The sequence below is a fragment of the Kordia algicida OT-1 genome (genome assembly GCF_000154725.1).
Classification (GTDB): Bacteria; Bacteroidota; Bacteroidia; order Flavobacteriales; family Flavobacteriaceae; genus Kordia; species Kordia algicida.
In genome coordinates this window covers 1,092,758-1,208,100 of record NZ_DS544873.1, presented here as the reverse complement: position 1 = coordinate 1,208,100, position 115,343 = coordinate 1,092,758, and the positions used below count along the sequence as shown (strand labels likewise).

109 protein-coding genes (1 of these 109 cut by a window edge) are annotated in these 115,343 nt (G+C 33.5%); 63 read left to right on the top strand and 46 right to left on the bottom strand.

Annotation, left to right across the window (positions count from 1 at the left end; genetic code table 11):
* The 5 genes from KAOT1_RS05100 to KAOT1_RS05085 form a co-directional block, all read left to right on the top strand.
* Window positions 1-467: the 3' portion of a hypothetical protein gene (locus KAOT1_RS05100; RefSeq protein ID WP_007093657.1), read on the top strand. 88 nt of this gene lie to the left of the window's left edge; 467 of the gene's 555 nt are visible here — the last part of the coding sequence; the start codon falls outside the window, past its left edge; its stop codon occupies window positions 465-467.
* Window positions 468-653: 186 nt separating this feature from the next.
* Window positions 654-806 (top strand): hypothetical protein, encoded by a 153-nt coding sequence (locus tag KAOT1_RS23520; protein WP_238528688.1) that lies wholly within the window; start codon window positions 654-656, stop codon window positions 804-806.
* A gap of 112 nt (window positions 807-918) precedes the next feature.
* A complete protein-coding gene (locus KAOT1_RS05095; protein ID WP_238528687.1) occupies window positions 919-1,281 on the top strand; it encodes a hypothetical protein in 363 nt (120 codons plus the stop codon).
* A gap of 57 nt (window positions 1,282-1,338) precedes the next feature.
* On the top strand, window positions 1,339-2,538 hold the full coding sequence (locus tag KAOT1_RS05090; protein WP_007093654.1) for an alanine dehydrogenase: 1,200 nt from the start codon (window positions 1,339-1,341) through the stop codon (window positions 2,536-2,538).
* A 1-nt stretch (window position 2,539) separates the two neighbouring features.
* Window positions 2,540-2,926, top strand: coding sequence for a DUF4258 domain-containing protein (locus KAOT1_RS05085; RefSeq protein ID WP_007093653.1), 387 nt, complete (start codon window positions 2,540-2,542; stop codon window positions 2,924-2,926).
* A gap of 27 nt (window positions 2,927-2,953) precedes the next feature.
* Here KAOT1_RS05085 and KAOT1_RS05080 read toward each other — a convergent pair whose 3' ends face one another.
* The gene (locus KAOT1_RS05080) at window positions 2,954-4,120 is read right to left on the bottom strand and encodes a proline dehydrogenase family protein (protein WP_007093652.1); all 1,167 of its coding nucleotides are present in this window, start codon (window positions 4,118-4,120) and stop codon (window positions 2,954-2,956) included.
* A 97-nt stretch (window positions 4,121-4,217) separates the two neighbouring features.
* On the opposite strand from KAOT1_RS05080, the gene aroB reads away from it, so the two are divergent.
* Both aroB and KAOT1_RS05070 read left to right on the top strand, forming a co-directional pair.
* Window positions 4,218-5,285 carry a 3-dehydroquinate synthase gene (aroB, locus tag KAOT1_RS05075; RefSeq protein WP_040559337.1) on the top strand — a complete coding sequence of 356 codons (1,068 nt, stop codon included), beginning with the start codon at window positions 4,218-4,220 and terminating at the stop codon, window positions 5,283-5,285.
* 133 nt (window positions 5,286-5,418) lie between these two features.
* Window positions 5,419-5,691: a hypothetical protein gene (locus tag KAOT1_RS05070; RefSeq protein WP_007093649.1), complete on the top strand. Its 273-nt coding sequence runs from the start codon at window positions 5,419-5,421 to the stop codon at window positions 5,689-5,691.
* Window positions 5,692-5,693: 2 nt separating this feature from the next.
* On the opposite strand, the gene KAOT1_RS05065 is transcribed toward KAOT1_RS05070, so the two are convergent.
* Together KAOT1_RS05065 and KAOT1_RS05060 are read right to left on the bottom strand one after the other, a co-directional pair.
* Window positions 5,694-6,206, bottom strand: coding sequence for a DinB family protein (locus KAOT1_RS05065; protein WP_007093648.1), 513 nt, complete (start codon window positions 6,204-6,206; stop codon window positions 5,694-5,696).
* Between the two features lie 110 nt (window positions 6,207-6,316).
* Entirely contained in the window at window positions 6,317-6,670 is a 354-nt protein-coding gene (locus KAOT1_RS05060) for a DUF983 domain-containing protein (protein ID WP_007093647.1), read from the bottom strand.
* Between the two features lie 94 nt (window positions 6,671-6,764).
* Here KAOT1_RS05060 and KAOT1_RS05055 point away from each other — a divergent pair, with 94 nt between their 5' ends.
* Complete coding sequence (locus tag KAOT1_RS05055; protein WP_007093646.1) at window positions 6,765-7,628, top strand: AraC family transcriptional regulator; 864 nt, start codon at window positions 6,765-6,767, stop codon at window positions 7,626-7,628.
* A 306-nt stretch (window positions 7,629-7,934) separates the two neighbouring features.
* On the opposite strand, the gene KAOT1_RS05050 is transcribed toward KAOT1_RS05055, so the two are convergent.
* From KAOT1_RS05050 to KAOT1_RS05040, 3 genes are all read right to left on the bottom strand, one after another.
* Window positions 7,935-10,523, bottom strand: a complete 2,589-nt coding sequence (locus tag KAOT1_RS05050; protein WP_007093645.1) for a phosphoenolpyruvate carboxylase — start codon at window positions 10,521-10,523, stop codon at window positions 7,935-7,937.
* Window positions 10,524-10,690: 167 nt separating this feature from the next.
* Window positions 10,691-11,170, bottom strand: coding sequence for an Lrp/AsnC family transcriptional regulator (locus KAOT1_RS05045; RefSeq protein ID WP_007093644.1), 480 nt, complete (start codon window positions 11,168-11,170; stop codon window positions 10,691-10,693).
* An 87-nt stretch (window positions 11,171-11,257) separates the two neighbouring features.
* On the bottom strand, window positions 11,258-12,397 hold the full coding sequence (locus KAOT1_RS05040) for a M14 family metallopeptidase (protein WP_007093643.1): 1,140 nt from the start codon (window positions 12,395-12,397) through the stop codon (window positions 11,258-11,260).
* Between the two features lie 306 nt (window positions 12,398-12,703).
* Here KAOT1_RS05040 and KAOT1_RS05035 point away from each other — a divergent pair, with 306 nt between their 5' ends.
* The 3 genes from KAOT1_RS05035 (at window position 12,704) to KAOT1_RS05025 (ending at window position 14,366) form a co-directional block, all read left to right on the top strand.
* On the top strand, window positions 12,704-13,126 hold the full coding sequence (locus tag KAOT1_RS05035; protein WP_007093642.1) for a helix-turn-helix domain-containing protein: 423 nt from the start codon (window positions 12,704-12,706) through the stop codon (window positions 13,124-13,126).
* A 72-nt stretch (window positions 13,127-13,198) separates the two neighbouring features.
* Complete coding sequence (locus KAOT1_RS05030) at window positions 13,199-13,576, top strand: hypothetical protein (RefSeq protein WP_007093641.1); 378 nt, start codon at window positions 13,199-13,201, stop codon at window positions 13,574-13,576.
* A 1-nt stretch (window position 13,577) separates the two neighbouring features.
* Window positions 13,578-14,366, top strand: a complete 789-nt coding sequence (locus tag KAOT1_RS05025) for a TerC family protein (protein ID WP_007093640.1) — start codon at window positions 13,578-13,580, stop codon at window positions 14,364-14,366.
* 33 nt (window positions 14,367-14,399) lie between these two features.
* Here KAOT1_RS05025 and KAOT1_RS05020 read toward each other — a convergent pair whose 3' ends face one another.
* Window positions 14,400-15,290, bottom strand: a complete 891-nt coding sequence (locus tag KAOT1_RS05020; protein ID WP_007093639.1) for a YihY/virulence factor BrkB family protein — start codon at window positions 15,288-15,290, stop codon at window positions 14,400-14,402.
* A gap of 206 nt (window positions 15,291-15,496) precedes the next feature.
* On the opposite strand from KAOT1_RS05020, the gene KAOT1_RS21850 reads away from it, so the two are divergent.
* Together KAOT1_RS21850 and KAOT1_RS22745 are read left to right on the top strand one after the other, a co-directional pair.
* Window positions 15,497-16,744, top strand: a complete 1,248-nt coding sequence (locus KAOT1_RS21850) for a hypothetical protein (RefSeq protein WP_007093638.1) — start codon at window positions 15,497-15,499, stop codon at window positions 16,742-16,744.
* Window positions 16,745-16,842: 98 nt separating this feature from the next.
* Complete coding sequence (locus KAOT1_RS22745) at window positions 16,843-16,995, top strand: hypothetical protein (RefSeq protein ID WP_007093637.1); 153 nt, start codon at window positions 16,843-16,845, stop codon at window positions 16,993-16,995.
* A 50-nt stretch (window positions 16,996-17,045) separates the two neighbouring features.
* Here the strand turns inward: KAOT1_RS22745 and KAOT1_RS05010 are convergent, their stop codons facing one another.
* A complete protein-coding gene (locus KAOT1_RS05010) occupies window positions 17,046-17,639 on the bottom strand; it encodes a hypothetical protein (protein ID WP_007093636.1) in 594 nt (197 codons plus the stop codon).
* A 130-nt stretch (window positions 17,640-17,769) separates the two neighbouring features.
* On the opposite strand from KAOT1_RS05010, the gene KAOT1_RS05005 reads away from it, so the two are divergent.
* Complete coding sequence (locus KAOT1_RS05005; protein ID WP_007093635.1) at window positions 17,770-19,038, top strand: amidohydrolase; 1,269 nt, start codon at window positions 17,770-17,772, stop codon at window positions 19,036-19,038.
* Window positions 19,039-19,044: 6 nt separating this feature from the next.
* Window positions 19,045-20,598 (top strand): FMN-binding glutamate synthase family protein, encoded by a 1,554-nt coding sequence (locus KAOT1_RS05000; RefSeq protein WP_007093634.1) that lies wholly within the window; start codon window positions 19,045-19,047, stop codon window positions 20,596-20,598.
* 1 nt (window position 20,599) lies between these two features.
* Here KAOT1_RS05000 and KAOT1_RS04995 read toward each other — a convergent pair whose 3' ends face one another.
* Window positions 20,600-21,079: a hypothetical protein gene (locus KAOT1_RS04995; protein ID WP_007093633.1), complete on the bottom strand. Its 480-nt coding sequence runs from the start codon at window positions 21,077-21,079 to the stop codon at window positions 20,600-20,602.
* Window positions 21,080-21,170: 91 nt separating this feature from the next.
* Between KAOT1_RS04995 and KAOT1_RS04990 the strand changes: the two genes are divergently transcribed.
* On the top strand, window positions 21,171-21,695 hold the full coding sequence (locus KAOT1_RS04990) for a DUF7935 family protein (RefSeq protein WP_007093632.1): 525 nt from the start codon (window positions 21,171-21,173) through the stop codon (window positions 21,693-21,695).
* Here KAOT1_RS04990 and KAOT1_RS04985 read toward each other — a convergent pair.
* Window positions 21,692-23,866, bottom strand: a complete 2,175-nt coding sequence (locus tag KAOT1_RS04985; protein ID WP_007093631.1) for a M1 family metallopeptidase — start codon at window positions 23,864-23,866, stop codon at window positions 21,692-21,694. The genes KAOT1_RS04990 and KAOT1_RS04985 overlap by 4 nt on opposite strands.
* Window positions 23,867-24,078: 212 nt before the next feature.
* Between KAOT1_RS04985 and KAOT1_RS04980 the strand changes: the two genes are divergently transcribed.
* The 7 genes from KAOT1_RS04980 to KAOT1_RS04955 all read left to right on the top strand — a co-directional run bounded on the left by KAOT1_RS04980 (window position 24,079) and on the right by KAOT1_RS04955 (window position 32,072).
* The gene (locus KAOT1_RS04980) at window positions 24,079-24,918 is read left to right on the top strand and encodes a hypothetical protein (protein WP_157560048.1); all 840 of its coding nucleotides are present in this window, start codon (window positions 24,079-24,081) and stop codon (window positions 24,916-24,918) included.
* 193 nt (window positions 24,919-25,111) lie between these two features.
* Window positions 25,112-25,927 carry a class I SAM-dependent methyltransferase gene (locus KAOT1_RS04975; protein WP_007093629.1) on the top strand — a complete coding sequence of 272 codons (816 nt, stop codon included), beginning with the start codon at window positions 25,112-25,114 and terminating at the stop codon, window positions 25,925-25,927.
* 3 nt (window positions 25,928-25,930) lie between these two features.
* Entirely contained in the window at window positions 25,931-26,107 is a 177-nt protein-coding gene (locus KAOT1_RS22740; protein WP_007093628.1) for a hypothetical protein, read from the top strand.
* 122 nt (window positions 26,108-26,229) lie between these two features.
* Window positions 26,230-26,805 carry a cob(I)yrinic acid a,c-diamide adenosyltransferase gene (locus KAOT1_RS04970; protein ID WP_007093626.1) on the top strand — a complete coding sequence of 192 codons (576 nt, stop codon included), beginning with the start codon at window positions 26,230-26,232 and terminating at the stop codon, window positions 26,803-26,805.
* Window positions 26,806-26,934: 129 nt separating this feature from the next.
* Complete coding sequence (locus KAOT1_RS04965; RefSeq protein ID WP_007093625.1) at window positions 26,935-27,156, top strand: DUF2795 domain-containing protein; 222 nt, start codon at window positions 26,935-26,937, stop codon at window positions 27,154-27,156.
* A gap of 70 nt (window positions 27,157-27,226) precedes the next feature.
* Window positions 27,227-30,598 (top strand): preprotein translocase subunit SecA, encoded by a 3,372-nt coding sequence (secA, locus tag KAOT1_RS04960; RefSeq protein ID WP_007093624.1) that lies wholly within the window; start codon window positions 27,227-27,229, stop codon window positions 30,596-30,598.
* 190 nt (window positions 30,599-30,788) lie between these two features.
* Entirely contained in the window at window positions 30,789-32,072 is a 1,284-nt protein-coding gene (locus tag KAOT1_RS04955) for a sterol desaturase family protein (protein ID WP_007093623.1), read from the top strand.
* Window positions 32,073-32,074: 2 nt separating this feature from the next.
* On the opposite strand, the gene KAOT1_RS04950 is transcribed toward KAOT1_RS04955, so the two are convergent.
* Complete coding sequence (locus KAOT1_RS04950) at window positions 32,075-32,467, bottom strand: hypothetical protein (RefSeq protein ID WP_007093622.1); 393 nt, start codon at window positions 32,465-32,467, stop codon at window positions 32,075-32,077.
* Window positions 32,451-33,035, bottom strand: coding sequence for an RNA polymerase sigma factor (locus tag KAOT1_RS04945; protein ID WP_007093621.1), 585 nt, complete (start codon window positions 33,033-33,035; stop codon window positions 32,451-32,453). The genes KAOT1_RS04950 and KAOT1_RS04945 overlap by 17 nt, the downstream gene beginning before the upstream one ends.
* Window positions 33,036-33,378: 343 nt before the next feature.
* Here KAOT1_RS04945 and KAOT1_RS04940 point away from each other — a divergent pair, with 343 nt between their 5' ends.
* The 7 genes from KAOT1_RS04940 (at window position 33,379) to KAOT1_RS04905 (ending at window position 40,217) form a co-directional block, all read left to right on the top strand.
* Entirely contained in the window at window positions 33,379-33,729 is a 351-nt protein-coding gene (locus KAOT1_RS04940) for a DUF6249 domain-containing protein (RefSeq protein WP_007093620.1), read from the top strand.
* 298 nt (window positions 33,730-34,027) lie between these two features.
* Complete coding sequence (msrA, locus tag KAOT1_RS04935) at window positions 34,028-34,687, top strand: peptide-methionine (S)-S-oxide reductase MsrA (protein WP_007093619.1); 660 nt, start codon at window positions 34,028-34,030, stop codon at window positions 34,685-34,687.
* Window positions 34,688-35,062: 375 nt separating this feature from the next.
* Window positions 35,063-35,986: a hypothetical protein gene (locus KAOT1_RS04930; protein ID WP_007093618.1), complete on the top strand. Its 924-nt coding sequence runs from the start codon at window positions 35,063-35,065 to the stop codon at window positions 35,984-35,986.
* 278 nt (window positions 35,987-36,264) lie between these two features.
* A complete protein-coding gene (locus KAOT1_RS04925; protein ID WP_007093617.1) occupies window positions 36,265-37,197 on the top strand; it encodes a hypothetical protein in 933 nt (310 codons plus the stop codon).
* 236 nt (window positions 37,198-37,433) lie between these two features.
* Complete coding sequence (locus tag KAOT1_RS04920; protein WP_007093616.1) at window positions 37,434-38,099, top strand: hypothetical protein; 666 nt, start codon at window positions 37,434-37,436, stop codon at window positions 38,097-38,099.
* 647 nt (window positions 38,100-38,746) lie between these two features.
* Window positions 38,747-39,508, top strand: coding sequence for a sensor histidine kinase (locus KAOT1_RS04910; RefSeq protein WP_007093614.1), 762 nt, complete (start codon window positions 38,747-38,749; stop codon window positions 39,506-39,508).
* 64 nt (window positions 39,509-39,572) lie between these two features.
* Complete coding sequence (locus KAOT1_RS04905; RefSeq protein WP_007093613.1) at window positions 39,573-40,217, top strand: response regulator transcription factor; 645 nt, start codon at window positions 39,573-39,575, stop codon at window positions 40,215-40,217.
* A gap of 81 nt (window positions 40,218-40,298) precedes the next feature.
* On the opposite strand, the gene KAOT1_RS04900 is transcribed toward KAOT1_RS04905, so the two are convergent.
* The 7 genes from KAOT1_RS04900 to KAOT1_RS04870 form a co-directional block, all read right to left on the bottom strand.
* Window positions 40,299-41,795 carry a hypothetical protein gene (locus KAOT1_RS04900; RefSeq protein ID WP_007093612.1) on the bottom strand — a complete coding sequence of 499 codons (1,497 nt, stop codon included), beginning with the start codon at window positions 41,793-41,795 and terminating at the stop codon, window positions 40,299-40,301.
* A complete protein-coding gene (locus tag KAOT1_RS04895) occupies window positions 41,788-42,375 on the bottom strand; it encodes a hypothetical protein (RefSeq protein ID WP_007093611.1) in 588 nt (195 codons plus the stop codon). The genes KAOT1_RS04900 and KAOT1_RS04895 overlap by 8 nt, the downstream gene beginning before the upstream one ends.
* Window positions 42,359-42,904: an RNA polymerase sigma factor gene (locus tag KAOT1_RS04890; RefSeq protein ID WP_007093610.1), complete on the bottom strand. Its 546-nt coding sequence runs from the start codon at window positions 42,902-42,904 to the stop codon at window positions 42,359-42,361. Before KAOT1_RS04890 ends, KAOT1_RS04895 begins: the two co-directional genes overlap by 17 nt.
* A 329-nt stretch (window positions 42,905-43,233) precedes the next feature.
* Window positions 43,234-44,427: a redoxin domain-containing protein gene (locus KAOT1_RS04885; protein WP_007093609.1), complete on the bottom strand. Its 1,194-nt coding sequence runs from the start codon at window positions 44,425-44,427 to the stop codon at window positions 43,234-43,236.
* Between the two features lie 58 nt (window positions 44,428-44,485).
* On the bottom strand, window positions 44,486-45,652 hold the full coding sequence (locus tag KAOT1_RS04880; protein ID WP_007093608.1) for a hypothetical protein: 1,167 nt from the start codon (window positions 45,650-45,652) through the stop codon (window positions 44,486-44,488).
* A complete protein-coding gene (locus KAOT1_RS04875; RefSeq protein WP_007093607.1) occupies window positions 45,633-46,154 on the bottom strand; it encodes a hypothetical protein in 522 nt (173 codons plus the stop codon). Before KAOT1_RS04875 ends, KAOT1_RS04880 begins: the two co-directional genes overlap by 20 nt.
* On the bottom strand, window positions 46,151-46,702 hold the full coding sequence (locus KAOT1_RS04870) for an RNA polymerase sigma factor (RefSeq protein ID WP_040559332.1): 552 nt from the start codon (window positions 46,700-46,702) through the stop codon (window positions 46,151-46,153). The genes KAOT1_RS04875 and KAOT1_RS04870 overlap by 4 nt, the downstream gene beginning before the upstream one ends.
* Window positions 46,703-47,386: 684 nt before the next feature.
* Here KAOT1_RS04870 and meaB point away from each other — a divergent pair.
* The gene (meaB, locus tag KAOT1_RS04865) at window positions 47,387-48,466 is read left to right on the top strand and encodes a methylmalonyl Co-A mutase-associated GTPase MeaB (protein ID WP_007093605.1); all 1,080 of its coding nucleotides are present in this window, start codon (window positions 47,387-47,389) and stop codon (window positions 48,464-48,466) included.
* A gap of 52 nt (window positions 48,467-48,518) precedes the next feature.
* Here meaB and KAOT1_RS22735 read toward each other — a convergent pair whose 3' ends face one another.
* The 4 genes from KAOT1_RS22735 to KAOT1_RS04850 form a co-directional block, all read right to left on the bottom strand.
* Entirely contained in the window at window positions 48,519-48,710 is a 192-nt protein-coding gene (locus KAOT1_RS22735) for a class I lanthipeptide (RefSeq protein WP_157560046.1), read from the bottom strand.
* Window positions 48,711-48,809: 99 nt separating this feature from the next.
* On the bottom strand, window positions 48,810-49,379 hold the full coding sequence (locus KAOT1_RS04860; protein WP_007093603.1) for a phosphatase PAP2 family protein: 570 nt from the start codon (window positions 49,377-49,379) through the stop codon (window positions 48,810-48,812).
* Between the two features lie 9 nt (window positions 49,380-49,388).
* Complete coding sequence (locus KAOT1_RS04855; protein ID WP_007093602.1) at window positions 49,389-49,616, bottom strand: hypothetical protein; 228 nt, start codon at window positions 49,614-49,616, stop codon at window positions 49,389-49,391.
* Window positions 49,603-50,994 (bottom strand): MATE family efflux transporter, encoded by a 1,392-nt coding sequence (locus KAOT1_RS04850; protein ID WP_007093601.1) that lies wholly within the window; start codon window positions 50,992-50,994, stop codon window positions 49,603-49,605. The genes KAOT1_RS04855 and KAOT1_RS04850 overlap by 14 nt, the downstream gene beginning before the upstream one ends.
* 223 nt (window positions 50,995-51,217) lie before the next feature.
* Between KAOT1_RS04850 and KAOT1_RS04845 the strand changes: the two genes are divergently transcribed.
* Window positions 51,218-51,409, top strand: a complete 192-nt coding sequence (locus KAOT1_RS04845) for a hypothetical protein (protein WP_007093600.1) — start codon at window positions 51,218-51,220, stop codon at window positions 51,407-51,409.
* A gap of 242 nt (window positions 51,410-51,651) precedes the next feature.
* Window positions 51,652-51,861 (top strand): hypothetical protein, encoded by a 210-nt coding sequence (locus KAOT1_RS04840; protein ID WP_007093599.1) that lies wholly within the window; start codon window positions 51,652-51,654, stop codon window positions 51,859-51,861.
* A gap of 91 nt (window positions 51,862-51,952) precedes the next feature.
* On the opposite strand, the gene KAOT1_RS04835 is transcribed toward KAOT1_RS04840, so the two are convergent.
* Window positions 51,953-52,138, bottom strand: coding sequence for a hypothetical protein (locus tag KAOT1_RS04835; RefSeq protein ID WP_007093598.1), 186 nt, complete (start codon window positions 52,136-52,138; stop codon window positions 51,953-51,955).
* 96 nt (window positions 52,139-52,234) lie between these two features.
* On the bottom strand, window positions 52,235-53,914 hold the full coding sequence (locus KAOT1_RS04830; RefSeq protein WP_007093597.1) for a helix-turn-helix domain-containing protein: 1,680 nt from the start codon (window positions 53,912-53,914) through the stop codon (window positions 52,235-52,237).
* Window positions 53,915-54,131: 217 nt separating this feature from the next.
* Here KAOT1_RS04830 and KAOT1_RS04825 point away from each other — a divergent pair, with 217 nt between their 5' ends.
* The gene (locus KAOT1_RS04825) at window positions 54,132-56,750 is read left to right on the top strand and encodes a zinc-dependent metalloprotease (protein ID WP_007093596.1); all 2,619 of its coding nucleotides are present in this window, start codon (window positions 54,132-54,134) and stop codon (window positions 56,748-56,750) included.
* Between the two features lie 393 nt (window positions 56,751-57,143).
* Here the strand turns inward: KAOT1_RS04825 and KAOT1_RS04820 are convergent, their stop codons facing one another.
* A complete protein-coding gene (locus tag KAOT1_RS04820; RefSeq protein WP_007093595.1) occupies window positions 57,144-58,091 on the bottom strand; it encodes a phosphoribosylaminoimidazolesuccinocarboxamide synthase in 948 nt (315 codons plus the stop codon).
* Window positions 58,092-58,472: 381 nt separating this feature from the next.
* Window positions 58,473-59,426, bottom strand: a complete 954-nt coding sequence (locus KAOT1_RS04815; protein WP_007093594.1) for a PhoH family protein — start codon at window positions 59,424-59,426, stop codon at window positions 58,473-58,475.
* 107 nt (window positions 59,427-59,533) lie between these two features.
* On the opposite strand from KAOT1_RS04815, the gene KAOT1_RS04810 reads away from it, so the two are divergent.
* The 5 genes from KAOT1_RS04810 (at window position 59,534) to dnaN (ending at window position 64,393) form a co-directional block, all read left to right on the top strand.
* Window positions 59,534-60,367 (top strand): SAM hydrolase/SAM-dependent halogenase family protein, encoded by an 834-nt coding sequence (locus tag KAOT1_RS04810; RefSeq protein WP_007093593.1) that lies wholly within the window; start codon window positions 59,534-59,536, stop codon window positions 60,365-60,367.
* 1 nt (window position 60,368) lies between these two features.
* Complete coding sequence (locus KAOT1_RS04805) at window positions 60,369-60,665, top strand: putative quinol monooxygenase (protein WP_083777287.1); 297 nt, start codon at window positions 60,369-60,371, stop codon at window positions 60,663-60,665.
* Between the two features lie 71 nt (window positions 60,666-60,736).
* Window positions 60,737-61,462, top strand: coding sequence for a gliding motility-associated ABC transporter permease subunit GldF (gldF, locus tag KAOT1_RS04800; RefSeq protein WP_007093591.1), 726 nt, complete (start codon window positions 60,737-60,739; stop codon window positions 61,460-61,462).
* A 2-nt stretch (window positions 61,463-61,464) separates the two neighbouring features.
* Window positions 61,465-63,123: a gliding motility-associated ABC transporter substrate-binding protein GldG gene (gldG, locus tag KAOT1_RS04795; protein ID WP_007093590.1), complete on the top strand. Its 1,659-nt coding sequence runs from the start codon at window positions 61,465-61,467 to the stop codon at window positions 63,121-63,123.
* Between the two features lie 151 nt (window positions 63,124-63,274).
* Entirely contained in the window at window positions 63,275-64,393 is a 1,119-nt protein-coding gene (gene dnaN / locus KAOT1_RS04790; protein ID WP_007093589.1) for a DNA polymerase III subunit beta, read from the top strand.
* Between the two features lie 107 nt (window positions 64,394-64,500).
* Here dnaN and KAOT1_RS04785 read toward each other — a convergent pair whose 3' ends face one another.
* The 5 genes from KAOT1_RS04785 to KAOT1_RS04765 all read right to left on the bottom strand — a co-directional run bounded on the left by KAOT1_RS04785 (window position 64,501) and on the right by KAOT1_RS04765 (window position 69,005).
* On the bottom strand, window positions 64,501-65,400 hold the full coding sequence (locus KAOT1_RS04785) for an IS3 family transposase (protein ID WP_007092993.1): 900 nt from the start codon (window positions 65,398-65,400) through the stop codon (window positions 64,501-64,503).
* A 5-nt stretch (window positions 65,401-65,405) separates the two neighbouring features.
* On the bottom strand, window positions 65,406-65,792 hold the full coding sequence (locus KAOT1_RS23395; RefSeq protein ID WP_007092873.1) for a helix-turn-helix domain-containing protein: 387 nt from the start codon (window positions 65,790-65,792) through the stop codon (window positions 65,406-65,408).
* A gap of 183 nt (window positions 65,793-65,975) precedes the next feature.
* Window positions 65,976-66,317: a DUF4870 domain-containing protein gene (locus tag KAOT1_RS04775; RefSeq protein ID WP_007093588.1), complete on the bottom strand. Its 342-nt coding sequence runs from the start codon at window positions 66,315-66,317 to the stop codon at window positions 65,976-65,978.
* 136 nt (window positions 66,318-66,453) lie between these two features.
* Window positions 66,454-67,599, bottom strand: a complete 1,146-nt coding sequence (gene argE, locus KAOT1_RS04770; protein ID WP_007093587.1) for an acetylornithine deacetylase — start codon at window positions 67,597-67,599, stop codon at window positions 66,454-66,456.
* Between the two features lie 2 nt (window positions 67,600-67,601).
* Entirely contained in the window at window positions 67,602-69,005 is a 1,404-nt protein-coding gene (locus KAOT1_RS04765; RefSeq protein ID WP_007093586.1) for a YfcC family protein, read from the bottom strand.
* 311 nt (window positions 69,006-69,316) lie between these two features.
* On the opposite strand from KAOT1_RS04765, the gene mnmE reads away from it, so the two are divergent.
* Window positions 69,317-70,711: a tRNA uridine-5-carboxymethylaminomethyl(34) synthesis GTPase MnmE gene (gene mnmE, locus KAOT1_RS04755; RefSeq protein ID WP_007093585.1), complete on the top strand. Its 1,395-nt coding sequence runs from the start codon at window positions 69,317-69,319 to the stop codon at window positions 70,709-70,711.
* Window positions 70,712-70,993: 282 nt separating this feature from the next.
* On the opposite strand, the gene KAOT1_RS04750 is transcribed toward mnmE, so the two are convergent.
* Window positions 70,994-73,588 (bottom strand): T9SS type A sorting domain-containing protein, encoded by a 2,595-nt coding sequence (locus KAOT1_RS04750; RefSeq protein WP_007093584.1) that lies wholly within the window; start codon window positions 73,586-73,588, stop codon window positions 70,994-70,996.
* A 372-nt stretch (window positions 73,589-73,960) separates the two neighbouring features.
* On the opposite strand from KAOT1_RS04750, the gene KAOT1_RS04745 reads away from it, so the two are divergent.
* On the top strand, window positions 73,961-76,186 hold the full coding sequence (locus KAOT1_RS04745; protein WP_007093583.1) for a TonB-dependent receptor: 2,226 nt from the start codon (window positions 73,961-73,963) through the stop codon (window positions 76,184-76,186).
* 676 nt (window positions 76,187-76,862) lie between these two features.
* Here KAOT1_RS04745 and holA read toward each other — a convergent pair.
* Window positions 76,863-77,867 (bottom strand): DNA polymerase III subunit delta, encoded by a 1,005-nt coding sequence (gene holA / locus KAOT1_RS04740; protein WP_007093582.1) that lies wholly within the window; start codon window positions 77,865-77,867, stop codon window positions 76,863-76,865.
* A 59-nt stretch (window positions 77,868-77,926) separates the two neighbouring features.
* On the opposite strand from holA, the gene KAOT1_RS04735 reads away from it, so the two are divergent.
* The 3 genes from KAOT1_RS04735 to KAOT1_RS04725 all read left to right on the top strand — a co-directional run bounded on the left by KAOT1_RS04735 (window position 77,927) and on the right by KAOT1_RS04725 (window position 80,493).
* Window positions 77,927-78,373 carry a type I restriction enzyme HsdR N-terminal domain-containing protein gene (locus KAOT1_RS04735; RefSeq protein WP_007093581.1) on the top strand — a complete coding sequence of 149 codons (447 nt, stop codon included), beginning with the start codon at window positions 77,927-77,929 and terminating at the stop codon, window positions 78,371-78,373.
* Between the two features lie 59 nt (window positions 78,374-78,432).
* A complete protein-coding gene (locus tag KAOT1_RS04730; protein WP_007093580.1) occupies window positions 78,433-79,422 on the top strand; it encodes a glycosyltransferase family 2 protein in 990 nt (329 codons plus the stop codon).
* 210 nt (window positions 79,423-79,632) lie between these two features.
* Window positions 79,633-80,493 (top strand): OmpA/MotB family protein, encoded by an 861-nt coding sequence (locus KAOT1_RS04725; protein ID WP_007093579.1) that lies wholly within the window; start codon window positions 79,633-79,635, stop codon window positions 80,491-80,493.
* Between the two features lie 1,163 nt (window positions 80,494-81,656).
* Here the strand turns inward: KAOT1_RS04725 and KAOT1_RS04720 are convergent.
* From KAOT1_RS04720 to KAOT1_RS04710, 3 genes are read right to left on the bottom strand one after another with little or no spacing between them, the layout of a single operon-like run.
* Complete coding sequence (locus tag KAOT1_RS04720) at window positions 81,657-83,108, bottom strand: FAD-dependent oxidoreductase (RefSeq protein ID WP_007093577.1); 1,452 nt, start codon at window positions 83,106-83,108, stop codon at window positions 81,657-81,659.
* The gene (gene mltG / locus KAOT1_RS04715; RefSeq protein WP_007093576.1) at window positions 83,108-84,151 is read right to left on the bottom strand and encodes an endolytic transglycosylase MltG; all 1,044 of its coding nucleotides are present in this window, start codon (window positions 84,149-84,151) and stop codon (window positions 83,108-83,110) included. The genes KAOT1_RS04720 and mltG overlap by 1 nt, the downstream gene beginning before the upstream one ends.
* 25 nt (window positions 84,152-84,176) lie before the next feature.
* Window positions 84,177-84,800 (bottom strand): L-threonylcarbamoyladenylate synthase, encoded by a 624-nt coding sequence (locus KAOT1_RS04710; protein WP_007093575.1) that lies wholly within the window; start codon window positions 84,798-84,800, stop codon window positions 84,177-84,179.
* A 233-nt stretch (window positions 84,801-85,033) separates the two neighbouring features.
* On the opposite strand from KAOT1_RS04710, the gene KAOT1_RS04705 reads away from it, so the two are divergent.
* The 6 genes from KAOT1_RS04705 to KAOT1_RS04680 all read left to right on the top strand — a co-directional run bounded on the left by KAOT1_RS04705 (window position 85,034) and on the right by KAOT1_RS04680 (window position 93,920).
* Window positions 85,034-85,900 carry an alpha/beta hydrolase gene (locus KAOT1_RS04705; protein WP_007093574.1) on the top strand — a complete coding sequence of 289 codons (867 nt, stop codon included), beginning with the start codon at window positions 85,034-85,036 and terminating at the stop codon, window positions 85,898-85,900.
* Between the two features lie 213 nt (window positions 85,901-86,113).
* The gene (locus KAOT1_RS04700; RefSeq protein WP_007093573.1) at window positions 86,114-89,365 is read left to right on the top strand and encodes a VIT domain-containing protein; all 3,252 of its coding nucleotides are present in this window, start codon (window positions 86,114-86,116) and stop codon (window positions 89,363-89,365) included.
* A gap of 269 nt (window positions 89,366-89,634) precedes the next feature.
* Complete coding sequence (locus KAOT1_RS04695; protein WP_007093572.1) at window positions 89,635-90,531, top strand: carboxypeptidase-like regulatory domain-containing protein; 897 nt, start codon at window positions 89,635-89,637, stop codon at window positions 90,529-90,531.
* Window positions 90,532-90,540: 9 nt separating this feature from the next.
* Window positions 90,541-91,416 carry a carboxypeptidase-like regulatory domain-containing protein gene (locus KAOT1_RS04690; RefSeq protein WP_007093571.1) on the top strand — a complete coding sequence of 292 codons (876 nt, stop codon included), beginning with the start codon at window positions 90,541-90,543 and terminating at the stop codon, window positions 91,414-91,416.
* Between the two features lie 334 nt (window positions 91,417-91,750).
* Window positions 91,751-93,316: a hypothetical protein gene (locus tag KAOT1_RS04685; RefSeq protein ID WP_007093570.1), complete on the top strand. Its 1,566-nt coding sequence runs from the start codon at window positions 91,751-91,753 to the stop codon at window positions 93,314-93,316.
* Window positions 93,317-93,560: 244 nt separating this feature from the next.
* Window positions 93,561-93,920, top strand: coding sequence for a hypothetical protein (locus KAOT1_RS04680; protein WP_007093569.1), 360 nt, complete (start codon window positions 93,561-93,563; stop codon window positions 93,918-93,920).
* A gap of 7 nt (window positions 93,921-93,927) precedes the next feature.
* Here the strand turns inward: KAOT1_RS04680 and KAOT1_RS04675 are convergent, their stop codons facing one another.
* Both KAOT1_RS04675 and glyA read right to left on the bottom strand, forming a co-directional pair.
* Entirely contained in the window at window positions 93,928-95,640 is a 1,713-nt protein-coding gene (locus KAOT1_RS04675; RefSeq protein ID WP_157560044.1) for an FG-GAP-like repeat-containing protein, read from the bottom strand.
* Between the two features lie 132 nt (window positions 95,641-95,772).
* Window positions 95,773-97,047 carry a serine hydroxymethyltransferase gene (glyA, locus tag KAOT1_RS04670; RefSeq protein WP_007093567.1) on the bottom strand — a complete coding sequence of 425 codons (1,275 nt, stop codon included), beginning with the start codon at window positions 97,045-97,047 and terminating at the stop codon, window positions 95,773-95,775.
* 122 nt (window positions 97,048-97,169) lie between these two features.
* Between glyA and fahA the strand changes: the two genes are divergently transcribed.
* Window positions 97,170-98,459, top strand: a complete 1,290-nt coding sequence (gene fahA, locus KAOT1_RS04665; protein ID WP_007093566.1) for a fumarylacetoacetase — start codon at window positions 97,170-97,172, stop codon at window positions 98,457-98,459.
* 57 nt (window positions 98,460-98,516) lie between these two features.
* Here the strand turns inward: fahA and KAOT1_RS04660 are convergent, their stop codons facing one another.
* The 6 genes from KAOT1_RS04660 to ytxJ all read right to left on the bottom strand — a co-directional run bounded on the left by KAOT1_RS04660 (window position 98,517) and on the right by ytxJ (window position 102,085).
* On the bottom strand, window positions 98,517-99,266 hold the full coding sequence (locus KAOT1_RS04660) for a sulfite exporter TauE/SafE family protein (RefSeq protein WP_007093565.1): 750 nt from the start codon (window positions 99,264-99,266) through the stop codon (window positions 98,517-98,519).
* Window positions 99,267-99,444: 178 nt separating this feature from the next.
* Window positions 99,445-99,624, bottom strand: coding sequence for a class I lanthipeptide (locus tag KAOT1_RS04655; protein WP_007093564.1), 180 nt, complete (start codon window positions 99,622-99,624; stop codon window positions 99,445-99,447).
* Window positions 99,625-99,678: 54 nt separating this feature from the next.
* The gene (locus tag KAOT1_RS22730; RefSeq protein WP_007093563.1) at window positions 99,679-99,852 is read right to left on the bottom strand and encodes a class I lanthipeptide; all 174 of its coding nucleotides are present in this window, start codon (window positions 99,850-99,852) and stop codon (window positions 99,679-99,681) included.
* Between the two features lie 32 nt (window positions 99,853-99,884).
* Window positions 99,885-100,043 (bottom strand): class I lanthipeptide, encoded by a 159-nt coding sequence (locus tag KAOT1_RS04650; RefSeq protein ID WP_157560040.1) that lies wholly within the window; start codon window positions 100,041-100,043, stop codon window positions 99,885-99,887.
* Between the two features lie 413 nt (window positions 100,044-100,456).
* Window positions 100,457-101,569, bottom strand: coding sequence for a helix-turn-helix domain-containing protein (locus KAOT1_RS04645; RefSeq protein WP_007093560.1), 1,113 nt, complete (start codon window positions 101,567-101,569; stop codon window positions 100,457-100,459).
* Between the two features lie 120 nt (window positions 101,570-101,689).
* A complete protein-coding gene (gene ytxJ / locus KAOT1_RS04640; protein WP_007093559.1) occupies window positions 101,690-102,085 on the bottom strand; it encodes a bacillithiol system redox-active protein YtxJ in 396 nt (131 codons plus the stop codon).
* Between the two features lie 169 nt (window positions 102,086-102,254).
* Between ytxJ and clpB the strand changes: the two genes are divergently transcribed.
* Window positions 102,255-104,858, top strand: a complete 2,604-nt coding sequence (gene clpB / locus KAOT1_RS04635) for an ATP-dependent chaperone ClpB (protein ID WP_007093557.1) — start codon at window positions 102,255-102,257, stop codon at window positions 104,856-104,858.
* A 486-nt stretch (window positions 104,859-105,344) separates the two neighbouring features.
* On the opposite strand, the gene KAOT1_RS04630 is transcribed toward clpB, so the two are convergent.
* Window positions 105,345-105,524, bottom strand: a complete 180-nt coding sequence (locus KAOT1_RS04630) for a hypothetical protein (protein WP_007093556.1) — start codon at window positions 105,522-105,524, stop codon at window positions 105,345-105,347.
* Window positions 105,525-105,663: 139 nt separating this feature from the next.
* On the opposite strand from KAOT1_RS04630, the gene KAOT1_RS04625 reads away from it, so the two are divergent.
* The 11 genes from KAOT1_RS04625 to KAOT1_RS04575 form a co-directional block, all read left to right on the top strand.
* Entirely contained in the window at window positions 105,664-106,260 is a 597-nt protein-coding gene (locus KAOT1_RS04625) for a TetR/AcrR family transcriptional regulator (protein WP_007093555.1), read from the top strand.
* 56 nt (window positions 106,261-106,316) lie between these two features.
* A complete protein-coding gene (locus KAOT1_RS04620; protein WP_007093554.1) occupies window positions 106,317-106,805 on the top strand; it encodes an acyl-CoA thioesterase in 489 nt (162 codons plus the stop codon).
* 58 nt (window positions 106,806-106,863) lie between these two features.
* Entirely contained in the window at window positions 106,864-107,529 is a 666-nt protein-coding gene (gene deoC / locus KAOT1_RS04615; RefSeq protein WP_007093553.1) for a deoxyribose-phosphate aldolase, read from the top strand.
* Window positions 107,530-107,532: 3 nt separating this feature from the next.
* Window positions 107,533-108,231 (top strand): purine-nucleoside phosphorylase, encoded by a 699-nt coding sequence (gene deoD / locus KAOT1_RS04610; RefSeq protein WP_007093552.1) that lies wholly within the window; start codon window positions 107,533-107,535, stop codon window positions 108,229-108,231.
* A 19-nt stretch (window positions 108,232-108,250) separates the two neighbouring features.
* Window positions 108,251-108,778, top strand: a complete 528-nt coding sequence (locus KAOT1_RS04605) for a SixA phosphatase family protein (RefSeq protein WP_007093551.1) — start codon at window positions 108,251-108,253, stop codon at window positions 108,776-108,778.
* 119 nt (window positions 108,779-108,897) lie between these two features.
* Window positions 108,898-109,356: an SsrA-binding protein SmpB gene (smpB, locus tag KAOT1_RS04600; protein WP_007093550.1), complete on the top strand. Its 459-nt coding sequence runs from the start codon at window positions 108,898-108,900 to the stop codon at window positions 109,354-109,356.
* Between the two features lie 332 nt (window positions 109,357-109,688).
* Window positions 109,689-110,495, top strand: a complete 807-nt coding sequence (locus tag KAOT1_RS04595) for a hypothetical protein (protein ID WP_007093549.1) — start codon at window positions 109,689-109,691, stop codon at window positions 110,493-110,495.
* 439 nt (window positions 110,496-110,934) lie between these two features.
* Window positions 110,935-112,728, top strand: coding sequence for a helix-turn-helix domain-containing protein (locus tag KAOT1_RS04590; protein WP_040559328.1), 1,794 nt, complete (start codon window positions 110,935-110,937; stop codon window positions 112,726-112,728).
* Window positions 112,729-112,840: 112 nt separating this feature from the next.
* A complete protein-coding gene (locus tag KAOT1_RS04585) occupies window positions 112,841-113,920 on the top strand; it encodes a serine hydrolase domain-containing protein (RefSeq protein ID WP_007093547.1) in 1,080 nt (359 codons plus the stop codon).
* A 33-nt stretch (window positions 113,921-113,953) separates the two neighbouring features.
* Window positions 113,954-114,820, top strand: coding sequence for an SDR family oxidoreductase (locus tag KAOT1_RS04580; protein ID WP_007093546.1), 867 nt, complete (start codon window positions 113,954-113,956; stop codon window positions 114,818-114,820).
* Window positions 114,817-115,343, top strand: a 527-nt coding sequence (locus tag KAOT1_RS04575; protein ID WP_007093545.1) for a CatB-related O-acetyltransferase, incomplete at its 3' end; no start/stop codon positions are given. The genes KAOT1_RS04580 and KAOT1_RS04575, both read left to right, overlap by 4 nt.

Below are 115,343 nucleotides of genomic sequence, written 5' to 3'. Positions count from 1 at the left end.
ATAGTATAGTAATTTTTTTTATTGCAATATCTCCATTTATAGCATATTTGTATCTCATAGTTCCAACTGAAGATACTTGGGATACTGGTTTTTTTATCATTACCAAAAATGGGTTTTCAAATACATTTATTGCAGTATGGATATATGTAAGTAAATTTGTTCCGCTTTATTTATTAATGTTTTGGTTCATAACATGTAAACACTGGTGGTATCATATAATATTAATCCCCATAACTATGTATGCTTTTCAATTATTTAGTTCATTAAATAAAGAGGCTAAATTTATTGATGAGAATGAAATATTTTGGGTATTGATTGTGATGCTGATATTAACACCAATAGTTTATTTAATAAGATTAAAACTATTTGATAAACTTGTATTAGGCATCGATTTAAAGAAAATAGAAGCTGAACTCGATGAATACGAGCGAAAGGAAAAAGAAGCTGAAAACAAAATAGAAGTTTAATTAATTACGTATATTCGCGAAAATACTTACGTAAAAAATACATAAAATACCAAATTCTACGACTTTTGTTAGTTATACCCAAAACTAGCAAAAGTACGTAGAAAATTTATATACCTAATTTTCTGATAATTAGTTGGTTATTACATAAGTTTGCTTCATCGTTAAACTAAATACCTAATTATTCAGATGAAAACTAAATTTTACTTTTACTTACTAGCCGCTTTTTCAACAATATTATTTGTATCTTGTAACCCAGACAGTATTGCTGATGAAGACAATCCATACGAAACAGAACAAAGTCAAAAAAGAGACAAAATCAAAATCCCGTCTAACGGGTAAAAAACTTTTTTTTAGTAGCATAGTAGCAATAATTATTGCTATATCACCATATATATTTTATTTATACGAAGGTTTCCCAGAATCACCAACTTGGGAAACTTCGTTTTTTACATTGAGAAGTAATTACTATGAAGATGTAAGTACAGCTATGTGGGTCTATTTGGGTAAAATCGTTCCTCTAATTCTTTTGACATTGTGGTTTTTCACCTGTAGAGACTGGTGGTATCATGTAATTTTAATTCCGATTGCTATGTATATCTTTCAATTAATTAGTGCAGTAATTGAAGATACATTAGTTGATACTAAAGCAATTTATTACATTCTTCCAGTAATGATGATTATAGTACCAATTGTTTATTTGATTAGACTAAAACTATTTGATAAATACGTGTACAATATCGATCTTCAAAAAATAGATGCCGAACTCGCTGAATACGAACGAAAAGAAAAAGAAATGCTAGAAGAAAATAAATAGTATTTTTTTACTTCATTTTTATTTGTAACTTCATGTTTTAACCAATCGAAATGCTTCATGGCAGAATCTTTATCACCTTTTACCAAACAACAATTACTTCCGCAAGAAGAAACACTGGAAATTTTAAAAAGTAAGAAAGAATTATTTATCGGAATTCCTAAAGAAACCTCTTATCAAGAGAAACGTGTTTGCCTAACTCCAGATGCTGTAGCCGCCATTGTTGCACATGGACATCGCGTATTGATAGAAAGTTGTGCCGGAAAAGAAGCTAATTTTTCAAATAAAGAATATACCGAAGCTGGTGCAGAAATTACAAACGACACTCAAAAAGTATTCTCCTGCCCTATTATTCTTAAAGTAGAACCACCAACCTTAGACGAATTACAGTTATTAAATCCGCAAACAATTTTAATTTCTGCATTACAGATAAAAACACGTTCCAAAAAATATTTTGAAATTTTAGCCAGCAAACGTGTTACCGCATTAGCTTTTGAATATATTAAAGATGACGATGGAACGTATCCTGCAGTACGATCACTGAGTGAAATTGCAGGAACTTCTTCCGTATTAATCGCTTCCGAAATTATGGCAAATGTCAATGAAGGTAACGGATTAATGCTTGGAAATATCAGTGGAGTTCCGCCTGCGGAAGTTGTGATTATTGGTGCAGGAACTGTTGGAGAATTTGCCGCACGTTCTGCGTTAGGACTTGGTGCAAATATCAAAGTTTTTGATAATTCCATCACGAAACTTCGTTGCATACAAACCAATTTGGGAAGACCAATTTATACTTCCACAATTCAACCAAAAAATCTATTGAAAGCTTTAAAACGCTGTGACGTGTTGATTGGCGCCGTACGAGGGAAGAACCGCTCGCCAATTTTAGTCACAGAAACGATGGTAGAACACATGAAAAAAGGTGCTGTAATTATAGATGTCAGTATTGATATGGGCGGCTGTATTGAAACAAGCGAAATCACATCACATGACAAACCGACGTTTACAAAACACGGCGTGATTCATTATTGTGTGCCAAATATTCCCGCAAGATATTCCAGAACTGCTTCAGTATCAATTAGTAATATTTTCACGCCATATCTTTTAAAAATTGCAGATGATGGCGGATTAGAAAATTCGCTGCGTTTTGACAAAGGATTGAAAAATGGGTTGTACTTTTACCACGGAGTTTTAACCAATAAATCTGTAGCAGATTGGTTCGATCTACCATATAGAGATATTAATTTATTAGTTTTTTAGCATGAATAGTGGTCTTTTAAGACGTATTGGATTTTATTTAGGTGGCGTTGCCATCGGATTGGTCATTTTTGCCTTCTTAATTCGTGGTCGTGGCGTACAATGTGAATTTGATTATTTACCGAATGCGCGTACCTTAAAGAATATCCGAATTAAGAACCGTATGTTTTCTCCTCAAATACGTCAATTGATTGATAATAAAGAAATTGACACCGCCGAAATTTCAAACATTCTTCAATATGGAGATGTAGATTTTTCAAGAAGTAAAACAAAAGTAGATTCTTGTAAGTTATATATTATTGAAGGAATGCTTCGCAACAAAGAAATCGAGTTGACAGTATATAATTGCGATAGCACAGCGATTATTCAGACAATCAATAGAATCGATTAAAAATAAAATTTTAATTATTTTTTTCTACTACAGTTTTCTTCTTTTCTTTTCTTGTTTTAATAAACTTAATTCCCGAGAGGTTTGTCCCGCCACAGAAGTATTTTCTTCTGCACGTCTTATCAAATAAGGCATAACGTCTCTTACAGGACCAAAAGGCAAGTATTTTGCTACATTATATCCAGCTTTTGCCAAATTAAAACTGATATGATCGCTCATGCCGTACAATTGTCCAAACCAAACACGTGCATCATTTGTAGCAATTTGCTTTTCTTTCATAATGGCAGCTACTTTGTACGAACTTTCTTCGTTATGCGTTCCCGCGAAAATTGCCATACAATCTAAATGATCGAGCATGTATGAAACTCCAGCGTCAAAATTTTCGTCTGTAGCTTGCTTAGAAACACATATAGGAGAAGTATATCCTTGCGCTTCTGCTCTATTGTTTTCTTTTTCCATATACGCGCCACGTACGAGTTTCATTCCAATATGAAAACCCTGTGCTCTAGCGTCCATGTGAAGTTGTTTCAGGTAATCCATTCGATCCCAACGGTACATTTGCAACGTATTATATACAATGGCTTTTTCTTTATTATATGTACGCATCATATCAGCAACAATAGCATCTGCGGCATCTTGCATCCAGCTTTCTTCACCATCAATGAGAAGTGCAACATCCATTTCATGTGCTTTTTTACAAACGACATCAAAACGGTCTTTTACTCTACTCCATTCGGCTTGTTCATCATCGGTAAGTGTTTCATTTTTTCCGACTTTTTCATACAAATCAATTCTACCAAAACCTGTAGGTTTAAAAACTGCAAACGGAATCGCCTGTTTTTCTTTGACAAAATTTAAAATCTTCAGTATTTTTTCAAGTGTTGCATCAAATTGCGCTTCTTCTTCTTTTCCTTCTACAGAATAATCAAGTACGCTACAAACACCTTTTTCAAACATTTTATCTACTACAGGAATGCATTCTTCTTCGGTAGTTCCTCCACAAAAATGATCGAAAACGGTTGCTCTAATTAAGCTTTCTACAGGCAAATGTGCTTTGATAGCAAAGTTGGTAACGGCAGTTCCTATACGGACTAAAGGTTGGTTGGCGATTAATTTGAATAAAAAGTAAGCTCTTTCAAGCTGAGAATCTGTTTTTAAAGCAAAAGCATTCTCTGTGTTGTCAAAAATTGGTTCCATTTAGAAATAATTACTTTCACAAATATAGTTATTGAATTATTATTTTTTTGTTTAAAAAAGGCTTTATTTTGTTGCTATTAATAGTTTTTTTTAGATTATGAACTCCATCCAAGCGGCGAATTATTTCGTTCATTTCAATACCAATTGTTACACAAGCCTTTTTGAACATCTTAATAAGACGAATTATTCTAAGATTTTTGTCTTGGTTGATACAAATACGCATGTACATTGCTTGCCAAATTTTATGGCGAATTTACAGACGGATATTCCTGTAGAAGTGATTGAAATTCCTGCGGGAGAGATTAACAAGAATATTGAAACATGTACAGGCGTTTGGAATGTACTTTCAGAATTGGACGCAGATCGTAAAAGTTTGATGATTAATGTTGGTGGCGGAGTTGTTACAGATTTAGGCGGTTTTGTTGCTTCTACTTTTAAAAGAGGAATTTCCTATATCAATGTTCCTACCACATTATTATCAATGGTTGATGCTTCTGTTGGAGGGAAAACCGGAGTAGATTTAGGCACTTTAAAAAACCAAATTGGAGTGATTAACACACCCGAAATGGTTTTGATTGATACTTCTTTCCTAGCTACATTGCCTGCAAACGAAATGCGAAGCGGTTTGGCGGAAATGCTAAAACACGGATTGATTTATGATGAAGCCTACTGGAAAAAAATGATCGATTTGTCAAATTTTACACTAGAAGATTTAGATGGTTTAATTTATGAATCCGTTGTAATAAAAAATAATGTTGTCACAGAAGATCCAAAAGAAAACGGGCTTCGAAAAATATTGAATTTTGGACATACACTTGGTCACGCTATTGAATCGTATTTTTTAACGCACGAAACCAAAGAAACCTTACTTCATGGAGAAGCCATTGCGATTGGAATGGTGTTAGCAAGCTATATTTCTAATAAACAAGAAGGTTTTTCAAGTGAAAAATTAGACGAGATTAAACATGTTATTATAGACATGTATGGCAAAGTCGAGTTTGAAAATGCTGACTATGAAACCATTATCGACCTGATGAAATACGATAAAAAGAATTCGCATGGAAACATCAATTTTGTACTCTTAAGCGACATTGGAGCACCTGTTTTAGATAAGATTGTTCCAAATACTACAATTCTAGAAGCTTTTCAATTTTACAATTCTTAACATAAAAAATACAGTTAACTGACAGTAACTTTTTCTTTTCAAAAAAAATAGTTGTATTTTTAATACGTTATTATTGGCAGAGATTTCCTCTAATTACCTATGACCGTAGTATTAATTTTTAAAAATTATTCCTATGAGAAAAGCGATCATAGATTTTAAAAAAGTGACGCCAGAAATTTATCAACTCTTGCAAGAGCGTTATCCTGGCGGTTACAGAGATCGAGACATCATTGTATTTGACGATCATCACAACAACACTATTGAAGCTGTTGAAGTTAAAACGGAAGACACAATTTATTTAGTCAAAGTGAGCAGTAAATTGCATTATACGATGACAAATGTAGCTGTGGATGATTTTGAAGAAATTACACCTGACGAAAATCTGAATGATTTTTCAGAGGAGTAATTTTACAAATAGCGTTCGTTAATTACATGTACATGATGCTTTTCGTGTCCTGCCGCAATATGCGCTAGTGCACGAACAGACATTTTATTGTTGCTTGCTACGCCTACTCTAGCCAACATTTCATCCGTAAAACTTTTGAATAACGTAATAGTTCCTTGGCGAATTGCATTGTATTCTTGCAACAATTCCATTGTATTCCGTTCATTTGCTCCTGAAAACGGTACGTAATCGTCTTGTTCAAAACCTGGCAAATTTGTTTTGTCATTTCGAGCAAAACGCAACGCTCGGTTGCAAAAAATACGTTCGGTATCCATGATGTGCTGCAAAACCTCTTTAATCGTCCATTTTCCTTCTGCATACGCGCTTTTTAGTTGATCTTCGGTTAAGGAAGCCACCAAAATATTTACTTCTTCTAAACCTTCCGCTAAAGCAGCCAAAACGTCTTTTCCTTTTAAATGCTGAATGTATTGATCGAAATACGGATTGTACTCATTGGTTTCTGGAAATGGAATCATGGGAGTCGGGATTTACGATTTTTGATTTACGATTTTTTAGTTTTTCGGGATGAAGATACTATTATTTCATCATCCTTGAAAATTTACCTGATACCTTAGTCGTAAGAAATTCATGATGTAAACAAATGAATCCAAATAGTTCTCGAAATCCGCATGTTAAAAAAGGACAATCCAATCATGGCTACAGAAATTATCAAGAAGATTTGAAAATTATCTGCAAACTTTAAAACATACGATAGTATAAAATACAGCATTATTGCTTCACCAACTGTCAACATGTAACTTACATACATTGCGCCATAAAAATATCCTGGCTCTTTTTCAAACTTATATCCGCAGACTTCACAATTTACGTGCATTTTTGGCATTCTCAACTTATACAGCAATCCGTTTTGTTCAAAAATTTTCCCTTTATTACATTTTGGACACGTTCCCTTACAGATGTTTTGTATTGAATTTCCCATCGTTTCTAAATTTTATACAAAGCTAAAATTCAGTTGATTGGAATAAAGTTTGTATTTTCGTCTTTTATAGCATAAAAAAGACATTTTGTATTGAATGAAATTATTGCCTGTATATAATATTTCACAGTTTCAGGAAAAAGAAACAAGCAAACATTTGTATTGCAATCGTTTTAAAGAACATTTGCGTACGCATCCGTTTATAGAAAAACCACACAGACACGACTTTCATTTGTTGGTAATCTTTACAAAAGGAACAGGAACACATGTAGTCGATTTTAATACGTTTGATATTACTGCGGGAAGCGTTTTTGCATTACAACCTGGGCAAATGCATCATTGGAATTTATCAGAAGATATTGATGGTTATATTTTATTTCACTCAAAAGAGTTTTACAATGTACATTTTCAGCACAAGCAAATCAACGATTATCCTTTTTACTTTTCAACTTACAATACGCCAGAATTATGCTTGAACCATCAACAAACAGCAAATGTTTCTTCTTTTTTTGAGATGATTTTAACGGAATATTCTTCTAAATCACTTTTTAAAGAACATGCTATTTTGAATATTTTAGACCTAATTTATATTGAACTATCACGTCACTACGTCACACCTACTCAGTTACAAATCAAGCGTTATCATACTATTTTACGCAACTTTGAAGTAATCCTTGAACAGTTTTATAAACACGAAAAGAAACCTTCCTTTTATGCTTCTAGATTAAATATTACCTTAAAACATTTGAATCGTATTTGCAGAGAAACTTTAGATAAAACGGCGACAACTGTTATTACAGATAGAATTATTCTAGAAGCAAAACGGTTGTTGTTAACTCCAGAATTATCTATTAACGAAATCGCAAACCTTCTCGGTTTTGAAGATTACTCTTATTTCTCGAGATTGTTTAAGCAAAAAACTGGTCAGACGCCTTCGGAGTTTAGAAGTTTGGATTTTTAAAAAATAAAAAGATTCAAAACTCACTATGAAACACAGAAAAAGTTCTGAATCTTACTATTGTTATTTTTCAAAGTACATCTCAATAGTTCTATTGAGCGAAGTCGAAATACATTTTATTTCCATTTTATTCTGAAAAATTACTCGATGTGACGTTTTTAGTACACAAGAAATAGATTGCCACACGCTTTCATCAAAACACTCGCAAAGACGTTTCTAAGAAATCTAACAATCTAAGAGCAAAGCGATCTAAAAACGAAGCGCATCTAAAAATCTAACACTCTAAGGCGGTAGCTGAGCCTGTCGAAGCTACGCCGAATTACGACTCGCATTAATGTTTCCAAATAACGAACGTGTCACCATTTTTTCAAAAGTTTTCAATTCTTCTTCACTTGCATTTGGATCTTTTTGTAATTCCTGAATTTTACGTAATGCGTATTGTTGAATGGTTAATAATGGTAAAACAATCTTTTCACGTGCATGAATAGATGCTTTTCCTTCTTGCTGATTTTCCATCAGTTCGTTGTAACCTGTCAACTTTAACAACATGCGTTTGGTTCGTTCGTATTCTTCAAAAATAATCGTCCAAAAGCTACCAAATTCTTCATTATCTTTCATGTACGCTGTTAACTTAAAGAATGACTTCGTTAAGCTCATCATACTGTTTTCAAGCAATGTGCGGAAAAAAGACGAATTTTGATATAGCTTTTCTACTGCTTCAAACTGCCCACTTTTTTCCATATGTTCCAAAGCCGTTCCTACTCCGTAAAATCCTGGAACGTTTTGCTTCAATTGACTCCAACTTCCCACAAAAGGAATGGCGCGTAAGTCTGAGAAATTGAACTCTTTAGATTTTGAACGCTTTGATGGACGACTTCCAATGTTTGTTTTTGCATAGTATTTTAACGTACTCATTCGCTCCAAATACGGTAAAAACATCGGATGTTTTTTAAACGCCACATAGGTATCATAACTCACAGAAGCCAATGCTTCCATCGTTTTCTTATCTTCTTCAGAAAATTCTGCTTCAGTGCTTGAAAATATTTCATTTGAGATTCCTGAACTCAACAATTGCTCTAAGTTATACTGACAAGAATCTAAAGTTCCGAAATTGGAACTGATTGTTTGTCCTTGTACCGTTAACTGAATTTCTTCATCTTCAACCGTACTTCCTAATGATGCATAAAATTGATGTGTTTTTCCACCTCCACGCGCTGGCGGTCCACCACGACCATCAAAAAAGATGACTTTGATTCCGTATTCACGAGAAATTGCGGTTAGTTCTTCTTTCGCTTTAAAAATACTCCAATTTGCCATTAAATACCCACCATCTTTTGTTCCATCAGAGAAGCCTAACATAATGTACTGTTTGTTTCCTCTGCGTTTTAAATGTGCTGCATACGCTTCGTTGGTATATAAAGTTTTCATCACAGCTTGTGCCGCTTGCAAATCTGGAACCGTTTCAAATAATGGAGAAACGTCTACATCAGGCTGTTTCCAATCGCACAAACGCAACATCGTAAATGCTTCCATCACATGTAAAGCCGATTGATTATTACTGATGATATAACGATTTGCACCACGTTCGCCATTACGATCTTGAATTGTTTTCATTGCATAAATTGACGAAATGGTAGCGTTTGTGATTTCATTTTCAAAGTATTTTTCTTCAACTTTTTTGTCAATATGTGTTAATACTTTAATTTTTTCTTCTTCTGATGAATTGACGTAATCTATTGAAAATAAAGCTTCTCCTCTATTTTTCATCGTTTCAACAATATTTTCAAAAACACCTTGATGCACCCTTGAATCTTGACGAATGTCTAACATTGCAAAGTGATATCCGAATAGTTTTACTTTGTTGATTAAATCTTCAATTTCCGCACGAAATAACGATTGATGTTTTTTTACAACAATATCTTTTATCGCTTTTAATTCAGCTTCAAACGCAGCCAAAGACAACATACCTTCTTCTTTTCGCAAGTATACATTGTCGTACAACATGCGCTCTAATTTTGCCAAACGCTTTTCGACACCATCAAAAGTTAACCTACGTTTTAGTTTGCGAATGTCGCGGTGATAGTTGAGTAAAATTGTACTACGCAAACGTTCTGCTACTTTTTTCGTGATTTCAGTCGTTACAAAAGGATTTCCGTCACGATCGCCACCAGGCCAAAAACCTAAATCAATTACCTGATTGTTCAGTTCTTCGTCCTTAAAAATGTTTTGCTGAATGTAGTTGTATATTTTACTTGCAGCGTGATAAAATACATTTTCTAAATACCAAATTAAACTTACCGCTTCGTCATAAGGTGTCGGTTTTTCTTTTTTGAAAAAAGGCGTTTTACCAAGTTGTGCTAATAGTTTTTTGATTGCTAGTAAGTCATCTTTTTCTATTGCTTCCGCTAAATCTGTAATGATTCCTAACACCTGTCCAGGATAAAACTGCGTTGGATGCGCCGTGAGTACAGGACGAATTTTAAAGCGTTCTAAGTACGTTTTAAGCGCGCCGATTTTCTGTTTTTCTTCTGCTTCTTCCTTAATGTTTCGCAACGTTCCACGTCCATCCATGTTGTTTACAATAGGAAAAGCTGCATCTTCTACCGCGTCAAACAATACGACTTGCCGTTCTATGTACTGAATGAAACGAAATAGCAAGTTGATTTTTTCTGTTTCAGTTTTGTCTTTTTCTACGTAACGCTCAAAGAATTTATGAACGATTTCTGATGGATTTTTATCGAGTGCATATCCTTTTTCACAAATCTCACTAAATAAAGGCAATAAAACACCTGTATTGGAGATTTCATCAAAGGGTAATGTCATAAAAATACTGTTGTAGATTTGATATTTGGAAGATACATTTTCTTGAAAACGTTCTAATTTGGGTTTGCGAGACATTGAAATTAGTATTTAAAGATGGTTTTGTTAATATTCTTGATTTTCATCAGCATTAGTTCAACTAATCATTTCTAGTGCGTCTTTCAGACTTCTATAAATTAAGTTTCACTAAAAAACCCTCACACGAAAAGCGCAAGGGTTTATATGCTATAATTTTCGTTTTTTTTCTACAAATCATTAAAGATTGAATGCATCAAGCGGTTTTTATCGTTGATACTTTCTTCCAATGAAATCATTGTTTCTGTACGTGATACGCCTTCAATATCATCAATCATAAAGATGATGTCTTTAGCATGTTTCGTGTTTTTAGCACGTACTTTACAGAAAATATTGAATTTCCCTGTTGTGATGTGCGCAACTGTGATATATGGAATTTCGTGAATTCTGTTTAGTACAAACTTTGTTTGAGAGGTTTTTTCTAAAAAAATACCAACGTAAGCGATAAATGAGTATCCTAATTTTTGATAGTCTAGTGTTAAGGAAGAACCTTTTATGATGCCAGCTTCTTCTAATTTTTTTACACGAACATGAACCGTTCCTGCAGAGATTAATAATTTTTTTGCGATGTCTGTAAATGGAATTCTTGTATTTTCAATCAGCATGTCCAATATCTGATGATCCACTTCATCTAACCTAAATTTTGCCATGATTATCTTATATTATTTTTTAAAGATAATGCAAAAAAAACAAAAAAAACCGAATAATAATGCATAAAATACCATTAGATATGTTAACTAATTGTCAATTTTATTGAATTTTCTTAAATATTGAACAAGCTCATTTTCCAACGAAAACGATTGAAATATATACTTCTCAGAGGTTGCCTCCTGAAAATCAATGATTTTGTGAGCAAAGGATTTTTTTAACATTTTTTTGTCCTCAATATACGGTTCAAAGTGAATTTTGCCGTTTTTAAGAACTTCTTTGTACATCACACCTATATCGAACGTTTCATTTTTGTCAGTTTGCACATTCTTTAAAATGATGTCGTAGTGTTGTTTTTCGTTTTCTGGAATTTGAAAATAAGCTTCCGTAGCCGTTCCTTTAATGTGAGTTGTAGCTATGTATTGAATGGCTTCCATAATGGCGTAAAAGATTAGCTCTCGCGTAGTTTCACGTTGGTAATCGTCAGGAAAGTGTCCAGCTTCAAACAAAACGGTTGGCGTTCCTAATGATTGAAATGTATCACCAACACAATTTATATTAAAACCATCATCGTAACGTCCAACATGATTTGGAATGCGTTTTTGCAGCATTTCGTTCATTCTAACAATGATTTCCATGCTTTTTTCACGATTCGGTGTTACAGAACGTTCTTCATCCTCAGAAGGCGTCAAAAATGATATAATAGAAGATTTGTCTTTATTTCCTGCACTGTACATCGTGCGTTGCCCGTGAAGATTAAAACAAAAATCAGGTTGAAATGCATCATAAATCGTTTTTAAAACCACACTTTCTGGCTGAGAAAGCGTTTGTGCATCACGATTTAAATCAATTTCATTTGCATTTACACGCGTGTACGCCTGCGCTCCATCAGGATTTAGCATTGGAATGATACATAATGTACAATGCTTTAAAATTGTTTCTGATGCTGTTGAAGCTTCTTTTAAGAAGTTTAAAACATCAAAAATAGCTTTTGTGGTGGTAGATTCATTTCCGTGCATTTGTGACCACATCAATATTTTTTTATCTCCATTTCCGATCGTTAGGGAATGAATTGGACGATTTAATACGGAAGTTCCTATTTGTTTTAGATTGAATTTTTTCGGCTGTTTTTCTAATAGGGAAGAAATATGATGAAGCGTAATATAACGATCAAACAAGTTTGCTTCCTTGTAGGTTTTGCGCCAATTAGATTCGTGAGATGATTGCATAGTTCTTTAATTATAGGTTACAAATGTAAACAATGTATATTTTACAATTGTAAACAGATATTTGTTGTTTCGTTGTGTACAAATGTAAACAGTATAGTATACTGCCGGATATCTAAAATACATGTTTGCCTTATTTACAAATAGCATGTTACGAATCAGATGATAAAGGTCATATTTTCAGAACTTTATATTTAGTTACTTAAAGTAATTTATAGATATTATTTATTGTTTAACATACTATTGTTGCGGATTTGAAACATTATATTTACATTTGTAAACGTTACAATTTGAAAACACCTGTTTACAATGATAAACACAGCCGATTTTACCAAAAGATTAAAAAAAATCCTAGAATATTACGATTTATCTGCTTCAGCTTTCTCCGATAAATTAGGCGTTCAGCGTTCTAGTATTTCACATATTTTATCAGGAAGAAACAAACCGAGTTTGGAGTTTGTCATGAAAATTTTACACAATTTTCCAGAGGTAGAAGTGTATTGGTTGTTGAATGGAAAAGGTAGTTTTCCAAAATTGACAGCTTCCGAAAATGTTTCTGCTGTAACTCCAATCGCAACACCAAAAATTGCACAGACGACCAATCAGCAATCATTGCCTTTGGAAGAAAAAGTAACTTCCACTATTCCAACACAAGTTTCATCAAAAGGAAAAACCATTGACAAGATTGTTATTTTTTATACTGATGGAACTTTTGAAGCATACCAACAGTAAATTAATTTTTGCTTTCAATCGATCGTTATTTTTAGTTTCTTTGTAGTGAATTTACTCAAAAATCACATTCTAGTGAAAAATTTCATTTTTAGTATTTGTATCGCCTTAGTACTAAGTTCTTGTTATCAGGTAGAACGCAATTGTAAAGACTTTCAAGTTGGAACTTTTGAATTTACATATGAAATAAATGGAGAAACAAAAACGGGGAAATCTGTTCGTACAGATACGTTGAGCGTTGATTATTACGAAAATAAAATTGATACGTTTACCATTCGTTGGGTAAATGATTGTGAATTTATTGGACGAAAACTGCATCCAAAAGATTATTCTGATAGCAAACCGATACAAATGAAGATTCTTTCTACCACGGAAGATTCTTATTTATTAGAATATTCGTTACTCGAAGATCCTTCAACCAAAAAACGCGGCACAGTAAAAAAAATAAAGTAATATGTTAGAAATTTTTTCAAATCCAGATGTTTGGGCAGCAATAATTACGCTGACATTATTAGAAATTGTTTTAGGAATTGATAATATTATCTTTATTTCAATCGCCGCAGGAAAGTTACCTGATAATCTGAGAAAGAAAGCTACTAATATTGGTTTGATACTTGCTATGGTCATGCGTATTGTGTTGCTATTTGGAATTTCACTTTTGGTCGCCATGAAAGCACCATTTTGGTATATAAATAAAAGTTGGATTTCTGGAGGAATTAGTTGGCAAGCCGTAATTTTATTTGCTGGTGGAATTTTTCTCTTGTATAAAAGTACGAAGGAAATTCATGAAAAAGTTGTTGATCGTGAGCACGACGAACGCGAAGTAAAAAAACAGCGCGCTACAACCTTGACAAAAGCAATTGTGCAAATTACGATGATAAATATTGTTTTCTCTTTTGATTCTATTTTGACAGCAATTGGAATGACAAACGGAATTTCAGATAATCCAAATGACGCTTTATTAGTAATGATTATTGCCGTAGTAGCTTCTGTGATAATTATGATGTTATTTGCGAATCCTGTTGGAAGTTTTGTGAACAAAAATCCTTCCATTCAAATTCTAGGATTGTCCTTTTTAATTCTAATTGGATTTATGCTAATTGCAGAATCGGCACATATTTCACATTTAAAAGTATTTGGTCAAGAAGTTGGTGCAATTCCAAAAGGGTATTTATATTTTGCAATTGCCTTTTCATTAATGGTAGAATTCTTGAATTTACGCATGGCGCGAAAAAAAGCATAAGTTTTGTTGTTAACTACTTATGAATACTTTTAATTACGCTATAACCTGTTCGGGCTGTTTCTTTAAATATTTTTCGGAATAAATTTTTGTAAAATGTGCTCCAAAAAATAAAATCAAACTGGAATATGAAACCCACAGCATGACCAATATTATTGCGCCAGCCGCACCATAAGTAGAACCAGGTTGCAACTCACTAAAATAAAGCGCGAGTAAATATTTTCCTCCTACAAATAATAAAGAAGTCAACGCAGCTCCAATACGCACTGCTTTCCACGGAATGGATGCATTTGGTAAAATTTTAAACATTGCCGCAAACAAAACATATATCATTAGTAGTGAAACAAAAATATCCAAAACAAAAGCATATTCTACTAAACTTGGAGATATATACTGTTTCAAATTTTCGCTAAATGCACTCAATGCAGAAGTAAGCACAAAGCTTATTAAAAGTAAAAATCCGATTATGAGAATAAAACCAAAACTTTTTAATCGTGAAAAAATAGTTTCTACCAAACCGTTTTTAAATCTTGGTTGCGCATCCCAAATCTTATCCAATGCATTCTGAACTTGAAAAAATACTCCTGTTGAACCATATATCAACGTACCAATACCAATTGAAGTTGCAACAATTGAAGTCGTTGTTTCCCCACGATCAACAATCATCAAACGAATTGATTCCGCAGTTTCGCTACCCAAAGCCTTTGCTATTTGTGCTAACAATTCACCTTGCACAAGTTCTTTTCCCCAAATAGAACCAACAACATTTATAATAATGACAATCAATGCTGGTAGTGACAGTATGGAATAATAAGCAACCACGGCACTTCGCTCAAAAGGTTCACTATTAAACCAAGATTTTGAAGTAGCAACAAGCAATGATGGCAAGTCAAGAAGTTTAAAACGATTACGTTTTTCTGTATTCATGGTTTAATTTTTTAAAAAATTCAATTAGACTTATAACTCAATTGTTTTCAAATTTAAATATAAGGTATCACTTCATCCAATTCTCAAAAACATTTTTAAAAAATTATGATCTTCTAAAGATCAGTTCCTAAAATGGCCAAAAATTACGTAAAACTACGCTAGCTTCACTTTAAGATAATTTACTAATTTTAGAAAAAAATAATTACATGGGTTATCCAAGAGAAATCTTAATTATACGACATGCAGAAAAACCTGCAGATATAAAAAATGAAAACTTAGCTACCAAAGGTTACGAACGTGCTGCTGCACTCGCCTACTATTTACCCGATGCATTTGGTAGTATCGATCATATTTTTGCGGCTGGTGTTGGACATAAAAGTCACAGTGAACGTCCAAGGGAAACGGTAACACCTTTGGCTGAACGTTTGAACAAAAAAGTGCACGACTCATTCTTAAAGTATCAATATCAGGAAATGATTTCGCATATTTTTAGTGACGACAAGTATACCGATTCTACCATCGTAATAGCGTGGCAACATACAGATATTGAAGCTATTTCAAATGCTTTTGGAGCACAAAATGTTCCTACGTCAAAATGGCCAGGCGATTGTTTTGATTTGGTTTGGAAACTTACATATAATGGCGATAAAACCTATTCATTAACGCAAATTCCGCAATTATTGATGTATGGCGATTCTAATGACATCATTGTAGATCCTGTAAAGCTTAGTTTCTGTGAAGAATTACAAAATGTAGACCCAGGTGTTTTCTTTGGAACACAACTTCCTATTCCAATAGGAAATTTTTCAAACACAGCAATGACTTGTATTTTTCAAATACCAGCAACGAATGTTCCAGAAGGATTACAGACGCAATTCATATTTGTTGGTGCTACTTTTTTACTCTCAGAACAATCAATTATTGACAATCAAATTGCGGGAGTTTTAAATGTGGCTGATGAAGAAAATAATGCATCCGATTTACAAATTCCGTTCTCAGATCCGCAAGTGGACAAACGAGCTGCATTGCCATTTCAATTAGCTGATGATGAACATTATTATTTAAATCAGCTTGGAAAAGTCGGTTTGGTTGATGGAAATGAAAATGACATGATGACTTTGGTCGCTGCTGTTCAAGAAGTAGAACAATTACTAAACGCGCCTTCGCCAACAAAACAAAAAGCAAATGGTGTTAAAAACTTCTTTGCGCAAGGAAACTTAGTCATTCATTCAAAGCATGGTGGAAGTCGTTCTGTAACCATAGCGGCATTATATATTTACTACAAATATTACGTAAATACGGAGACTTCTTTTGAAATGATTTATAAAAATATTATTTGCTTGCGCTGGAATTATGCCACAAACAATCATCCAACACAAGGAATTTGCGAAAATGCTTTCAAAGTTTTGAATACGTATGAAGCATTATTTCCTGAACCTATCCGTAAAAATTAATGATAATAAAATGTTAAAAAAAATACAAGTACGGTATTCCCGTAGTTTACAAAAGCAACACTTTCTTATTTTTAATAATTAACTCAAAATTTTAAACCATGAAAAAACAAAATTTAAAAACCTTAAAATTGAAGAAAGTATCTATTTCTAAATTTGAAATCAACGGTGGACTTGCACCACGCAGAGGCGAATCTGAATTCAACACAGTTTGTCCAATGTGTGAAACAGAAGATTGTCCTACACAAAAATAAATAACAATTATTTTTTTATAACTAGAGCTTTCAGGAAACTGGAAGCTTTTTTAGTTTACATCTTTATCTGCCAAAGTATAATACTTATTCAGTAAATGTTGTTCTTGAGCAGCCGTAAAATTAAATCCTTTATGAAATTTTCTATTATCAGGATCAAATATAAAATTTTCAAGTAAAACATTTTCCATTAAATATTGTGATAATTCCATACGTTCTGCAACACAACCTCTTGTATAATATATGTATTCAGGGTGATTTTTAAACACCTTTAAAACTATTGAAAATTTATCATTTCTAGTAATTGATGGATCTCTTAACAAGCCTTTATAAGCAATTGCCTTAATAGTTTCATCTGGATATGTTGTTAATTTTTCTAGTTCTTGTCGTGTTGCATTTTTCATCAACCATCGTTGTCTGTCATATTGATTTGATTTACGATTTGCATATCCAACATACTTCGCGTCAATACCATAATATTTAGCTACCTCAATAGAATCTTTTATTTGCGGACGAATTCCACTCCAATCAAAATACCACTCTTTATTATAAAATGAAGAACATAAAATAAGTAAGGTCATTCCTAAAATGGTAATAAGCGGAAAAATACTTCTTGGATTTTTCAATTTGTTGGTTTGTCTTTTCATAATTTTCGGTTTCTTGTTCAATTTCTCCAAAGAAACCACAAATCATGTACCAAGTATTACAGACTTCTTTCTTCACAAAGAAAAAAATTGAATATATTTGAATACATAATTATTCCAACCCAAAATAACCATGAAGAAACGCTTACTTTTCATCTTTTTTCTTGCTTTTTGTTTTGCCAATGCACAACACGGACTTGAAAAAGATATTGATGCTATTGAATCTAAATTAATTGAGTGGAGACGCGATTTTCATCAAAATCCTGAATTGTCTAACAGAGAATTTAAAACAGCAGAAAAAATTGCTAAACACCTTCGTTCTTTAGGTATAGAAGTACAAACGGGCATTGCACATACTGGCGTCGTGGGAATTTTAAAAGGTAAACTTCCTGGAAAAGTAGTCGCATTGCGCGCCGATATTGATGCACTTCCCGTAACAGAACGTACAGATGTTCCGTTCAAATCTACCGTTCGCACAACCTTCAATGATGTAGAAACTGGCGTAATGCACGCTTGCGGACATGATACGCACATCTCTATACTAATGGGAACGGCAGAAATTTTCTCAAAACACAAAGACAAAATCAGAGGAACTATTGTATTTATCTTTCAACCTGCCGAAGAAGGCGCACCAAAAGGTGAAGAAGGTGGCGCAGAACTGATGGTAAAAGAAGGCGTACTCAAAAATCCGGATGTCGATGCAATTTTTGGGTTGCACATCAGTGCTGGACAAGATGTAGGAACGATCAGTTACAAACCTGGCGGAATTATGGCAGCTTCACAAAGCTTTGAAATTAACGTAAAAGGAAAACAAAGTCACGGTTCGCGACCTTGGACAAGTATTGATCCTATTATGATAAGTGCTAAAATTATTGATGGTTTGCAAACCATTATCAGTAGAGAGTCTGAATTGACTAAAGAAGGTGCTGTTATCACGGTTGGGAAAATTACAAGTGGTGTTCGCAGCAATATCATTCCTGAAAATGCAACTATGATTGGTACGATTCGCACGTTAGACTATGACATGCAAGCATATATCAACAAACGTATGGAAGAAATGGTTCCTGCCATTGCAAAAGCTTACAGAGCTGAAGCAACAATTGATATTGCCAAAGGATATCCAATTACGTACAACGATCCGAAGTTAACAGCACAAATGTTGCCTTCACTTCAAAAAGCTGCTGGTGCCGAAAATGTAAATGTTATCAAAGCTATCACTGGTGCAGAAGATTTTTCATTCTTTCAAAAAGAAGTTCCTGGATTGTATTTCTTTTTAGGAGGAAAAACGGTTGGAAAAGCACCAACTTCACACCATACACCAGATTTCTATATTGACGAAAGTGGCATGAAATTAGGAGTCAAAACTTTTGTACAACTTACCTTAGATTACCTCAATAATTAACAAAATATGGACGCAGTTTTAAATTTTTTAGGAAGTATTTCATGGTGGATGTGGATACTGATTGTACTACTTTTAGTTGCCATCAGAGACATTATTCAGCGAAAACACATCATCATTCACAACTATCCTGTAGTAGGACATTTAAGGTATCTTTTTGAAAGTATCGGTCCAGAAATTCGTCAGTATTTTGTAGCAAACAATCGTGAGGAATTGCCATTCAATCGTATTGAACGTGGCTGGATTTATGCTTCTGCGAAAAGTCAAAACAATTACGAAGGTTTCGGAACCGAAAGAGATATTTACGCACATCATCATGTATTTATTAATAATGCCATGATGCCGTTTAAAATAGAAGACGATCATCCGAATGCTATCGATAAAACTTTTTTACCATGTGCCAAAGTGATGGGTGAATTTAACAAAAGAAGACGTCCATTTCGTCCTGCATCTATCATCAATATTTCTGCAATGAGTTACGGTTCGCTTTCCGCAAAAGCGGTAGAATCTATGAACAAAGGCGTAAAAATGGCTAGCGCTTATCACAATACAGGTGAAGGCGGCTTGTCTCCATATCACAGCAATGGCGGCGATGTTATATTTCATTTTGGAACAGGATATTTTGGTGTTCGTGCCAAAGATGGTGGTTTTTCAATGGAAAAAATGGTAAAACTTGTGCAAGATAATCCGTTTGTTCGTGCGATTGAGGTAAAACTTTCGCAAGGAGCAAAACCTGGAAAAGGCGGTGTGTTGCCTGGCGAGAAAATTTCGAAAGAAATTGCTGAAATTCGCGGTGTTGAAATTGGAAAAGATGTACTATCTCCACCAAATCACAAAGCATTTTCTAACGTTCCAGAATTAGTTGATTTTGTAGAAGCTATCGCTGAAGCTACAGGATTGCCTGTCGGAATTAAAGCGGCTATTGGAAAACTGGACCAATGGGAAGAATTGGCTGATATTATGAAAGAAACAGGAAAAGGGCCTGATTTTATTGCGGTTGATGGTGGTGAAGGCGGAACTGGAGCCGCGCCACCAAGTTTTGCCGATCACGTGTCATTACCATGGGTGTATGGTTTTTCAGAATTATACAGATTGTTTCAAGAAAAAGGATTGACAGAACGTATTGTATTTGTTGGAAGCGGAAAACTAGGATTTCCTGCAAAAGCTGCCATGGCGTTTGCAATGGGCGTAGATTGTATCAATGTGGCGCGTGAAGCCATGATGAGCATTGGTTGTATTCAAGCAAAAGTGTGTCACACCAATAAATGCCCTACAGGAATTGCTACACAAAGTAAATGGTTGCAAAGCGGAATTGATCCTACATTGAAATCAGTACGTTTGGCGCAGTATTTTAAAACTTTTAGAAAAGAACTGATAGAAATCACACATGCCGCAGGTTATGAGCATCCGTGTCAGTTCAATATGAACGATATTGAAGTAAATGTAGACGATCAGAACTTATCAAAAGACCTCGATGCAACGTATATGTACAAAAAAACAAAAGTTCCTTTTTCAGGAATGCAAGCGTTGAAAGATTGTGTGCATTTAGGTGGAAAAAAGTAGTTTATAAACTTTGTAAATCTTCTATTTCAAGATAAAAATCGTATTGAAGATCTTCATGGAGTTTTTCAATAGCTTTCTTTGCCATGCGCAATTGTTGTTCGTAAATGTTTACTATTTGCAGACTTCGCTTGTGTGAAGGTTTGAGTTCTTTCAACTTTAAACAGAAATACAATAAAATTTCAGCTTCAGTTTCTTTCTTTTTAGAATAACGAATGTACTTTTTTAGTATACGCAGAATTTTACGCACACTTTTTTTAACGTAGTATAAACTATCGTGGTTTAACCTAGAAAAAGCTTCATCTATTTCTTCTTTAATCTCGCGAATATAAGCGTCTTCGTCACTGGAGTCAAAAAGAATATAGGTTAACAACTCTTTATTTTCTTTTTTAAATTTTGCCAATTTTAAGCAGATATCGACCAATTCTTGATGCGAATGTTCATTCAATTCTTTTTTAAGTACGGAAACGTTAACTGCTTTCATAGATGCTTGATAATTTCGGTGTAATTTACACAATAAATCTTTATTTGGCTAGTTAGTTAAAACGTATTAAGTTTGCTAAAACTGCTATTTTATGGAAGAAAAAATTTTTGAATTATTATCCTATACAATCCCAGCGATTATCACGGGAGGAATTGCGTACTTTTTCTTTAGAGAACACATGACCAATGAAGATAAAAGAAGACGTTATTTGTTACACAAAGATGCGCAAAAAGATGCATTGCCGTTGCGTTTGCAAGCATACGAGCGACTTTCGTTGTTTTTAGAACGAATAACGCCTGCAAAGTTATTAATTCGAGTGTCGCCAAATTCTTCCAATAAAGAAGATTATGAGCGTTTACTAATTATGAGTATCGAACAAGAATTCGATCATAATTTATCTCAACAAATATACATGAGTGACCAATGTTGGAACATCATTATCGCATCCAAAAATACCACCATTCAACTCATCAGAAAAGCAGGATTGTCTGAAAAAGTAACTTCTGCCGATAAATTGCGTGAAGTTATTCTTACCGAAATGATGGAACAAGAATCGCCAAGCAATGCCGCATTAGCATTTATTAAAAAAGAAGTGGGCGATTTATTAAATCCTTAATTTTTCATGCGCTTTTCTAAAAAACTCAACTCCTTAGCTGTAAGGAGTTTTTTTGTACGCTGTATATTTTCTTTATAATTCGGATTTTTGATGATACTGTCCAACAAATCTCTACAAAATTTAGCAAATCGCCAGTTATGATGCATGGCTCCGTTGACTAAATCTGCCAAGTTTTGATCGGTAAACGCACGCAATTCATTAATATACACAAACGCGTTTTGCCGTACTTCAAAATGATTGTACGAACGTGTATAGTTTGAAAGTTCTTGGTAATACTTTGGTGTGTCGTGTCCGCTATAATTCTTCGTCACAATTGCGAGCGTCAACCATAAAATTCGAAAACTCTTATCATTAAATCCTTGTACGTTTTTGGTTTGATCTAAATACTTTTTTTGATCTGCTGGAAAATTCACCCACAAATTATACAAAGCGGCTTCTTTGGTAACATAGGATTCATCATCCAATAAACTTTCATAATCAGTTTTTAATTCAATAGGAATATTATTCAAAGTTTGTGCAACCGCTTGACGAACTTTGAGATTATTCGTAGCAAAAGCAGCTTTATACACGTCATTACTTATCAACGGACTGTCATTTGGTATATTTTTGGTCAAATTGACTAATAATTCTTCTGAAATTGGAGCTTCTTTTTTAGCGGATTCATTTTGAGATAGTTTGAAGATGTTGGAAATATTAATACATGTTGTAGCACTTTCTTTGGATGTTTTAAGTTTTCTAAAAGAAGCAACTTGTGCTGGCGCGCCTTGCATTCCGCCTAGAAGCGAATATAAATTTTCATTGATCCCAGAATTATGTGTTAGTAATTTATCGAAATCGTAAAAATCATCAGGCAATTGCGGATTCACCAACCAAGTTTGTACAAAATCAGCTAAATTTTGATGGCTTTCTTCTTCCACAATCGTAATAAAATCGTCCGTTTCTGCACTTTTGAATCTGTACGTGTCTAAATAACGTTTTACCGCATTTTTAAAAGGCTTCTCTCCTACTTTTGCACGCAACACATGCAATGCCCAAGCGCCTTTTTGATAAAATGTGAGACTGCTTGCTTTCGGATTCAATAAAGCTTCTCCTTTTCCATCGTTCAGCACTTTTAATTCTTGTGCAGATTTGAATAATTTCCAGTGAAAATAATCGTCTCCAAAGATTTCTTTTTCTGCCAACAATGCATAATATGTGGCAAAACCTTCTTGCAACCAATGATGCTTTCCGCTTTTTGCCGTTACCAAATTACCAAACCATTGATGCGCCAATTCATGGGCATTCACGTTTACGTAATTTTTATCTACAAAACCGATACTATCTACCACAAAACTATCAGAAAAAATGGTTGTTCCTGTGTTTTCCATTCCCGCATATAAAAAGTCTTTTACTGGAACTTGTTTGTAGTTTTGCCATGGATATTGTACACCAATTTCAGCTTCTAGAAAGTCAAAAATACGTTTTGTATATCTGTATGTCGGTTCAAACTTTGCTTTATCTTCAGTATAGTAATACATTTCTAACGGAATACCACTTTTGGAAGTTGCTTCCTTCTTTTTGTACTTTCCGATGGCAATCGCCGCCAAATAACTACTCATTGGCTGTTGCATGTCATAATACCATTTCGTCAACGAATCGTTGGGTGATTCTTTTTTGAGCAATTTTCCATTGGTAATAACTTCGTAACGTTTGTCAAACGTAATGCTAAAATCGAATTCAATCTTATCATTTACATCATCCAAACTTGGCAACCAATTGCTTGTGTATTTTCCCTGACCTTGCGTCCATACTTGCTTTCTGCCCTTTTTTTTATTCCAGTCAATAAAATAAATCGCTTTTTTAGGATTTGTAAATGTTGCCAATCCTACAGTATGCTTTTCGCCTTTTTTAAAATTACTTTTCAGAATGATCTTTTTATCTGTATATGAACTTGTGCCTTTAAAACTTTGTTGATACACTTTGTAGGTATTTAAAGTGCGCATATCCAAATAGATAGAATCGGTATCTTTCAGCACTTCAAATTCGTAAAACACATCAATACCAACTTCTTTCAATTCAGGACGCAGTACGACATCAACTTTTGCGGTCTTAAAATCTACAATATCAGTCTGTTGTGCAAAGAGAAAACTCTGGACAAATAAGAAGCAAAACGATAGGATTTTTTGTGTCATAAAGTATTTTTTGAAGAATTTCAATGGTTTCAAGGTATCACTTATTCCAAAACAAAAAAAATCGTTTTTTCGTATACAACGGCTTTAATTTATCTTTTGAGTTAATAATTATTCGGATTGTGTTCATTTTGGGATGTGCTAAAGTACGCGCAAACGCTTTTATTATTGTATTTTTGCAGGAATTTAAAGAAGCAATTTCGTTATTAATTTACATGAAAACACTAAAAAAATCAGTCGTTAAATTTTTAAAAAGTCGCGCTCGATGGAACTCTAAAATCCAATCGAATGCGATTAATGACGAAGATGTAAGTTTGATTGTAAATACTTCTATTTTAGGCGAATTATGCTATATTTTTCTCGATTTTGAAAAACCTTTGCATTTCCAATTATTGGACATTGATAATTTGTTAGAAAGCGAACCAAATTTGTTTTTTGAGTATGTATGTTTGGAACGAAAATACCAACCTGAATTATATGCTGTCGCTCATGTCGATTTGATTGAAAATTATCAACAAGTGTTGAAAGATATGTACAAAGGAAATCCTACCTTAGAAACTTTTTCGTTAATATCGTTGGTGTCATTACTACAGAAAAAAGATGCGATTATTAAAGCGAAATCAATTGTGTCTCTTTCTTCGGAATTGTTTCAGGAACAACCAAAAGAAGCGATTGAAGCGATTGTTGATTTGATTTTTTTTCAGACAAATTTCGGATTGCGAACAACAACAAAACTCGATAAGAAATGTATCAAATTACTAGAAAAAATTATGCTTGAAGCCACAAAGGAATACGACTTTTTGTTTGTTTCAAGAATTTTGAGAACGCTTGCGTATGTTGACGCGCCAAAATCGACTTCGACTAAAAAAGCAGTTAATTTTTTACTGAATTATATTCCGAGAAGAATCAATCTTACCCTAGAAATTATCACAGAAAAAGGACGTGAACGACTTGATGAAGATACCGAAATGGTTAAAATGAATAAAGAGATTATGATTGCTATTTTAGAATGGAAAACGGACTTTAGATTTTATCGTGATTGGGGTAAAATGTAAAGTCCGCTCAATAATAATTTAATGTGAGTTCGACATAAGAATTTTAATTGGAAAATTTTCGTTTCCGCAGTATAGCAGGATTTTTTCTTTAAAAACTTTCCAAAAGCCAAGCGATTCTAAAATTCCCCGAAATAGTGTAAATTAATAGCAAATTTTAGTTACTTTGCATTTGTCCCAATAAAAACCCTATACAGTGAGTGATACACGTTTACAAGAAGTTTTAGAAGTCAATAAAAAGCAAAAGGAATTCTACAATGTAAAAAAGAAGAATGCCGCGACAAAGCTTTGGTCATTTATGCGTAATAAATTGCTGTCTGATTTTAGAAAAGAGCTTCAAATCAACGAGCAAGTTTATGAAAAACACCGAACTTGGCTAGGCGATTTATCAGATAAAAAAGTACTAGATTTAGGCTGTTACGCTGGAAATCACCTGAGTTTATACTTAGCCGAACATTCCAAAAGCTACTTAGGAATTGATTTGAGCGATAAAGCCATCGGACAGTTAAACGAACGTTTACAAGATTTTCCAAATGCAAAAGCGGAAGCAGTCGATTTTTTATCACCCGAATTTACTGAAACAGATTTTGACGTCATTTACGCTTACGGCGTGTTGCATCATTTTGAAAGTTTGGATTTGTTATTTGGAAAACTTAAAGAAAAACTAGCTAATGATGGAAAACTGATTTCGTATGATCCGCTAAAAACAAGTTTACCATTGCGCATTATTCGCGGATTATACAGACCTTTTCAATCGGATGCAGATTGGGAATGGCCATTTACCAAGAAAACCGTAAAACGCTTTCACAACGAATTTAAAGTTGTAGAACGCAGAGCAATCTTAGGAAGTTCAAAATGGGCATTTTTCTTAAATCTCATTCCAATGAGCGCAGAAAAAAAACTAAACTATATCAAAAAATTGCATCAAAAAGATTGGGAACAATCACTAACGAGCGATCGTCACCTATATAAATGTATGCATTTGACAATGTTGATGAAACAAAATAGCTAACAGATGGAAGAAGTAACGACTTTTAATAAAGAATTAATCATATTCATACTCATTGTTGTTGTCTTAGCGCCACTTTTATTTATAAATACACGTAGAAACAAAAAACGCAACAACAGTCGTAAAGATCGTGCTTTTATGGATAAATATTTAGAAAAGAAAAAAGACCAAAAAGATGAATAAATGGTGGCTTTTAGTTGCAATAATTATCGGATTGCTATTTGTATTTCTATCCAATAGAAAAACGAAAAAGAAACTAAAAGAGTATCATTCTGAAAAGGAAAAAAACGCTAGAAAAAGAAACAATGAAAATATACACGAAAACAGGAGATAAAGGAACTACGGCACTATTTGGTGGTACGCGTGTTCCCAAACATCATATCCGTATTGATAGTTACGGAACTGTTGATGAACTCAACTCGCATATTGGTTTAATTCGCGATCAAGAAATTGACAAACACTATCAAAATGTATTGATGGAAATTCAGGATTTACTATTTACTGTTGGAGCTGTTTTAGCGACAGATCCTGAAAAGGCAACCTTAAAAAACGGAAAAGATCGTTTAAACATTCCTAGAATTTCAGAAGAAAATATCGCCGTTTTAGAGCGAGAAATGGACACCATGAATGATGCATTACCGCCAATGACACACTTTGTATTGCCTGGTGGACATCAAACTGTGTCATTCTGTCACATTGCCCGCTGTGTTTGTAGACGAGCAGAGCGTTTAGCGTCAGCTCTTTATGAAATAGAACCTTTTGATGAGCATACATTAAAATACCTAAACCGACTTTCTGACTACCTTTTTGTATTGGCACGAAAATTGTCACATGATCTACAAGCAAACGAGATAAAATGGATTCCTAAGAAGAATTCGTAATTATCTAAAAACTAAGGAAATACGCTTTTCTTTAAAAACGTTCTTAAAAATAATGTGTAAATAATGATTTTTTTACTTGACTTTCTCATTTAAAAATTTATTTTTGCAAAAAATTAATATCGAAATAATATGTATTGGACATTAGAACTAGCGTCGCATTTAAGTGATGCGCCTTGGCCAGCTACAAAAGATGAGTTGATCGATTATGCAATTAGAACCGGAGCTCCTTTAGAGGTTGTAGAAAACTTACAATCTATTGAAGATGAAGGAGATTCTTATGAATCTATAGAAGAAATTTGGCCAGATTACCCGACAGAGGAAGATTACCTCTGGAACGAAGATGAATACTAAAACAAATTAAACAAGGAAAAAGTCTCGATAATGAGGCTTTTTTTTGGTTTAATATAAAACCACATAAACCATGAGTTTTTTAAATTCTGTGTTGAAAATGTTTGTTGGAGATAAATCCAAAAAAGACATTAAAGGCATCCAACCACTTGTTACTAAAATAAAGGAACACGAGCAACAATTAGGACAATTGACGCTTGACGAGTTGAGAGCCAAAACAACACAATTTAAGTCACGCATTGCTGAAGCGTGCAAAGAAGTAAACGATAAAATAATTTCCCTACAAGAAGAAGCAGATACAATTTCTGATATTGAACGTAAAGAAGATATCTATCAAGAAATTGACAAACTTAGAGATGAAGAATACAACATTTCAGAAGCTGTCTTATTAGAAATTTTACCAGAAGCTTTTGCCGTTGTGAAAGAAACTGCAAAACGCTTTACAAATAATACCGAATTAAACGTAACGGCAACTCCGTATGACAGAGAATTGTCTGGAATACACGATTATGTAACGCTTGATGGCGATAACGCTATTTGGCAAAACTCTTGGGATGCCGCTGGAAAGCAAGTCACTTGGGATATGATTCACTACGATGTTCAGTTAATTGGTGGTATTACCATGCACCAAGGAAAAATTGCTGAGATGCAAACTGGTGAAGGAAAAACTTTAGTTGCTACACTTTCTGTCTACTTAAATGCATTGCCAGGAAAAGGAGTGCACTTAGTAACCGTGAATGATTACTTAGCAAAACGTGATAGCGCATGGATGGCACCAATTTTTCAGTTTCACGGATTAACGATTGATTGTATTGATTACCATCAACCGAATTCAGAAGCAAGAAGAAAAGCCTATGCTGCCGATATTACGTATGGAACCAATAACGAGTTTGGTTTTGACTATTTACGTGATAACATGTCGCATTCGCCAAACGATTTGGTACAACGTCCACACAACTACGCCATTGTCGATGAGGTCGATTCTGTATTAGTGGATGATGCACGTACACCGTTGATTATTTCTGGACCAATTCCGCAAGGAGATTTACACGAATTCAACGAATTAAAACCAAAAATTGCCGATTTAGTAAGCAAACAGCGTCAATACTTAACTGGTGTTTTAGCAGAAGCTAAAAAACTCATTAAAGAAGGTGACACGAAAGAAGGTGGATTCTTATTGCTAAGAGTTTTCAGAGGTTTACCAAAAAATAAAGCGTTAATCAAGTTCTTAAGTCAAGAAGGAATCAAACAATTGCTTCAAAAAACGGAGAACTTTTACATGCAAGACAACAATCGCGAAATGCACAAAGTTGATGCAGAATTACTATTCGTGATTGAAGAAAAAAACAATCAAATTGATTTAACAGACAAAGGAATCGAATATTTATCTGGCGGAAGCAATGATAAAGATTTCTTTGTAATGCCTGATATTGGTGGAGAAATCGCCAAAATTGAAGCGCAAGGATTAGAAAAAGATAAAGAAGTTGAGCTAAAAGAACAATTATTTAGCGAATTTCAAGTAAAAAGTGAACGCATTCACACATTAAGTCAATTGCTAAAAGCCTACACACTCTTTGAAAAAGATGTAGAATATGTAGTGATGGACAACAAAGTAAAAATTGTTGACGAGCAAACAGGTCGTATTATGGATGGACGTCGTTATTCTGACGGATTACACCAAGCCATTGAAGCCAAAGAAAATGTAAAGATTGAAGACGCAACGCAAACTTTTGCTACGGTAACATTACAAAACTACTTTAGAATGTACCGTAAACTATCAGGGATGACAGGTACAGCAATTACGGAAGCGGGCGAATTATGGGAAATCTACAAACTAGATGTTGTAGAAATTCCAACAAACAGACCTATTGCACGTATTGACAAAGAAGATTTAATCTACAAAACAAAACGCGAAAAATACAATGCCATTATTGATGAGGTAACTGAATTGTCGAAACAAGGAAGACCTGTATTAATTGGTACGACTTCGGTTGAAATTTCAGAATTGTTAGGAAGAATGCTTTCTATCCGAAAAATTCCGCACAACGTATTAAACGCGAAATTACACCAACGTGAAGCTGATATTGTAGCGGAAGCTGGTCGTCCAGGACAAGTTACCATTGCAACAAACATGGCTGGTCGTGGTACAGATATCAAATTGAGTGATGAAGTAAAAGCTGCTGGCGGATTGGCGATTATTGGTACAGAACGTCACGATTCTCGTCGTGTTGATAGACAGTTACGCGGTCGTTCAGGTCGTCAAGGAGATCCAGGAAGTTCGCAGTTCTATGTTTCTTTAGAAGATAACTTAATGCGTTTATTTGGTTCTGACAGAGTTGCCAAAATGATGGACAGAATGGGACTCAAAGAAGGTGAAGTAATTCAGCATTCTATGATGACCAAATCTATTGAACGTGCGCAGAAAAAAGTAGAAGAAAATAACTTCGGAATTCGTAAACGTTTGTTAGAATATGATGATGTGATGAATGCACAACGTGAAGTGGTTTACAAACGTCGTCGTCATGCATTGCACGGAGAACGCTTAAAAGTTGATATTTCGAATATGGTGTATGACACTGCCGAAATTATCATACAAACAAATAAAGCCGCAAACGACTATAAAAACTTTGAGTTTGAATTAATTCGCTACTTCTCTATTCCAAGTCCAATCTCTGAGGAGCAATTTGGGAAAATGACCGAAGAAGAAATTATTGGAAAAGTATATACGGCAGCTTTTAAAAGCTATAATGAAAAAATGGAGAAAAATGCCGAAATGGTATATCCAGTCATCAAGCAAGTATATGAAAATCCAGAAAATAAGTACGAACGTATTGTAGTGAAGTTTACGGATGGAACGAAAGAACTAAACGTTGTTAGTGATTTGAAAGAAGCGTACGAATCGCAAGGAAAGCAATTGGTAAACGACTTTGAAAAGAATATTTCGCTAGCTATTATTGATGATGCTTGGAAAACGCACTTGCGTAAAATGGACGAATTGAAGCAATCGGTTCAGTTAGCCGTTCACGAGCAAAAAGATCCGTTATTGATCTATAAATTTGAAGCTTTTGAATTATTTAAAGAAGTAATTGACAAAGTAAATCGTGAAATATTATCGTTCTTATTCAAAGGAGAATTAGCCGATAACAATCCTAATAAAGTTCAAGAAGCTCGTGAACAAAAACGTAAAAAAGACAATTATACAACTTCGAAAGAAGAAGTATTAAACAGTGATGAAAAAGAAGCGGCGCAACGTGCTGCCATGCAACAATCGCAAGGTGGACAACGTCCGCAAGTAACGGAAACTATTGTACGTGACAGACCGAAAATTGGTCGTAACGAACGTGTGACCATTAAAAATGTGATGACTGGCGAAAATAAAACTGTAAAATACAAACAAGCAGAACCGTTGATTTCTAAAGGACAATGGGTTTTGGTGGAAGAATAGTTTCGACAGGCTCAGCCTAATACAGCACACTTCGGCTTCGCGCAAGTGTACTACGATTTGAAATAAATTAAAAAACTCTCATGGAAACGTGGGAGTTTTTTGTATATGATACCAATTCTAAGGAAACTATTATATTATGCGTGCATTGTAATTTGAAAAAAAATCTTAATTTTATACAAAACATATTGCCATGGAAGCCTACGCCAATGCACTACTTTATGCCATTCCTTTTTTTTCTATTTTGGTAATCGTCGAAATTGCCTATGGATATTTTGTCAAAAACCAAACGCACAATGTAAATGATACTGTTTCGAGTATTAGCTCAGGATTAACGAGTATTATAAAAGATTCGTTAGGTTTAGCTGTCATCTTAATTTCTTATCCTTTTTTAGTAGAAAACTTAGCTCTCTTTAACGTATCAGAAACTTGGTATGCTTATCTCCTAGCCTTTATTGCGATTGATTTTGCCAGTTACTGGAATCACAGGTTAAGTCATAAAATTAATTTCTTTTGGAATCAGCATGTCATTCATCATAGTAGTGAAGAATTTAATTTGGCGTGTGCTTTACGACAATCTATCTCTAACATTTTAGGATATTTTCCTTTACTGTTAATTCCTGCGGCGTTGATTGGAATTCCTTTTAAAATTATTGCAATTTTATCTCCAATTCATTTATTTGCACAGTTTTGGTATCATACCAAACACATTGGCAAACTTGGTTTTTTAGAATATATCATTGTCACACCTTCACAACACAGAGTACATCATGCGATCAATCCTGAGTATATTGATAAAAACTTAGCGGCGGTTTTTTGCGTGTGGGATCGTATTTTTGGAACGTTTCAAGAAGAATTAGACGAAGTTCCACCTGTATTCGGTGTACTAAAACCTGCGGCTACATGGAATCCTATTCTGATAAATTTTCAACATTTATGGCGACTTATCAAAGATGCTTGGCGTACAAATAGTTATTATGATAAATTACGAATTTGGTTTATGCCTACAGGTTGGCGACCGAAAGATGTGAGTAAAAAATACCCTGTTACCATCATTGAAAATGTGTACCAATTTGAAAAATACAACACAGAGACCTCAATTTCGCTACAAATTTGGTCAATCATACAAATGATAATAACGATATTTTTGATGCTTTTTCTGTTTTATAATTTTGGAAATATTCTAGAAACAGGCGGATTTCCTATGATATTACTCTACGGAGCAATCGTATTTATCGGAATTTACAGCTATACAAGTTTATTAGATACATACAAATACACGATCGTTTTTGAGCTTGTAAAACTAACATTGGGGCTTTTTGCAATTCTTTTCTTCAAGGATTGGTTTGGGCTCAATAGCTATTTTTATTATGGAAATATGGTAATGGGAATGTATTTTGTAGCCAGTTTTTTAGCGACTATTTATTTTTCTTTTGTGGAAAGAAAATTTGTGACTTCAAAAGCAATTACGATTTAAAATTACTCTCTTAAGCTTTTATCAAATTGCTTTCCGATCATTTTTATTTGTATGATGACAAAGATTAGCAAAAATACTGAACAATACACATACGTATCTGGAATAGAAAACGTGATGTCATATTTTTTAACGAATAAACTAGATAAATCCCAATCGCCCAAAATTGAAAAACCAAGCGAAAAACGCGTCAACACAAAGGAAAATACTAATAATAACGAACTAATAAGCATCCAGCCAACTTTAGAAATTAGCGGTTTGTAAACTTTTTCAGAAGCTTTTTCAGGAGCAATTTCTGCCATGACATTCGCTAAAAAATCTACGGAAGGATTTGTCAATCCAGCTTCCTGAATGATCTCTTTTGTAAACTGATCTAATTGTTTATTTTCTTCCTCCATGATTCAAATATATAGGTTCTACGACATTTTTTAAAATATGATATAGCTTTTTTCGACTGCGATGCAGCTTGATTTTTACATTATCATACGATATTTTAACAATTTCTGAGATTTCTTTCAGTGATAATTCTTCAAAATAAAACAACGTTAACAATACGCGTTCTTCTTCAGGTAATTTGAGCAAAGCGTTTTCAATCATTTGCTTTTTCTCTTTGGCTTCCAAATAACTCATTGCGTCTTGCATAGTTCCGATATCAGATTCATTAATCTCATCAATATGTTCTGACAAAACGACTCTTTTATTCTTTTTGATATAGTCTAAACTGGTATTATACACGATTCTGTACAGCCATGTGGAAAATTTTGATGTTCCTTTAAAACTATCTAATGCTTTATAAGCTTTGACAAACGTGTCTTGTGCTACTTCCTCTGCATCTTCCTTATTACCAACCACACGAAACGCCAATGTAAACGTCATAGCTTTGTATTTTGTAACAAGCATAGCGTAGGCATTTACATTTCCAGCGCGAATCTGTTCAATATAATCTTGGTCAGTGTTTTGAGTCATTTGTTGTTAAGACGATCACTTTCACCAAATGGTTACAGATTTGAGAAGTTTTTTTCAGGTTTTAGATTTTAAGTCTTTTCGCTTTGCTTTTTGGTTCCTAGTTCTCAATTATTTTTTTCTGAGTTTTTCTTCAAAGTATAAATTTTTAAACTTTTTAAACTCACTCACAACTTGCTTTTTCTTATAGATTCATTTTAAGAACTTCAAATAATACTTTGAATTAACCCAAAACCCAATACCAAAAACCTAGCTTTAAAAAAAAATGAAAAAATCTGTAACCAAAACAAAAAACCGTTCGTCATAATGGGCAAATACATAAAAACTAAACTTAAAAATATTTATTATGGGATCAGAAGTAATTATCATGCCAGCAATTTTAGGAGTCATTTTCGGAATTTACTATTTGTATATTTCCTCTCGAAACAAAGAACGTTTGGCATTGATTGAAAAAGGTGCGGACGCATCTATCTTTTTTAATTCAAAAAAATCACTAACACCTACGTGGAAAGTGCTAGTATTAAATCTTGCTGTTTTAACGATGGGAATTGGATTGGGAATTTTCATCGGAAACATGATGCATACTACTTTTGGTTTGCCTGAAGAAGTTGCATTTCCTGGAACAATTTTCTTGGTTGGTGGAATTTCATTATTCACAGGTTTTTTCTTAACAAAAAAATTAGTTGAAAGACAATAAGCAGACTTCATCAATCAAAAAGCCAGTTAGTTAACTATTAAAACGATTGTTTTTCTTCGGAAAGACAGTCGTTTTATAATTTTAGAAGGATTTCACAACTAAAACAAATTACATTCAAAATAGCTTCAGAAAAAACCCTTAACATTTGAATTCATCAAAAACGATTTAATCTTTCTTTAAGAAAAGACACTTTTTCGATTCGTATCTTTGTAAAATTGAAAAAGAAACTAAATCTTCAGTTAATTATGTCCAAAACGTAAGTTTTTCGTTCGCTTTCGACTGAAATAAAAAACAACAAATGAAATCTATTTATATCACATTATTAACCATTGTATTTTTTACGATTAGTTGTAACTCAAATACAGCAACTAAAAAAACTTTACATAAAGAAACATTAACACAAGAACAATTAGACAAGTACGAAACGGCCTATTTTGCAAGTGGTTGTTTTTGGTGTGTTGAAGCGATTTTTGAAAGTGTAAAAGGTGTCAAAGAAGTCGTTTCTGGGTATGCAGGCGGAAAAGCGGAAACAGCCAACTATCAATTGGTAAGTGCTGGAAAAACAGATCATGCAGAAGCGGTAAAAGTATATTACGATCCAAAAGTGGTTTCATACAAAACATTGGTTAAAGTATTTTTTGGTTCACACGATCCAACTACGTTAAACAGACAAGGTCCGGATGCTGGAAGACAATATCGTTCGGCAATATTCTACAAGAATGCAAAAGAAAAGCAAGTCGTTGAAACTTATATCAATAAATTAAAAAAAGACAAGGTGTTTTCTGGCGAAATTACTACGGAAGTTACCAAATACACGGCTTTTTACGATGCCGAAGCGTATCATCAAGATTACGAAGCAAAACATCCAAACAACGGATATATTAGAAATGTTTCCATTCCGAGATTGAAGCGTTTTCAAAAAAAATTCCCTGAATTATTAAAAAAAGAAGCACACTAGCATTGGTTTGCTGATTCAATAATTGAATGATTGAATGATTGAAAAATTAAATTATTCTAAAGCTTTACATTACTATACGAACGTTTGTCAAAACTACTTTCTTTGTAATTTGACAAACGTTTTCTTAGCTCTTGACTCTTGGTTCTTGGCTCTTGGCTCTTGGCTCTTGGCTCTTGGCTCTTGGCTCTTAAAAAGTAAAAAATCAATTCAAAATTCAACATCTAACATTCAAAATTTCAAAAACACGACGCTTATACATCAAATTTCACGCTTATACATTATTCTTGTTTTTCTAATTTTTATTTTCTTACATTTATAAAGTAATTACATACAAAACGTGCGTTTTTTTATTTAATAATCAAACACTTTATACTCATGAAGAAAAGAATCATTTCATTTGCTTCTTTGGGACTTGTATGTGCTACATTTTTCCTTAGTTGCGAAACTAAAAATCAAGCAGCAGAAGAACAACTAGAAACTGCTCTAGAAACGCCTGAAAAAATTATTTCTAACGCGCAAGCTGCAACATTATTTAAGAACGATCAAAATACACGTTTGTCGCAAATTGGGAAGTCAACCACACGTTTTGAAGACAAAGCCATTCATTTTGATTTGGCAACCTTAGAAGCATACATTAACCGATTAGAAAGATTAGCGACTTCTAAAAACATTCCAATCACAGGAGCAAGTTTTGTATTTGGAGCTGATGCTGATGGAAAAAGAACGGTTTTCTTAATGCCTTCTACCCGAAATGCTAACTTAGATTATCAAGAATCATTTACGATTGAAAATGGACAATTTCTAACATTCAAGCATGTAGTTACATCATTAAATCCACAAAAAAATTCGCAAAACAACGAAGATTTAGTACTTTCTCCAAATGGATATCTTTCATACAATGAAGCAGTTGTAATGTTTAACAACTATCAAACACAATATATTGAACCATTTGCAAAGAAAGTAACCAAAAACTATTACACCAAAGCGGTTTGGTATTCGTTAGACGAATTCACAGACTATATCAATTATCTAAAGAAAAAATCTAATAAACATAATTTAGCCATTACAGGAATTGATGTATTTTTTGGCGTGTATGATACTGATGCAAGTTTAGAATTAAAATCAAATACACAAACGGTATTTCTGACAGCAAGCACGCAACATCAAACTATTGTGAATGTTTCTGGAAAAACATTGCAGCGTTTGACTCAAGAAGACTTTTTGGCTAAAGAAAATGATGAAGGGAGTTTAGCTTATAATTTTGGACACCTTTCTCCACCGCCTCCAAAAAAGGATTGATAACGAATAAATAACCGATGAGTAAACTTATCGGTTTATTTTTTAACATTTTTTTAGTAAAACTGACAGTTATACATAAAAGAATGACAGTCATACAACTTCCATTCTTTGAAAGCATCTTTTTCTTACTTTTAAAATTGTAATTACACTCCAAGTCGCGAATTTTAAAGAATACAATGTTGCATTTTTAGTATGATGCGCTCACATTGTTCTTGAACTTATACAATTGATTAGCCGTAATTAAAGTTCAATTATTTAAAAAACGTAAAACTAAAAAGATGAAGAAAAAAATGTTTTCATTTGTTTCTCTAGGATTGGTGTGTATGACATTCTTCCTAAGTTGTGAAACAAATCATCAAGACGAAGAACAGCAACTTGACACCGCAATTGAAATACCTGAAAAAATTATTTCCAATGCTGACGCTGCTGTACTTTTCCAAAACGATCACAACACTCGCCTTTCCAAGATTGGAAAAGAGAAAATCTCTTTTAAAGACAAAGCCATTCATTTTGGTTTAGCCAAACTAACAGATTATATAGAACATTTGGAAGCAATTGCTATTGCTAGAAACATCCCTATTACAGGTGTTAATTTTATTTTTGGTGTTAGTAATGAGGGAAATAGAACTACATTTTTAATGCCTTCTACAAGAAATGCCAAGTTAGATTATCAAGAATCGTTTACCATAGAAAATGGACAGTTTTTAACTTTTAAGCATATTCAAAAAACTGTACATGTAAGAGAAAGTTCAATAAATGATGAAAACTTGATACTTTCTACAGATGGCTATATATCATTTAATGAAGCAAGTATATTATTTAATAGGTTTGAAATGCAATATATTCAACCATTTGCATCTAAAGTAGCTAAAGAATTTTATACCAAAGCGGTTTGGTATTCTTTGGATGAAATCAAATGTTATATGAGCTACATTCAGAAAAGGTCTAATGAATTCGATTTAAAAATTACGGGAATCGATGTCTTTTTTGGTGTATATGATACGAATGCTGATTTGGAATTGAAATCCAATGCGCAAACAGTGTTTTTGGTTGCAAGCAATCAAAAGCAGTCAATTATAAATACAAAGAAAGTTACGCTACAGTCATTTACACAAAATAACTTTTATACTAAAGAAACTTCTTCTGATGAAGAAAATGAGAGTTTAACCTTTAACGAAGGACAACTATCACCACCACCCAAAAACAACTAATAAATCTTCCTCCGAGCCTATTCTATTTTACAACACTTTACAAAATTCACTTTCTTCTTTACCATTTATACATAATTTCCAACAATCCATACATTTGTAGTTATTTTCTCATAAATTATAATTTAACCACTTTTTTCTAAAAGGGAAAAACACCCATTTTTTAATTTCAAATTTTTTTTCTGAAAAGTTTATCAGATTTTAGCATAAAAATAAAGACTAACAAAAACTACAACCTTATGGAAAATGTATTGCTTATTATTGTTGCCTTATTGGTAGGTATCGTAATTGGGTATTTACTCTGCAAAAAATTATCAAACGACCATGGAAATGGTCATCAAGAAGAACCTCCAAACGGAATTATTCCTGTGAGTGATGCTGTGAATTTACATGAAACCTTTGTCAATGAAAAATATCCACTGTTAAGTAGTGCGATTAATTCAAAGGAAACTCAATTTGTATGGTTTGAATTTGACAGAATCAAATCATATATAAATTATTTAGAAACGGTAGAAAAAAAGAATCCGAATAATCCTAGAATTTCAGGAGTTCGTGTGTATTTTGGCGCATATCAAAATCATCCAGAATATACCAAACAACAAACAGTTTTCTTCAATCCGACTATAGAAACAAGTTTAGATGAAGATTATTCAAATATGAAAAACTTACCTTTCTATATACAACCTAAAAATTCAAGTGATCCGATTGTTGGACGTTATAAAATTATTGCTGATTTACTATTGGATGAACACAATCCTATTGAACGTGCATTTATGGCAAATAACGATTTAGGACATAAAGAATCAAAAGAGAATATGGTTCAAAAATCAAGTCCTAAAAATGGAAATGGAACGAGTTTATCTTTCAATGATGGACAATTGAGTCCACCACCACCAAGAGGTTAATTTTATAATAGTTAATCATCCTAAATGTCTGAAATTTTAAGAAGTTTTACATTATACATAGAGCTAGTTACAGCAATAACTGGTTCCATATTCTATTATAAGTATAAAAATACATATTTAAAATATTTTTTATTTTTATTATGGTATATTGTGTTAAATGAATTCTTGGGTTTTTATACCAGAATATATTTAGATATGAATAATTCTAGAATCTACAATATTTACTATATAATAAACTTTACATTTTTATTATCTATGTATAAACACTTTATACAACGAAAACTTTTTAAAAAATATATTAAGATATTTATTATAGTTTATTGGATTACTTGTATTATTAATTCTTTCTATGAAAACTTTTTAGAAGTTGCACAAGTTGTTCCTTATATTATTGTATCAAGCTTTCTAATTATAAGTATTTTAATGTATTTTATAGAAGTTTTACAATCAGAACGCATTCTTAATATTAATAGAGAATTATTATTTTGGATTAGTATAGGCTTATTATTATTTCATATTGGTTACATTCCTTATAAAATTGTTCAAAAATTTTATGATAGTATAGCTTCTGCTAATCTAGAAAATCTACGTTCATTATTTTTTAGCTTAATCCTAATTTTAAATATCTGTTATATTACAGGGTTCATATGGAGTCAACCAATCCAGAAACAGGAGCAATAATAATTACTTTTGTTTTTATTTTTTTAGTAGTAGTAATAATTACACTTTTCTTAGTATTCATCAAGCGAAAGAATAACCTGTTGACTGAGAAACAGCAAGCCAAACGAGAGTTTGAAAACGCTATTGCTGAAACACAAATAGAAATTAGAGAACAAACACTTCGCAATATAAGTTGGGAGTTGCATGATAATATTGGGCAACTCCTCACTTTGGCGAAGATTCAACTGCACCAATTGACCGATTCTAAAGAAGATATTTCTGGTGTAAGCGAAACCATTTCAAAAAGTTTGACAGAGTTACGCGCACTCTCTAAATTGATTAATCCAGATGCATTGAAAAATATCATGCTTCCTGAAGCTTTACAATTGGAAGTAGAACGTTTTAATCGATTAAATTTTATTGAAGCCACACTCACAATTCACGGAGATGAAGAAATCATTGACGATAAAGCTGAAATTATTTTATTTCGTATTCTTCAAGAGTTCTTTTCAAACACCATCAAACATGCAAAAGCATCCAAACTTGACGTAACACTGACGTATACTCCTGAGAAACTGACGATTGTCGCAAAAGACAATGGAAAAGGTTTTGACAAATCGCAAGATAAGTTAAACAAAGGAATCGGATTGCTAAATATGAAAAGCAGAGGAAAGCTGATTGGCGCCGAAATTGAATTAGATTCAGCGCTAGAAAAAGGTACAGAACTAACGATTATTCATTATCTTTAGTTCGCAAATTATTCATTCATAATTCTGAATTTGTAATTCCGAATTGTAAAAACAACCAAAGAAATTGAAAACATATTCTGTTGCCATCGTAGAAGATCATGTATTACTATCACAAGCTATTGGCGGTTTGGTAGATTCTTTTGATCGTTTTAAAGTAAGTCATTTATGCAAAAACGGTAAAGAGTTCATTACGCGTTTGGAAGAAAAAAGCATCTCAGTACCAGATATTGTACTCATGGATATTAATATGCCTTTGATGAACGGAATTGAAACGACCATTTGGCTCGCAGAACATTTTCCAGATATTGATGTTATCGGGCTTTCTATTGAAGAAGACGAACGTACTATTATTCAAATGTTGCGTGCTGGTGCAAAAGGATATTTGATGAAAGATGTAGAAAAAAGTGTCTTAGAAATGGCTCTTAATGAAGTGATTACCAACGGATTTTACCATTCAAAACATGTGACGAATATTTTAATTGGCTCACTGAACGGAAAAGGCAGTTCTGGATTGAAATTGAAGGATAATGAAATCGAATTTATGAAATTGGTTTGTACAGAAATGACCTATAAAGAAATCGCAGATCAAATGTGTTTGAGTCCAAAAACTATTGATGGTTACAGAGATGCGTTGTTTGAAAAACTTGACGTGAAGAATAGAATCGGATTGGTGATTTATGCCATCAAAAATAAGATTTATTTACCGTAACTTCGACTTTGCTCAGTTACAAGTATTTTAGTTTGGATACGCTTTGTTATTTGGATTGATGTTTATAACTCATAAACCAAATCACGATTTCTTATTCAAAGAAACTTCGCTATACTTTGCGTTGATATTAATTTCACTTCCTGAAGTATTATTTTTTTGATATCCACGAACTATCGTATTAAATTGTGTTTTATTCTCTGAGCCAATTACCGTTTCTGGAAAAGAAATACTTGAATTTGAACCAATATAATACAATTTAAAAGCAGCCGCAGGCAGTTGAATGCGCGCATCTGTATTTTCTAAAATAATATCCAACGTTTTAAAATTTTCACCAATATTGTGAATCAATAAGTTTCCAAACGTTCCACTGATAATTCCCTCCTTTCCTAGCGTTCCAATAGTGACTTTCGAGGAATTTGACATCAAGTTGATATCATTCACTGAATGTAAATTTACATTTTCTACAAAATTTACTTTTAATGCGCCATTATTCCATTGCGAAACATAAATGGGCGCATACGACGTTTCTATCGTCGTATTTGCACCATCTATCACAGTAGCATACAAAGCTGCGTGAGACAGCTTTGCATTTATATTTTCACTTGTGGAAGCAATTGTTACTTCTCCATGACGCACATTGAGTTTTAACTTTGCTTTTTTAGGCATTTTAATTTTAATCGTTTTCTTTACTTTTAAATGTTTTCCATTATTGGATAAAAAGAAAATATTATCATTTCCAGGGTTTAGATGAAACTTCACGTTACCTTGTAACTTTCCTTGCATTTCTAAAAGTTCTAAAAGCTGTCCTTTTTCTTCAAGTAAATTTTTGAGTTTATCTTTTTCAAATTCTTTCCCAATTTCTGCAAGTTCTACAAGAGCTTCCAATCGTTCTTCAAGTTCCTTTTTCTCTTTTTTCTCTTTCTTCTCCTTTTTTTCTTTTTTTTCTTTTTTTTCTTTTGATGCTTTCCCTTTAAGTTCAATTAATTTCTGCTGTTGCTCTTGAAACTTTTTTTGCCACTTCTCCATTCCTTCCTTAAATTTTTCTTCATCAAAGTTGTTTTTCCATTGCTCCTGCCATTTTTTTAAATACGCTTCGCCATCTTTTTCAAAAGCTTTGTAATCAAATTTTATATCATCTAAAGATTCAATCACCATCAGAGGCAAGTCTGGAACAGATTGAATTTTTGGAAGATTCGCAATGATCGGAGTTTCAATATCTTTAATAATTATAGGATCTGCCAACACAAATTGTCCCGTATCTCCAAATAAAGATCGGCTTCCTTTTGACGTTACGGTCACTTTTTCGCTGTTTCCAATTGCTTCAAAGTTCCACTTTTCCATATATGCTTCCACTTCTTCATCGGTAGCATCTTGCACTTCAATTGTTGCTGTAATTTCTACTTTATTTTTGTTCCAAGTATCAAATTCTACATCGGCATGTGACGTGTTAATTTCTAACGTAACGTCTTTATTTACCGTAAATACTTCCTTTTTTGTTCGTTTTTTTGATTGAGAATATCCAAAAGTAATGACCAATAAAGCGACCATTACACATTGTTTTATTTTTGATTTATACATCGTTTTCTGATTTTTTTAGTTCGTTCAATTTTTTCTTTAATTGGTATAGCAATTTCAGTCTAAATTGTAAATTATCAATCATTGCATTAATTGTTTCCTCATTAGGACCAAGATCTGTCAACTCTTGTTGAAGCACCTTATGTTCTTCGTTTAATTGCGAGAGTTTTTTCATATAACTTTCAAACAATTGCTTTCCAATTTCAGAAACTTCAACCTGCGTCAATTCGTAATTGATACTTGCCACATAATAATCTTCAATCTTTTTCAAATCTGGAGAAACATCGCCCAAACTCGTTAAAGATGGTTTTTGAGTTGCTTCAGTATCTTTATCAACTATTTCGGTTCCGTTAAAATCAGGTTTTGATTGTATTTGTTTATATGCCAAACCGCCCAAACTAATCAGTAAAATAACTGCTGCAGCGATTTTATAGATCGAAAAAGAACGTTCTTTAGTTGTTTCTTCTTGCAAAGGTAATGCATCATTCAATCGGTCTAAAAAACGTGCTTCATGTCCGTCAGACAAACCATTTTGAATATGCAATTGGTCATTTTTCAACAAATCTTTAATATCCTGTCCCATGATTCCTCTTTTTTAATGCGTGTTGTAATTTCTTTTTTCCTCGTAATAATTGTGTGCGTGATGCGGTTGTTGAAATGTTTAGTATTTCTGAAATTTCCTGATGATCGTATCCTTCTAACAGAAAGAGAATCACGACGACTCGATATTTATCGGGCAGATTTTCAATTTCGTTTTTTACTTCTTGCAACGTGGTATCATCGCTTGTTTGCCAATTATTTTCGTCGGCAATAACTTCCAATTGTGCTTCATCAATTGTGATGTAATAATCACGTTTAGCGCGTAATTTATCCAAACATTTATGAATCACAATTTTCTTAAGCCAAGCACCAAAACTTACTTCGGCGGTAAATTGATCAATTTTTTGAAATGCATTGATAAATGCTTCTTGCATTGCATCTTCTGCATCTTGTGTATGTTTCAAGAATCGATTGGCAACAATAAACATTCCTTCACAATACTGCCTGTACAGATGCAGTTGCGCTTTCCTGTCGTTATTTTTACACTTTTCGATGAGCTCGGTTTGAGACATACTTCCGGTAGCTTTTTGGTTTTGGTTAATTGCTATACATCTTTAAAGACGTAGCAAATTTTGGAATGTGACAATATAGTAGAAAAAAGTTTTAAACTAATCGTATTTAGTTCGTGCTTAGAAACGTTTTTACGAGCAATAGCGAAGTAATCTGTATATCAAAAAACGGTTTTAAAATTTGATACAACAGATTGCCGCACGTTTTTCCAAAACGTTCGCAAAGACGTTTCAAGAATATTTGATTGCTAAATTAGACTGATACTGTAGTCAGTGAAGTCGAAATGAAGCAAACTAAAACTGTTACATCTAGCGGAGTTGAGCTGCAAAACTTATTCCTCATAAATTACCAACAATTCTACTTCGCGTTCAGCTTTGCTAAGTTTTAAGCCAATTTTTGCCAATTCTTCTTTAAAAGAACCTTTTTTTTGCGGATCGAATACAAAATCAATGTCTATAAATTCCAAATAATTGGTTTCATCAATTACAGGAACTGGCGTTTCGTTTTCTATGTAATTTGTAAAATCTGTCATGCGAATCTTTTTTGCATGAAATTCGTAACCTCTAAATTCTAACGTTCGTTTTTTTGTGGTCGATTTTAGCTTTTTAAGTTTTGTTCTATCAATTACACTTAATACATATACAGGAATTGTTCGTCTTTCAAGTTTTGTTTTTACTGAAAATGTTTCTTTTAATTTTGCAATTCCCAATGCATACATACTTCCATCAGCTTTTTTGCTAATTATATCTAAACAATATTTATTTTTTGGATCTTTGTAACTGTAAGCAGCTTTGTCAATCTCCAAAACTGTTCTGTTATAACTTTTTTGATATAAATTTCGATACATACTTGGAATGGTTTGATTGATAATCGTCAAACGTCTTCCGTTAAAAGTTTTATCATTCAAATAGCCACGCGAATATGAGGAAACACCCGAAATTCCACCTTTTAACAATACACGTTCTGCATTCGGATTTTTCACAGGAAAAGGATCGGCTTCATAATCAAAAGTGATGTTTTCTTCTTTGAATGGAAGCGAGATTTTTTTACCATTTTTTATGTTTTGAATCACTTCTTTGCTAATATTATCTGTGGAAGTAATCGCAACAATTTTGCCTTCTTTATTAATGATTATTGCATGCGATAATATTCTGTACGGAAAGTACTTTTCTAGCGTTTCTGTTTGCAATCCGAACCAAACTTTAGAAGGCAAATTGTCTATAAAACGTTGCAAACGCTCAGGTTTGTCTTCTGCTATTCCGATGACTTGAATGTCATTTGGAAATTCTTCTTGCAATTTGATTAAGTTTTTCATTGCAGGAATGCATGGTCCACACCAAGTCGCCCAAAAATCTAGAATGACTATTTTTCCTTTTAAAGCTGTTAGTGAAGTATTTGTCGTTTCTGAATTTAACAAATTAGAGAATTCTATCGCTGGAACTTTATCGCCAATATTCAGTTTCGTTTGTGCATACGTTGTGCTTGTCAATGCGAGAAGCATCAACAGTATTCCTATTTTTTTCATGTATAATTGATTTGTTTAGAGTGTATTCCGCAGAAATGCGAACTTAAAAATGAGCGTGTTATTTATTGTATAATAAGGTGACAAAACCGTGAATTAAATCAAGTTTAAACATGTTTTTTCGAGTTTCAGGATTGTTTTTTCCTCTTGTAAACATTTTAAATTTTTGTCCATCTTTATTTGGTTGCATGATGATTTTTGTTCCATCATCATTCAAAACTGCATTATTTCCTACAGCTTCCATATAATATTGTTGTGACTTGTCGATATACATTTTAATATCAGAATATTCACAATTCATCTGAATCGACTTAAAGTTATCCGCCAAATTATGAATCAGAAAATTACTTTTAAAGTCTTTAAATTCAGTGTTTTTCGTGATTTCTCCTATGCTAAATTTTGAAAATTCCGTGAGTAGAAATACATTTTCAAGTTGACCAATTAAACCGTTGGTTACGTTTCTAAATGCGTATTGACCGCCAACAATCTTTTTGATTTTTACACTTCCATTCATAAACGTAAAATTATTTTTATCGTTTATCAGCTCAAAAGCTTCTAGTGTTCCTTCGTTAAAAGCTGCTTCAATTTGATTGGTAAACGTACTTTTAAAATACACATTTGCATTTGTGGATGAAAAGCGAAACATCATGTATTTAGGAACGTATACTTCATAACTAGAACGAATTGTTTGTACATTTTTATGCGTTGTTTTATCAATATCTTTCAACGGAATTTTATCTTTTCCAGAAACGATATGTCCTGACATTTCTTGAATTGCAAGGTTTTTTTGAGAGATTTCGTTGTTAATGGCCGCAACCGTTTTATACTGATTTTCCTTTTCTGATTTTCCACCTATATCTTTGATAACCAAATGACTATTTCCACGCAAACGGTAGGAAAGATGTCCAATAGATGTTGCCGAAGCATTCCGTATGTATAAAAAGTTTTCGCCATTCATGTTGGACTGCATATCTGTAGAAATTTTAATTCCTTTGTAAATTTCTTCGATTTCATCTTGTGAATAGTTTTTAAAATTGACTACGAAATCGATTTTTACTTCATCTTTATCCCAAGTTTTGAAAGTCACGTCAATATTTTGTGTATCAAAACTTAACTTCGTTTTTTCATCAACCGAAAAGCTTTTTTGATACTTTTTTTGTGTCTGCGCTATCAATCCAAAAGAACTGATAAAAAGCAGTACGAGAAAGTTATATATTGTTTTGTTCATCTTGTAATCGCTTTAAATGTTGTTGAATTTCTTGCAAAAGTGACAAACGCATTTGCAAGTTTTTAATCATTTTTTCAAGTGTAGTCAAACTGTTTTTTTGTACTAAAAACTCTTGTTTTAATTCTTGATAAGACGCGTCTAAGTTTTCCAAGCGTTCTTTGTACTTTTTGACCAAATGTGTATCGTTTGCCGTAAGTTCAAATGATTTCCATTCGTCAGCAATGCTTTGCAAATACTGATCTTCAATAGATTTCATTTCGGTAAACAGTGACGATTCTTGTATTTCTTCTTTACCGTAATTTGTGTATATAAAAGCGCCAATTCCTATGAATAAAACACATGCTGCAGCAATGTTTTTCCAATAATAGAATTTGCTTTTGGGAGCAGGAATTCCTTCAGTTGTTGCTAATTTTTCTAAAAATTCAGCACGATGTCCTTTTGGTAACTTTGGCGTTTCCGCAGTAACATCTTTTTCGTTAAGTATATCTTTTATATTCTTCATGATATTTTATGTTTTAAAAAATCATTTAAGTTGTTTTTTAATTTTGTTTTTCCGCGCATCAATTGTGTGCGTGATGTCCGTACAGGAATGCTCAATATTTCTGAGATTTCTTGATGATCGTAACCTTCTATCAAATACAATTTCACAACATATTTATATTTAATTGGCAAGTTTTCTATAGCTTGAAGAATTTCTTGTTTGGTAACTTCTACTTTTATTTCCCAAGAAGCATCATCTTCAATAATTGTCAATATTTCATCATTCATTTCTTCATATAACAACGATCGTTTTTTAAGCGTATCCATACATTGATTGATAATAATTCGCTTCAACCAAGCACCAAAAGCGACTTCTCCTTTGTATTGTTGCAATCGTATAAATGCCTTTAGAAATGCTTCTTGCATCACATCTTTTGCGTCTTCCCGATTCGAAATATAACGACAGGCAATACAATACATCGCGTCAGCATATAAATCATAAAGCTTTATTTGTGCTTTCCGATTTCCCTGCATACATTTTTTTAAGATTCCTAAATGCTGTTGGCTCATTCGTTTGGTTTGTGTTCTATAGTAAAGACGACATTATTTTTGAAGCGTTTCATTTTTTTCGCTTCGCTCAATTAAAAGATTTAAAAATTCAATGATTTAAGGTTGTTTCTGAGATTATTATTTGATTTATTATAAAAAGCTAAATGCATTCTAAAATGAATTTGAGTGTTGTTTGAAAGTAATTAATACATTTTCAAATTTTCAAATTGTCACATTAGAATTCAAGCATCACTGTCGCTCAAAACATGTTCGTATTTCAATTTGAATTTCTAATTCTTCTTAGAACTTGACTAATACCTAATACCCAAAAGCCAATACCTGCAATTTTTTCGCTTCGCTCAATTAAAAGATTTAAAAATTCAATGATTTAAGGTTGTTTCTGAGATTATTATTTGATTTATTATAAAAAGCTAAATGCATTCTAAAATGAATTTGAGTGTTATTCGAAATTAATTGATACATTTTCAAATTGCCACATTAAAATTTAAGTATTAATGTCGCTCAAAACATGTTCGTATTTCAATTTGAATTTCCAATTCTTCTTAGAACTTGACTAATACCTAATACCCAAAAGCTAATGTGACGTCCTGAAAGACTCTTACATTTAAAATTTAGCATTTTACATTTAACATTTAGCATTATAAAACGTAATTTCGTTTAAATCTATCAAATAGCACAAAAAACTTGAGTTCAAAACCAACACATAGATCTGCCTTACATGAAAAAGATGGTGTTTCACAACCCAATTTTATCAGCAAATCATCAGTAGCTTCTATCAAAAAGAATAGAAGAAAACAACCTTCTGTGGACGAATTGGTTCAAGGAATTCTGAATCAGGATAAAGTCGCGCTAAGTCGTGCTATCACTTTGGTGGAAAGTAAAAACACTACACATTTGGCAAAAGCAACTGAAATTATTGAACAGTGTTTGCCACATGCCAACAAGTCTATTCGAATAGGAATTACAGGCGTTCCAGGTGTTGGAAAAAGTACGTTTATTGAAGCATTTGGAAAATATTTGACAGGTTTGGGCAAAAAAGTTGCCGTATTAGCTGTTGATCCGAGTAGTTCTATTTCTAGCGGAAGTATTTTAGGCGATAAAACCCGAATGGAAGATTTGGTAAAAGACGAAAATGCATTTATTCGTCCGTCTGCTTCTGGAGATTCGCTTGGTGGCGTAGCACGAAAAACGCGCGAAACGATTATTTTATGTGAAGCCTGTGGTTTTGATACCATTGTGATTGAAACCGTTGGTGTTGGACAAAGTGAAACCGCGGTACATAGTATGGTCGATTTCTTTTTATTATTGAAATTAGCTGGCGCTGGAGACGAATTGCAAGGAATTAAACGCGGAATTATTGAAATGGCAGATGCTATTGTGATTAATAAAGCTGATGGTGACAACGTAAAACGTGCGCAAATGGCACGAACTGAATTTAAGCGCGCATTGCATTTATATCCTCAAAAAGCTTCTGAATGGCTTCCTAAAGTGGTGACAGCTTCTGCATTGAAACAAAAAGGAATTGATGATGTTTGGCAAATGATTGAAGCTTTCCGCGAAAGTACCAAAGCAAATAATTATTTTGAAACACATAGAAAAGAACAAAACCGTTTTTGGTTATTACAAACCATTGAAGAACGCTTGAAACATAACTTTTACAATAATCCTGATGTAAAAAAACAACTTGACTCTTATTTAAACGCTACCGAAAATAGTACGATTTCTCCGTTTAATGCAGCGCAACAGTTGTTGAAATTGTTATAGGCATAAAAAAAAGCGAACCGAAGTTCGCTCAATTCATATAATTTTTTACTTTTTACAATTCACAATCCCAAACAGTATGGCATTCTGTGTCTGTGCAATCTCTTTCAGTCGGACAGTCGCACCACGAGTTTTCTGTCCAATGGCAACCATATAAAGTGTCATTTCCTCCTTTTAGTTGATTTTCATGTAAGTTTGAGATTGATTTTTTGTTTAATGCTAATGATTTCAGCTTTCTTTTTTTCATGGTATACATTTTAATTTAATGGTTATACCCTAAAGTTAGTAAAATGTTAAACAGTTGGTTCCTCTTTATCAAATACTTAACATTTTATTTTCTGTAAAACTACGCATATTTCCGAATCAAAAATTGTCGCAGTTTAAAAATTATTCCTCCATAGATGCCGCCGACAATCATTCCTGTGAAGACATCACCTGGAAAATGAACTCCTATGTAAATTCGGCTATAGCCAACTAATGCTGCCCAAAATAGTAGTATAAAAATGAGGTATTTGTAATGTTTTTGTAAAACCAAACCTATAAATGTTGCCAAAGCCATTGCGTTTGAAGCATGACCAGAAAAGTAGCCAAATTGTCCTCCACAATACGATTTTACCAAACGCATGTGCGCTATCAAATCGGCAGTATGACAAGGTCTTGGACGTAAAAAGAGTGTTTTTTTGAACAGATTTGCCGTTTGATCGGTAATTGTAATTAATAGCGCCACCAATACTAACGTGAAGAATATTTCTTTCTTTTTGTGTGTTTTTAAGATGAGAATCAACAAGAAAGCATACAACGGAATGGCGTAATATTTATTGGTGATAAACATCCAAAAGCCATCCCAAGTTTCTGTTCCGAGTCCGTTTAAGAATAAAAATAATTCTTTGTCGTAGTTTACTAATTGATCGATCATAAGAAAGGATTAATCTTCGTAACGAGCCAACTCACGATCGTAAAAATCGTTTGCTGCTTGAAATAAGTTTTCAGCTTCGGAAGAAAGTTCTTTTTCATCTTCTTTGTCAAATTCTTCCAACCATTCTACTTCATCATTTTCTAGATTGATGATGAATCTTGGGAATTCGGTATGTACGATAAAAATCGCATTAGGATAATCGGTATTATCGCCTAGTAAAAATTTAGGAAACTCCATGAACTGTTTGCTTATTAATAAGTTTTTTTGATAAATAATTGAATCTAATATACAATAATATTGCAGAAGTCGTCAACCCTGCGAGTAAACCAATCCAGATGCCTGCGCTTTTGTATGTTGTATATAAACCGAGATAGAACGAGATGGGAAAACCAACAATCCAATAAGCAAAAAAGGTAATGATTGTTGGAATTTTCACGTCTTGTAAACCTCGTAAAACGCCTAAACCAACGACTTGTATGCCATCGGAAATTTGGAAAAATGCAGAAACTAATAAAAGTTCTGCTGCAATCATAATTACTTCTTGATTGTCTACGAAGTTGACAAGATCAGTTTCGTTGACGTATAATGTTGGAAACCAACTATTCAATAACATAAACATAATCGCAAAAAACACATCTATTATAAATACTAAAAGAAATAGTGACAATGCAATACGGCGCAATTCTGAGAAACGTTTCAAACCTTTCTGATTTCCTACTCTGATTGTTGCCGCAACACTTAGTCCCATCGCCACCATAAACGTCATTGACGATAGGTTTAACGCAATTTGATTTGCCGCTTGAGAGTTCTTTCCTAAAATACCAGATAACCAAATAGCCGCCGTAAAAATGGCTACTTCAAACAACATTTGTAACGATGACGGAAATCCAAGCGAAATGATTTTTTTAAAGACCGATTTCTGTATTTTCTTAAAATTAAAGTTGGTAACGTATTGCTTGAATTTTTTCTTGTATCGTAGTAATAACCATAAAAAAGCTAACATGACAATTCGCGATGCTAACGTTCCAATAGCTGCACCAATGATTCCCCATTTTGGAAAAATCCATATACCGAAAATTAAGAAATAATTGATGGTAATGTTTACCACATTTGCCAATAATGTTGCCCACATGGCGTATTTTGTTTGTGATAATCCGTCAGCAAATTGCTTAAACGCTTGAAACATTATCAATGGAATCAACGAAGCTGCTACCAAGTTTAAATATGGCATGGCAAGTTCGACAACTTCATCTGGCTGATCCATTTTATACATTAATGGTTTTGCAAGCATGACACCCAAAAATACCGCGATTCCGATAATCGTACAGAGAATTAAACCGTGTTTCAACGCGCTTTTTACTTTTGCTTTGTTTCCTTCGGCATCAGCTTCTGCGACCAAAGTGGTAATTGCTGTAGAGAATCCGATTCCAAGAGACATGGCTATGAACAAAAAACTATTTCCCAAAGAAACGGCGGCAAGTTCTGCCGTTCCTAATTGTCCCACCATGGCATTGTCAACAAAACTCACAAAAGTATGTCCCAACATTCCTAAAATGATCGGCGAAGCAAGTTTAAAATTATACGCAAATTCCTTGGTGTAGTTCTGTAAGAGCACTGATTTGTATTTAACGTGGCAAATATAGAATACTTCTAAGTTTTACGACTATTGTTTTTAGTGAATTTACCCTTGCTGTTTTATAAATTGAACAGATTAGTTTTTTAAAATAGAAAGACAAGTGTTTTTTTTTGGCTGTGAGTCAACTTAATTTTATGTTGGAAAATTGTGAGCGGCTTATATTATTTATATCACAATTATTAACTGTAAAAAACTTATCATTATGAAAAAAAACATTTTAAACATTAAAGGTGTTGCTGCGATTTCAAAAGAGCAACAAAGCCAAATTAATGGTGGAGCTGGATATGATTTATCTAAATGTGGATGTGATTGCGCAGGACGCGTAACGGGTCCTAAATATTGCCCATGGTTTATGGCTTGTCCGCAAGTATACACATGTGGTAGCGATATTTAATTCAAACCTTTTTTTTTAAAAGCATTTTATTAAGTAAAATATGGTCATTCTTTTGACTGACATATTTAAGGGAAAGAGAAGGCTTCACGATATACATCTGGAGCCTTTTTGATAATTAGATATTCGCAAATTGTTAAAACTATCTTTCTTCTCTTACTATAAAATGTATCGTATTTACAACATACAAAGGTGTTCCCTGAAAAACCTGAAATAGAGTAAGGATAATTACTAAAATTAATATCATGAAAAAAAACATTTTAAACATTAAAGGAGCTAAAGTAATTTCAAAAGCAAACCAAAGTACCATTAATGGTGGTGCAGGTTGGAGTTTTGGTGGTGATTTGTCTAAATGCGGATGCGATTGCGCAGGACGTGTAACTGGTCCGTTTTACTGTCAATCTCAAATAGCTTGTCCACAAGTTTACACTTGTGAAGACAGCCAAACATCATAAACATTCTAATTAGAGTTTTATTTACCAAGTATTAAAAAAGGCTTCTTTTCATATGATAAGAAGCCTTTTTGCTATATTATTTTTTTTAAAATCACGATCCTGTTGGACAATGATCTAAATCATTTGAGGTAGATTGTGTTTTTCCTTCTTTTGGTGTTCGTGATTCTTCGGCTAGACAATCAACACCAGTTTGATTTCCTTTTCCGATAATGAGGAAAGAGTTAATTTTTGCTACTTGTATTTTTTTGAGGGCTAAAATTTTTCTTTGGGTCTTCATATGATAAGTGTATTTATTAGTTTCACTCAATATACACAACTAAACGTTATGAATCTTATAAAAAGTCTTGCTATTTTATAAATTGAACAACCTAATTTAACGTATTTTTTTGAGGTATGTAGAAGGATTCTCGCCTGTTTTCGCTTTGAATGCTCTTGAAAAAGATCCGTGACTTTTGTAACCAACTTCTTTGGCTATTGCTTTGATAGTATACATGCGAAATTTCTTATCTTTTTCTAATCTATCCAACGTATATTGAATACGCAAATTGTTTAAGTATTCTGTAAAAGTCATTTTTTTATGTGTATTGAGAAGACTTGATAAGTAAGTTGTATTTGTTTCTATTTTTTTGGCGGTAGCGTATAAATTGTATTTTGGATTTAAGTAAAATTCTTGTGCTTCAAGGTTTTTCAGTTTTTGGAGAATTTCATCAACTGTTTTATCACTTTTGATAGCATTCTGTGGTTCTTTTTTCTCTTTTTTCTCCGCAAGGACTTCGTGCTTTTCAGCTATAACTTTTTCAGTTTTCTTTTTGTGGAATTGTCTGTACAGTAAAAAACCAAAGAGTCCTGTAACAGCTAAAGCGATCATTAAAAACGTATAGAATCGCTTTTCATCTTTTTGATGTTGTGCTTCAAACTTATTTTTTATTTTTTCAATTTCGTATTGTGTCGCCGTTTGTATAATGGTTTGTTTGTTTCCGTTGGCGAGAATGCTGTCATTAAAATCACTAGACTTTTGCCTGTAACGAGATTCTTTTTCAAATTGTTTTGTGTTTTTATAAATGGTAGCTTTTAACTGTAACACATTCAGGTAGTCACTTGCTAGCAACTGATCGGCTTCATAGCGTATTTCTAAATCATTTAATAATGCCAAAGCTTCGGTTGTTTCTCCTTTTTGAAAATGATAATCTGACAATAAATATATGATTTTAGAAATTTGTTTTTCATTGTGTAAGTCTTCAAAAATCTTTTTCGATTTTGTAAGGTTCTCATACGCTTCTGGGAAACTTTTTTGTGCTGTATGCGTTTTTCCTTTGAGTTCAAATAGATAGGCTTTTCCTTCAATATCATTAAAATAATTGGCAATAATAATTCCTTTATCAATGTATAGCATTGCAGAATCTAGCAATTTTTCTGCTTGGTAGGCTTTCGCCAAAAACATGTGATAGTTGATATAATTTTCTACATAATTTATAGAATCTTTTTCAATGAGTTCCTTTTGCTCGATGGTAGTTATGGCTTCTTTAAAACTTGCTTTGGCTTCTTTGAAGTTTTTTAAGTCTAAGCTTAAAATTCCCATGTTTCCGTTAATGTTTATTAGTTGCATGGTACGTTTGTTACGCGTTGCGACTTCATAAGCATCTAGCAGAATGCTTCCAGCTTTGTATTTGTTACCCAATTCTATTTCGGTCGTCGCAATGGCAACTTTTGTTTGAATGTAACGTGCACTATCAGCATCATCAGAAATATGTTGCAATGCTTTTTCATATTCCTTCATGGCGTTTTTGTAAATACCTCTACTTTGGTAAAATTCTCCCAAATAAAAATGTGAACGATATATATGAACGGAATCATTAAAGGTTTTTGCCTTGTGATAATATTCCATTCGCAATTGCATCATGGAATCTGTTTCAATTCCTTGATGATTTAAAATTGCCAACTCTGCTGCTTCTAAAATTTTAGCAACATCGTTTTTGGCATCCTTTTCCTGTGAAGTGTTGGCGCAAGAATAAAGTAAAAAACTTAGTATGAATATGAGCAATAATCGGTTCATGTAGAAAAATTAAATCCAAAAAGAAATATACTTTTTTTAGCATTATGACAATATATATTTCTTACTTTTTTTCTTAAAGTTTGAAATTCACATTGTAAAGGTTTTAATTTGTGTATAAAACGTAATTATAATTCCCTTATAAACTACACTTTAAGATATAAATTATACTCTAAAAGTCCTTTTGAGGTGATTATGACTCTCTAAAAAGAAAACCGATATGACATTGAAACCGCAATCAAAAAACAAACTAATTTTGGTATTGTTTTTATTGTTCGCCTTTTTAGCTTCTCCAGATGCTACTGCACAGCGAAAGAAACGAAAGAAAGACAAAAAAGAAACTACTGAAAACGTAACTTCTAAGAAAAAAGGTAGTAAAAAATCTATTGAAGATTTGACAAAGAAAAGTAAAAAGATGGAAGGTCTTTTTACCATATATCAAGACTCTCTTACTGGAAGCATTCGCATGTTGGTTTCAAAAGATCAATTGGAAAAAGATTTTATCTATTTCAGCCAAATAAGTGATGGAGTTAGTGATGCTAATCAAATTAGAGGATATTATAATGGTGCTAAAATCTTTACGGTTAAGAAGTATTTTAATAAAATTGAATTCGTTTCTAAAGACCATTCCTATTATTTTGATCCCAAAAGCCCTTTAGCCAAATCTGCCAACGCGAACATCAGTGAAGGTGTGATGGCGAGTATTAAAATTGAAGCTTCTGACGATAAAAAAGGATTGTATTTAATTAAAGCTGATGATTTATTTTTAAAAGAAACATTCACACAAATCAAATATCCGAGATACCCAGGACAATCGCCTTTTGCATTTACACTTGGTGCTTTAAATAAAGGGAAATCTAAAATTAATAAGATTAAAAACTATCCTGAAAATACGGATTTAGTGATTGATTATGTATACTCAAAAACGTCTACTTTTAATGGTGGCGGAGAAGGTGTAACTGACGGAAGAAACGTAACTATTAGAGTGAATCATAGTTTAATAGAAGTTCCGAAAAACACATATACACCTCGATATGATGACCCTAGAGTTGGTTATTTTACGACACAAGTCAACGATATGACAACAGATTCTCCAACACCGTATCGTGATTTGGTACACAGATGGCATTTAGAGAAAAAAGACCCAAATGCTACAATTTCTGAACCTGTTGAACCAATTACTTGGTGGATTGAAAACACAACGCCTTTAGAAGTTCGTGAAATTGTAAAAGAAGGAGTTTTAAAATGGAATTTAGCCTTCGAAAAAGCGGGTTTTAAAAACGCAATTATTGTAAAAGTACAACCTGATGATGCCGAATGGGATGCTGGAGATATTCGCTATAATGTATTGCGTTGGGCTTCTTCACCTGATCCTGCTTTTAGTGGATACGGACCAAGTTTTGTGAATCCTAAAACTGGTCAAATTCTAGGTGCTGACATCATGTTAGAATATTCTTCGATAAGCGCCTTAACTTTTTTAGATAAGGTTTACACAAATGGTAATGCTAAAAAAGGAGGATATTTTGAAGATGAAAACGACCAATTAGCTTTGCAAAATCATATGAAATATTGTTCGTTTGGTAATTTAATGAGCGAGAATAATATGTTTGGTTCTACGGCTTTAAAATTGCATGATGCTTCTCCTGAAGCTATGAAAAATATGAAAAGAGAAAGCTTATTAAGCTTAGTGATGCATGAAGTTGGACATACGTTAGGATTGAATCATAACATGAAATCAAGTCAATTGTTTTCTCCTGCACAACTTGCAGATAAAGATTTCATTCAAGGAAAAGCATTAGCGGGTTCTGTAATGGATTATGAAACAATTAATGTGACAAATAATCCTTTAAATCAAGGACATTACTACTCTCCTACACTTGGTCCATACGATTACTGGGCAATTGAGTTTGGATACAAACCTGTAAAAACATACAAAGAATTAGATGATATTTTGAAACGATCAACCGAACCTTCATTAGTTTTTGGTAATGACGCTGATGATATGAGAAATCCAGGGAAAGCAATTGATCCACGAGTGATGACAGGTGATTTATCTAACGATCAAATTACCTATTCTATTAATAGAATTGAACTTGTAAATGCTATGATGAAAGACATCAAACCTAAATTTTCATCATATAATAAATCATATCAACAAATGAGAAGCGCTTTTTATTACACTTACTATCAAAAAATAAGAGCTTCCGATGTAATATCTCGTTTTATTGGTGGTGTGTATGTTGACAGAGCTATGCACGGACAAGTTGGTGCTACACAACCATTTACACCAGTAAGTTATGCCGATCAGAAAAGAGCCATGAAAGCTTTGGAAGATTATATATTTTCTCCTGACACCCATAAAAGTATTCCACAGGAAATTTTTTCACACTTAGCGAGACAACGTAGAGGTTTTAACTTTTTTAGCGGACCAGAAGATCCAAAAATTCATTCCTATATTTTATACAACCAAACCAATGTATTACGTCACATTTTGCATTATCGTACGTTACAGCGTATGGTTGATTCTGAATTGTACGGAAATGACTATAAGATTCAGGAATTTATGAGTGACTTGAATAAAGCTATTTTTAACAAAGACATCAACACTTCTGTGAATTCTTTTAGACAAAATTTACAGATTGAATATACAAACATGTTAATCGAGATGTTAACAGGAAAATCTAACGGACGTTTTAATAATATTGCGAAATCGATGGCAATTTATAACTTGAAAACCATCAGAAAATTTGCAGGAAACGGTTTGGGTGATCTAGCTACAAAAGCACATAAAACACACTTAAAAACCTTGATTGACAACGCGATGAAAGAGATAAAGTAGTTGTGAGTTATGAGTTGTGAGTTATGAGTTGTGAGTTATGAGTTATGAGTTATGAGTTATGAGTTATGAGTTATGAGTTATGAGTTATGAGTTATGAGTTATGAGTTATGAGTTATGAGTTATGAGTTAAAATACTTTTTCTTTTAAAATTTAGTATTCTTGATTTAACATTTTAACTTCATTATTCTATATTTTATAAATTAAAAATCGGCATTTATGTCATCAAAATGCCGATTTTTTTGTGTTTAGAATAAAGTTAATTTTCAAAATACAACGCATTTCCATCAACCCATTCGTTGGTTATTTTTAAAAGTCATAAAAAAAGCGAACCCATTTGAGTTCGCTTATACAATTGTAAAACAGTATAATAGTTGTTTTTTTATTCAGAAATTATTATTCTAGGAAAGAAACTACATTCTCCTCTATACGATTCAAAATATTAGAAACATCAGCTTTTTTAAAAGTTTCTCCTGTAATATTTTCATATAATTCTATATAACGATCAGAAACCGAATTGATATATTCGTCACTCATAAAAGGAACAGTTTGTCCTTCCTTTCCTTGAAAGTCATTATTGATAAGCCATTGACGAACAAATTCTTTTGAGAGTTGTTTCTGTGGTTCCTGTTTTTTCTGTAATTCTTCATACGTATCTGCGTAGAAATAACGAGAAGAATCTGGTGTGTGAATTTCGTCGATTAAAACGATTTTTCCATCTTTTGTTTTTCCGAATTCGTATTTGGTATCCACCAAAATTAAACCACGCTCTTTGGCGATTTTTGTGCCTTCTTCAAATAACAAACGTGTATAGTTTTCTAACTGAGCGTAATCTTCTTCAGAAACAATTCCTTTGGCTAAAATTTCCTCACGAGAAATATCTTCATCGTGTTCGCCCATTTCTGCTTTGGTTGCTGGCGTAATGATTGGCGAAGGAAATTTATCATTTTCAATCATACCTTCTGGCATTTCTACACCACATAATCTACGTTTTCCTGCTTTGTATTCGCGTGCTGCATGACCAGAAAGATAACCACGAATCACCATTTCTACTTTAAAAGGTTTGCACATATGACCAATAGCAACATTCGGATCTGGTGTCGCAATCAGCCAGTTTGGCACCAAATGTTCAGTTGCTTTCATCATTTTAGTGGCAATCTGATTCAGAATTTGTCCTTTAAACGGAATTCCTTTGGGCATCACTACATCAAATGCCGATAAACGATCTGTGGCAATCATAACCAGCAAATCATCATTAATTGTATATACTTCACGTACTTTTCCTGTGTATTTTGCAGTTTGATTCGGAAAATTAAAGTTCGTAGCCGTAATTGTGTTACTCATTGTTGTTGTGTTGTTGTTGGGTTTTGGGTTTTGGGTTAAAAATACTTTTTCTTTTAAAATTTAGTATTCTTGGTTAACGTTTTAACTTCATTATTCATTATTCATTATTCGTTATTCGTTGTTGCTTCTCACTAAGACACATTTTACCACGAATTCACGAATTATTTTTGTTTGACGCTCTTTGTGACTTCAATTGGCACAAATTTTTTAGCTCGTTCGAATTTTCACTCATAACTGAAAACTCACAACTCATAACTGAAAACTCACAACTCATAACTTTTTTGTTTTTCGTTTTCTATGGATTCGTTATTTACCATTCGTTGATTTGTTCTTTGAAACTATTTAAAATTCAACATTTAGCATTTAAAATTTAAAATTCCATCAATTCTGATGCTCAATACTCTTATAGGCTTCAATCACTTTCTTTACCAATCGGTGTCGTACGACATCTTTATCATCCAAATAGATAATTCCAATTCCTTTGATATCTTTTAAAACTAACAACGCTTCTTTTAATCCAGAAATAACGCGTCTAGGCAAGTCAATTTGCCCAGGATCGCCCGTAAGCATGAATTTTGCATTTTTCCCCATACGCGTCAAAAACATCTTCATTTGCGCATGTGTCGTGTTTTGTGCTTCATCTAAAATTACAAAAGCATTATCTAAAGTACGCCCACGCATAAACGCCATTGGCGCAATTTGAATGGTACCATCTTCAATATATTTTGCTAATTTTTCTGGCGGAATCATGTCGCGCAACGCATCATACAACGGTTGCATGTACGGATCTAACTTTTCTTTTAAATCTCCTGGCAAGAAACCTAAACTTTCTCCAGCTTCTACCGCAGGACGTGTTAAAATGATTCTTCTTACTTCTTTATTTTTTAAAGCTCTTACGGCTAATGCAACTCCCGTATACGTTTTTCCTGTTCCCGCAGGTCCAATAGCAAACACCATATCGTTCTTGTTCATCAACTCTACTAACTTTCGCTGATTGGCAGTAATGGCTTTGATTAATTTCCCATTATGACCATGCACTAACGTTTCGCCACTTGAAGCAGATGTGTCATAATCTTTAGAACTTTCACTGGTAAGCACACGTTCTATCACATTTTCATCAATTTTGTTGTACTTCGCAAAATGTTCCATAAGCATCGTTAAACGCTTATCAAATTCTTCCAATAAGGCTTCATCTCCGTATGCTTTTATCTTATTTCCTCTGGCTACAATTTTGAGTTTTGGGAAGTATTTTTTCAACAATTCGATGTTGGTATTTTGGTGTCCAAAAAACTCTCTTGGACTGATCTCAGAAAGTTCAAAAATAATTTCGTTCAAAAGCGACTCGTATTAAGGTTAGATTTCCGTTTTGTTTTTTTAGATTTGCATAGCAAACTTACCATTTTTAAATAGATTAATTTTAAAAAAATATCAACAATTCGCCAATGGCAATAATAACACTGACAACTGATTTTGGGGAGAAAGACCATTTTGTGGGCGCAGTTAAAGGAGCTATTTATAGTGAACTGAGTGATATTCGTATTGTTGATATCTCACATAGCGTGAATCCGTTTAGCATTACAGAAGCTGCGTATATTATCCAAAATGCCTTCAACAGCTTTCCTAAAGGTAGTATTCATATTATCGGAATCGATTCTGAACTGAATCCCGAAAACAAACATATTGCCGTAAAGCTAGATGGTCATTTTTTTGTCTGTGCTAATAATGGAATTATGAGCTTGATTGCCTCTGAGATCGTTCCGGAAAAGATTGTAGAAATAAATATTCACGATCGTATTGAGACCAATTTCCCTGTATTAGACGTTTTTGTAAAAGTTGCCTGCCATATTGCACGTGGCGGAACTTTGGAAGTGATTGGGAAAACTATTCACGAAATCAAACATTTAACTGGTATCAAACCTGTAGTAAATACTGATGAAACGCAGATTATAGGAAACGTAATTTATATTGACAATTACGGAAATGTGGTAACTAACATCACTAGAAAGATATTTAGAGACGTTGGAAAAGGACGAAATTTTGAAATTTCTGCTCGTAATTATAAATTCAAAACTATTCATGAGCGTTATAGTGATTCCATCAATTTTAATTTAGAAAAACACAAACGTGAAGAAGATGGTAAAAAACTAGCGTTGTTTAATTCGGCTGATTTTTTAGAATTGGCCATATATAAAAGTAATCCGCAAACTGTTGGAAGCGCTTCTAGCCTATTCGGATTGCGATTTAGAGATACGATAACTATTAATTTTTCAATATAATATGTTTGTACGCATAGTAAAGATGAGCTTTCACTCCAAATACATTCCTGATTTTTTGGCAATGTTTGATGAAAAAAAAGCATCAATTAAAAACCGTGAAGGTTGTGAGTTTTTAGAATTATATCAAGATAAAAACAATCCTGAAATCTTCTTCACGTACAGTCATTGGAGACATGTAGACGATTTGGAAGCGTATAGAAACTCAGAATTATTTAAAAACGTCTGGAAACAAACCAAAGCCATGTTTAACGACAAACCGTACGCGTGGAGTGTTGATAAATTAGTGAGTTTATCTTAATAAAAATACTAGAATCCATTCCGCATCGTTACTGAACTGTGCATCACAAACAATTGTAAAAAAAGAACGCAATGCTCGCCATACTTCGTAAAGAAATCAATTCCTTTTTTTCCTCATCCGTAGGATATTTGGTAATTGCCTTATTTTTAATTCTCAACGGATTATTCTTATGGTTTTTTAAAAGTGAATTCAATATTTTTAATTACGGATTTGCCGATTTAACACCATTTTTCACGCTAGCTCCGTGGATTTTTATCTTTTTAATTCCCGCGATTACCATGCGAAGCTTCTCGGAAGAAAAACGCTTAGGAACACTCGAATTATTATTGACAAAACCCATTTCAGGTTGGCAAATTGTACTCGGAAAATACTTTGGCGCGTTTGTACTGATTCTTCTTGCCATGATTCCAACACTTTTATACGTATATACCGTTTGGAATTTAGGAAATCCGGAAGGAAATCTCGATGTTGGTAGCACACTTGGCTCCTACTTTGGATTGTTATTCTTAATTGCCGCCTATACAAGTATTGGTATATTTACATCAACGCTTTCGCAGAATCAAATTGTGGCGTTTATAGTTTCAGTTTTTATCTGTTTTGTCATGTATTTTGGATTTGAAGGTATTGCAAATGCTGGTATTTTTGGAGACTTCAGTACTTCTGTAGAAAAAATAGGCATGAAACGACACTTTGATAGTATAGCGCGCGGTGTGATTGATACAAGAGACGTAATCTACTTTCTCAGCGTGACCATTTTCTTTTTATTCTTAACTGTATTACAACTAAAAAAACGATAAGTTTGAAGAAAGAACTCCATACGAGCACAAAAATAGTATTGGTCCTTATCGGATTAATCATTCTAAACGCTATTTCTAGTAGTATATTTACACGTTTTGACTTAACCCAAGACAAACGTTATACACTATCAGAAGCTTCTAAAAACACGGTTGCAGAAGTAAATTCGCCGATCATTATTGATATTTTCCTAAAAGGTGATTTGCCTTCAGAATACAAGCGTTTGGCAGATGAAACAGAACAACTCTTAGAAGAATTTTCTGCATACAACTCCAACATTAAATACAATTTTGTCGATCCTGTCAAAGAAGGTGCAGAACAATATTTAACCACAAACGGATTGAATCCGAGATACGTTACCGAAGAAATTGCAGGAAAAGTTACTCAAGAAGCCGTTTTTCCATGGGCAATTGCCAATTATGGAAATAAAACCGTAAAAGTGCCGCTTTACAAGAACAATCTGGCGAATTCTGATGAAGAAAAAATTGCAAGTTCGGTGCAACATTTGGAATATGCGTTCGCGGATGCGTTTACCAAATTAACATTAATTGATAAACAAACGATTGCCGTTTTGAAAGGAAACGGCGAATTGGACGATGTGTATATTGCTAGTTTTCTACAAACGCTGAAAGATTATTACAAAATTGCGCCTTTCGATTTAAGTGCATTTCCTGACAATCCTGAGAAATCGTTAGAAAATTTGAATCGTTTTGACTTAGCCATTGTTCCAAAACCTACCAAAGCATTTTCTGATAGTGAAAAATACATTTTAGATCAATACACGATGCGTGGCGGAAAATCCTTGTGGTTGGTTGAAAATACCGTTGCCGAAATGGACAGTTTGTACAGTGAAAGTGGTTCAACTTTGGCTTTTCCTAGAGATTTACGCCTGAATGATTTTTTCTTCGAATATGGCGTTCGTATCAATCCGAAATTAGTGAACGATGTACAATGTGCGCCAATTATTATGGCTGTTGGTGAAGGAAACGAAACACAATATTTACCGATACAATGGCGCTACAATCCGTTGGTAAAGCCTTCTGGAAAGCATCCAATTACAAATAATACCAACTTGGTTCGCTTTGAATTTGCCAATCAAATTGACACACTAAAAAGTAGTACAAAAAAGACAATTCTATTGAAAAGTTCAGCAACATCAAAACTTGAAGGTGTTCCGAAACCGATTTCATTATCTGTGATAGAAAACGAACCAAAATTAGAAGCTTACGAAGGCAAAGGAGATTATAATTTAGCAGTTTTGTTAGAAGGAACTTTCGAATCTGTTTACAAAAATCGTGTAAAACCTTTTCCGCTTGCAGATGCAAAATCACAAGGAGCATCGAAAATGTTGGTCATTGCGGATGGCGATTTGATAAAAAACCAAGTCACTCGCGGAAGACCACAAGAATTAGGTTTTGATGTTGTGACAAAGCGACAATACGGAAACAAAGAATTCTTGTTAAATTCGGTAAATTACCTTTTAGACAATAACGGACTTATAAACATTCGATCGAAAGAATTAAAATTAGCGTTTTTAGATCCTGAAAAAGTGATTGACCAAAAAACCGACTGGCAACTGATAAACATTGGACTTCCGCTTGGTATTCTCGCACTTTTCGGCTTCCTATTTAACTACCTTCGAAAGCGCAAATACGCAAAATAGTTGTTAATAAGTTTCCTTTCTTTACAAAGACTTTTGAGATATATTTGTAAGAATATAACGAGGTGATTCTTTTTACGTGAATTTACTGCTGAAAAGCTATGTAATTTAACTTGGAAGAATTATTTTTGAACATTAAATAGAACACAAACACATGAAATTTATTGTATCAAGTACATACTTATTAAAGCAGCTTCAAGTTTTAGGAGGCGTTATTAATAATAGCAATACGTTACCTATTTTAGATAATTTCCTTTTTCAACTGAATGAAAATGAACTAAAGGTTTCGGCTTCTGATTTAGAAACAACCATGTCATCCGTTTTAACGGTAGAATCAGACAGCACTGGAAATATTGCTGTTCCTGCGAAATTATTATTAGATACTTTAAAAACATTTCCTGAGCAACCATTAACGTTTGTTGTGGAAGATAATAACACGGTTGAAATCAGCTCAAATCACGGTAAATATGCTTTAGCATACGCAGATGGAAATGAATTTCCTGCGTCGGTTGAATTGAAAGAACCAAGTGCTACAACTATTGCTGGACATGTTTTATCAACAGCAATTAGTAAAACTATCTTTGCTTCTGGAAACGATGATTTACGACCTGTAATGAGTGGTGTTTTTTTCCAGTTTTCACCAGAAAACCTAACGTTTGTTGCCACTGACGCACACAAATTGGTAAAATACCAACGTACAGATTTACAAGCATCGCAAGTAGCAGAATTCATCATGCCAAAGAAACCTTTAAATTTATTGAAAGGAATTTTAGGCGGAAGCGAAGACGATGTTGTGATTGAATATAATGATAGCAACGCAAAGTTTACGTTTGATAATACAGTGTTGGTTTGTCGTTTAATCGATGGAAAGTACCCAAATTACGAAGCGGTAATTCCAAAGGAGAATCCAAATAAATTAGAAATTAATAGAAATCAATTTTTAAACTCTGTACGTCGTGTTAGTATTTTCTCTAACAAAACAACGCATCAAATTCGTTTGAAGATTGCTGGAGCAGAATTGAATATTTCTGCAGAAGATATCGATTACTCTAACAAAGCTGAAGAACGCTTAACGTGTGATTACCAAGGTGATGACATGCAAATTGGTTTCAACTCTCGTTTCTTAACGGAAATGTTGAATAATTTAGGTGCAGATGATGTTTCATTAGAAATGTCATTGCCAAATCGCGCTGGAATTCTAACTCCAATTGATGGTTTAGAAGAAGGCGAACACATCACAATGTTGGTAATGCCAGTAATGTTGAATAACTAATAAAGGAATTAGGTTTTGGAGATTAGGCATTAGTCGTTTTCAAAACCACCAAAAGTATTTCTGACCCGTCCTAAAAAACCGTTACAGTTATTTAGGATTAAAAATAGTTAAAACACAGATAAGACAGCTGTCTTATCTGTGTTTTTTCTTTTATAGGTTTTTATGTTGACTTTATTTTGTTTGTGCATCTGTTCTGGAGTTAGCATTTGACATGATAAATGCGGTCTTTTGGTATTATAAACTTTAATACTCTGTTGTACTATTTTCTTCATTAGTTTGATGTCTATTTTAGAGGTGCCCATCAAAAACTCTTGTTTCAAGATTCCGTTGATTCGCTCTGCTACTGCATTTTGATATGGATCATAGGATTCTGTCATACTACATTTAATATGACTCTTAGTTAATATTCTTTGATATTGATTACTACAATATTGTAAACCTCTATCAGAATGATGTATTAGCCTTTCCTTGGGATATTTTCTGTTTTTAACAGCTTGCTTTAATGCTTTTATAGAACTATCTACTGCCAAGGTATTTGATAGATAATACCCAACGATCATCTTAGAATATGCATCTGTAATAAGCGATAAATACATGGGATTAGCTCGATTACCTACATAGGTAATATCTGCTACCCAAACTTGTTCTGGTCTGTTTACATCTAAATTCTCTATTACATTGTTATGTTTTCTAAACCGATGATGAGAGTTAGTAGTGATATGATAGCTCCGCTTGGGTTTAATCAACATATGATTTGCCTTTAAAATAGCAAATAAACGATCTCTGCCGACACCTAAACTACGTAAAGACTCTTGTAGAATATGATATAACTTCCTTGTGCCAATGCGTGGTTGCTCTATTCTAACAGATTGAACCAGCTCTATCACATCACTAGCAATACACTGTCGTTTCTCTTTTGAACGTATCGCTCGGTAATATACTTGCCTGCTTACCCCAAGTAACTCACAAGTAGATGAGATACTTTCTCTGTAATGTATTCTAAACATATCGATTACTTGGGTTTGGAGTTTTTTCTGATAGGAATATTAAACTCTTTTTCTGCTAAATCAATCATCATATCAAACAAAATAGCTTTCTTGTCAGCACGCTCCGCCAGATGTTCTGCACGAGCCTTCTGCTTTTCTAACAGTTTGATTTTTTCTTCTAATTCTAAAATCTTTTGTTCTGGAGTCTTTGTCATAGAAAGTGGAGTTTGATTATGCCAATCAAAGTTACCATATTTTTTTAACCAAGTTCTGATGGTAGATCCAGATTGTATACCATACTTTGATAAGACTTGTGAGCGTGTCAGTTTGCCCTGTTCAATCTCTTGAACTACTTGGAGTTTAAAAGATAATGAATAATCTTTTTGAGTACGTTTTACATAATTTGTTTTCATTACGCTTAAAATTTAGTGTAACGCTATTTCAGGACGAGACAATAATATAGAAAAAGCCGTTGTACATTTTACAACGGCTTTTTTATGTTTTTTTGTTAGCTAGTCTAACAAATCTAAGTAAGTCTAAAAATCTAATAGCAAAGCGGTCTCACGTCTAACAGCGTAAGCGATCTAAAATCTAACTTACGATAAAAACTGCATCGATAACGGATAATTTGGTTCTTCGCCATTACTCACTTTGATCGCATTTACAATTGGCATGACAAACGACAAAATTCCCACAGCAATAAGTGTTAAAATTCCGAGTCCGAAAGCAAAAATTAGTGGAATGCTTACAATTGCATAAATTATCATACTGATTTGAAAATTGATAATTTGTTTTCCTTGATCGTCCATTTCATATACATCATTTTTATTACTCGCCCAAAGAATTAGTGGAATGATTAAACTCCCAAAACCAATTACAAAAGTTGAAAGTTGGGTTAAATGTGTAATGACCATTAATTGATTATCTTTTCTTCTCATGATTGTGTTTTTTATTGATTGATATAAATATGACGTAGAAAAATTAATTTTGTTACACTTTTTATTTTTAACACTGCTCAAAAAGTTATTTTTCAAGGGAAAAAGTTACTTAAATCTCTAAATAAAAATCAAAAAATTAACTCAATTCTTCAACCAACTTCTCCAATATAATAACACAACGATCCAATTGTTCTTGCGTTACAAACTCATTTGCACGATGCGCTTGATCGATACTTCCAGGTCCACAAATAATACTTTCAAATCCGGCTTCATGAAACTGTCCAGCTTCAGCAGCATACGCAACTGTTTTCCAACTGTGATTTCCTGTGAGTTTTTGCATTAATGCAACTATACTATCTGTTTCTTTCGTATCTAACGCAGGAACTGGTGGATGTACCAACGTATTGGTTATTTTAAAATCAGCAAACTTTTTTTGAACTTCAGCTTCTCTTTCAGCACAAAAAGCATAATAATCTTTAAATATTTGATGAATATCATCTTTTGGAATGACACGTATATCCCATTCAAAACGGCAATAATCTGCAACAATATTCGTCGCAACACCACCTTTTATTTGTCCGACATGAATCGTAGAATGTGGCGGCACAAAGCGATCATCTACAGAAGTATTTGCAATGGTTTTCATTTTATTTTCCAACCAAAGTATCAATCGTGTACTTTCATGAATAGCACTTACTTCTTTATGAATTCCGCTACTATGTCCCGCAGAACCGTTGACTTCTGTTTTTACATAACAAACGCCTTTTTTTCCGATGACAGGTTCTAACATGCTTGGCTCACCAATAATCGCATATTTTGGAGTTTCTTTATAAGTCGCTTTCATATGTTTTATCAAATCTGGCGCAGCCAAACAACCAATTTCTTCGTCATAACTAAAAGCAAAATAAATTGGTTTTTTCAAATCAGCTTTTATCATTTTTGGCAAAACTGCCAAACAGCACGCTACAAAACCTTTCATATCACAACTACCTCGTGCATAAAGTTTACCATTCTTTTCAATAAGTGTAAAAGGATTTGTATCCCAAATTTGGCCTTCAACAGGCACAACATCTGTATGACCCGAAAGAATAGTTCCACCATCAACTGCAGGACCAATTCTACAGTGTAAAGAAGCTTTTGTATTTTCATCATTTGGAACCAGTGTTGTTTTAATTCCATACGATTCTATATATTCTTGAATCCAATGAATGATACTTAAATTACTTTCGCCTCCTAAAACTGGGAAACTTACCAAGTGACTTAATATTGTAGTTGCGTTCATAATTAATGATAGCCTGTTAATACTGCTATGATGAGTGTGATTGCTGAAAAAATAAATATGGTTAAAGCGACAGGAAATATAAATCGAAACCAACGATCTATAGGAACGCGACACATACTTAGCATCGCAATGAGTCCGCCAAGTGTTGGATTGATTAAGTTAGAAACGCCATCGCCAATTTGAAATGCCAAAATAGTAGTTTGTCGTGTGAGTCCAATGACTTCTCCTGATGGAATCATCACGGGTAACGTTGCCAATGCTTGTCCGCTTCCTGATGGAATAAAGAAGTTAATAAAACTCTGCGATATTGCCATACCAACGGCAGAAATATACAAGGGCATATCTTTCAATAACTCTGATAAATGAAATGAAATTGTATCGCTAATATGTCCCATTTCTAACAATACTTTTATCGTAGTTGCAAAACCTACCATAAAAGCGCCTGGCGCTACATATGATACCGATTTTAATAGTGTATCACTAAACATATTAGTGTTCATTTTTCCTATAATTCCCGAAGCAATCGCGATCATGAGAAACACCGCAGAGATTTCATTGAGATACCATTTTAGATTAAAAACACCATATAAAATCGCTCCTAAACCTAGCATAAATACAGAAATTACCAGCCAATTATTCGTTGAAATGGTATATTCGTTGATCGGTTTTGATAATGAAATACCATCAATATTCAATCCTTTTCCTAGACTTTTTTCTGGATTTTTAGCAATTTTCTTTAAATATCTTACATTGTAAAACGCCAAAAAACCAAGCGCACTAAAACATAAAATACTTCGCAATAATGCACCCGAAAATAATGGAAGTTCTGCAATTTTATGTCCAACACCAACCGTATACGGATTTATGGGAGACAATCCGAATCCAATTGTAATCGCGCCAACCGAAATTCCCGCAGCTAATATTAAATCGCCACCAAGTGCCAAAGCTACCACAGCTGCAATTGGCACCATCGCAATGTTGTGTTCATACCCTACAAAAACGCCCAATGCGCCATAAATAAAGGTCATAATGACAACGGCGAGATATTTTTTTTCCTGTCCGAGTTTCTTCACAAACGTTCCGACTGCATTTTCAATCGCTTTGGTACGTTCCATGATACCAAACATAATTCCACCAGAAAAAACAACAAACATGACTTCTGCAGCCGCTTTAAAACCTAAAGGTATGGCTTTAAACATGTCTAAAAATCCTATCGGTGTGCTTGGAATGGTTGTGTACGAATTTGGTATGACACGATTGCGACCGTCCACTAGCATACGTTTAAACTCTCCCGCAGGAATTAGATACGTTAACAATGTAACAAAAACGATAATGATAAATACAATTACGACAGCATGCGGAATATGTTCATACCATTTCTTCGTGTTTTTTAAGGTTGTGTTCAATAGTATTGGTTGTGTTTGAAAATAAAAGAAAGTCCAATGTAATCAAAAACTCAAATATTTTTGATTTTTCAGAGAAATAATATGGAAAATCGATTGGTTCTGCAAAAGGAAAACCAAATAACAGATAACGAATAGCGAATAGTGAATAGTGAATAGTGAATAGCGAATAGCGAATAGCGAAATAACAAATAACAAATAACAAATAACAAAAGTATTCAAACTGAGCTTATCAAAGCAAAGCGACCAAATACCTACTAGCTAAACTCAATCAAATCAAACATATTCCCTATTTTTGCACAAATTTTAAGTATATGATTCCAAATGATACGATTGTTGCTTTGGCGACTCCTTCTGGCGCTGGCGCAATTTCTGTGATTCGAGTTTCTGGAAAAGATGCTATCACAATTTGCGAACCGCTTTTTAAATCTGTCCGAAATAAAAATTTGAGCAAACAAAAATCGCATACCATTCATTTGGGTCACATTGTGGATAATGATCGTTATTTGGATGAAGTTTTAGTGTCTCTGTTTAAAGGACCAAATTCATATACAGGCGAAAATACGATTGAAATTTCCTGTCATGGTTCAGTGTACATTCAGCAACAAATCATTCAATTGTTATTGCGAAATGGTTGTAGAAATGCTAATGCAGGAGAATTTACTTTGCGATCATTTTTAAATGGAAAACTCGATTTATCGCAAGCGGAAGCTGTGGCAGATTTGATTGCGAGCGATTCGGAAGCGTCACACCAATTGGCAATGCAGCAAATGCGTGGCGGATTTAGCAATGAAATTAAAAACTTGCGTGAAGAACTTTTAAATTTTGCTTCTTTGATAGAATTGGAACTTGATTTTGCGGAAGAAGATGTAGAATTTGCCGATCGTACACAGTTTAAAACCTTGGTAAAACGTATTCAATTTGTCTTAAAACGTTTGATTGATTCGTTTGCGGTTGGAAACGTGATTAAAAACGGAATTCCTGTGGCAATTGTTGGAGAACCAAATGTTGGAAAATCTACTTTACTAAATGCTTTGTTAAATGAAGAACGCGCTATTGTCTCTGACATTGCAGGAACAACACGCGATACCATTGAAGACGAATTGGTCATTGATGGAATTTCATTCCGATTTATTGATACTGCGGGAATTCGGGAAACCAAAGATGTTGTAGAAAGCATCGGAATTCAGAAAACTTTTGAGAAAATTGAGCAAGCACAAGTCGTCATTTACTTATTTGATGCTTCACTCCTATCGAACGATCAGGAGAAATCGAAAGTAATGTTGCAGGAAATTCATAAGCTTCAAAATAAATTTCCACAAAAGCCAATTGTGATTGTTTCTAACAAAATTGACAAAGGTGATGCAACTTTTATCAAAAATACCTTTGAGTTTGACAATCTATTACTACTTTCTGCCAAAGAAAATATCGGTGTTGACGATCTAAAAGAAAAACTTGTTTCCTTTGTAAATACAGGCGCATTGCGAAACAACGAAACGATTATTACCAATACGCGTCACTACGATGCTTTACTAAAAGCTTTAGAGGAAATTGACAAAGTTCATTACGGTTTAGAATCTGGCTTATCAGTTGATTTAATGGCAATTGACATTCGACAAGCATTGTATCATTTTGGAGAAATCACAGGAGAAATTACAAGTGATGATTTACTAGGGAATATCTTTGCAAATTTTTGTATTGGGAAGTGATTTTAAAAAAAATATCATTTTTTTAAATCGATAAAAAACTGTATTTCAGTCAATTAAAAAATAATTCATTTTTTTTCAAAAAAATAAAAACCAAACCAAACTTTTCTCCGTATATACTCTTGAAAAACAAAACACATATATTTAGGTTTGAAATTTTTCTGATAAGAAAAAATTTCTAAATACAAGTTTTACGATAATAATTTGATATGTAGTATTGTTAAAAATCTGATAGAAAACCATCTGCCGCCCTTACAGATGGTTTTTCAATTTTATATCTTTTACTTATAATTTCACAAGCTTGAAAAGCTGCTTATTTCCAAGATCATCTGCAAGTTGTATTAAATAAATTCCTTTTGACAGGTGAAGTGTTGAAAATTGATTATTCTTTAGTTGTTGTGTTTGAATAAAACGTCCTGTACTGTCATAAATTGAAACTTCTTTCATGTGAGTTTCCGTTTCAATGAATACACGATCATTGGTAGGATTTGGATAGATACTTACTGCATTTTCATAAGTTGTTTCTGTAATATTTAGCGTTTCTCCATCACAATTTCCATCATTAAAATCTTGAAGCGTTGGATTGTAATCATTTCCTGAAATATTGATTGTTCCTGAAAAAGAACTATTTGTCAAAAGCTTATTTAATCCGCAAAAATTAGTCAAATTTGGATTGTTGGTTATGGTAATTGTTCCGCCATCTACAAATTCTAAGTTTGAAAAACCATCTAGATTTGTCAATAGTGCATTATTGGTAATTGTTAAATTCCCCGAAATACGCTTTACACCTTGTAAACCACTGATATCTGTTAAACTTTGATTGTTATCTAAGGTTAAATTATCAATCACAGCATCGGTGTCCATCGTTGTATTTTCAGGCAAAAATGTTGGTGCTGACACATTAGGACAAGCCAATCGTTGGATAATGAAATCCAAACCATCAGAGCCGAGTCTAATAAAATCTAGAAAACCTAAATTGGCTGTATTTGAAATTGTCAAATCGCCACTCACAAATACCAAATCACGAATAAATTGAAGATTTTGAATCGTATTAGAATTATTAATGATAAAATCGCCTTGCACTGTCTGTAAATTTTGCAAAGGCATTAACACATTGTTTGATAAATCGCCAACAGAAACATTACCATTATTTTGGTTGACAATATTTTGAAAATAGTTGTTGACAGCTTCTGGAGAATCAAAAGTAACATCGCCCGTTTGTGACAGTGTACCCAAACCAAAAACACTGATGGCTCCTGGCGGCGGCGGTGTAGAAATATCTGGATATGACCAAGTAACATTTAAAAAACCTGTTTGCAATCCTAAATTTCCACTTGTAGGACTAAATCGTATTGTTAATAGTTTTGATTCATCAGGTAATAAATTGAAGGTATTTTCAATATTATCAACAAATTCGAAAATTGGTTCGTTGTCTGCGGCAGTTGAAATACCTGAAAGTGTTACCGTTGCTGTCGTGTGTCGTCTGTTTTTTATTTCGATAGTTTTGTACACTTCCGTTCCAAGTTCTGTAGTTCCAATAAAATAATCATCATCAAAAAGACTAGAAGTTACTTCTTCGCTCAAAGCTGTTCCTTTTATTTGTTTGCTAATGTTTCCTAAACTATTGACGATGGTAATATTATGAAACTTCTCGCCTGGCGTCGTTGGATCAAATTTCACATTGACAGTTTTAGTTTCTCCAACAGCCAACGAATTTTGAATACTTCCCGGATTTACTACTAAAAAATCATTACTCGGCGAATTACTTATTGAAAAAGAAGTTGCAACATTACTGTTATTCGTCACAGAAAATGTCACATTTTTTACAGTATTTATAGGTGTAGAACCAATATCAAAAATTCCTGGAGGCGTAATTTGTAATCCTTGTGCGTTGGAAAGCAAATCATTTTCTATCGTTTTAAACAATTCGGTATCCAAAGTGTTTTCTGCTGATTTTCCTTTAGCAATTTGCGCATGATCGTAATCTTCAAAAAAACGAAGTCCCGCAAGTGTATGTCCATCAAAACGAGCACTTTCCACAGGAACAATCCCATCATTTACATAACTTATATCAAAGGCTTCCAAAAATCTACTGGTTTGTTTATACTGAAAACTAGCATCTTTTCTATTTTTCAAATACGCAACATATGCCGTTATTTTACTATCATACAACGTATTAAGATTCAGTGCTACTAACCAAGCATTTGGTTCTGTCGCGTATTGAGTTGTTGTATATAAATTATCAAAATTATCCCAACGAAGATCAGTTCTGCTATTGGTATCAAATGCTGGTGCATCACAGTTTTCATACAATTCAAAATCAAAAAACGCAATCGCATTTTCTGTAATCACATCATTTACAACTTCAGCACGTATGGGTCCGTTTGCCATCGGACTTCCATGATGTGGTGTGCCCAACGTTATTAGTTTTGTAACACGTTCGCCACCTAACGGACTTCCTTGATAACTGTTGTACATAAAATTTTTAGAGACCAATCCGCCCATACTGTGCGCAATAAGCGTCAATTGTTTGTTTGCAAAAGGCACATATTCTTCTACCAACTGGCGAAATTGATTGGAAATTATTTCCACACTTATCAAATTGGAAGTGTAGCGAACATAGTAAATTTTATAATCTGATAAATTTGGAGCAGTTTCAATATAACTAACCAAATTATTCCAAATGGTAATATTTCCAGATGCAGGACTTGGATACGGTTGCCAACCGTGTACTAATAACAACGGAGTTTTATCAGCAAGAGCTTCCGAAGGATTATGATCGAGCAATTCGACTTCGCCAACAGTTGCCACAACTTGCTGAAACGCATGAACATTTGTTCCCAAAAAAACAAAAAGCAATACAAGTAACTTTAATTTCATAACAAAAAATTTAAATTATAGTTCTACGAATAATACACTAACATTATGTGTGTAGTAACAGCTTATAATGTTACAATAAGAATTTTAGGGGGAAGTATTTCATGTAAAAATATGAGATTTTTTTGTATTGAATTTAAAATTTAGACCAACTAAAAAGAATAAAAGATAAAGTGTACTTTGATGCAAGTTCAACATCTTAAGAAAATAAAGAAAAAGAAGCTGTTGGAGAAAATATGTAAATAAAAACTCAAAATAATCAACTAAAAATCAACACAATAAACGTTATTTCTAATTTATTTAAAAAAGTAAAAAAACCGACTCAAAAAATCTGTCGTATATAAAACTGAAAACTAATCAATTTTATAAAAAGTTATGACAACAAAACATCTGTACGTATTCATCACCGTACTATTCATTTCAATTGGCGCTTCGGCACAATCGATCTCAGGTTTACTCACAAATGCATATAATGCACCAATTCCAGAAGCTCAAATTTATAATCAAAAAAACAAAACACACACACATAGTGACGATGATGGAAAGTTTATGATTGAAGGTGTTTCTATTGGTGACACTTTACGAATTTCGCACATTGGTTACCAAACCAAATATGTTGTGATTTCGTCTCTTACTAAAGAATTAAACATTTTCTTGGAGAAAAAATCAATTTCGCTCAATGAAATTGTCATCAGTCCAAAACTGGATGCCTTAAATTTGATTAGTGACATAAATATTCAGGTAAATCCTGTAAATTCTTCTCAAGAAATTTTACGACAAGTTCCAGGATTGTTTATTGGACAACATGCTGGCGGTGGAAAAGCTGAACAAATTTTCCTTCGCGGATTTGATATCGATCACGGAACAGATATTACGATTACTGCCGATGGAATTCCTGTAAACATGGTATCGCACGCACACGGTCAAGGATATGCCGATTTACACTTTTTGATTCCTGAAACTCTTGATAAAATTGATTTCGGAAAAGGTCCGTACTATGCAAATCAAGGGAATTTTAATACCGCAGGTTATGTAGATTTTAAAACGAAAAAACAATTGCGAGAAAGTACTATAAAACTAGAAGCTGGACAATTTGATACCTACCGAATGCTGGGAATGTTCAATATTTTAAACAATTTAGATCATTCAGCATATATAGCTACGGAATATTTGGCAACTGACGGACCTTTTGATAGTCCGCAAAACTTCAATCGTTTTAATATCTTCGGAAAATACACTGGAAACCTCTCTGAAACTGATAGAATTGGCGTGACATTATCACACTTTGAAAGTACTTGGGATGCTTCAGGACAAATTCCCGTAAGAGCTGTAAACAGTGGTTTGATAAGTCGTTTTGGAGCAATTGATGACACCGAAGGTGGAACAACAAGCAGAACAAACTTTCTTTTAAATTATGATAAAGAACTATCGCCAAATTCAGTGATAAAAAATAGTTTCTTTTACAGCAAATACGACTTTAAACTTTACTCAAACTTTACCTTCTTTTTGGAAGATCCTATAAATGGCGATCAAATCAAACAACAAGAAGACAGAACCTTATTTGGTTTAAAAAGTGAATATTCTCAAAAATTTACAAATACTTCTTTTGGAGGAAGATGGAATGCAGGAATCAGTTTGCGAAAAGATCAAAGTAACGACAATGAACTCTCTAGAACGTTGAATCGCCGTGAAACTTTAGAAAACATACAATTTGGAGACATTGATGAAACGAATATTGGTGTTTTTGCTAATGCAGAATTTGAATTTGGAAAATGGACGATCAATCCTGCACTACGAATAGATTATTTCGACTTTAAATACAATGATTTTTTACAAGCGAATTATGAAACACAATCGCAAAGTGAAGCCATTGTAAGTCCGAAATTGAACTTTTTATACAATCATTCTGAAAACTTACAAGCTTATGTAAAAACAGGAAAAGGATTTCATTCTAACGACGCACGTGTCGTAATTGCACAAAACGGAGAAGAAATTTTACCTGCGGCTTACGGTTTTGATGTTGGTTTTATATGGAAGCCAATTCCTGAATTGGTATTAAATACTGCATACTGGCAACTATATTTAGAACAAGAATTTGTATATGTTGGCGATGCGGGAATTGTAGAACCTAGCGGAAAAACTCGTCGACAAGGAATCGATTTTAGTATGCGCTATCAGCCGTTTCAATGGTTATTTTGGAATGTAGATGCAAATTATACGCATGCACGTTCAACAGAAGAACCTAGCGGACAAGATTTTATTCCGCTTGCACCAGATTTTACACTTTCAAATGGCGTAAACGTTCAATTAGAAAGCGGTTTTTATGGCGGAATCAATCTGAAACATATTAAAGACAGACCTGCAAACGAAGACAATTCAATTGTTGCAGAAGGCTATACTGTTTTTGACATGAACATTGGCTACAACTGGGAAAAGTTGAGCTTGGGAATTCAGGTACAAAACTTATTTGATACCGAATGGAACGAAACTCAATTTGCTACGGAATCACGCTTACAAAACGAAACACAGTCTACCGAAGAAATTCATTTCACACCTGGAACGCCTTTCTTCTTAAAAGCAAGTATCGCCTACCGATTTTAATGACATTTAAAATGCTGTGTTTGTTAATTATTTTAATAGAAAAACCGTCTGCGGCCTTACAGATGGTTTTTCGCTTTTTAGTACCTACACTTACACTTTATCCATCGTACATTTATAAAATGTTATTGATGTAGCAATTTGAAAATTTAAAAATGTGTTAATTAGTTTCAAACAATATTCAGGTTTGTCTTAGAAACAACCTTGAATCATTAAATTTTTAAATCCTTGAATTGAGCATAGCGAAAAAATAGGCATTAGTTTTTGGGAATTAGATATTAGTCAAGTTCTAAGAGTAATTGGAAATTCAAACTAAAATACGAATATACTTTGAGCGACAGCGATACTTAATTTTAATTTAACAATTTGAAAATGTAGCAATTAGTTTCAAAGTACGAAACAGATTAAAAAAAAGCAGATTGCTTCACTGCGTTCGCAATGACGATTCAAAAAGTTTTAGTAAGTTAAGAAAAGTTCTAAAAGCAAAGCGTTCTAAGAGGTTTTGCGACGCAGAAACAAGTCTAAAAGCGTAGCAAGTCTAAACCCAAAGTTTCTAAAATCGAAACAACTCTGAATCATTAAATTTTTAAATCCTTGAATTGAGCGAAGCGATCTAATATCTAAAAGCGATAGCGGTCTAACAGGCGAAGCCGATCTAGTATCTAAGAGCGCAAGCGATCTAATTCATAATTCGCACCAATAACTCTTTCAGTAAATCTCCATTTGATAAATTACTAGCGCCAACTCCTTTACTCTTTACGTCCATTTCGCGTAGTGTTGCCACAATTCCGCTTACTTTTTTCATCGGATAATTGCGCGCTGCGGCTTGATATTCCTTTACAAAATACGGATTGATTCGCAACACAGAAGCTACATTCTTTGGATTCTGATCGCGCAAACCATGATATTGTAATAATTGAGAAAAGAAATTAAACAACAACGAAACCGTCACAACTGTCGGATTGTCCTTTGGGTTCTCGGAAAAATAAGTGATAATTCGGAACGCTTTTTTCACATCACGATCGCCAATAGCTTTTCGCAACTCAAAATTGTTGTAATCTTTGCTAATTCCGATATTTTCTTCAATAGCTTCTGGTGTAATTTCACTTCCAATAGGTAGAATTAACTTTAGTTTTTCCAGTTCGTTATCAATCTTACTCAAATTCGTTCCTAAAAATTCTACCAGCATTTGTGCAGCTTTCGGCGTGATTTTATATTTTTTTCCTGCTAAAACTCTACGAATCCAATCTGCCACCTGATTTTCATACAATTTCTTGCTTTCATACATCACACCATTTTTCTTAGTGACTTTGTACAATTTCTTATTCTTCGCAATCTTTTTGTATTTATAGCAAATTACTAAAACCGTTGTTGGTTGTGGATTTTCAATATAACTGACCAATTTATCAATCGTGCGCGATAAGTCTTGTGCTTCTTTTACAATAACCACTTGGCGTTCTGCCATCATCGGATAGCGTTTTGCATTTGCCACAATATCATCAACCGTCACATCGCGTCCGTACAACACCATTTGGTTAAAGCCTTTTTCTTCTTCCGCCAAGACTTTTTCTTCAATATATTCTGCAATTTTGTCAATATAATAGGCTTCTTCACCCATTAAAAAATAAATAGGTTTAATATTTCCTTGCTGTATATCAACGACAATTTGTTTAGCTTCTTCCATTCTTTAGACAAATACGCAATTGTATTGGTTTTCGATGCACGAATCGTTAGTTTTGTGCTATGGAACTCTTAAATTTTCCAAAATATTCGTTCCGCTTCAAAAATAGGGAAAATAAAATCTATATTTTTGATGCCATCCGGAAAAAGTTTGTAGTCTTAACTCCAGAAGAATGGGTTCGGCAACATACGGTGCAATTTCTACTTCAAGAAAAAAACTATCCAATCAGCTTGATTAACGTTGAGAAAGAACTCATTTTCAACAACTTAAAGAAACGATATGATATTGTTATTTTTAACTCTGACGGAAGTATTTTTTTGGTAGTAGAATGTAAACGCAGTACGATTACGATCAATCAACAGACATTTGACCAGATTGCACGTTATAACATGATTTTGGATGCAGAATATTTAATGGTGACCAACGGAATGAATCATTATTATTGCACAATGGATTATGAAGCACAGCAATATCATTTTTTGAGAGAGATACCAGATTATGAGTTGTGAGTTGTGAGTTGTGTGTTGTGTGTTGTGTGTTGTTAACTATAATATTTTAAAATTTCAATATGAAAATTGCCGTAGTCATCCTGAATTGGAACGGAAAACAACTTTTAGAACAGTTTTTACCGAAAGTGGTTTCGTTTTCGAAAGAAGCGACTGTGTACGTGGCTGATAATGCTTCCGCAGATGATTCCATTGCGTATGTTAAAACTAATTTTCCTACGGTAAAAATCATTGAAAATGCTGAAAATGGCGGTTATGCCAAAGGATATAATGATGCTTTACCGCATGTTTCAGAAGATATTTTTTGTCTGTTAAATTCAGATATTGAAGTCACTGAAAATTGGCTCACTCCTATTCTGTTGGAATTTGAATCGAATGCTGAAACTGCCATCATTCAACCAAAAATTTTAGATTTTAAACAAAAAACACATTTTGAATATGCGGGAGCTGCTGGCGGATTTATAGACAAATATGGTTATCCGTATTGTCGTGGACGAATCTTTCACACTGTAGAAAAAGATACCAATCAATACAACGATACAAAAAAAATATTTTGGGCTTCTGGTGCGTGTTTATTCATCCGAAAAACGGTTTTTCAGGAATTGAACGGTTTTGACGAAGACTTTTTTGCGCATCAAGAAGAAATTGATTTGTGTTGGCGCGCATATAATTTAGGCTATCAAACAACATATATTTCAGAAAGTGTGGTATATCATGTTGGTGGTGCCACATTACATAGTACAAATCCACAAAAAACCTATTTGAATTTTAGAAATTCCTTGTGTATGCTTGCGAAGAACCTTCCGAAAGGTATCTTATTTCCAATCATTTTTTCACGCTTAGTTTTGGACGGAATTGCTGGAGTTCAGTTTTTATTTCAGCTCAAATTCAAACATACTTGGTCAATCTTAAAAGCACACTTTCATTTTTATACACGTTTGCCAAAAATGCTTAAAAAGCGCGGAAATCGTCAAGAAAAAAAATACTTTCAACATCAATCGATCGTATACTCTTATTTTGTTAAAGGAAAAAAAATCTATACTGAATTATAATTCAGCCGATTCCTTTTTCAGTCAAAGAAAAAACGGATACAGCAAAGGCTTCATACAATATTTTAGGAATATTGTAGTTCTTTTTTAAGTGTTAAAAAAACAAGTTACAATACCTTTAAAAGTTTGTTAATACTTGTAAAAACAATATCATTTTTAATACTTTTGATTAGAATTTTGAAAAAACCGTTTTAATATATAAAAATAAGATTTATGAAGAAGATCCTCTTACTGACAGCAACAGTGTCTATTTTGTTATCCTCTTGTGTTTCTAAAAAAGAATTTGCCGAATTGGAAGCAAGACACAAGGAAACTAAAGATTTATTGAATTCTGCAACCGTTAAATTAAATGCTTGTCTTGAAGAAAAAGCTTCTGCATCTGCAAGAGCTGAAGCACTAGAAGATCGTGTTTCTGATTTAAAGAAAACGAATCAAGATTTGATTCAAAATACGAAAGACATGACTGTTTTGACGACAAAAGGTGCTGAAAACCTTGAAAAGTCATTAGAAAGCATGAAAGAAAAGGATTTGAAAATTACACGTTTGCAAGACGCTTTAAACAAGAAAGATAGTGTAACGTTGGCAATTGTTTCTAGCTTGAAAAAAGCAGTAGGAATTGACGATCCAGATATTGAAATTAATGTAGAAAAAGGAGTTGTATTTATCTCTATTGCTGATAAATTATTGTTTAAAAGCGGAAGCTACAACGTAACTGATAAAGCGAAAGTAGTATTAGGAAAAGTGGCGAAAGTGGTAAACAGCAAGCCTAATTTTGAATGTATGGTGGAAGGTCATACGGACAATGTACCTTACAACAAAGGTGTATTGATTGACAACTGGGATTTAAGTGTAAAACGTTCTACGTCTATCATTCGTGTGTTGCAAGAACTTGGTGTAAATCCAGGGCAATTAATTGCAGCAGGAAGAAGTTATTATGTTCCTTTAGTGGAAAATGATACGCCTGAAAACAGAGCAACTAACAGACGAACTAGAATTGTTGTGTTACCAAAAATTGACCAATTCTACGAAATGATTGAAAAAGAAATGAAAAACCTTTCTGCGGAAGGAAAATAATATAGTTTTAGGCAACTAATAGAAAAGCGTTCAACCTGTGTTGGACGCTTTTTTTGTGGAATGAAGTCGAAACCGAGAGAAAAAACGAATAAAACCTTGAATTATTGAATATTTTAATCCTTGAATTGAGCGTAACGAAAAAATAGGCATTAGCTTTTGGGAATTAGGTATTAGTCAAGTTCTAAAAGTAATTGGAAATTCAAACTAAAATATGAACATACTATTAGCGACAGCGATACCAAAATTCTATAAACGTTATTAATGTGGCAATTTGAAAATTTGAAAATGTATCAATTAGTTTCAAACAACACTCAAGTTTGTCTTTGAAACGCATTTAGCATTTTATATAAAATCTAATAATGATCTCGGAAACAGCCTTGAATTATTGAATATTTTAATCCTTGAATTGAGCGTAGCGAAAAAATAGGCATTAGGCAAGTTCTAAAAGTAATTGGAAATTCAAACTAAAATACGAATATACTTTGAGCGACAGCGATACTTAAATTTTATAAACGTTATTAATGTGGCAATTTGAAAATTTGAAAAATATATCAATTAGTTTCAAATAATACTCAAGTTTGTCATAGAAACGCATTTAGCATTTTATATAAAATCTAATAATGATCTCGGAAACAGCCTTGAATTATTGAATATTTTAATCTTTGAATTCAGCGTAGCGAAAAAATAGGCATTAGCTTTTAGGTATTAGGTATTAGGTATTAGTCAAGTTCCAAAAGTAATTGGAAATTCAAACTAAAATACGAATATACTTTGAGCGACAGCGATACTTAAATTTTAATGTAACAATTTGAAAATTTGAAAATGTATCAATTAGTTTCAAACAACACTCAAATTTGTCTTTGAAACGCATTTAGCATTTTATATAAAATCTAATAATGATCTCGGAAACAACCTTGAATTATTGAATATTTTAATCCTTGAATTGTGAGCAAAGCGAAACAAAACCAATCTAATTTCAAAGTACTTCTCGATACACCAAATCGCAGATTCGGCACTCAAAGTGACACTTGGAAATGTTAAGGTATTAAAGTATTCTAAGAACCTTCGCGAAGCGATCCAAAAGCGAAGCGATCCAAAAGCGAAGCGATCCAAAAGCGAAGCGATACTAAAAGGCAAAGCCGAGTCTAAGAGCATAAGCGAACCTAAACAGAAATACTCTGCGGATGCTGAATGCGATTTTCAGGATCAAGTTGTTGTTTAATTGCTTTTAATTCAGGCAAATATTTTCCGTAATACGAAGTTTCAAAATCTTTAAAATTGATATCAGGATAATTGCGGTAATGCGCACGAATTCCGTGTTTGTAAAAACGATCTTGAACTTCCTGAAATGCTTTCAATCGGCTGGCTTCCTGCGAAGGTTTGTCCCAATACGATTGCAATTCTGATAAATACGGATAGCTTCTGTGTGGAAAAACCGATCTTTTTTCAGCCGAAGAAGAATTAATATTTCCGCCAAGCGTATTCACTTGGTAAATCAAACCGCGAGACGAAATGACTTTTGAAATTACATCGTCCATGCAACCTTCAATTTCAGTATAATCCTTGTACAATCCCGCGCAAGCGTTTTTAAAATAGATAGGATGCTGTACGCCATAAAATGTTTTCAACGCTTTTTGTAACGGTCGTTTGCTTCCTATAGTTGCTTTGTCAGAAACTGCTTTTAAAGCATTGTACATTTTCATAACACCTTTATTATCAGTTGCATAATTTGTAATGAGAATCGTCAATGTTTTTCCGTTCAATACAAAAGCAGAAAATGCTGTATTTGGCAATTTTTTGGTGTATTGAAACCACATTTTTAATAAAGATTTGGCTCTTTCTGTGGTTAATTTATAAGCTTTGCAACGATATGTTTGAAAGAATTTTGGTGCTTGATACGTTCGGAATTTCATTTTTGTGACAATTCCGAAGTTCCCATTTCCGCCGCCTTTACAAGCTTTTAGTATGGCGGAGTTTCCACTTTCGTGATGAATGTTTCCGTTGCCATCTACCATCGTGATTTCTTGCAAACTATCACACGTCAAACCATATTTTCGACTGAAAAAACCGTATCCGCCACCGAGTGTTAAACCAGCAATTCCGACAGTTGCGCACGAACCTGAAGGTAAAATGCGTTGTTTTGGCAACATTTCGTCGTATAATTCTTTTAAGATACAACCAGTTTCAACCGTTACACTATGATCGTCGTTCCACTGCATTTTTTTCATGGCAGAAACATCAATTACCAAACCATCATTTGTATTGGAAAAACCTTCAAAGCTATGTCCGCCACTTTTTACCACAACTTTTAAGTCTTTAAACTTGGCAAATAATATTGCATCCACAACACCTTTCGTATTGAAACATTGTGCAATAAACGTTGGAGCTTGTTGAATTCTTTTGTTGAAACGAATGGTTAAATCTTGATATTCCTCATCTGCTTTTTGGAAGATTTTTATATTTTCTGGAAGTAATTCAGGCATTTTTGGCGCCGTTTCTTCTACTTCTTTCGCGGTTTTGTCTTTTTTTGGATCATCTACGCAAGAAAAAATCGTGTAACCAATTCCGCCTAAGATAACTAACTTTGCAAAGTCTCTACGATTGTAATTTGCCATTAGCGATAAATATTTCGTTCGTCTAAGGCTTTGCGATATTTACGTGCATTGATTTCATGCTGACGATTGGTTTTGGCAAAGTTGGAATATCCTGAAAAGTCTTCTTTCGCACAGAAAAAGATATAATCGTGCTTTTCATAGTTTAAAACGGCATCAATATATTGTACTGATGGAATATAGATTGGTCCTGGTGGCAAACCTCTATATTTATACGTATTGTATGGCGAATCTAATTCTTTGTCTTTGTTTAAAACTCTTTTTACGGTAAAATCACCCAAAATCCACACCAATGTCGGATCGGCATCTAGCGGAATCCCACGTTCCAAACGATTTACATACACTCCTGCGATTTTTGGCGCTTCGTCCATTTTTATGGTTTCACAAACTACAATAGAAGCTAATGTTGAAACTTCTACTTGTGACAGTCCAAGAGCTTTGGCTTTGGCTTTTCGTTCAGGTGTCCAAAAACGTTTGTATTCTTTCGCTAGTTTTGCAATTAAATCTTCTGCCGAAATATCCCAATATACATTATACGTATTTGGAATAAACATCGTATTGATCGTTGTTGGTGTAAAGCCGTATTTGCTTGTAAATTTTTCGTCAGTAATTAATTGTAAAATGTCTTCCGCAGATAATTCTACCGTTAATGCAATTTTTTCAGCAACTTCTTTCTTCGTTCGAGCATTGTTGAAGGTAACTTGTGTTTCTTTTTCGCCATTTCCCTGACGTAAATCTTCTAGCACTTTGCTATAGGTTACATTTTTTGGGAAAATATACTTTCCTGCTTCAAGCGTTTCTTGTTTTAGATTACGAAATACCGCATATTTTTTAAAAGCAGCAACGTCTTCTATAATTTTTTTACTTTTTAAATCTTCCAAAACCTCATCAAATGTTGCGTTGGTTGGCACGTAAAAGCTTGTTTTTTCAGTGATTGATGCTGTTTTCTTTCCATAGAAATACATGGAAGCTTTTGGATACATATAAATTCCTGCGGCAAGTATTGCAATTAAAATTATAGCTCCAATAATTTTGATATTCTTCATAAATGTTACGCTGTACTAATCAATTTTAAAGAATGATATCAATATCACCTTTTCCTTCACGAATTACCTCTGGTTCATAGCCTGATAAATCAATAATTGTAGAAGCGACATTGTCTCCATAACCGCCATCAACTACTGCGTCTACAAGGTTTTCCCATTTTTCCAAAATCAACTCAGGATCAGTTGTATATTCTATAATATCATCTTCATCATAAATAGAAGTTGATACAATCGGATTGCCTAATTCTTGCACAATAGTTCGTGCAATATTGTTGTCTGGCACACGAATTCCGACTGTTTTTTTCTTTTTAAATACTTTTGGTAGATTGTTATTTCCAGGTAAAATAAACGTATACGGACCTGGCAATGCTTTTTTTAAGATTTTATACGTTGGTGTATCAATCTGACGAATGTAATCGCTAATATGGCTTAAATCATTACAGATAAAGGAGAAATTGGCTTTTTCAAGCTTAATCCCTTTTATTCTGGCAATTCGCTCCAAGGCTTTTGTATTAGTGATATCGCAACCCAAACCATATACAGTATCTGTAGGATAAATCACTAAACCACCATCGCGAAGAATATCCACAACTTTTTTGATTTCCTTCGGATTCGGATTTTCGTTATATAATTTGATAAATTCAGCCATACGTTTGTTTACAAACTTCAATTACACAAAAGTAATTCATTTTTAGCAATAATGTATAATTGGTATGCAATCTCTATTCCTGAATTAAAAATTCTGGTTAAAAATCAACCTAAATTACTGATTTTAAGATGACTTTAACAATTTAAATAGTGTATTAATTTTAAGTCAACATTAAGACTTTCGTATACTTTTTTTTAGGATATTGCGTTTTGTATTGTAATTAATTCTTTTTTATGAAAAAATCATTCTACATCGGTATTTTAAGTTTGTTTATCTTGTTGAATTATGCGTGTAGTTCTGATTCAGATGTTAGTTTTGTTTCAAATCCGGCAGAAGAAACGATTGCTGCGCGAACCATTTTAGATGTTTCGTATGGTGCTGAAACTGACCAAGTGTATGATATTTATTTACCGCCAAACAGAACCTTATCTACCAAAGTGATTATTTTGGTACATGGTGGCGGTTGGACAAGTGGCGACAAAGCTGATATGAACGAGTTTGTTGAACTGATTCTAGCAGATTTACCCGAATATGCCATTGTAAATATTAATTACAGATTGGCTAACGAAACAACATCTCCTTTTCCGATGCAATTGAATGATATTACTTCAATTATTACCGATTTGAGAGCTAGAAATGAAGAATATATCATTTCTGAAGATTATGCTTTTCTTGGCACAAGTGCAGGTGCACATTTATCGCTTTTGTGGAGTTACGATTATGATACGCAAGCCAATGTGAATATGGTAGCAAGTATTGTTGGACCTACAAATTTGGCTGATGAAGCCTATTTGAATAACGTCGATCCTGCTATTCAAGCATATATTGATTTGTTGGGTGCAAATGTTGTAATTCCGTTTTTAGAAAACTACAGTCCACTGAATAAAGTTACCGCATCCGCGCCGCCAACTATATTATTTTATGGCGGACAAGATCCGTTGATTCCAAATTCACAAGGAATGGATTTAAGTGATCGCTTGACACAATTGGGCGTAACGCATCAATTTACCTTTTATCCGCAAGAAGGTCACGGATGGACAGGTCAGAATGCAATTGACACGTGGAATAAACTACAGGCTTTTATTGGGGAACATCATTAGGTTTTTGGGTCTTGGGTCTTAGGTCTTGATAAATTGTATATGCTATTTTCTACATCAAAATATAAACTTTTTTAACTCGTAAACTTCTAATTTGTTTTTTTTTAATTTCTAATGGTACTTAGAACCAAACTAACACCTAATTCTTAAAATTTTCTTAAAATGGTATGAATATTGATCGTATAGACTCCAAACTTTAGTCTCAAAACCGATTTTATGAAAACATTTGTATCATTCGTGCTGTTATTATTGTGTACCGCAATTAGTTCAGCGCAAGAACCGCCTGTTTTAAAAGCAGGAAAAACCCAAGTTGGTCTGTCTTCTTTAGATATTACCGTAGAAATTATTGGCAATAAAACCACCACAACTTTTGATATGTTGTATTACAATCCGACAAATCAAGTGTTGGAAGGAGAATTGTCTTTTCCGCTAGGAGAAAATTGTAATGTATCTCGCTTTGCATTGGATGTGAACGGAAAACTTCGTGAAGCCGTTGTGGTTGATAAAGAACTTGGACGAATTGCCTTTGAAGAAGTCGTTCGCCGTAGAGTTGATCCTGCGTTGTTAGAAAAAGGCACAGGAAATAATTACAAAGCGCGCATCTACCCTATTCCGCAAAAAGGTTATAAACGCGTTGTGCTAGCATACGAACAAGAGTTACTTTATAAAAAAGATGGTTATTATTTCGATTTGCCACTAAATTTTAAAAACAAACTCGATACCTTCAAACTTACTATTACTGTTTTTGAACAAGATACCAAACCTGTTATTGAAAAAGGAAAAGTTTCTGGATTGAATTTTCAAGATTGGCAACGAAACTTTAGAACGAAATTAGAAAAGCAAAATTACATTCCGAATACGAGTTTGCTCATAAAAATTCCGACGAAAGTTGGTGCTAAAAAAGTAGTCGTTTCAGACGATTATTTCTATTCACATTTGATCTTAAATCCACAAAAGAAACTTCGAAAAAAAGCAACAGAAATCACGATGTTTTGGGACGCTTCGCTTTCCATGAAAGATCGAGATTTAAAGAAAGAAATTGAATTATTAGCTACGTATTTTTCTCATGTAAAGAATGTAAAAGTTCATCTAAAAACCTTTAGCAACACTGTATTATCAAGAAAAACGTTTGACATTCGTAATGGAAATTGGAGCACTTTAAAAAGTGAATTAGAAGCTACTATTTATGATGGAGCAACCAATTATAATGTGTTGAATACTGAATTTAAAAACTCCGATTTGGTATTTTTCTTTTCAGATGGAATTCAGTCGTTGAGTAATTTCAATTATTATTCCGATACTCCATTGATCGTTTTTAATAGTTTGAAAAAATCAAATCATCCTGCGTTGAAAAAAATGGCAGAAGCTTCAAAAGGAACGTATATCAATTTGACTTCAAAGAGTGCCACGGAAGCATTTTCAGCAATCAAATATCAGCAATATCAATACTTAGGTTTTAAATCGTATTCAAAAAATATAGACATTTATCCAAATAGATTTACCAATGTTGGCAATACCTTTTCGATTGCGGGAAAAAATTTAAATTCCGAAGAAAGTATCATTTTGTATTTCGGATACGATAATGTAATCACGGAACGTGTTGAATTAAATTTATCTAAAGCACAAAAAGATGCAGGAAATATTCCTCGTATGTGGGCACAAAAACGATTGGCTTATTTACAAGAAAATTCAAAAGTTAACAAAGCTGAAATTGTTAATTTGGCAACAAAATATGGTTTGGTAACCGATTATACTTCATTGATTGTTTTGGAAGAAGTACGCGATTATATTCGCTATAACATCAAGCCACCAGCAGAATTACTCAATGAATACAACAAGATTATTGCTGAAAAAGAACGTAGAAATAAGCAATTGAAAAACGGTGAAACAATTCCTATTGTTGATCGTATTCAAGTTGTTGAAGAAGATTCAAAAATTAGTGAACGTCTCATAGTTACAGAGAATATCGGCAATGGTTTTGTGAATTCAAGTACGTTTGGTTACAGTCAACCTTCACCCGTAAATATTCAGGAAATTGACGTTTTGGAAGAAGTTGATGATGTAGAAATTACAGAGGAAGAAGAACCTATTGAAGATATTCCATTTGTTATGATTGAAGAATCTCCAATATTTCCAGGTTGTGAAGCATTTCGCGATTTGGCAGAACGAAAAAAATGTTTTGCCAAAAAGATGCAAAAACATATCGCTGATAATTTTAATATAGCTGCGGTAAGTCAGTTAAATTTATCCGCAGGAATACAACGAGCATATGCACTTTTTATCATCGACGAAGAAGGAAATATCAAAAACATACGAACTAGAGCTCCGCATCCACGAGTGGCAGAAGAAGTTATTCGTGTGTTAAACTTGTTACCACAGATGATTCCCGCTAAACAACGTCATAAAAATGTAAGCATTCGTTATACATTACCGATTATATTTAGAGTAAATGCAGATGGAAATGTAGTTACAGAAACTTCTACAAATTCATCAACAAACAACAATACTATAAGAAATTCTAGAGCTCAAAATTTAAAGACATACGGAACTTTAAAAGTGGCAGATCAGACAGTTTCTGAGCCATATATTGAAGAATTACGAAAGTTTAAAACTGTTTTTGAAGCGTATGATTTTTACTTGTTGCAACGCGAAAGCTATTTGGAAGTTCCTGCGTATTATGTAGATGTATCTAATTTTTTCCGTGACGAATTTGAAGCTTTCAAACATTCAGATCGTATTTTATCAAACATTACAGAAACCGATTTTGACAATTACGAATTATTGAAAGTATATGCGTACCAATTACAGGCAACAAATCAGCATCAGCTTGCTTTATTTATATTGAAACGTGTGTTGGAATTGCGTCCTGAAGATGTGCAATCATATCGTGATTTGGCGTTGGCGCATGAAAATTTGGGAGAATGTCAGGAAGCTTTTGACTTGTTAGAACGTGTAGTATCGGGCGACATATATGAAGGAACACGTCGTCGTAAATTTTCTGGATTGAATAAAATTGTAAAGAATGAAATCAATCATTTATTAGAGAAATACAAAACGGATTTGGATACGAGTAAACTCGATACAAAAGTCATTACACCAGAAACATATGATGTTCGTATTGTGGTCGATTGGAATCATAATGATACGGACATAGATTTACACGTGATCGATCCGAATTATGAAGAATGTTATTACAAACACAGCAAAACAAAAATTGGTGGAGAAATTTCGCAAGATATGACGCAAGGTTTTGGACCAGAAGAATTTACCCTAAAAAAAGCCATAAAAGGCGATTATTTTGTGAAGATTAAATACTTTGGCGATCGGTATCAAAAAATTGAGAATCCTACATTTATGAAAGTGACTTTGTACACAGATTACGGAACCATACAGGAAACCAAACAAGTAAAAGTCATTCGATTAACGAAGTCTAAAGATCAGACGATTGTGGCGAAATTGCGGTTTTAGTTGCTGGTTGCTGGTTGCTGGTTAAGCTATTTACTCTGCTTATAGTTTCAAAGACTAAACTATTAAACTCATCAACTCATAAACTTCTTATGAATTTTAAATGTCGAATGTTAGATGCTGAATTATTCTTTGAAAGCAACTAATAAACTAATAAACTCATCAACTAATAAACTCATAAGTTCACTCATTAAAAATGCCTGTTTACTCATTGTTGGTTTTATCAGAAGCTATTTTGATTTTTCTTTGAAAAGTAATTAGAAATCAACCCAATGAAACATCCTGAAATCATCGTACAAATTCCAGCACCTTGTCATGAAAGCTGGCACAAAATGTTACCAACAGAAAAAGGAAGATTTTGTCACACATGCACAAAAGAAGTTGTAGACTTTTCCGCTAAAAGCGATGAAGAAGTTATTAAATATCTTACAAATAATGGAAATCTTTGCGGGCGATTTCATCAATCACAATTGGATAGAAAACTGATTGCAGATAGAAAAAAACGGAATCATTGGTTATCATATGCAGCTTCGCTATTATTACCAATGGCATTATTTTCTAATGAAAAACCAAAAAAAGAACGCAATACTGTAAAAACAACACAGGTTGATGTTTCAGATTACAAATCACTCAATATAAGTTCATTGCAACGAAAAGCAACTACAACTCATACAATTCAAAAAGAACAATTCACCATCACAGGAACTATTACAGACGATACAGGAATGCCATTACCAGGCGCAACTGTAATGATAAAAGGAAGTGTGATAGGAAAAACTACTGATTTTGATGGAAACTATGAACTTAATGCAAAAGCAGGAGATGTTTTGGTAATAAGCTATGTAGGATTTAAAACAAAAGAAGTCCAAGTAAACAAAAACAACAGTATTTACAATACAATACTTGAACCTGAAGATTCACTAACGATTGGAATTGTTTGTTATTTTGAACCTGCTGGAGCTGATGAATATGGTTATGTTAGTAAATATGATATAACTTCCTATCCAAGAGCCATGACAGAAAAGGAAGTTTTAGCTAGAAACGAACGTACACGAAAATATTTTAAACGTCAACGCGAACGCTGGTTGGAAAAGCGCGAAAAAAGACGTGCTAAAAGAGCCAAACGACGCGCAGAACGTAAAGCAAAAAGAGAAGCTTCTGACCAATAAGATAATCCTATGAAACATCCTGAAATTATTGTGAGTATTCCTGAACCTTGTCACGAAGATTGGAACAAAATGTCGCCAACTGAAAAGGGTAAATTCTGTAACGTTTGTACAAAAGAAGTCATTGACTTTTCTGCTAAAAGCGATGAAGAAATTATCAACCATTTTTCAAAAAATGGAAACCTTTGCGGACGATTTCATGTTTCACAATTGGGTAGGAAACTGATTGCAGATAGAAAAAAACGGAATCATTGGTTGTCGTATGCAGCTTCTTTATTATTACCAATGGCGCTATTTTCGCAGGAAACGAAATCAACAAATCACAAAAAATCAAAAATAGAAAAAGTAGACAATTCACATTTTAAATCCTTAAATATAAGTTCTTTAGAAAGAAAAAATACTTCTATAAAAAAAGATAGTATCGTCATAAAAGGAACAATTACAGATGAAAGTGGAATGCCGTTACCAGGCGCAAGCATCGTAATAAAAAATACAACAATTGGAAAAACTACCGATTTTGATGGAAACTACTCAATTACGGTAAAAGTAGGCGATGAAATTCAAATAAGTTATGTTGGATTCACGACTAAAGCAATCAAAATAACAAAAACTAGGCTTGAATACAATGCCAAACTAGAATCTGGTGATGATCTTGTGGCAGTTACTGTCGTTGGTGGTGCATGCTTTCAGATGCCAGGAGCTGATGAATATGGTTATGTAAGCGATTATGATAAAACATGGTATCCCAAACCGATGACCAAAGAAGAAATCAAAGAACGAGATCAACGAACTGAGAACTACTTCAAATTCCAAAAGAAAAAATGGAAAGAAAAACGCGCAAAACGACGTGCAGCACGCAAAGCAAAAAATGCACAAAATAAATCGTAAATACAAGAAGCTCCTAAAAAAGGAGCTTCTGTGCTACCAAGTCTTGTAAATAATCCGATAATATTATAAGACATGAGCTATTGCTGTTATTTAAATAATAAACTTTTTTTCATGGTTGTCGTTATACTTTTAAATACTACAGCTAAGACTTGATAAGTAACCTAAACCTCATCATAAAATACTGATATATATTCTACAGTATCACTTTTATAAAGATGTTACCCAACTATTCTTGAAAAAATTAAATCCCTGAAACAATAATAAGAATTTCAAAAAGTTATATTTTTACAGCAAATGAGTCGTTACCGCGATTTTAGATCATTAAAACATTACAATGAAAAAATATTTATATACTTTTTTAATTCTTGCTATTACCATACTTTGGAGTTCGTGCCGTAAAGATTTTGTAACTGTGCCAAGTTCAGGACAACTTCAATTCTCTAAAGATACCGTGTATCTCGATACTGTTTTTACCAACATTGGTTCTAGTACATACAACTTAAAAGTATATAATCGAAGTGACGACGATATTCGCATTCCTACCATTCAATTGGGCGAAGGCGAAAGTTCCAATTACCGTTTAAATGTAGATGGAATTGCTGGAAAAGTATTTCAAGATGTAGAACTGTTGGCAAATGATAGCATGTTTATTTTTGTAGAAACAACGTTGGATATCAACGACTTTGCTGGCGGAAATCAATTTTTATACACGGATGCAATCGAATTTGACACAGGAAACAATCAACAAAAAGTTGAATTGGTCACCTTAGTTCAAGATGCTGTTTTTCTCTATCCGCAACAATTTGATGATGGAACGGTTGAAACCTTATTGCTCGGCGTAGATGATGAAGGTAACGAAACTCGCATTGAAGGTTTCTTCTTGGAAGATTCTGAACTTACGTGGACCAACGAAAAACCTTATGTTGTTTACGGATACGCAGCGGTTGGTCAAAACGATGTTTTAACTGTTGAAGCTGGCGCACGTGTGCATTTTCATGCAGATTCTGGACTTATCATCGGAAATATGGGATCGTTACAAGTGAACGGTGTTTTAAGCACTACCGAAGACTTAGAAGGCGAAGTTATTTTTGAAGGCGATCGTTTAGAACCAGGTTTTGCAAACGTTCCAGGGCAATGGGGAACCATTTGGCTTACCGATGGAAGTACAAACAACAACATCAATTACGCAACAATAAAAAATGCTTCTGTCGGAATCTTAACGGAAAACAGTGATGGAACTACGAATCCGACATTAACACTCAACAATTCTAAAATATATAATAGCGCAACCATTGGTTTATTGGCACGTACAGGACATATTGAAGCGAACAATAGCGTGATTGGTAGCGCAGGACAAGCGTCTTTATACTTAAATTTAGGTGGCGAATATACTTTTAGACATTGTACGTTTGCCAACTATTGGACCAACAGCTTTAGAGTAGCACCAACGGTTTTAATCGATAATTTTTTAGAAGTTGGTGATGGAACTGTTTTTACGGCAGATTTAGAACAAGCTGATTTTTCAAACTGTATCATTGATGGAAGCAATAGTATTGAACTTATTTTACAAAAAGTAGAAAACGATTCAAGCGTGTTGTTAAACTACAATTTTAGAAATTGTTTGATAAAATTTGATGACTTCAACAACCGATTCTTAAATGACGAATTATACGCCTTTAACAACTCGGCCATCTTTGATGAAATCGAATTGGTCATAAATTCCAACACGATTGATTACAAAGACACAGCCAACAACGAATTTTTCATTGGAGCAGATTCTGCGGCTATTGGAGAAGGAAATACCTCAAATATTCCTGCGGTTCAGAGTGATCTTTTAGGAAATCCGAGAACAAATCCTTCAGATGTTGGCGCTTACAACTTCACTACTTTTGACGATTAACGAAAGAGAAAACTACGGAAAATCAAGTTAGCTTTTCTAAGCACAACAGGTATATTTCATCATAAAACATACAAATCATGATGATTTTACCATTAATACCGACGCACTCACTTTATCTAAAAAACATTACCACATACCGAAAACCATCGTAAAAAAACGCAGCTATTTTAAGATTCTTTTTTTATGTGTATCTTAGAAGGAAAACCAAAAATAAAGAATAAATAAACTTAAAAATTAGACAATCATGCTTGGACTTATATTTGACATCGCTAATATTATGGCTGGAATTTTACTTGGAATAACCGCTTTGGATAAACTTGATGGCAAAAGCGATTTCTTCAATAATATTGCTAAAAAATTAATCCCATTTACAACAACTATTGGAGGAATCTCTCTAGGATTAGGAATTTGGTATTTATTAGGTTTCAAGCATATTATATACAGTGCAGTTGCCATTGCTGGCGGATTATTACTGCTTACACATGTATTGAGTCAAATTCCTGCCATTGGTGGCTCATTAGTAAAAATCTCTAAAAAATTAATGCCTTTTAAAGTAATTGTTGGAATGGCGTTATTAATTCTAGCGATCTTGTATTTATTCTAAAAATAGACTATTTAATTACTAATTTCTGAACAGTTTTAGCTGTTTTTGTGCGAATCTCTAAAAAGAAAATTCCGCCAGAAATGTTTGAAACATCAATGCGAGCTTGATTGTTTTGTTGTTTTTGAGTGAACACTTCTTTTCCTAAACTATCAAAAATAGTGACATTGTACGGTTCAGAAACTGTCGTAGAAATCGTCACATAATCCGATGCAGGATTTGGATACACGTTGAAGGTTGAAGTGATTTCTTCATTAATACTCAATGTACTTCCTTCGGTAACTGTCAACAATTGATTGGCAGTTAAGTTGGTATATGTATCTTGAATGCCGCTTGGCCAGAAAATTTCCAACATATCAATGGTCGTTTCTGTTCCAATTCCAAAAATTTCTGTTGCCGAATTTTGTCCTAAAAAAGCTTCGCCACACAATACATAACGATACATCGCTTGTCCGTTTACCGTTGCCTTGATTCTTGCACCAATTCCAGCTTTATTACTATTAACTCCGTTAAGTTTAACTTTTAACCAATTGTTAGTTCCGCCAGTATTTCTCCATAAAGCGTGATTCTCTGGTGCTTGATTTACCACGATAAAATCCTGATAACCATCATTATTAACATCGCCAATAGCATTTGAAAAACTTGTAAATGTATCATTAGCAAAACCAGCTGTAGTTGGAATTGTATAATTATTTCCTGTGTCACACTCATAAAAACCAGAAGTCAACAAGCCAGAATTCGGATCGTTAATCATGCTACACACATACAAATCCATATCGGTATCATTATCAGCATCAAAGAAATTTGCGCCCCAACCTATACTATTAAAAATAGTTCCTGAAGATGTGGCAATATCTGTAAAAGTTCCATCGCCATTATTCTTTAATAAATGATTTCCTTCCGTAGTATTTGTTACGTAAATATCTAAAAAACCATCATAATTATAATCGTCAATCGTAGTAGACATGGCGTTTGCCGCAACTCCTGCCCCAGAAGAAGCACTCACGTCAGTAAACGTTCCGTTTCCGTTATTTTTGTAGAGAATATTGGTATTGGCAAATCGGTCATTAGAAATATAAATATCTAAAAAACCATCATTATCATAGTCAAAAAAGGAAGAACAAAACGATAAATGTCCTACATTGCTAATTCCTGCAATCAGCGAAACATCGGTAAACGTTCCGTTGCCATTATTACGATACAATTGATTTGGAATGACTTTATTATCATCTTTATTACTCAAAAACAAATCTAAATCGCCATCATTATCATAATCGCCAAAAGAAGCACCATACGTAAATAGAATCGTAGAAGGAATTCCCGCAATAGCGGAAACATCTGTAAAATTAAAGTTTCCGTCATTGTTGTATAACTTATTCGCTGCGTCCAATCGTGCTACAAACAAATCATTGTCGCCATCATTATCATAATCAACCCACAAAACCTGCTTAGAATGTCCAGAAATGGTCATATTGAAAGTTTCTTCCACGAAAGTGCCCGAATTGTTTTTAAAAAACCGAACAGGAAAGTTTTCTTTACTCGCAAAAGTCAAATCGTCCCAACCATCGTTGTCATAATCGTAAAAACTAACGCCGCCAAGTTGTGTGCTAAAATTTCCTGTAATGTTGATTCCTAAATCGAACGCTTTTTCTTCAAACGAAATTTGTGCATTTCCCAGAAAAAAGGAAAGGAATGATAAAATAGCAATTGTGTAATTTTTCATATCCGCAACTTTTGAAAGTAACAAATATATGAAATCTTAATTTTATGTTAAAAAATTACACAATTGCTTATTATAGATATTGAAGTGATTTAAATTTTTTAGCAAATCAAAAAAGTTTAAATCACTTCATTATTAAGCTTTGAACAAAGGTCTGTCTGACATCATTGTATTTACTTTGAAAGCAATGTTTTCTAACTTCGCTTCATCTTCAAAATTTGTGATAGCTTCGTCAATATACTCAACGATCAATCCCATATCTTCTTCTTTTAAACCACGTGTTGTAATGGCTGCAGTTCCGATACGTATACCAGAAGTTACAAACGGGCTTTTATCATCAAAAGGAACCATATTTTTATTGACCGTAATATCTGCTTTTCCAAGAGCTGCTTCTGCTTCTTTTCCAGTGATATTTTTATTGCGAAGATCAATCAACATCATGTGGTTATCCGTTCCGCCAGAAATAATTTTATATCCTTTTTCAACAAAAGCATTAGCCATTGCCTGCGCGTTTTTCTGCACTTGTAAAATGTAATGCATAAATTCATCTGTCAACGCTTCTCCAAAAGCAATTGCTTTTCCTGCAATAACATGTTCAAGTGGTCCACCTTGATTTCCAGGAAAGACAGCGCCATCTAAAAGTGAAGACATTTTACGCAATTTTCCATTTTTAAGCGTGATTCCAAACGGATTTGGAAAATCTTTTCCCATCATAATCATTCCACCACGCGGTCCACGTAAGGTTTTATGTGTTGTTGTTGTTACAATATGACAATGCGGAATTGGATCGTTTAAAATTCCTTTGGCAATCAAACCTGCAGGATGCGAAATATCTGCCAATAACAAAGCATTTACACTATCTGCAATCTCGCGAAAACGTTTAAAATCGATATCTCTAGAATAAGCAGATGCGCCCGCGATAATCATTTTTGGTTGCTCTTTAGTTGCTATTTCTTGAATTTTATCGTAATTCAAAACACCTGTATCTTCTTCTACTCCGTAAAATGAAGGCGTATATAATTTCCCTGAAAAGTTTACAGGCGAACCGTGTGTTAAATGTCCTCCATGAGACAAATCGAATCCTAGAATTTTATCCCCAGGTTTCAAACATGCTGCAAAAACAGCAGTATTTGCCTGACTTCCACTGTGTGGTTGTACATTTACCCAAGCAGCTCCAAACAAAGCTTTGGCGCGCTCAATGGCGATGGTTTCTACCTCATCAACGACTTCACAGCCGCCGTAATAACGCTTTCCGGGATATCCTTCAGCGTATTTATTTGTCAGTACAGAACCTACGGCTTCCATAACTTGATTACTTACAAAATTCTCAGAAGCGATCAATTCCAATCCTTCTAATTGCCTTTCTTTTTCGGCTTGAATTAATTCAAAAATTTGTTCGTCGCGTTGCATTATTTTGACTCTATGTTAATAAAAACCAAAAATATGATTTAGATTCCATAACTCATATATAAAACTCATATATTTGAATAGAAATAACAATTTTTATAAAATAATAAACATTCAACACAACTATGCCAGATACAACCAATAATCCCAATCGCAAAACTTGGCTAGAAGTTGCTCCTGATAGCGATTTTCCAATTCAAAACATACCTTTTGGCGTTTTTCTCACCAGAGACGACGTGATTACCATTGGAACCCGAATCGGCGACTATGCTATAGATTTAGGTGCGTTACATCAATTAGGATATTTTGATGGAATTCCGCTTACAGATGATATTTTTTTGCAAGACAGCTTAAATGATTTTATTTCTGATGGAAAGAAAACATGGCGCTTGGTGCGAAACCGTATAGGAGATATTTTTGATGCCGATAATGCCGCTTTGCGCGATCATAAAGAACACCGCGAGCGCGTTATTTTTACCCTAAACGAAATAGAAATGCAATTGCCAGTACAAATTGGCGATTATACAGATTTTTATTCAAGTATAGAACACGCTACAAATGTTGGAAAAATGTTTCGTGGTGAAGAAAATGCCTTGATGCCCAATTGGCTTCATGTACCTGTTGGTTACCATGGAAGAAGTTCTTCGATCATTCCGTCGGGAATTCCAATTCATCGTCCGCAAGGGCAAACATTGCCTGCTGGAGCAGATACGCCTGTATTTGGTCCTTCAAAACGTGTCGATTTTGAATTAGAAATGGCGTTCATCACTACAGATGCCAATCATTTAGGAGAACCAATTCCGATTGAAGAAGCCGAAGATTATATTTTTGGCGTGGTTTTATTTAATGATTGGAGCGCGCGTGACATTCAAAAGTGGGAATATGTGCCATTAGGACCATTTTTAGGAAAGAGTTTTGCTTCGTCAATTTCACCTTGGATTGTTACTATGGACGCTTTAGAACCGTTTAGAGTAGAAACGCCAAAACCATTAAAACCACAATTAGAGTATTTACAATATACAGGAAAGAAAAGCTACGACATCAATTTGGAAGTAGGAATTACACCTGAAAACGGAGAAGAAACGATTGTTTCGCGTTCTAATTTTAAATATATGTATTGGAACATGGCGCAACAATTAACACATCATACGATCAATGGTTGCCCTGTAAATTCTGGAGATATGATGGGAAGCGGAACGTTGTCAGGAAAAACACCTGATTCATACGGTTCTATGCTAGAATTGTCTTGGGCAGGAAAAAATCCTGTGAAATTAAATGATGGTTCTGAACGTACTTTTATCAATGATGGCGATACTGTAACCATGCGCGGACATTGTAAAAATGAGCATGTACGTATTGGTTTTGGAGAAGTTTCTTCAAAATTATTACCTGTTTTTCAGCCGAAGAAGAAATAAATTTGCACTACAAATTATAATGAAAGCATCAACAATCGTTGGTGCTTTTTTGTTTTCTTAAACCAGATAAATAATTGCTATTGATAGTAAAATCACGCCATATACAAGTGTAAATACTTTTCCTGAAATTTTACTACCCATTTTTGCGCCGAAGAAATTAGCAATAAAATACGTTCCAAATAGAATTCCTACCAATTGCCAATCAATAGGATTTTCCAAATTATATTTGATAAAAGCACCGTAACTCACAGGCGGAATCAAAATTGCTAAACTCAATGCACGTGCATATTCCTTTTTGAGTTTAAATCCTCCAATTAAAATTGGCACCATTAACACACCTGCGCCAATTCCGAACATTCCACCCAAAATTCCTGTGCAAGCTGCCAAAATTCCAATCCAATATACTGAAATATATGCTTTGTCCGCAGCTTTGGCATTTTTCTTCATATACGATCGAAATTGTAATAACGCAATGATAACCAACAAAATAGCGAAGTAATATTTTAAATCTGTTTCTCCAATATAAAAGGCGAAAACTGCTCCGAAATACGAGAAGATGCAATAACAAATTACACCGACGACTATATGAATCCATTGTTTTTTTACATATTCGTACAATGACATTACACCTAGTAAACTCATAGGACCAAGCATCATGGTAAGAATGTTTCCTTGTGCGACCAATTGTGACATTCCACAGTATAAAACTAGAAAAGATACCAAAAACGGACCGCCACCGATTCCTGCAAAACCACCAATATAACCAACGGCTAGACCTAAAAGTACGTAAATAAGTGGATCACACATGCAAATAAAATTTGTTGCAATGTACTCGAAAAGTTTAGTTTTAAAAAAAAGAATCTTCTCCAGAAGCATTTTATACCATAAAAGAAATTTTTTCAATTTTGAAGTAACGAAATTTACATAAAAAAACTAATCTCGCCATATAGCAGGATTAGTTCAACTGTAGTTAAATTAATTAAAATTAGTACGCACAAAATGCACTCATACTACAATCCAACGGATTGATGGTATTACATAAAGCTGCCAATACTGAGGTGGAAATTGTAGAACCTCCTTTTACGGCATCTACTTGCTTATTATTAAGTTCAGCTATCGTCGCCTTTTTAATACTTAATGATGATTTTTTAATTTGCTTTTTCATAATGTTTTGGTTTTAATAATTAAATCTATCCTAAAAACATCGTCATGCATTTTTTTAAACTGGACATGAACGTATAGTGTACAAACAAAGAATTGGAATAAAAGAAGGACATAAGTTTGCAGGCACGCTTCGTCCTCCTCCTTTTACAATTGTGATTTCTTTATCTTCCAAGCTTGCAATACTTGATTTTCTTAATTTTAGCGACTTTTTTATATGTTGTTTTTTCATAATTTTTGCTTTTTAAAAGTTTCTGATTCGGATTAATAACACAAAACGCCTGTTCCAGCAGTACAGTTTCCGCGTGACAAACATCCTAAAAACGTAATGGTTGCTCCGCCTTTTAGCTGCTCTTGTGCTACTTTATTTAACTGTGTAATTGTTGTTTTTTGTAATCCTATTTTTTTCGATTGTTTTTTCATACTTTTCATGTTTAAATTTTGCCTACTCGTACGTTTTTCAGCTTCCACTATAATTATCTCTAGCAAGTAGTACAGTGATTACAATTTGTATAATCAACTGTAACACAACCGTGTGAACAATTTTCTGTTTCACAATGTTATCTGTCTTGAGATTCTGGTTGAAACGTTCCTGTTCCACCTTTTAACTTCTCTGTATTAAGGTTAGAAACGACAAACTTATTCAACCCTAATTTGAATTCTTGTTTTTTCATGATGTAATGTTTGTAAAAAATATGCCTACTCTATTAGTTTTTCGGCTTCCCCTTTTCTGAATAAATGGCCTTTTATTTCAATCATAAAGGAAAAGAGAAAAGTGTACAAAAACATCCCAACCGATAAAGATTTACAAATTGATTTTTGTGGAATGAAGCAGTTTACGCAATTTTATTTCTATAAGATTTTGGCGAAATGCCAGTCTTTTTCTTGAATGCGTTGTAAAAAGAAGTTCTATTGTTAAATCCTGATGAATATATAATTTGATTAATGTTCAATTGGTTCTTTTTATCCTGCAATAACTTCATGGCTTCGTCAATCCGATAATTATTTACAAATTCGAAGTAGTTTACTTCAAAATGCTCATTGATTAATTGCGAAGTATGATGTCGTGACAGGTTTAAATGTTCCGATAACGCATCTAACGTAAGTGAATTATCTAAATACAACTTATCAGATTCCATCAAAGACACCAATTTATCTTTCATTTCTACGGCAATTGAAGATGATAATCCGTTGTTTTTATATTTTGTAAACGGAATTTGTACAGCTCCAGAAAAGATACTTGGCTGCATAAAACTGAAATACGAAACTATTCCAATAAAGAAAACCATTGCATATCCAATTAAATAATCATTGGAAATAGTCATCAATCGAAAATAAATCAGCATAAAATAAGTGAAGAATACCAAGGCATATCCTGTAAAACACATCCATAACGATTTTACCCAAAAACGCTGTGGTTGCGTTACATTATCTTTTTCTCTTTTGTATAAATGATAAATTTTAAACACATAAATTAACATCAAAAAAGTGACAGTATATATCATGTATTGTCTCGGAATTGGCCACCAATTTACATATGTTGAGTATGTTTGATTTTGCGCTAATGTTAACTTTACGGCATGTGGTAAAAAGTAAAAGCGTCCAAAAACCCAAAAAATCCAAACCAAAGGAATGGCATGTCGCAAATCGCGCCAAGTAAAAGGAGTTTTTCGCAACACACGTTTTATATATATGTATAAAAGCGGTCCATAAGAAACCCAAGGGATAAAGTTAGTAAATGACATATGTTCTACGTAAGAACCTTCATAACCAGACCAATATGCACAGTTAAATAATTGATTATAAGAAAATAGTAGTAAAAAAATGCCAAAAATACTATTGGCAACGCGATCACCTTTACGCTTTAGAAAAAATAAAATTCCGAGTACAAAGGCTTGTATGGCAAATGCAAAGAATAGCATTATCCATATGTTTATGGTAGTTTCCATCGGCAGTGGTTTTTAAGAACGAATTTTGATTGAATGATGTTGTTTCAAGATACAAACAAGAAAGTAAAATCCTTCTTAAAAAATTCTTAATTCTTATTCCGATGAAGAAAAAATGATTGTTTATACAAATTGTTCTAACGGAATCGCATTAATTTGGCTATGCGACGCATGCGCTACCGTTATTCCATTTTTTACGATAATTAATTGCGGACTTTCATGCCATACTTGGAATTTAGCTGCAATTTCCTCTGAAATGGAACGATAACTCAACAAATCCAAATAATAAACTTTCATTTGGTTTTCCTCCAAAGGATAATTTCGTTCAAATTGCTTAATCACCATACTACTAATTCCGCAACGCGTACTATGCTTAAAAATGGCTACAGGCTTTGTTTTAGACTCATCCACAATAGTATCTAATTGTGCAACGTTAGTTAATGGAGTCCATTGTAATTTTGAAGGCTCTGGAGTTTCAGAAGGATTAGAACTTCCAAATATTTTATTGAATATTCCCATAAGTATGTACTAAATTTATAAAGTGAGTCGAAAGTACTTTCGAATACTTTCAAAAAAAGTAAAAATGTCAAAATGTCTTGTAAATTCAACGTTCAACCGCCATTTTGTCTTGTATTCGCGATTGGAATAACAATTGCAAAATTATCAAAAAAACACATAACGAAACGCTATGAATTTTAATAATTATACTATAAAATCACAAGAAGTTGTGCAACAAGCGCAACAACTGACACAAACATATGGACATCAACAAATTGAAAATGAACATCTTTTTAAAGCTATCATAGATGTTGATGACAATGTATTGCCATTTCTACTAAAGAAACTCAACGTAAATGTAACTTTGCTAGAACAAATTTTAGAAAGTACACTCAACAGTTTTCCAAAAGTAAGTGGCGGAAACATCATGCTATCTCCAAAGACTGGAAAAACGCTGACAGACGCGAGTATTGTTGCTAAAGAAATGAATGACGAATTTGTATCAACTTCACATTTAGTCTTAGCAATTTTCAAATCAAACAGTAAAATTTCACAAATCTTAAAAGATCAAGGAGTTACCGAAAAAGGTTTAAAAGCTGCGATTCAAGAATTGAGTAAAGGCGAACGTGTAACTTCCGCTACTGCGGAAGAAACCTATAATTCACTAACTAAATACGCAAACAACCTGAACCAATTGGCAAACGATGGAAAACTCGATCCAGTCATTGGTAGAGATGAAGAAATCCGTAGAGTATTGCAAATTCTTTCTCGTAGAACCAAAAACAACCCAATTTTAGTCGGAGAACCTGGAGTTGGTAAAACTGCTATTGCAGAAGGATTGGCACATAGAATTATTCAAGGTGATGTTCCAGAAAATCTGAAAGACAAGCAAATCTATTCACTCGATATGGGCGCATTGATTGCTGGTGCAAAATTTAAAGGTGAATTTGAAGAACGTTTAAAAGCCGTCATCAAAGAAGTTACTTCTGCAGATGGTGATATTGTACTCTTTATTGATGAAATTCACACCTTAGTTGGTGCTGGTGGCGGACAAGGTGCGATGGATGCAGCAAACATCTTAAAACCTGCATTGGCACGTGGCGAATTGAGAGCAATTGGAGCAACAACACTAGATGAATATCAAAAATATTTTGAAAAAGACAAAGCTTTAGAACGTCGTTTTCAGAAGATTATGGTAGATGAACCAGATACTGAAAGTGCAATTTCTATTTTAAGAGGAATTAAAGAAAAATATGAAACACATCACAAAGTACGTATCAAAGATGAAGCTATTATTGCTGCGGTAGAATTATCGCAACGTTACATTACCAATCGTTTCTTGCCAGATAAAGCCATTGATTTGATTGATGAAGCAGCTTCCAAACTTCGTATGGAAATTAACTCAAAACCTGAAGAATTAGATGTTTTGGACAGACGAATTATGCAATTGGAGATTGAAATTGAAGCGATAAAACGTGAAAATGACGAAGCAAAGCTAAAAGCACTAAATCTAGAATTGGCAAATATCAAGGACGAACGCAACGAGATTTTCGCAAAATGGCAATCGGAAAAAGATGTCGTTGATACGGTTCAGGCAACGAAAGAGGCTATTGAGAACTATCGCGCAGAAGCGGAAAGAGCCGAACGTGAAGGAAACTATGGAAAAGTAGCCGAATTGCGTTACGGAAAGATCAAAGAAGCACAAGCAAAACTAGATTCGTTGCAAAAAGATTTAGAAACGCATGAAGAAAACGCGCTAATCAAAGAAGAAGTTACCAACGAAGATATTGCAGAAGTTGTAGCAAAATGGACAGGAATTCCTGTGACAAAAATGCTGCAAAGTGAGCGTGAAAAATTATTACAACTCGAACAAGAATTGCACAAACGCGTCGTTGGACAAGAAGAAGCCATTGTTGCTGTTTCAGACGCCGTTCGTAGAAGCCGTGCAGGATTGCAAGATGCCAACAGACCAATTGGTTCATTTCTTTTCTTGGGAATGACAGGTGTTGGAAAGACCGAATTAGCAAAAGCACTTGCCTCCTATTTGTTTGATGATGAAAACGCGATGACGCGAATTGACATGAGCGAATACCAAGAATCACATTCGGTAAGTAGATTGGTTGGTGCGCCTCCAGGATATGTTGGTTATGATGAAGGCGGACAATTAACAGAAGCTGTACGACGCAAACCGTATTCTGTAGTGTTATTAGATGAAATTGAAAAAGCGCATCCGGATACATTCAATATTCTGTTGCAAGTATTAGACGAAGGTCGTTTGACAGATAATAAAGGAAGAATTGCCGATTTTAAGAACACGATCATTATTATGACATCTAACATGGGAAGTCACATTATTGAAGAAAAATTCAAGGCAATGAAAGACATGTACAGCGCTACGGAAGCTGCCAAAGTAGAAGTTTTAGGATTATTGAAACAAACGATTCGTCCAGAATTCTTAAATCGTATTGATGACATGGTCATGTTTACACCGCTTTCGCAGGAAAACATCAAAGAAATTGTGCGTTTACAGTTGAAAAATGTAATGAAAATGTTGGCAAAACAGCAAATTACTTTAGATGCAACCGAAGAAGCAATTCAATATTTAGCAAAACAAGGATTCGATCCGCAATTTGGAGCGCGACCTGTAAAGCGTGTCATTCAGCGTAAAGTATTGAATGAACTTTCTAAGGAAATCCTCAGCGGAAAAGTCACGGTAGACAGTATCATTCTGCTAGATGAATTTGATGAAAAATTGGTTTTCCGTAATCAAACAGATTTAATAGAAAACGTTTAAAAAAAGAATCATAAAAACACAAAGCGCAATCAATTTGATTGCGCTTTGCTTTTACTAACAATGTCAGGAAATATTATGATGTCTCCTGAACTACAAGATTCAATATATAAACGCTTCTCGAAAGGCTTTATTTTAGGGAGAAAAGTTAAAGTTTTGCGAATTTACCTTTCCTGCTCCAATGGCAGCAACGAAGTTGACGTATGGTAAAATGAAGTTGCGGAATGTAATTTTTGAAAATTCATGATAAAAATACAAAGTCAAACAACATTCTTAAATCATTCAATCTTTTAATTCTTCAATCTTTCAATCTAAAAAACAAAAAGATAGAAGCCTATGCGAACACACACTTCTATCTTCCTTTAACTAACTCAAAATTTATAATTTGACTACTAAAAACTGTAAAGGGAGTTATTGCAACTTATGGTCTTAGCAATATTGTTTACCAAAGTTGCAACTTTACTTTTATATTTTTTAATCATCTATTATTCAAACTCTTACAGGTTCACATGTACACGTTTCAATAGGACATGTGCTTTGTTTGCCCAAAGAATTATCTACTGTCGGATCGTCAGAATGTTTAATTCCTCCTTTCAGTCGAATCGTGTCCAAAGAAGCAATGATCTTCTTTTGCAATGTTAATTTTACACTTACGTTGGATTTTTTCATGACAATTCTTTTTTAATTCATTATAAATTTACTAATAATCAAACACTTACAAATACTCAGAAACAATACTTCCGCTACGTTTTTACTATAAATTATTTATTTTATACCGATTGGTATATTTTTTTACTATATTTGAAGTATGAAACGTAAAGCTGAAAAAACTACTGCTTTTATTGTAGAAACCGTTGCGCCTATTTTTAACAAAAATGGATATGCCGCAACGAGTATTTCTGACATAACAAAAGCAACTGGTTTGACCAAAGGCGCGATTTACGGAAACTTTAAAAATAAAGAAGAACTTGCCATTGCTTCGTTTAAATTCATGGTAAAAAGCTTGATGAAAGACCTTGTAAAACACATGGATAAAAGCGATTCGCCAATTGGAAAGCTATTGTTAATCTCAGATTTTTATCGGAATTATTACATGTATACCAACAAAATGGGCGGTTGTCCAATTTTAAATATTGGTGTAGATGCGAACAATCAAAATTCATTATTACTAGAAAAAGTTCGCACCATTATTCAAAGAATTCAAGATCAATTGGCAACTATTATTGAAGATGGTATTGAAATTGGAGAAATTTCTACGGAAGTTAATGCAATGCATTCCGCAAAACGTATCGACACCATGATTCAAGGTGCAATTTTTATGGCATATACCATGGATGATGATTTCTATATTCAAGATACGATGAACCAAATTGATAACATGATACACAACGAATTAAGCGCATAAAACTATTTTTTTAATCAAAAATATACCGATTGGTATATTTAAAAAAACAATTAACAATGACACAATTACCAAAAATTCTAGAAAGCAACGCCAAAATACGATTTCAAGATTGCGATCCGCTAAATCACTTAAACAATAGCAAATATCTCGATTACCTCATCAACGCTCGTGAAGATCAACTCATTGAACACTACGATCTTAATATCTTTGAAAATGCCAAAAACACAGGAACAACTTGGGTGGTTGGTTCACATCAAATTGCATACATACGACCAGCATTTGTCATGGAAACCGTTACCATTCAATCACAATTGTTACAATATGGTAAAAAGCAGTTATTGGTAGAAATTCGCATGTACAATCAACAAAAAACAGAACTGAAAGCTGTCATGTGGAGTTCGTTTGTACACTTCAACGTTATAAAAGGAAAAGCACACGAACACAATGAAAAGTTTATCACATTGTTTGAGAATGTTGTGCTTCCAGTTAAAGAAACAAATTTTGCAGAACGTATAAAAAGTTTGCGTTTGGCAACAGTTTCTTGATATTTATCAGTTTTGCGATATCGGTTTTTAAGTATATTTACGCCAAATTAAAATTACAATGAACATCAATCGATATATAGATCATACTTTGCTAAAACCAACGGCTTCGGAATTGGACATTAAAAAATTGTGTGATGAAGCAATAGAACACGATTTTTATGCTGTCTGTGTGAATAGTTCGTATGTCAAATTGGCGAAAGACTTTCTATTTCCAAATACTTCTGTAAGTGTGTGTAGCGTGATTGGTTTTCCGCTTGGCGCGATGAGTACAGAAGCAAAAATAGCAGAATTAGAGCAAGCAAAACTAGATGGTGCAGAAGAATTTGACATGGTTATCAACATCGGTTGGCTCAAATCTAGAAAAGAAGATTTGGTCTTTAAAGAAATTAAAAAACTAAAATTTGCCGCAGGAAATATGATTTTAAAAGTCATCATTGAAACCTGTTATCTTACCGATGAAGAAAAAATAAAAGCAACTGAAATTGCGGTTGAAGCTGGCGCTGATTTTGTAAAAACGTCTACAGGCTTTGGTACAGGCGGCGCTACTTTTAAAGACATTGCCATCATGAGAAAAGCGGTAAAAGGCAACGCAAAACTTAAAGCTTCTGGCGGTATTCGCAATTATGAAACAGCAAAAAAATATATTGATGCTGGCGTTTCGCGCTTGGGAACTTCTAACGGAATTGCAATTATCAACGGAACCATTTCACAAAACAACTATTAAATTATGAGTATACACATTAACGCAAAAAAAGGTGAAATTGCTCCAACAGTGTTGCTTCCTGGCGATCCAATGCGTGCCAAGTGGATTGCAGAAACATATTTTGAAAATCCTACGTTATACAATGATGTACGCGGCATGTATGGCTACACAGGAACCTTCAATGGGAAACCAATTTCGGTACAAGGAACAGGAATGGGCGCACCTTCTATCGGGATTTATGCACATGAATTAATTAATGAATATGAAGTACAAAAACTCATTCGTGTAGGAAGTGCTGGTTCGTATCAAAAAAATGTAAAAATTAGAGACATTGTGATTGCTATGGCAGCTTCTTCCAACAGTAGTTTTAATAATTTACCGTTTCATGGAGAAAATTTTGCGCCTACCGCTCATGCGGAATTATTCTTAGCAGCAATCAATGTGGCAAACGAAAAAAATATTCCTGTAAAAGCAGGAAATATCTTAACGAGCGATGTTTTTTATCAAGAAGATCCCGATTATTATAAAAAATGGGCAAAATATGGCGTACTTTGTGTTGAAATGGAAACAGCGGCTTTGTATACACTTGCAGCACGATTTCAAGTAAAAGCATTATCTTTATTGACGATTTCGGATAGTTTAGTTACACATGAAACGACAACTTCCGAAGAACGTGCCAAAACGTTCAAAGAAATGATTGAAATAGCACTAGCCATCAGCTAACATAAAAATACGAACACGAATGAAAAAAAACATCTTACTCATACTGAGTTTATTCTTAGTTGTAAATTGCTTCGCTCAAGCATCAAAAAAAGAAAAGAAAAAAGACAAAGCAACCACATCTACGTATTACTTGATTCGACATGCAGAAAAAGATCGTTCTGACAAAAGCAATAAAGATCCTGAATTAACCAAACAAGGAAATAACAGAGCGGCGTATTGGGCAGAAGTTTTTAAAAATGTAAAATTTGATGCGGTATATTCCACTGAATACAACAGAACTATACAAACTGCACAACCAACTGCAACAGCAAATAAACTAGAAATTACTTCGTATCATCCGTTTAAAATTAAAATGTCAGATTTTTTAAAACGAACCAAAGGAAAAACGGTTTTAGTTGTTGGTCATAGCAATACAACACCAACATTTGCAAATAGATTGCTTAGAAAAGAAATGTTTGAAGACATTGAGGACGATAATAACGGAAATTTGTACATTGTTACCATTACTGGCGATGTGCGAACTGTGCAATTGTTGACGATTAATTAAACTTCAAATTTTCTAGAGAATAGAAAGTAGCTATACGGAGTGTTTGTGAAAAATATTTTTTACATAACACGCAAAGTTTCATACAAATTCTAGTGAAATAGCTATATTTGCGTCCATTTATGCAAAAAAACATCAACATACAAAACAAAAAAGCACGCTTTCAATACGAAATCTTAGACAAGTATACAGCGGGAATTGTACTCACCGGAACGGAAATTAAATCCATCCGATTGAGCAAAGCTTCCATTGCAGAAAGTTTCTGTGAGTTTAACGAACGTGGCGAACTTTTTGTCGTGAATATGTATATTGAAGAATATGCTTTTGGAACACATTACAACCACAAACCTAGAAGCACACGCAAGTTACTCTTAAATAAAAAAGAATTACGAAGTCTCAACAAACAAGTAAAAAACTCAGGATTAACGATTGTGCCATTGCGTTTATTTTTAAATGACAGAGGTTTGGCGAAATTATCTATTGCGTTGGTAAAAGGTAAAAAGATTCACGACAAACGTGAAACCATCAAAGATCGCGACAATAAGCGTAACTTAGATCGCATCAAAAAAAGTTTCCGTTAGATTTCTAGAATTTCATCATATTTCATGTGCTTTCGACATGATTTTTTCAGGTTCCTTAATTTTCAAGACATACAGTTTTTTCGGTTTTTATAGAATGTTTGTTTTTAGCAAATATCTAATAGCTTCCAAATAATGTATAGTTGTCATTCTTGCGTTCATGCGGAGCTTGCCGAAATAAAGGCAGGAATCTATACTTTTTAGAAACTCATGTGCTATTTTACTTTATTTACGGAAAACCACATTGTGTATGTGTGGGTTTTGTTTTACATTTATGGGAAATAATAGGAAGTTGTTGAGAAATGAGTTCCTGTAAAGTATATGTGAGACAAAATATGAAAAAAACTAAATACAATCCTATTGACTTACTCGTTGAAAGATTGTCTGAGAATTTTGCAAAAGTAAAAGACTTTGATAAACTACAAGAATCAGAAGAAGGAAAAAGGCTTTTTGACTTGATTATTAAGTCGTCATCTGAAATGGAAAATTTTCAAGTGCTTTTTCTGAACTATTATATTCCTTCAGCAAATAAGTCAATTGTAGATAGTTGGAATCAAGTTTCAAAGTCTAAATACAGACATTTATTGAATATTTCAAAAGATGAATTAAAAGAGAATCTTTACGAAACTATTCGACTTGGATATGTTGGACTTTTTCATAAATATGAATCATATCTAAAATCGTTGGTCAATGCTACAAACTTTCTATTAAAAGAACTTAATCAAGAAAACAACTTGTTGAGTATCGAAGAATACTGCAAAAAAGAATTTAAAATAAATATTTTCAAATCTCACAACTGTTTTGATATAACCAAAAGAATAAATTACATATCTAATGCTGTAAAACACAATGACGGATTTCATCGTGAAGAAATTCATCCAGATTTTTTAAATCCTGATACAAACAAAAGAATTGTAGTTGCTAAAGAAACTTTTAAATCTGATATTGAGAAACTAAAATCACATTGTCAATTATTAATGTCTCAAATAATTACAATCGGATTTAAACAATATTTTGAACTTGATTATGAAACAATAAAAAATAGCTTAAAACCAGAATTAAAAGAAAGTGTCGAAACAAAACAAAAACTAGAGGAAATAATTAAAAATTTTGATTTTTTTTTATCGGACTTTAAAAAATAAATACTTTGTCTAAAAAGGTTAACCAATAAACAATCCAAAAAAAATTTATAAACTGGCTGATTTTAGCCTTTTTAAGGAAATATTTATTTTAATTTTCCCTATCCACACTTAAAATTAGTACCATTTACAATCAAGATATAGTTACCAAATAATACTTTTATATTGAAAATAATTGAATAATTTTTCTTGATATATTTTCTTGCCTTGCATAACCTAAGAAACATAATTATTCAATATCTTAGACTTGTGCAACAGCCACATCGCATAAATTAATTGCTGGTTTTTGCCAGTTTACAAAAGTTCTCGCGAATTCAAGTTTGTGTTTACTAAATTAGACACTTAAACAAGCAACTAAACATACACAAACACGTGGCCAATAATGTGAGAGTATGAATGTGCAAGAAACAAAAATTATTATGCTACTAAAATTTTGTAAAATTTGAATGATCAAAAGTCCATAGCTGTTCTACCATTTGTCAATATGAGTAATGATATTGACAACGAGTATTTTAGTGATGGAATAACTGAAGAAATTATTAATGCTTTATCCAATATTAAGGCATTAAAAGTTATTGCAAGAACATCTTCTTTTGTCTTTAAAGGAAAACATGTGGATGTTAGAAAAGTTGGAAAAGAATTAAATGTTTCTACCATACTAGAAGGTAGTGTGAGAAAAGCTGAAAATCGCGTTCGTATTTCTGCACAATTAATAGATACAACAGATGGTACGCATTATTGGTCAAAAAATTTTGATCGCGAGCTTGATGATATTTTCAAACTACAAGATGAAATTAGTCTTTTAATTGCAGACAAAATAAGAGAAAACTTTGGGCATTTTAATGTTGACGATTCGCTGGTAACGCATCATAATATTTCTACAGCAGCCTATCACGAATACTTAAAAGCGAAAAAGCTTATTTCACGTTTTAATAAAGATGATGCTTTAGAAGGTATTTCAATATTAAAAAACGTCATTGAGCAGTATCCAACATTTGCGTTGGCGCATGTTCATATTCATTACGCTTACAATATACTCGCTGCTGCTGGATTAATGCCTGTAAAAAAAGCTTTTGAAATTGGTGGACATTATCTAGAAACTGCTCACAATTTAAAAGTAGATTTACCCGAAGTTCATCATTCCTTAGGTTGGGACGCTCTCAATAAAAAATGGGATTTTAAATCTGCTGCTTGCCATCTTAAAAAAGCTTTAGAACTAAAACCTGGCTATTCCGATGCACATCAAAAACTCTTTATCACTTTAATCTTAGAAGGAAATCTTGATGAAGCTAATATCCATATAAATAAAGCATACACACTAGATCCGCTTAACGATTTAAACAACTATTTTATGGGCTACAATGCCTATATCAATAAAGATGAAAACGCTGTAAAAAAGCATTTTAAAAAATGTTTTGAAATCAATAACAAGTTCATTGTTGGTTATGGTATTTATGCCTTGGCTTTAGCTTATCTAATACAACCAGATAAAATTATTGAAGTTGCTAAAAGCATTCCAGAAATGGATGGCTCTAAAACAGAGCAGCTAATTATGACCACCTTGGCGTATGCTGTAAGGCAAGATTCTGCTAAGGTTGAAACAAATTTAGAACTACTAAAACCTTTACTCAATACCGATAGTCGTGAGCGTGTACGCTTTTTCTTGATTTATATTTATACGATTTTAAAACAGTACGATACCGCTTTAGATTTAATAGATGCAGGCATCTTACACAAAGAACCTTTAATGACATTAGTTAAAGTAGATCCGTTATTAGAACCTTTACACTCGCTTGAGCGCTTCAAAAAACAACTTCAAATCATTTTTGCCTTATCAAACGAAAGTAAACCCACAACCGAAACTACTGAAAAACAATTACTTTCCAAAGCTCAAATAGCACATTATAAAACCGCTATTTTAAACTTAATGAAAAACGAAGAATGTTTCCTTGATACCACACTATCCTTACGAACTTTAGCGGACAAAATCGATATTCATCCCAATCATTTATCATGGTTGCTTAATGCGAGCTTTAAGAAAAACTTTAACGACTTTATCAATACTTATCGTTTAGAATATTTTAAAACCATTGCTTTAAAACCAGAGTTTAAGCACATTACTATTCTTGGTTTAGCTTACGACAGCGGTTTTAATTCTAAGAGCGTATTTAATACTTTTTTCAAAAAAACGGAAGGCATTACTCCTAGCAAATGGGTACGGCTACATAATAAGTAAATCGCTTTTTGTTATAAATTCCGAACGTTCTAAATTATAATTCAACACGACTCATAACTGTTTATACTCCAATTTTGCAGTATCAAATAATCAATTAAAAAAACGAACAGTTATGACTACTTTACACAAATTCTTAGTCGCATTAGCAATAGGTATGCTAATGCTTTTTACATCATGTTCAACAGATGATGACAACAATACACCTTCGATTGACTACACAACTGCTGAAAATTTATTAACTGAAATTGACTTTCAAGGTTACGCAATTATCACAAAAAATGGAAACGATTTGGTGCGGCAAGGTTTTGGTTTAGCCAATGAAGAAACAGCTCTCCCGCAAGATTACGAATTGGCTTACCGTATTGGTTCGGTATCTAAAACATTAACCGCAGCTGCAATTATTCAACTAAAACGTGATGGTTATATTTCAAATTACAATCAAACGTTAGACGAATTTGATCCTGAGTTTCCTTACGGGAATCAAATAACAATCGCACAATTATTATCACACCAATCAGGTATTCCAGATTATCAAGTTGTTGTTGAAGAAGCTACAGCACAAGGCAACTTTTTTGATGAAGAAGATATCTACGAAGTAATTATTGAACTAATTTCAGAAAACGGACTCAACTTTACACCTGGCGCAGGAAAACAATACAGTAATTCCAACTACCTGATCGCTGCTTTGTTGGTTGAAGAACTAACTGATATGTCTTACCATGAGTACATTCAGCAGAACATCTTTGATCCTTTACAAATGACAAATACTTACAGAGGAGTAGATAACATTAACGCTAATACGCATGCAGAAGGTTACAACAATGGAAGCGCACACAGTATTTATCCTATGAATTTAGCTTTTGGTGCTGGTGATTTTAGTAGTACACCAAAAGATATGGAAATTTGGACAAATGCGATAAAAACAGATTGGTTTTCTACTGCCGAAAAAGACGTTATTTTCGCGCAAGATGTACCAAGTGGCTATGTAGATTTTGGTTTAGGTTGGTTTACCTCACAAGAAGGCAATACCACACTTTACTGGCATGGTGGTGATATTGACGGTTATTGGAGTATGATTGGTTTTGTGCCAGAACACAATGCTACCATTGTACTATTAAGCAATCAGCAAGATGATTCTGGTGAACAGCGTAATACCATTATTCAGCAACTGCTAACCAACGAATTTAACTAAGATTCAATCTTAAATCATTAATCATTAGAAAAAATGCAACATACCAATATATTATTAGCAGGTGCTACAGGCTATTTAGGCAGGCATTTATTAAAGGTTTTGATCGAAAAACAAAACCAGGTAGTTGCAATTGTCCGTAAGCCAAATCAGATAGATAATCCTAATGAAAACTATCTGGAAATTAAGCAAGCTGAAGTCACCAAACCCGAAACTTTAAGAGATATTTGCAAAGGGATAGATACGGTCATTTCAACTGTTGGTATTACGAGGCAAAAGGATGGTTTAACCTATATGGATGTCGATTATCAAGCGAATATGAATTTGCTTGTTGAAGCCCAAAAAAGCGGTGTGAATCATTTTGTTTACGTCTCTGCCATTAATGGAGATAAATACCGAAATCTGAAAATTTTTGAAGCCAAGGAAATGTTTGTTGATGCTTTAAAATCATCAGGATTAAACTATACCATTGTAAGACCCAACGGCTTTTTCTCAGATATGAAAGACTTTTTGCAAATGGCAAAATCGGGGCGTGTATATTTATTCGGATCAGGCAATCAAAAATTCAATCCAATTCATGGAGAAGATTTAGCCAATGCGATTGTGGAGAATTTGAGTGATTTCAACAAAACAATAACCATTGGAGGTCCTGATGTTTTAAGTCTAAATGATATTAGTAAATTAGCATTAACTTCATTAAACAAGCCGATTAAAATTACGCATTTACCTGATTGTTTAAGACGATTCACTATTTGGTCTTTAAGAACTTTCACCAGCGTTAAAACCTACGGTCCTATTGAATTTTTCCTAACTTTAATGGCTGAAGATAATATCGCACCAACCTATGGCAAGCACCATTTAAAAGATTATTTTAGAGAAGAAGCTAATACACTAGAGATATGAACATTCCAGATCCAAATACCGTTTTTCCGTTAGCCAATTACGATAAGCTATGTTTTTTGAAAAACTACATCAATAATCCGAACATTGAGATTGGCGACTACACCTATTATGACGATTTTGAAGCTGTTTCAAATTTTGAAAAAAATGTGAAATACCATTTCGATTTTATTGGCGATAAACTCATTATTGGAAAGTTTTGCATGATAGCTTCTGATGCCACTTTTATTATGAATGGTGGCAACCACTTAACCGAAGCTACATCAGCTTATCCGTTTGCCATATTTGGCGGTGCGTGGCAGCATGCTATGGATGGCAAAAGTTATCCAACTAAAGGTGATACTGTAATTGGTAATGATGTTTGGATTGGTCACGATGCTACCATTATGCCAGGTGTAACCATTGGTAATGGTGCCATTATAGCCACAAAAGCAGTGGTTACAAAAGATGTTTCGCCTTACACTATTGTTGGTGGCAATCCTGCAAAATTGATTAAAAAACGTTTTTCTGATGATATCATTTCAAA

What these genes read in the sequence shown, in the direction of transcription:
- KAOT1_RS04810 (WP_007093593.1), top strand. Translation starts at nt 59,534, where the DNA reads ATGGCAATAATAACACTGACAACTGATTTTGGGGAGAAAGACCATTTT.
- KAOT1_RS04720 (WP_007093577.1), bottom strand. Translation starts at nt 83,108, where the DNA reads ATGGCAAATTACAATCGTAGAGACTTTGCAAAGTTAGTTATCTTAGGC.
- KAOT1_RS04585 (WP_007093547.1), top strand. Translation starts at nt 112,841, where the DNA reads ATGACTACTTTACACAAATTCTTAGTCGCATTAGCAATAGGTATGCTA.
- KAOT1_RS04980 (WP_157560048.1), top strand. Translation starts at nt 24,079, where the DNA reads ATGAAAACACTAAAAAAATCAGTCGTTAAATTTTTAAAAAGTCGCGCT.
- KAOT1_RS04690 (WP_007093571.1), top strand. Translation starts at nt 90,541, where the DNA reads ATGAAACATCCTGAAATTATTGTGAGTATTCCTGAACCTTGTCACGAA.
- KAOT1_RS04945 (WP_007093621.1), bottom strand. Translation starts at nt 33,035, where the DNA reads ATGACTCAAAACACTGACCAAGATTATATTGAACAGATTCGCGCTGGA.
- deoD (WP_007093552.1), top strand. Translation starts at nt 107,533, where the DNA reads ATGAGTATACACATTAACGCAAAAAAAGGTGAAATTGCTCCAACAGTG.
- KAOT1_RS04835 (WP_007093598.1), bottom strand. Translation starts at nt 52,138, where the DNA reads ATGAAGACCCAAAGAAAAATTTTAGCCCTCAAAAAAATACAAGTAGCA.
- KAOT1_RS04775 (WP_007093588.1), bottom strand. Translation starts at nt 66,317, where the DNA reads ATGAGAAGAAAAGATAATCAATTAATGGTCATTACACATTTAACCCAA.
- KAOT1_RS05020 (WP_007093639.1), bottom strand. Translation starts at nt 15,290, where the DNA reads ATGAATACAGAAAAACGTAATCGTTTTAAACTTCTTGACTTGCCATCA.
- KAOT1_RS05065 (WP_007093648.1), bottom strand. Translation starts at nt 6,206, where the DNA reads ATGATTCCATTTCCAGAAACCAATGAGTACAATCCGTATTTCGATCAA.
- KAOT1_RS04845 (WP_007093600.1), top strand. Translation starts at nt 51,218, where the DNA reads ATGAAAAAAAACATTTTAAACATTAAAGGTGTTGCTGCGATTTCAAAA.
- KAOT1_RS04785 (WP_007092993.1), bottom strand. Translation starts at nt 65,400, where the DNA reads ATGTTTAGAATACATTACAGAGAAAGTATCTCATCTACTTGTGAGTTA.
- KAOT1_RS04580 (WP_007093546.1), top strand. Translation starts at nt 113,954, where the DNA reads ATGCAACATACCAATATATTATTAGCAGGTGCTACAGGCTATTTAGGC.
- KAOT1_RS04700 (WP_007093573.1), top strand. Translation starts at nt 86,114, where the DNA reads ATGAAAACATTTGTATCATTCGTGCTGTTATTATTGTGTACCGCAATT.
- KAOT1_RS22745 (WP_007093637.1), top strand. Translation starts at nt 16,843, where the DNA reads ATGAAAAAACAAAATTTAAAAACCTTAAAATTGAAGAAAGTATCTATT.
- KAOT1_RS04890 (WP_007093610.1), bottom strand. Translation starts at nt 42,904, where the DNA reads ATGTCTCAAACCGAGCTCATCGAAAAGTGTAAAAATAACGACAGGAAA.
- KAOT1_RS04930 (WP_007093618.1), top strand. Translation starts at nt 35,063, where the DNA reads ATGAAGAAAAGAATCATTTCATTTGCTTCTTTGGGACTTGTATGTGCT.
- mnmE (WP_007093585.1), top strand. Translation starts at nt 69,317, where the DNA reads ATGATTCCAAATGATACGATTGTTGCTTTGGCGACTCCTTCTGGCGCT.
- KAOT1_RS04925 (WP_007093617.1), top strand. Translation starts at nt 36,265, where the DNA reads ATGAAGAAAAAAATGTTTTCATTTGTTTCTCTAGGATTGGTGTGTATG.
- smpB (WP_007093550.1), top strand. Translation starts at nt 108,898, where the DNA reads ATGCAAAAAAACATCAACATACAAAACAAAAAAGCACGCTTTCAATAC.
- KAOT1_RS04970 (WP_007093626.1), top strand. Translation starts at nt 26,230, where the DNA reads ATGAAAATATACACGAAAACAGGAGATAAAGGAACTACGGCACTATTT.
- KAOT1_RS04725 (WP_007093579.1), top strand. Translation starts at nt 79,633, where the DNA reads ATGAAGAAGATCCTCTTACTGACAGCAACAGTGTCTATTTTGTTATCC.
- holA (WP_007093582.1), bottom strand. Translation starts at nt 77,867, where the DNA reads ATGGAAGAAGCTAAACAAATTGTCGTTGATATACAGCAAGGAAATATT.
- KAOT1_RS04950 (WP_007093622.1), bottom strand. Translation starts at nt 32,467, where the DNA reads ATGGAGGAAGAAAATAAACAATTAGATCAGTTTACAAAAGAGATCATT.
- KAOT1_RS04645 (WP_007093560.1), bottom strand. Translation starts at nt 101,569, where the DNA reads ATGGAAACTACCATAAACATATGGATAATGCTATTCTTTGCATTTGCC.
- KAOT1_RS05055 (WP_007093646.1), top strand. Translation starts at nt 6,765, where the DNA reads ATGAAATTATTGCCTGTATATAATATTTCACAGTTTCAGGAAAAAGAA.
- KAOT1_RS04820 (WP_007093595.1), bottom strand. Translation starts at nt 58,091, where the DNA reads ATGAGTAACACAATTACGGCTACGAACTTTAATTTTCCGAATCAAACT.
- KAOT1_RS04920 (WP_007093616.1), top strand. Translation starts at nt 37,434, where the DNA reads ATGGAAAATGTATTGCTTATTATTGTTGCCTTATTGGTAGGTATCGTA.
- KAOT1_RS04990 (WP_007093632.1), top strand. Translation starts at nt 21,171, where the DNA reads ATGGAAGAAAAAATTTTTGAATTATTATCCTATACAATCCCAGCGATT.
- KAOT1_RS04940 (WP_007093620.1), top strand. Translation starts at nt 33,379, where the DNA reads ATGGGATCAGAAGTAATTATCATGCCAGCAATTTTAGGAGTCATTTTC.
- KAOT1_RS04620 (WP_007093554.1), top strand. Translation starts at nt 106,317, where the DNA reads ATGACACAATTACCAAAAATTCTAGAAAGCAACGCCAAAATACGATTT.
- KAOT1_RS04650 (WP_157560040.1), bottom strand. Translation starts at nt 100,043, where the DNA reads ATGAAAAAACAATCGAAAAAAATAGGATTACAAAAAACAACAATTACA.
- clpB (WP_007093557.1), top strand. Translation starts at nt 102,255, where the DNA reads ATGAATTTTAATAATTATACTATAAAATCACAAGAAGTTGTGCAACAA.
- KAOT1_RS05070 (WP_007093649.1), top strand. Translation starts at nt 5,419, where the DNA reads ATGAGAAAAGCGATCATAGATTTTAAAAAAGTGACGCCAGAAATTTAT.
- KAOT1_RS04730 (WP_007093580.1), top strand. Translation starts at nt 78,433, where the DNA reads ATGAAAATTGCCGTAGTCATCCTGAATTGGAACGGAAAACAACTTTTA.
- glyA (WP_007093567.1), bottom strand. Translation starts at nt 97,047, where the DNA reads ATGCAACGCGACGAACAAATTTTTGAATTAATTCAAGCCGAAAAAGAA.
- KAOT1_RS04805 (WP_083777287.1), top strand. Translation starts at nt 60,369, where the DNA reads ATGTTTGTACGCATAGTAAAGATGAGCTTTCACTCCAAATACATTCCT.
- KAOT1_RS04995 (WP_007093633.1), bottom strand. Translation starts at nt 21,079, where the DNA reads ATGAAAGCAGTTAACGTTTCCGTACTTAAAAAAGAATTGAATGAACAT.
- KAOT1_RS05040 (WP_007093643.1), bottom strand. Translation starts at nt 12,397, where the DNA reads ATGCAATCATCTCACGAATCTAATTGGCGCAAAACCTACAAGGAAGCA.
- KAOT1_RS04595 (WP_007093549.1), top strand. Translation starts at nt 109,689, where the DNA reads ATGAAAAAAACTAAATACAATCCTATTGACTTACTCGTTGAAAGATTG.
- KAOT1_RS05045 (WP_007093644.1), bottom strand. Translation starts at nt 11,170, where the DNA reads ATGGCAAAATTTAGGTTAGATGAAGTGGATCATCAGATATTGGACATG.
- KAOT1_RS21850 (WP_007093638.1), top strand. Translation starts at nt 15,497, where the DNA reads ATGGGTTATCCAAGAGAAATCTTAATTATACGACATGCAGAAAAACCT.
- KAOT1_RS04910 (WP_007093614.1), top strand. Translation starts at nt 38,747, where the DNA reads ATGGAGTCAACCAATCCAGAAACAGGAGCAATAATAATTACTTTTGTT.
- KAOT1_RS05010 (WP_007093636.1), bottom strand. Translation starts at nt 17,639, where the DNA reads ATGAAAAGACAAACCAACAAATTGAAAAATCCAAGAAGTATTTTTCCG.
- KAOT1_RS05090 (WP_007093654.1), top strand. Translation starts at nt 1,339, where the DNA reads ATGGCAGAATCTTTATCACCTTTTACCAAACAACAATTACTTCCGCAA.
- KAOT1_RS04855 (WP_007093602.1), bottom strand. Translation starts at nt 49,616, where the DNA reads ATGGAGTTTCCTAAATTTTTACTAGGCGATAATACCGATTATCCTAAT.
- KAOT1_RS04860 (WP_007093603.1), bottom strand. Translation starts at nt 49,379, where the DNA reads ATGATCGATCAATTAGTAAACTACGACAAAGAATTATTTTTATTCTTA.
- KAOT1_RS04830 (WP_007093597.1), bottom strand. Translation starts at nt 53,914, where the DNA reads ATGAACCGATTATTGCTCATATTCATACTAAGTTTTTTACTTTATTCT.
- KAOT1_RS05035 (WP_007093642.1), top strand. Translation starts at nt 12,704, where the DNA reads ATGATAAACACAGCCGATTTTACCAAAAGATTAAAAAAAATCCTAGAA.
- KAOT1_RS22735 (WP_157560046.1), bottom strand. Translation starts at nt 48,710, where the DNA reads ATGAAAAAAAGAAAGCTGAAATCATTAGCATTAAACAAAAAATCAATC.
- deoC (WP_007093553.1), top strand. Translation starts at nt 106,864, where the DNA reads ATGAACATCAATCGATATATAGATCATACTTTGCTAAAACCAACGGCT.
- KAOT1_RS04825 (WP_007093596.1), top strand. Translation starts at nt 54,132, where the DNA reads ATGACATTGAAACCGCAATCAAAAAACAAACTAATTTTGGTATTGTTT.
- KAOT1_RS05050 (WP_007093645.1), bottom strand. Translation starts at nt 10,523, where the DNA reads ATGTCTCGCAAACCCAAATTAGAACGTTTTCAAGAAAATGTATCTTCC.
- msrA (WP_007093619.1), top strand. Translation starts at nt 34,028, where the DNA reads ATGAAATCTATTTATATCACATTATTAACCATTGTATTTTTTACGATT.
- KAOT1_RS22730 (WP_007093563.1), bottom strand. Translation starts at nt 99,852, where the DNA reads ATGAAAAAACAACATATAAAAAAGTCGCTAAAATTAAGAAAATCAAGT.
- KAOT1_RS05085 (WP_007093653.1), top strand. Translation starts at nt 2,540, where the DNA reads ATGAATAGTGGTCTTTTAAGACGTATTGGATTTTATTTAGGTGGCGTT.
- KAOT1_RS05000 (WP_007093634.1), top strand. Translation starts at nt 19,045, where the DNA reads ATGGACGCAGTTTTAAATTTTTTAGGAAGTATTTCATGGTGGATGTGG.
- KAOT1_RS04885 (WP_007093609.1), bottom strand. Translation starts at nt 44,427, where the DNA reads ATGAAAAAAATAGGAATACTGTTGATGCTTCTCGCATTGACAAGCACA.
- KAOT1_RS05080 (WP_007093652.1), bottom strand. Translation starts at nt 4,120, where the DNA reads ATGGAACCAATTTTTGACAACACAGAGAATGCTTTTGCTTTAAAAACA.
- KAOT1_RS05025 (WP_007093640.1), top strand. Translation starts at nt 13,578, where the DNA reads ATGTTAGAAATTTTTTCAAATCCAGATGTTTGGGCAGCAATAATTACG.
- KAOT1_RS04875 (WP_007093607.1), bottom strand. Translation starts at nt 46,154, where the DNA reads ATGAAGAATATAAAAGATATACTTAACGAAAAAGATGTTACTGCGGAA.
- aroB (WP_040559337.1), top strand. Translation starts at nt 4,218, where the DNA reads ATGAACTCCATCCAAGCGGCGAATTATTTCGTTCATTTCAATACCAAT.
- KAOT1_RS04880 (WP_007093608.1), bottom strand. Translation starts at nt 45,652, where the DNA reads ATGAACAAAACAATATATAACTTTCTCGTACTGCTTTTTATCAGTTCT.
- KAOT1_RS04680 (WP_007093569.1), top strand. Translation starts at nt 93,561, where the DNA reads ATGCTTGGACTTATATTTGACATCGCTAATATTATGGCTGGAATTTTA.
- KAOT1_RS04735 (WP_007093581.1), top strand. Translation starts at nt 77,927, where the DNA reads ATGGAACTCTTAAATTTTCCAAAATATTCGTTCCGCTTCAAAAATAGG.
- KAOT1_RS04955 (WP_007093623.1), top strand. Translation starts at nt 30,789, where the DNA reads ATGGAAGCCTACGCCAATGCACTACTTTATGCCATTCCTTTTTTTTCT.
- KAOT1_RS04660 (WP_007093565.1), bottom strand. Translation starts at nt 99,266, where the DNA reads ATGTGTGATCCACTTATTTACGTACTTTTAGGTCTAGCCGTTGGTTAT.
- KAOT1_RS04685 (WP_007093570.1), top strand. Translation starts at nt 91,751, where the DNA reads ATGAAAAAATATTTATATACTTTTTTAATTCTTGCTATTACCATACTT.
- ytxJ (WP_007093559.1), bottom strand. Translation starts at nt 102,085, where the DNA reads ATGGGAATATTCAATAAAATATTTGGAAGTTCTAATCCTTCTGAAACT.
- KAOT1_RS04895 (WP_007093611.1), bottom strand. Translation starts at nt 42,375, where the DNA reads ATGGGACAGGATATTAAAGATTTGTTGAAAAATGACCAATTGCATATT.
- secA (WP_007093624.1), top strand. Translation starts at nt 27,227, where the DNA reads ATGAGTTTTTTAAATTCTGTGTTGAAAATGTTTGTTGGAGATAAATCC.
- argE (WP_007093587.1), bottom strand. Translation starts at nt 67,599, where the DNA reads ATGAACGCAACTACAATATTAAGTCACTTGGTAAGTTTCCCAGTTTTA.
- KAOT1_RS04710 (WP_007093575.1), bottom strand. Translation starts at nt 84,800, where the DNA reads ATGGCTGAATTTATCAAATTATATAACGAAAATCCGAATCCGAAGGAA.
- dnaN (WP_007093589.1), top strand. Translation starts at nt 63,275, where the DNA reads ATGAAATTTATTGTATCAAGTACATACTTATTAAAGCAGCTTCAAGTT.
- KAOT1_RS04750 (WP_007093584.1), bottom strand. Translation starts at nt 73,588, where the DNA reads ATGAAATTAAAGTTACTTGTATTGCTTTTTGTTTTTTTGGGAACAAAT.
- KAOT1_RS05005 (WP_007093635.1), top strand. Translation starts at nt 17,770, where the DNA reads ATGAAGAAACGCTTACTTTTCATCTTTTTTCTTGCTTTTTGTTTTGCC.
- gldF (WP_007093591.1), top strand. Translation starts at nt 60,737, where the DNA reads ATGCTCGCCATACTTCGTAAAGAAATCAATTCCTTTTTTTCCTCATCC.
- KAOT1_RS04745 (WP_007093583.1), top strand. Translation starts at nt 73,961, where the DNA reads ATGACAACAAAACATCTGTACGTATTCATCACCGTACTATTCATTTCA.
- KAOT1_RS22740 (WP_007093628.1), top strand. Translation starts at nt 25,931, where the DNA reads ATGGAAGAAGTAACGACTTTTAATAAAGAATTAATCATATTCATACTC.
- KAOT1_RS04985 (WP_007093631.1), bottom strand. Translation starts at nt 23,866, where the DNA reads ATGACACAAAAAATCCTATCGTTTTGCTTCTTATTTGTCCAGAGTTTT.
- KAOT1_RS04900 (WP_007093612.1), bottom strand. Translation starts at nt 41,795, where the DNA reads ATGTATAAATCAAAAATAAAACAATGTGTAATGGTCGCTTTATTGGTC.
- KAOT1_RS04655 (WP_007093564.1), bottom strand. Translation starts at nt 99,624, where the DNA reads ATGAAAAAGCAAATTAAAAAATCATCATTAAGTATTAAAAAGGCGACG.
- KAOT1_RS23395 (WP_007092873.1), bottom strand. Translation starts at nt 65,792, where the DNA reads ATGAAAACAAATTATGTAAAACGTACTCAAAAAGATTATTCATTATCT.
- fahA (WP_007093566.1), top strand. Translation starts at nt 97,170, where the DNA reads ATGCCAGATACAACCAATAATCCCAATCGCAAAACTTGGCTAGAAGTT.
- KAOT1_RS04840 (WP_007093599.1), top strand. Translation starts at nt 51,652, where the DNA reads ATGAAAAAAAACATTTTAAACATTAAAGGAGCTAAAGTAATTTCAAAA.
- KAOT1_RS04625 (WP_007093555.1), top strand. Translation starts at nt 105,664, where the DNA reads ATGAAACGTAAAGCTGAAAAAACTACTGCTTTTATTGTAGAAACCGTT.
- KAOT1_RS04705 (WP_007093574.1), top strand. Translation starts at nt 85,034, where the DNA reads ATGAAAAAATCATTCTACATCGGTATTTTAAGTTTGTTTATCTTGTTG.
- KAOT1_RS23520 (WP_238528688.1), top strand. Translation starts at nt 654, where the DNA reads ATGAAAACTAAATTTTACTTTTACTTACTAGCCGCTTTTTCAACAATA.
- KAOT1_RS04695 (WP_007093572.1), top strand. Translation starts at nt 89,635, where the DNA reads ATGAAACATCCTGAAATCATCGTACAAATTCCAGCACCTTGTCATGAA.
- KAOT1_RS04965 (WP_007093625.1), top strand. Translation starts at nt 26,935, where the DNA reads ATGTATTGGACATTAGAACTAGCGTCGCATTTAAGTGATGCGCCTTGG.
- mltG (WP_007093576.1), bottom strand. Translation starts at nt 84,151, where the DNA reads ATGAAGAATATCAAAATTATTGGAGCTATAATTTTAATTGCAATACTT.
- KAOT1_RS04630 (WP_007093556.1), bottom strand. Translation starts at nt 105,524, where the DNA reads ATGAAAAAATCCAACGTAAGTGTAAAATTAACATTGCAAAAGAAGATC.
- KAOT1_RS05060 (WP_007093647.1), bottom strand. Translation starts at nt 6,670, where the DNA reads ATGGGAAATTCAATACAAAACATCTGTAAGGGAACGTGTCCAAAATGT.
- KAOT1_RS04605 (WP_007093551.1), top strand. Translation starts at nt 108,251, where the DNA reads ATGAAAAAAAACATCTTACTCATACTGAGTTTATTCTTAGTTGTAAAT.
- KAOT1_RS04675 (WP_157560044.1), bottom strand. Translation starts at nt 95,640, where the DNA reads ATGAAAAATTACACAATTGCTATTTTATCATTCCTTTCCTTTTTTCTG.
- KAOT1_RS04870 (WP_040559332.1), bottom strand. Translation starts at nt 46,702, where the DNA reads ATGAGCCAACAGCATTTAGGAATCTTAAAAAAATGTATGCAGGGAAAT.